Genomic DNA, 115,343 nt, shown 5'->3' with positions numbered 1-115,343 from the left:
AAGAGATGCGGCTGGAAGAGTAGGTTTTTTGAAAGAAATATCATTTCATTTTCATAACACGTATATTACAAAAAAGGGGGGGATACCCCCTTATTTCTTTGCTTTTAAACGAAACGTTGTAAAGTAGATAAAGAAATACATGTCACAATTGAGTAACAGGAAATGAATTCCTCATTTCTTCCTTTGCGCTTCCCTCATAAATTAGCTATCATAAATGAGTAATATAGGGAGAACTGAGGTGAAACCATTGCTTAGCCTTTTGTTTAAAAAGGGAAAGAAAAAGCAAACATTAGAGCAGTCGGCAATCAACATCCAACAGGGTGATACCGAGCTGCAAAATGCATTAATAGAGCAATACAAACCATTTGTCGCTAAGACGGTTTCATCCGTTTGTAAACGATATATAGATGAAAAAGATGATGAATTTAGCGTAGGCTTAATTGCCTTTAATGAAGCGATAGAAAAATACTCTGCCGAAAAAGGCAACTCACTCCTTGCATTTGCGGAGTTAATTATTAAAAGAAAAGTAATCGACTATATTCGAAAAGAAGCAAGAAACGCGCCAACGGTTCAAATGGACCTTCAAGAAAGTGAGAATGGCGAGTACTCGCAAAGCATGATTGAAGCAGAGCTTTCTGCAAATGAATATAGGCGTTTAATTGAACAAGAACATAGAAGAGAAGAGATTGAACATTTTAAAGAACGATTGAAAGTATATGGTCTTACGTTTCAAGAACTGCTTGAGCATTCACCAAAGCATGCGGATGCGAGACAAAATGCCATTAAAGTGGCCCATACACTCGTGAAGCATGATGAACTGAGAACCATTTTATTTCAGAAAAAACAATTGCCAGTCAAACAGCTGGAAAAGCTAGTGGAAGTCAGCCGCAAAACGATTGAGAGAAATAGAAAATATATTATTGCGATGGCGATCATTATGACAGGTGATTATGTGTATTTGAAAGATTACCTTAAAGGGGTGCTTAATTCATGAGAAGAGGCATTATAGTAGAGAAAAACAAAAAATATGTCACACTGCTGACCCCTGATGGACAATTTCTGCGGACAAAGTATGAACAGCAAGACTATGAAATCGGTCAAGAAGTGACGTTTCCGAATGAATCACGTCTCGAAAGAAAAAGAGCCGGTTTTTTTGACCTGCTTCGTTTACGTCCGTTAAATGCAGGAATTCTATCAATTGCAGCAATTATTGTCGTGATTTTCACTATGATGCCATCTTTCTCAAGTCAAAAAGCATATGCATATATGACGATTGACATTAACCCAAGCTTTGAGCTGAAACTCGATCACAATTATCAAGTGATCGGTGTCACTCCGCTGAATAAAGATGCGAAGCAAGTACTGGCCAGTATGAAAGATTTAGAAAAAAACGACATGACCAAAGTCGTGCAGGAAATCATCGATGATTGTGATAAAAAAGGATACGTGAACCACTCTAAAAGCATTTATATTTCAACTGTTTATGAAAACAAGCAGGATCATACATACAAAACAAACGTAAAAAGTAAAATCAGCACCATCTCGGGGGAATATCAAAAGCGCAATTATAAGCTAGAAACTGTGGAAGGTGACCTGGAAACAAGAGAAAAGGCACAAAAAGCAGGCATTTCAACAGGAACTTATATTAGAAATCAAGAAATGCAAGACAACGAACAAGAGGACGTTAAAAAAGAAGATGAAGATCCAGCAGATGATGAGGCTGTCAAAGAAGAAGAGCCGAAAAATGCTGATGAAGATCAAAAAGACGAAGACAAAAAAGAAGACATCAAGACAGACGGTAGCGATGAGATGCAGCCGGATAAAGAGGCTCCTGAAGGCGAAGACAAAGAGCAGAAGGAAGTTGAGAGGGAAGAGCAAGGAGCTGTTCAAAAGCCTCACCAAACAAGCCCTAATCTTGACAACAAAGAGAAAAAGGGAAAAGAAGAAAAGGATCGCTCTTTTGAAAAAGACAAAGAGCAAAAAAAAAATCACTCAACTGATCCAGATGAAAAAAAACATCCAAACGGCACATCACGTGGTGATACTGAAAAGCATGTAAAAAAAAACGACAGTGGTCAGAATCGTCAGTACGGTGAACGTAACAGAGATGGCGTCAAACAAAAAGGAAAAAACACACCGCCCTCATACCGTGAAAACCGGGATGAGCCTACATATGAACAGTAAAAAAACGCCAGAATAGATCCGGCGTATTTCACCATGTCTTTATTTAGTTGAATGGCCCATTTGAGATTGCGCCTGCTGTACGAGTCTTTTTGTCATCTCGCCGCCAACAGAACCGTTTGAACGTGCGACTGTATCTGAACCGAGATTCACGCCAAATTCTTGAGCGATCTCGTATTTAAATTGATCTAAAGCTTGTTCTACTCCAGGAACAAGAAGTTGATTTCGATTTGCCATCACATATTCCTCCTTTCACCTCATGTTTGTTGCGCCTTCTTATTTTGAAAAAAACAGCCTGCAATTATGCTGGCAATTGCTGCACAAAAAAGCCGAGGTGATGAAGGTCACCTCGGGCTCAGTTTTAAGCCTTTTTCAGCTGAAGCGTATTAAACATCATTTCTTGCGCTGTGCTTTGCAAGTGAGAAGTGAAAACGGAGAAAACTGTGGAACTGATAATGCCTTTAATCAATTGCCATTGCGGCTTCGTCAATTCTGTAAACTCTTCGTGGAGCTTGTCCGTCTGCTCTTCTGTCATTTCTCGTAAATTCGTTTCCTTTAATGGAAAATGTGTATGGTGATAAATAAAATCAAGGACGTTCGCATATGCTTCATAAAAACGGATGGGGCTGATAATATCATCCGTTCGATCTGTGATCGTATTAAATAAGGCAGATAAGATCATACGAATAGAATCAAAATCAAATACTGATTTTAAATCCCGGACAATTAATAAAATAACGACCTGATCAATGGAGTACTTCTTGCCAAGCTCTGGATGGCCGATCATATCTTTAATATCGCGCTTGATCCAGTTTTGAATGGCTGTCGATTTAAGAGAAGTCAGCTCACACAAGTTGCCAAGCTCAACGATTTCGTTCGTTGAAAGCCCGTGCTCTGATTTTTGCTTCCGCCGTTCGAGTTTTTCAAAAAACGAAGGAATTTTTAATTCATCATATTCATGTTCCTTATCGCTTTTTACAGATAAATTCAAAAGCTGAAGCGGAGTCAGATCTCCCTCGCCTTTTAGAGAATACAGAAGTCTCGTCATGTCAATTCTCGTTAATTTAAAAGTCACCATGTTCCACCTCATTTGTACGTCAAAAACGTGATTATTGATCTAATTCAACATCATAATCTCTTTTTAATGAAAATGCAAAATAAACTAAAATAGGACCGGTGCGTCACAATTTGTTCACTTGTTTGCGGATGCAAGTAGCGTAATCATTGAAATGACGAGGTTTGAGCCAGTATGATAAACATAGAAAACGATTCCTTTTTCCTTGCAATTTGAGACGTTTATTTTTATAATTTTATTAATAAGTTCAAATGAACTTAATATGACAGCGGAGGTTATGTATGGGTAAAAGAATATTTCTGTTTATATTAACGAACATTCTTGTTATCACTACGATTGGTATTGTCCTATCGGTTATTAGTGCAGCAACTGGTGTTGGTTCTTATATAGGAGCAGACGGAAGACTTAATATCCTTTATCTTCTTGTATTCAGTGCAGTTGTTGGTTTTGTAGGCTCGTTTATGTCACTAGCGATGTCTCGCTGGATGGCAAAAATGATGATGGGTGTGCGTGTGTTAAATCCAGAAAAGGATTCTTTAACATATGATGAGCAGCAGCTTGTTGACCGCGTTCACAGACTATCAAGAGCAGCAGGCCTTTCTAAAATGCCTGAGGTCGGTATTTACCAATCATCTGAAGTAAATGCATTTGCGACAGGTCCTTCTAAAAGAAGATCGCTTGTTGCCGTATCAACTGGATTGCTTCATGAAATGGATGATGCAGCAGTTGAAGGGGTTATCGCTCACGAAGTCGCTCACGTAGCGAACGGTGACATGGTTACAATGACGTTACTTCAAGGAATCGTCAACACGTTTGTTGTCTTCCTTTCAAGAATTGCGGCATGGATCGCAAGCCGTTTCGTTCCACGTGAAGAGCTTGTGCCGATTGTTCACTTTATCGCTGTGATCGTCTTCCAAATTATTTTCTCTATCTTAGGAAGCCTTGTCGTATTTGCTTACTCTAGACATCGCGAATTCCATGCAGACCGCGGCGGTGCGGACCTTGCAGGAAAAGATAAAATGATTCATGCGCTCCGTTCACTAGAGGCGTATACATCAAGAATTAAAGATGATGATCAAACAGCTGTTGCTACACTGAAAATCAGTGGTAAAAGAAAAGCTTCTCTTTTCTCAACACACCCTGATTTAAACGAAAGAATTAGAAGACTCGAAGCAAAATAAGAAAGATCAAAAGACATTCTGCGTAAGGATGTCTTTTTCTTTTTGATGAAAAAGTAAATAAAGCACAAAATACCTTTAAAATCTTCTCTCTTTTCATTAAAATGATATAGTATTCGAAAAGAAAGATAAAAGAAGGAATAACCATGAATCCAATGAAAAAACTAATCGACCGGCTGTCGGCTTTTCAGCTGATTGCCCTTTATTATTTTCTTGCTGTGACCGTGTCGTTCATTCTACTCAGTCTGCCAGTGGCTCACCAAGAAGGAGTCAAATGGACATTTATTGATGCGCTATTTACAGCTGTGAGTGCTGTCAGTGTCACGGGTCTGACTGTTGTCGATACGTCACAAACATTTAGTGTGACCGGGATGTGGATCCTTGCATTTGTTTTGCAAATCGGTGGTATCGGCATTATGACACTTGGTACATTCGTCTGGCTGGTTATGCGAAAAAGGATCGGCATTAAAGAAAGAAAATTAATTATGGCAGACCAAAACCAGAGCAACTTATCAGGAATTGTAAAACTCATGAAGCAGGTCTTATATTTAATCTTACTGATTGAGTTTGTAGGCGGTCTGATTTTAAGTATGTATTTTCTAAAGTATTACGATGTGCAAGGCGCTTTTTTACACGGATTTTTCTCTAGTATCAGTGCCACAACCAATGGAGGATTTGATATTACTGGAAATTCGTTAATTCCTTATAAAGATGACTATTTCGTCCAATTTATCACGATGCTGCTCATCATTTTTGGCGCTATTGGCTTTCCGGTACTTGTCGAAGTAAAGGATTATTTATTCAATCAAGACCGAAAACATGCATCGTTTTCATTGTTTACGAAAATTACAACGATCACGTTTGGTCTCCTTGTTGTCGTTGGGGCAATTGGGATTTATGCACTTGAAGCTCGGTTTACTTTTCTAGGGAAGAGCTGGCATGAAATCTTGTTTTATTCTTTGTTTCAATCAACAGCTACCAGAAGTGGCGGGCTTTCGACATTAGATATTACGCAATTGACAGAGCCGACACTGTTATTTTTATGTTTGCTGATGTTTATCGGGGCATCTCCAAGCTCGGTAGGGGGCGGAATTCGGACAACCACGTTTGCCCTTAATTTACTTGCTTTGTTTCATTTTGCGAGAGGAAATAAGTCCATTAAAATCTTTAAAAGAGAGCTTCATCAAGCGGACATTAATAAATCCCTCATGGTGACGATGATGGCCTTTATTTTAGTGTTTGGTGCTACGTTTCTGTTAACTTTATCAGACCATCATACACTTCTTGAAACTTTATTTGAAGTTTGTTCTGCATTCGGAACAACAGGACTGTCGCTCGGAATTACGTCTGACTTGTCCGTATTTGGTAAGTGTATTATTATGGTCGTCATGTTTATAGGACGGATTGGAATTCCAAGCTTCTTGTATTTAATTGGCCGCCGGGAAAGTGAAGCGAATTATCATTATCCGAAAGAGCGTGTGATCATCGGCTAACCAGCATTCCTACTGAATGCTGGTTTCAGCGTGTAGACAAACCCTCGCATTCGTTGTCAAATCTGTGCTCCGGTGCTCACGAATGTCAAATTCGCTCTGCTCCGGTGCTCGACTTTCCTAGACTGCAAAGGTTTTCTATCACGCTGAAAAGAAGACAAAGAGTTAAAATAACGATCATTTTAACTCTTTGTCGACAATCAGACCAGCATTCCTACTGAATGCTGGTTTTTTTATTTCCATTATATAACTGGCTAAATCACAAAGGATGTTCGCAATCTATAGGTAAGAGGTGAAAGAGACGTGCTGGATGTGTTATGGAAAGCAATTGTAATGCTGCTCGTTGGTACTTTGCTGCTGAGAATAGCAGGGCCTAAATCCATTAGTCAATTAACGGTTCAACAGACAGTCATCATGATTTCAATTGGATCGATTATTATCCAACCCTTTATTGAGCATAATTTACTTGAAACCATTTATGCGGCCGCCATTTTTATTGTGGCGCTTGTGATTATGGAAAAGCTGTCGATCCAATTTGATTTTTTTGAAAAATTGGTTTCAGGGAAGTCTGTGGTGATTTTAGAGGATGGAGAAATGCTTGATCACAAGCTAAAAAAAACGCGGCTGACAAGGGACCAATTCAAAATGCGCTTAAAGCAGCAGGGCATCACAGACATCAGCAGTCTCAAAAAAGCAACGCTAGAAGCGAATGGGCAAATTGGATATGAGTTAAAGCCTGAGGAAAAACCAGTGACAGTCAAACAAATGAAAGAGCTGTTTGATCAATTGAGCGAAGAACTAAACATGTTAAAAAGGAATGATGACAAATGAAAAGAAAAACAGCAAAAAATGAAGCACTCACGAATAATATGACGCCTACAGAAAGCATGGCACACGATCAAGGACAAACACAATTTGACGAGCAATCAGAAGACCGCCAGGCGAACCGAAATTCTCATCAAGGTAAACAAGGGGGAGCATCTCGTGACTAAAAAACATGTGAAAAGTAAAGATATGAAAGACCATAAAAAACCGATGAACCCCGATATCTTGCAAGAGGAATTTGGCAGCGAGCTGGGAGATATAAACAGCAGTAAATGGATTGATACCTTAATGAAGCCTAAAAAAAACGATGAATGTCATACTGAACAGAAAAACAAAAAATAAATAGAAAAAAACGATCCTGAGAGATCGTTTTTTCTATTTAATATAACTGTTTTGTCTGCCAGTAATGGTTCGCATCAGGCTGGTCATTTTGAGCTCGATGACTGGTTGTGCAACAGTTTTAACAAATGTACTAGATAGGGTAAAGGTTAAGAGGACCGTAAGCAGCAATAGAATCAATACACTTGCCGTATTTAGAGCCCAATCATCAAACCAAGTCGTTCTTAAAAGCTTAATCACAAAGCCATGAAGTAAATAGACATATAATGTTCTTGTGCCCCATTTGGTAAAGAAGAACCGGCGTGTAGGGACTAATGCAAAGAAACTAAAGGTAGCAGCAAATGCAAGTAAATACCATGCCATTCGTTTCATCGCTGCAATGAGTCCTTCATCTCCAAGAGAAGCGTACGATTGTGACCCAAATAAAAAGGAATAATCGAATTCATAAAAATAGCAAAACATGAACACGGCCATCAGTACAAGAAGTGCAGTCAGTTTCCCTTTGCTTGTTCGGATAAATTCAAAGTGCTGCTTTTTTAAATAAAAGCCAGCTAAAAACATCGGCAAAAAGACAAACGTACGAGATAGGCTGAGTGTATCGCTAATGCTGTCCACGTAACCGACAAGTAACGCCATCGATAAACTGACGATCATTGCCCAGTGGAATGGCAGTTTTGAAAAAGGAATGAGTAGTAAGTTCCAAAAGAATAAACTGATTAAAAACCATAAAGACCATTGCGGATCAATCGGATTTAAGTTAGAGATGCTTTGATCCTGTAAGAAATAATAATACACAGAATAGATGACCTGAAAAATCAAATATGGGATGATCAGCTTAACTGCGACTTTTTTCATAAAACCTGGTTTTCTAAAACCTTTGGCAAAGAAGCCAGACACCAATATAAAAGCGGGCATATGGAATGTATAAATAAATTTATATAAGTAGAGTATCCAGTCATTATCATGTATGAATGACCGTAACAAATGACCAAAAACAACTAGAAAAATCAGAAGAAATTTTGCATTATCAAAATAACTGTCTCTCGTTGACGTCATAACATCACCTTTCCTGCTTCTTTTCGAACATAAACGTTCTAAGTGCACTGTTCCCTCATTTGCCCCATTTTAAAATACAAATTGGCTCATTTCGCTATTTGATGTGAAATTGTAGAACGGTTGTAAAAGAAGCGTAAGAAAAGAGAATCGTTATACAATCGTGTCATCCAAATGAAACAAATGAAGCAAGCCTCGTGTAAAAAGTTCTCTTTTTTTATGAGTCGAATGAAGGAACAATGAAAATCTTGTAGAAATATTGTAGAGGAATGAGGCTGGAAAAGGAGTGTAAGAGAATGACTGAAACGCTCGATGGTGCGAAAAATATCAGAAAATTAGAAAAAGAGAACGAATATTTGCGAAATGAATTGATACAGCACAAAATGCTGTTAAATAAGACGTTAGATGCGATTTTTATATTTGATCAGCACCTCAACATTATCCAAGCCAATGAAGCGACATGCAGGCTTGTGCAAACACCGAAAGAAGACCTCCTCAATAAATCCGTTCTAGATTTCCTATACGGCATCCCGAAAAACAAAATTGACTGCTCGCTTGAGATTTTTTTTCGAAAAGGAACGTTAAAAAGAGAGATCTCCATTCAACTTGAAAATGGAGAGACAAAATATATTGAATTTGTGGCGGAGCACGACGTGGTGAATCAACAATATATTGTCGTCATGCGTGATATTTCTTCAAAGAAAATATTAGAGCGAGAACGTTCGATGAATGAGCAGCTGTTTAAAGATTTATTTGATCGAGCGATTGACGGTATGGTCATTTTTGATCAGGATGGTTGTATGATTGACGCCAATCACTCTTTTTGCCAGAGCTTTGAACTTCAAAAAACAGATTTAACAGACCGCTACTTAAATGAATTTGTTGAAGAAGAAAACCTTCCAGCGCTCCAGCAGCTCTTAACTTCATTGAAAGAAACAGGGAAAGCAAAGGGAGAACTTCCTGTTACCCTTCAATCTGGGCAGAACAAATTATTCGAACTGACCATCACATCCAATGTGATGAGTGGTTTTTACATGTCCATCATGCGTGATATTACAGAAAAAAGATTAATGGAAGAAAAGCTGCTAAAAAGTGAAGAACGTTTTAGAGAAATATTCGAAAATGCGATGGATGCCATCATCATTTGGGCGGATGATGGAGAGATTGTCAGGGCAAATGAATCCGCCTGCCGAATTTTCGAATTACCGATGCAGCAGCTGATTGGCAAGAAACTCATGGATTTTCTAGTCAAATCTGATCGCAGATACCGGCCGACAAGAAGACGGTATATCAGGAATCTTGAAATCAGAGAAGAACTCCTCTTTAGAATGGCGAATGGCCAATTCAAAGAGCTTGAGTTCACCTCTAAGCATGCGGTATTAGAAGGACAGCACTTAACCATTTTACGGAATGTCAGTGACAGAAAGCGAATGGAAGAGGAGCTTCGAGAAAGTGAGCTCAAATTCCGTAAAGTATTTAATGGCTCTATGGATGGCATTGTTCTTTTCGATAATCAATACCGGATTATTGATGTGAATCCTTCCGCAAGTGAACTGCTTGGCCTCAAAGATGATCACTTAACGGAAATGAATCTTTTTCATATCCTTGCGCCATATCAAATTGAAAATTTGGCGCAGCCAGCTCAGGCGATGTCATTAGATGAGATGGACAATGAAGTTCCATTTGTGCTGAACCATCCAGATCAACGTATTTTGGAGTTTTCTTTTAAACGAAATATTATTCATAACATGAATTTGGCCATCTTTAGAGATGTGACTGAACGCAAGGAATTAGAGGAGCGGGTAAGAAAATCGGATACGCTTCATGTTGTCGGAGAGCTTGCCGCTGGAATTGCTCATGAAATTAGAAATCCAATGACGGCTTTAAAAGGCTTCATTCAGTTGCTCAAAGGAAACATTGAAGGGGAGTATTCGCTCTATTTTAATGTCATTACATCAGAGCTAAAAAGAATCGAATCCATCATTACAGAATTTTTGATTTTAGCGAAACCGCAGGCCATCATCTATGAAGAAAAAAATGTCGTGCAAATTGTCAAAGACACGATGGACCTTCTTCACGCACAGGCCAATCTTGGCAATGTACAAATGCATTTAGATGTGCTCGATGATATTCCGCTCATCTACTGTGAACAAAATCAATTGAAGCAAGTCTTTATTAACATTTTAAAAAATGCGATTGAAGTAATGCCTCAGAAAGGAAATGTATATGTGAGCATTCAAAGGAAGGGCGAGGAGCACATTGTGATTTCTCTTCGTGATGAAGGCTGCGGAATGACAGAGGATAAACTAAAGCGTCTCGGAGAACCATTTTATACAACAAAAGAAAGAGGCACTGGACTTGGGTTAATGGTTAGTTATAAAATTATTGAAGAGCATCAAGGAACCATTGAAGTAGAGAGTGAAGAAGGGGTCGGAACAGTGTTCCATCTCACGCTTCCACTCCGGCAACAGAAACAAGAAGGGGAGCTTTAATGTGTATTATACAGTCTATACCGCACCAATCGGGGCATTATACATACTAGAGAAAGATGGTGCCATCATTGAAGTGAAGTTTGATGATGAATCGTTTTTGGTCAAAGAACAGAGAGACCATTTTAAACAAGAAGACACGCCTGTATTAAAAGAAGCGAAAAAACAGCTGGATGAGTATTTTAAGGGCGATCGGAAAGTGTTCGATCTCCCGCTCAAGCAAGCAGGCTCTCCGTTTCAGGAGCAAGTGTGGGAGGCACTTTCTACTATTCCGTATGGTGAATCAAAAAGCTATGCTGATATTGCAGAAGCGATCGGCAATCCAAAGGCTGTCAGAGCCATTGGACAAGCTAATAGACGCAATGCATTGCCTATTTTTATCCCGTGTCACCGGGTCATTGGAAAAGACAGGACTCTGACTGGTTATGCAGGGACGAAGACAGGGATGAAAGCGATCCTTTTAGAATTAGAAGGCATCCCATTTGTTCAAAAATAAATGAATTGACCTGTTCCAAATGTTTAGCGAGCGACATATCCTTTTATTAAGCTAAAAAAGTTGGTCTAGGGAAAAAGGAGGCTGCTAACATGTTATGGGGCAAAAAAGATAAAATGTACGCCGTCACATCACTATTTGTCAAAATGAACGTGTTGACAGAAGAACAGAAAAAAGAAATATTAGCAAAAACGAACGAAACAAAAAAGCGCGGTGCTCTTAAATGATAAGAACCCCGCGCTTTTGTTTGATTAAAGTGACACGCTTTCGGTGAATAGTGCATCAATCTCTTCTGTATAGTTGGAAGTGATAATGCCTTTTTCTGTAATGATTCCGGAAATGAGGTGATGAGGAGTGACATCAAAGGCAGGGTTAAATACCTGCACGTCAGGAGGCGCAATTTGGATGCCGTTTAATTCCTTTACTTCCTGCGGGTCGCGTTCTTCAATCGGAATATCTGACCCATCCTGAGTTGACACATCAAAGGTCGAAAGAGGCGCTGCCACAAAAAATGGAATTTGAAAGTGTTTAGCTAAAATAGCCAGACTTAACGTTCCAATTTTATTTGCTGTATCACCGTTTCTAGCGATTCGATCTGCACCAACAATAACGGCAGAAATTTGTTTTTCTTTCATCGTATGGGCTGCCATATTATCCGTGATAAGCGTCACATCTACGCCGCCCTGCATCAATTCCCATGTCGTCAGACGAGCGCCTTGAAGGACAGGACGTGTTTCACATGCGTAAATGTGAAGATCGAGGTTTTTCTTTTTCGCTAAATAAAAGGGTGCAAGCGCTGTTCCGTACCGGCTTGTGGCAATGGAGCCTGCGTTGCAAATGGTCATAATTCGATCACCAGATTTAAAGAGCTGAAGAGCATTTTGACCGATTTGCCGGCATGTTTCTTCATCTTCGATTTGAATTTGAATGGCTTCATGGACAAGATCAGTTTTGGCTGCATTCACCGAAGCAGCACGCTCAATGCGCTGATAAAGCCGGTCTAATGCCCAGGCAAGATTCACAGCGGTTGGACGAGCACTGTTTAAATATTCTTTCAGGCGAGCGACTTCTCGCTTAAAGATATCAATGTCTTCTGTATCAATCTCTTGTGCACTGAGTGCAAGCCCAAAAGCCGCTGTAATGCCAATAGCAGGTGCTCCGCGCACTTTTAGCGTCACAATGGCATCATACACATCTTCTTTTGTATATAAATGCTCAAACACGGTTTCAGCGGGTAATTTTTGCTGATTCAAAATGTTGATACGGTTTTCTTCCCATTCGACGGAACGGGGAACTTCAAATTCTTTAGACAAAACTCGTCACTCCTTTACAGTTTGCTGGAATAATGCGACGAGGTCAGACGCTGTTTCCACTGCTTGATATTGTTTGATGAATGTTTTTCCTAGTGTAAGTGCTGCTTTTTTCTGCTGAAGCCTTCTAGAATGTGATGGAATCGCATCGAGATCAGCCGCATGCGCAAGACCGATGGTTCGGCGAACAAGCTCACAGCCAGCAAAGCCGGTGGCCTCTTTTAAAATACGGTCAAAGGTTGTTTCTAAAAAGCTGTCCGATACACTAAACGCTTCAATACTGTCTTCTTTCCATGCTTTTGTGAACACTTCTTTGAATGTTGCCCACACATTGACGACATGATCAAAAAGGTGCTGCTGATCCTGCTCATTCTCATGAGATAAAGCATTGATGAACAAATTGGCAATAAAGTGACCGATATCGAATCCGAAAGGACCGTAAAAAGCGAACTCTGGATCAATGATTTTCGTTTCCGCTTCGTTTGCAAAAATACTGCCTGTATGAAGATCTCCATGTACCAGTGTTTCAGCAGAGGTTAAGAAGATCCGTTTCAATTCTGCTGCTTTTGCTTGCAGTTCAAGATCAGCCCATAGTGCTTGTGCCTCTTCTCTTAATTCCTCTTCGAAGTCATTCGTTTCGCTGTCAAAGAAAGGATCTGTGAAGACGAGTTTTTCTGTAATGTCACAAAGATCAGGATTCGTAAACTGTTTCACGAATTGTTTTTTGATTTTAGGATTTGTGGCAAAGTCAGACGTGTAAAATAGTGTTTTGCCTAAAAATTCTCCGACATGATCTGATAAATACGGGTATTGTTTTCCGGCAATTAGCCCTTTTCTGACGATTTCAAGGTGTGATAGATCCTCCATTGCCGTCACTGCAAGAGCTGTATCCGAATAATAGACGGCTGGTACGAGATGTGGTGCATACTCTGATTGCTTGATGAGTGCTGCACTTTCAATTCTTGCGCGGTCTAATGTCAGCGGCCAGCTTTCTCCAACGACTTTTGCGTAAGGAAGGGCCTGCTTGATAATCAGTCCTTTTGCTTGTTTGTGATCATAAATATGAAAGACGTAATTTAAATTTCCGTCGCCAATTTCAGTACATGTCAAATGACTGCTCTCTCGAATCAAGCCAAGTCTAATGGCAAGTGCAACTGCCGAACTCTCTGTTAATTCTTCATATGATGCCGTAAGTGTAACCAATTGCTTCCCCTCCAAATCATATAAAAAAGCCTCTTTCTCCTGAGAGAAAGAGGCTTGATGGCGTGTATGCTCGAAGCCTCTCTTATCTCTCAGCACATACGTCTGATGGAATTAGCACCGTGCCCTATAAGACAATAAATTGTCTTGGCGCTGTTCTTGCTGCGCCCCACTTCACAGTGGTATTAACGGTCGGTTGCTGTTGGGGTCAAAAGGCCAAATCCCTCGCCCAACTCTCGATAAGAGAAATCAATATGTAATTGTTTCATGTCTGCTTGCATTTCTTAATTCTAGATATTATCAGAGCTGCAGTTCACATGTCAATCTTTTTTCAAAATTGCTTTACAATTCATAAAACAATCCATTACAGTGATTGTATTGTCACGTAACTTGAATAGAAGGTGAAAAAATGGAATTCCAGCAATCAGATGTATTGAAACATTTACCGAAACAATTTTTTGCGTCGCTTGTTCAAAAAGTGCAGAAAAAAATGCAGGAAGGGGCAGATGTGATTAATTTAGGTCAAGGAAATCCTGATCAGCCCACTCCTCCACATATTGTGAAAGCGATGCAGGAAGCGGTAGCAAAACCTGAAAATCATCAATACTCCTCATTCCGCGGGACAGCGAAACTAAAAAAGGCCGCAGCTGCTTTTTATGAAAGAGAATATGGCGTCACGCTTGACCCAAAGACAGAGATTGCCATCTTATTTGGAGGAAAAGCGGGACTAGTCGAATTGCCGCAATGTTTACTGAATCCAGGTGATACGCTGCTTGTTCCAGACCCAGGATATCCTGATTACTGGTCAGGCGCTGTGCTTGCTGGAGCTCATATGGTCACAATGCCTCTTCTTGAACAAAATGATTTTTTGCCTGACTACCACCAACTGTCAGAAGAGGATAAGAATCAAGCAAAATTGATGTACTTAAATTACCCAAATAATCCGACTGGTGCGACTGCAACCCGGACATTTTTTGAAGATACTGTTGCGTTTGCGAGTGAAAATAATATGTGTGTAGTCCATGATTTTGCATATGGTGGCATAGGATTTGACGGCGAAAATCCCCTCAGTTTCCTGCAAATAGACGGAGCAAAAGAGACAGGTATTGAAATATATACATTGTCCAAAACGTATAATATGGCTGGATGGAGAGTCGGTTTTGCAGCAGGGAATGCCTCTGTTATCGAAGCCATTGAGCTTTATCAGGATCACCTGTTTGTGTCACTGTTTAAAGCAACTCAAGATGCAGCAGCAGAAGCACTTTTAAGCGATCAAACGTGCGTCCAAGTACAAAATGATCGGTACGAAAAAAGACGAAACACTTGGATTGCTGCATGCAAAGAGATTGGCTGGGACGTCAGTGCGCCAAAGGGCTCGTTTTTTGCTTGGTTAAAGGTGCCTGAAGGGTATACATCTGAAACTTTTTCTGATGTATTATTAGAAAAAGCACATGTTGTTGTTGCACCGGGGAATGGCTTTGGTGCTCACGGTGAAGGCTACGTCAGAGTCGGTCTTTTAACAAGCGAGGAGCGGCTAAAGGAAGCCGCTGATCGTATCGCTGCCTTGCAGTTATTTGAAAAAAAGCCATTGACAACGTAAAAAAATGGTGCGATAATTCAGGCAATATTTAAGAAAATTGAATATTCTTATCAAGAGTAGGCAGAGGGACTAGCCCAATGAAGCCCGGCAACCGACTTCCATGAAGCACGGTGCTAATTCTTGCAGCAAGCGCTGAGAGATAAGATTCGGATGAATGAGACGAAACCTCTTTAACGCGCTGATCAAGCACTTAAAGAGGTTTTTTTATTGACCACATACAGGACGCAATCGAAAGGGGATTCCTAGTGAGTGAACTACTGGCAACATACGTACTAACACATCGAGAGGATGAACAAATAGACCGAAAAGCAGAGCAGATCGCACTTGGGTTAACGGTCGGGTCATGGACGGACTTGCCTCAGCTCAAAAAGGAGCAGCTGAAAAAACATAAAGGCCGTGTGGTGAGCGTAAAAGATCAGTCTCCCGCAAATGGTGGTCTGTATCAATCAGAGGTGACCATTGCTTATCCTGAGGCGAACTTTTCAGCTGATATACCAGCGGTGTTGACGACGATTTTTGGAAAGCTTTCACTGGATGGGAAAGTAAAGCTCGTCGATATCGAATTTTCGGAAAGGTTTAAACGCTGTCTGCCAGGACCGGTATTTGGCATAGAGGGGATACGAAAGAAAGTAGGCGTGTTTGATCGGCCGCTATTGATGAGTATATTTAAAGGCGTGATCGGCCGTGATATGGAGGATTTAAAAGAACAGCTCCGCTTACAGGCTTTAGGTGGAGTAGACTTCATCAAAGATGATGAGATTTTATTTGAAAGCCCATTAGCCCCTTTTGAAGATCGAATCAAGGAAGGAAAAAAGATATTAAAAGAAACATATGAAGAGACAGGACATCGCACGCTTTATGCTGTTAATTTAACTGGTAAAACTTTTGATTTGAAAGATCGAGCAAGAAAGGCAACCGAACTCGGGGCTGATGTGCTATTATTCAACGTTTTTGCCTATGGACTTGATGTCATGCAAAGCTTGGCTGAAGATCCAGAGATCCCATTGCCGATCATGGCACATCCGGCAGTGAGCGGTGCAATGACATCCTCTCCAGACTATGGATTCTCGCATTCTCTTCTTTTAGGCAAATTAAATCGATATGCTGGCGCCGATTTAAGTCTTTTTCCCTCTCCTTATGGATCAGTCGCCCTTCCGAAAAAAGATGCCATGGGCATTTTCGAAGCATGTGTGAAAGAGGATACAGTTCAACAAACATTTCCTGTTCCTTCAGCAGGCATTCACCCGGGAATGGTGCCGATCTTAATCAAAGATTTTGGACTTGATCATGTCATTAATGCAGGCGGGGGAATTCACGGACATCCGCGGGGAGCAATCGGAGGAGGGAAAGCCTTTCGTTCGATCATTGATGCGGTAGTCAAAAAAGAGTCTATCGAAGAAAAAGCGTCAACTTGTCAAGACTTACAAGCAGCACTTGATCTTTGGGGAAGGGTAGCAGAATAAATGAAAAAACCAATTGTATGTTGTGATTTTGATGGCACGATTACGAAAAATGATAATATCATTCGCATCATGAAGCAGTTTGCTCCAAAAGAATGGACGAAATGGAAGGATGGTGTTCTAGCAAAAGAAATCACGATCCAAGAAGGCGTCGGACAGATGTTTCAGTTACTGACGAGTGATCAGAAAGAAGCCATTCGGTCATTTATTTTAGAGGATACAGAGATTCGTGAAGGATTTGAACAGTTTGTCGATGATGTCAAAAAAGCAGACATTCCTTTCTATGTACTCAGCGGCGGTATGGACTTTTTTGTCTATCCCATCCTTGAAGGGATTGTCGAACAAGAGAATATTTATTGTAACCATGCATCATTTAAAGAAGACCATATTCAAATTGAATGGCCGCATGCCTGTGATTCAGAATGCCAAAATGGCTGTGGCTGCTGCAAGCCTTCCATTATTCGAGAGCTGACGCAGGAAGATGACTTTATTATTATGATTGGTGATTCAGTGACTGATATTGAGGCAGCGAAACATGCGGATCTCACGTTTGCGCGTGATTATTTACTGAACGAATGTAAAGAGCTAGAGCTCGTACATAAAGAGTATGAAACATTTGTTGATCTAAAAGCGCAATTTGATCAAATAAAGGAAGTGAAGGAATGGCAGACGAGAAGAGTAAACGCTGGAAGGAACTAGCAGACGTCAAACGTGAATTGGCACAAAGAGACTGGTTTTACGGAACGAGCGGCAATTTATCGATAAAAGTGTCGGATGATCCTATCACGTTTTTGGTGACGGCAAGCGGCAAAGATAAACGAAAAGAAACCGATGAAGATTTTGTTCTTGTTGATGCAGCAGGTCAGCCGGTTCATCCGAATCAGCCGCTCAGGCCATCAGCTGAAACACTGCTTCACACATACGTTTATGAGCGGACGAAAGCAGGATGTTGTCTTCACGTCCACACGATCGATAACAATGTCATTTCTGAGCTGTATGGCGATAAAGGAGAAGTTCGTTTTAAAGGCAACGAAATCATTAAAGCGCTTGGTTATTGGGAAGAGGATGCAGAAGTTGCTGTTCCTATTATTGAAAACCCAGCTCATATTCCGCACCTTGCAGAGCAATTTGCAGTGCACCTGACGGACGATGCTGGTGCTGTACTCATTCGTAATCATGGCATCACCGTTTGGGGGAAAACCGCATTTGAAGCCAAACGAGTCTTAGAGGCTTATGAATTTTTATTTACCTATCATTTGAAAGTAGCGCTTTATCAAAAGCAGCTTGTTAAATAAAAAGGAGGAAACACACATGGCGACCATTTACATTCATAATGAAGAGAACACGTTACTTGAGAACGAACAAGAGGTCCGGGCGTATTTAGAACAGCAAGGGGTCATTTATGAACATTGGGATATTGAAAAACTACCAAAACAGTTATCAGAAAAGTACGATTTAACAGATGATGAAAAGGAAGAAATTTTAACTGTGTTTCAAGAGGAAATAAAGAGTATTTCCGAGCGAAGAGGATACAAAGCGCAGGATGTGATTTCATTATCAGATGCGACCCCTAACCTTGATGAACTGCTTCAAAACTTTAAACGTGAGCATCATCATACAGATGATGAAGTCAGATTTATCGTGAGCGGTCATGGAATCTTTGCCATTCAAGGCAAAGACGGCGTCTTTTTTGATGTGAGACTGAATCCAGGTGATTTAATTTCTGTGCCCCCGAATATTCGTCACTACTTTACACTTCAAGAAGATCGTCAAGTCGTCGCCGTTCGCATATTTGTCACAACTGAGGGCTGGGTGCCAATTTACGAAGAAGAAACGGTTTAATAGTGGGAGCTGATCATTTCGCATGAGGCGGAAGATCAGCTTTTTTTTAGGAAAATAGACATAAAATGAGAGAGAAAACAGTTGATTTTGGTCTTCTGCATAGGATAAAATTCTGTTTAATCAATGTGTCAGTCCTGTCCAATTTTGAAGTTTACCCCCAGAATTCATTGGGTAAAAGGTCTTTAGGCTGTAAAAAATTAAATAAAATAAGCATATTTAATTTAATTTACAAATAAAGTATAATTTTGGTGTCGGATCATTTAGAGCGTAGACAGACGAATTCATAGCGGGAGCTGAGATCATGAATATTTATGTACGGAAAGAACAGCTATTAATGTCAATTGATGAAAAGAGAAGACAAATGGTAGAAGCTGCTCAAGTAGAAGGCTATACAGGTGAGACGACAATTAAATATAGTCAAGAACTGGACAACCTGATGAATGAGTATCAGTATCTTCTTTTTCATGAACAACAATCTGTTGCTTCCTTTCATGATCTTGTATCACAAATGAGTCTCCTTTCTGTTAATCGTCCTTCTTATTGACATCAAAAAACCGGTCTTGCCATTAACAAAACCGGATGAATGCTTCAGCTATTAGTGTGCAGAAGGGAGCATGATGATCACGGTTGTTCCTTTATTCACTTCGCTCTCGATATCGATTGTCCCCCCATACATCGAAATGATTCGTTTACACACAACAAGCCCAAGACCTGTTCCTTTTTCCTTCGACGTAATAAAAGGGAGGAAGATATGTTTCAGCATCTCTTCTGGTATACCTTCACCTGTATCTTTCACTTTTATGATGACCTGTTCTTTTTCAGCCTCAATGACAATCTTCAAATGACCGCCATTTGGCATCGCTTCTAACGAGTTTTTTGCTACATTCAATACCACTTGTTTAATGTGATCCTTCGTGCAATACACGCCAACATCTTGAATGGTATTGATTTGCAAATCAACCTCGACATTATAAAGGTTCGCCTCAGAAAATACAATTGGCATGATCTCGCTCACAATTTCTTTCACAGAATTATTTTGCCACTTTTCAGCCGTTGGTTTTCCTAGCACAAGAAACTCACTGACGATTTGGTTAATCCGTTTAATTTCTTCCTCAATGACAGAAAAATAAAGCTGATCCTCTTCTGAACGATACTTCTTTTGCAAAAGTTGAATAAACCCGCTAATGCCTGTTAATGGATTGCGAATTTCATGCGCTGTACTTGCTGCGAGTGTTCCAATGAGTTCAAGTTTTTGTGCTTCATTTTGGTGGCGTTCCTGCTGGGTTTGTCGTCTTAAAATGATATATTGGACGAGTGTGAATAAGATATTTAAGAGAATAAATGCACTGGATAAAGGAAACAGCATCACAGACAGTACTTCACTTGTTGTCGCACGCTGCGGAAAAACCTCCAGCTTCCAGCTGTTTTCATCTAAATATGTAGACACGGTGCTATCACTTTCAGATGCTGGCTGTGGCCCACTTGTAAACACAACGTCTCCATTTTGATTCAGCATCTTAAAATGAAGCTCTGGGTTTAATACATTCATAATATTTCTTAAATAATCAATTTGAATCGCAGCGACTAGCACATCCGTGACTTCGTCGTTTTCATTCAAAACAGGGACACAAATGGAGAGAATCCGCTGCTTAGTAATGCGGCTTACATAGTTATCTGTGATGACGGTCTGTTTTGTGACTTGAATACGTTTAAAGTAATCTCTAAATGACAGGTTGATTTTTTCCTTTAATGGTGTGGTGCTGGCTGTGACATTTCCTTTTTGGTCTAGGAGATACAGGCCTGAAAAACGAGGTTCTTGTTTATAGATTTTCTCTAGGATGTTTTGTACTCTTTTCGTTTCAAGCGGCTGGTCAAATCCCATGGCAAGGGAAGTTAATCTTGCTTCTGTTTCACTGATTAAATAATTCATTTGGTTTTTGTGAATATTTAACATAAGTGTAGCGGTTTGTTTGTTTTTTACATCAATTTTCTCAGTTTCTTTTTCGTAGATAAAATAACTAATGATGAGGGTTGGAATCACGACCAAAATAAGGTAAAGCTTGATCTTCTTCCAAAACCCTTTCAGTATACTCATGATTCATCGCTCCAACGTATTACCTAATAGACTTATTATAGCATTGAACCTATCTTTATTACGATGACTTGTGAGATTTTTAAAAAATTAGGTGATTCGTTCTGGTCTCTTTTTCATGCTAAAAATGGTTCAACATGTTGACATTTTACTTATTGTTTATTAATGTCACATTAGTGGGTTGCATTTCATAAAGGATGATAAAAAATGGAAAATCATAATGTTGAGAAATCTTTGAAATTATTTATTGTACTATCACGTGCCTATCGTTCCATTAATCACCACATGAACAAACATATTGTGAAGCACGGTCTGAATCCAACTGAATTTGCTGTATTAGAATTGCTGTATCATAAAGGTGATCAGCCGCTTCAGCAAATAGGTGATAAGATCTTACTCGCAAGCGGAAGTATCACGTATGTGGTTGATAAATTGGAGAAAAAAGAACTCCTTAGCCGGAAAGCTTGTGCAGAAGACCGCAGGGTGACATTTGCACATATTACGGAGCAGGGAAGAGCTTTGCTTGATGACATCTTCCCAGATCATGCAAAAGAGATTCACGAGATGATCAGTGTGCTTAGTGAAGAGGAAAAGGATGCCTGCATCGATATGCTCAAACATGTAGGGCTGCGTGCCAAGCATTTATATGATCATAAAGAATAAACACATAAAAAAGGAAGCCGCTGGCTTCCTTTTTAGTATGTAGACTAATCCTCGCATATGGTGTCAGTCCTGCGCACCGATAAACGACAAGCGCTTTCAATCGCGCTCATAAGAAAGACAAAGGACTAAAATAAACATCATTTTAGCCCTTTGTCATGATCTGAAAGGAAGCTGCTGGCTTCCTATTTATTTTGCTTTTTTCTCAATTGGCAAAATAAGAACTTCGACGCGTCTGTTTTTACTTCTGCCTTCTGCGGTATCGTTAGAGGCAATCGGTTTAAATTCACCGTAACCTTTTGTGCTAAAGTTCTCTTGGTCTAGGTTGCTGTTTTCAAGGAGAATATTTAAAAAGTTGACCGCACGAATGGCGCTTAAATACCAGTTGGATTCAAATTCAGAATTCCGAATCGGAACGTTATCTGTATGTCCGCTAATGACGATATCACGAGCAGGGTTAATGACGAGCAGTTTTGATATTTCTTTGGCTAACGGAACATCCTGCGAGCGGATCACCGCTCGCCCAGAATCAAAGAAGATGCTGTCTTCAATTGTAATAAGCAGACCTTCATCCGTCAGCTTTGTTTCAAGCTTCGAACCAAGTTTTTTATCCGCAATGAATGAATCTACTTGCTTTTTAACCTTTGTTAATACCGCTTGGTCACGAGCTTTCGCTTTTGCTTCTTCTTCTTCATCTTCTGCGGATTTTTTGGTTTGATTACTGTTTTCTGTTTCCTCGGTGCTCTGCATGCTTGATTGGTCCATTACGCCAGTGCCGCCAGTAAAGACAACATTAAACGATTTAGCCATCTGTTCATATTTTGCCGCATCAATGGAGCTAGATGCAAACAGCACAATGAAGAGGGCGAGAAGAAGCGTAAGAAGATCGGCGTAAGGGATCAGCCAAGACTCATCTACATGGTCTTCATGATCATGGTTTTTACGTTTCCTAGCCATTCTGTTTTTCTCCTTCTTCAATGACAAGATTTGCACGTTCTTTTGCTGGTAAGTACATCAGAAGTTTTTGCTCAATGACCTTTGGAGACTGGCCTTCAAGGACAGAAAGAATCCCTTCAATCATAATGAGACGAAGCTTTACTTCTTCCTTTGATTTACGCTTCAGCTTGTTGGCAAATGGATGCCACAACACATACCCTGTAAAAATCCCTAGAAGTGTGGCGACGAAGGCAGCACTAATCGCATGTCCAAGTGCTTCAATGTCTCCCATGTTTGCAAGTGCGGCAATAAGTCCGACAACGGCACCAAGTACCCCTAGAGTCGGAGCGTATGTACCAGCTTGTGTAAAGATTAATGCGCCTGACTGATGTCTCTCCGACATGGCATCGACTTCTTCTGTTAAGACGTCGCGAATAAATTCAGCACTTTGACCGTCAACTGCCATGCTTAAGCCGTTCTTTAGAAAATCGTCATCGACTTCCTCAAGATTTGCCTCTAATGCCAAAAGACCTTCACGACGAGCAATTTGTGCCCAGTTTGAAAATAGAGGAATCATCTCTTGTATCGTTGGAAGCTTGCTATCTTTGAAAATTTTGCCGAATAATTTTGGTGTTTTCTTAATTTCACTAGATGGGAAGGCAATGACAACAGCTGAAATTGTCCCAACCACAATGATCAATATAGCCGCCGGGTTGATAAGAGCTGTTAGACTCACACCTTTCAAAACCATACCGACACTCAGTGCAATAAATGCTAAAATAATACCAATTAACGATGTTTTGTCCATTATCTCACCAAATCCTTTAACTATCTTTTTCTATAGTTAATATCGGTGTCTTCTAGAAGGGTTTTAGTCAGAATATAAAATTAAGACAGTTTATGTGAAGAAATTTTGACGAAAGCGCTTTCTGTGAGCCTTAAAAAAAGAAACTCCCTCATATAAAAGGGAGTTTTCAGCGTGTAGACAAACCCTGCATTCTTTGTCAGTCCTGCGTGCTGGTGCTCACGAATGTTACATTCGATCCGCGCCAGTACTCGTCCTACCTAGACTGCAAAGGTTTTCTATCACGCTGAAAAGAAGACACAGGGCTAAAATCAAGTTCATTTTAGCCCTGTGTCAACAATCTGGAAACTTCATCTTTTTTGAGCTGTTTCATCTAAGAGCAATTCTTTTAATTTTTCTTCATGTATGATTTTGATCAAATCGTAGTTCCAATTGATCATGTGATCCATGTGATCCACCTCTTTTTCTTTTATCGTAAAGGAAAAGAGGCGGGGGAGCATCGGCGCTCAGATGGAATTTAGACACTGCCACATGATGGAGCTGAAGATCCTCCTTAGGATGTACTTAGCTCTTTTTCACAACAATTTCGTCATGTTCAACATCGACTGTAAATCCAGTAAGTTGTTCTTCTTCAAGCAAGATGTCCGTCATTTGATCCTCAACATGCTCTTGAATCGTTCTTCGTAACGGACGAGCCCCAAATGCTGGATGATAACCAAGTTCAGCGATTTTTTCTTTCGCTTCGTTTGTGATGTGAACAGTTAGATTTTGTTCTTTTAACTGCTCTGACAAATCTTTGAGCAGAAGATCCACAATTTTGACTAAATCGTCTTTATCTAATGAATCAAACTGAATGATGCTGTCAAAACGGTTCAAGAATTCCGGTTTGAAATAAGCGTTCAGTGAATCAATCAATGATTGTTCTTCGATGGCTTCTTCTTGTTCAGACTGGAATCCGACTTTGACTGCTTTTTTATCTGTGCTGCCAGCGTTACTTGTCATAATGATGACTGTGTCTTTAAAGCTGACGGTTCTGCCTTGGCTGTCTGTTAGACGGCCATCTTCCATGATTTGAAGGAACATATGCTGGACATCAGGGTGCGCTTTTTCGATTTCATCGAGCAAAATGATGCTGTATGGTTTTCTGCGAACCTTTTCCGTGAGCTGTCCGGCTTCATCATGTCCAACGTAACCAGGAGGAGAACCGATGATTTTGGACACGGAGTGTTTCTCCATGTATTCACTCATATCTAAACGAATGATCGCTTCTTTTGAGCCAAATAATTCTTCCGCTAATGTTTTAGACAATTCGGTTTTCCCGACGCCTGTTGGCCCAACGAAAAGGAAGGAGCCAGTTGGTCTGTGTTTTGATTTTAAGCCGGCTCTGCTTCTTTTTACGGCTTTCGCCACTTTTTCAACCGCATGTTCCTGACCAATGACGCGGGCTTTTAAGCGGACATCAATTTCTTTCATTTTTGTTTGTTCGTCTGCTTGCAGTTTGCCGACAGGGATACCTGTTTTTTGTTCTACAATCGACTGAATGTCCTCAGCTGTGACGACATGTTCTTTGTCATTTGTTTTGTTTTGCAATCTCGCTTCAATCGCTTCTTCTTCGTCTCGAAGCTTCGCTGCTTTTTCATATCGTTCTTCATTTAAAGCAGCTTGTTTTTCAGCGGCAATTTGCGCAAGACGGTTTGTTAATTCATCTTCACTTGCTACATCAATGGAGAGATTCGCTTTTGAACCTGCTTCATCCATTAAATCAATGGCTTTATCTGGCAAGTGGCGGTCTTGAATATACCGCGAAGATAATTGAACACACGCTTTAATGGCTTCGTCAGAATAGGTGACGCCATGATACGCTTCATATTTATCTTGAATGCCTTTTAATATCTCGAATGCTTCATCCTGTGTTGGCTCATCAACGATGACGGGTTGGAATCTGCGTTCAAGGGCAGCATCTTTTTCAATCTGACGATATTCTTTTAATGTTGTCGCACCTACTAGCTGCAGTTCCCCTCGAGCTAGAGCTGGTTTCAAAATGTTTCCGGCATCCATTGACCCTTCGGCAGAACCTGCGCCTACAAGAAGATGAATTTCATCAACGAATAAGATGATATTTTTACGGCTTTGCAATTCTTTGATTAATTGCTTCATCCGTTCCTCAAATTGACCACGTATACCTGTGTTTGCCACAAGTGAAGAGACATCTAATAAATAAACTTGTTTGTTCTTTAATTTATTTGGTACATCTCCATTTGCAATTTTTAGTGCTAGTCCTTCGGCTATGGCCGTTTTACCAACACCAGGTTCACCAATGAGGACAGGATTGTTTTTATTTCTTCTATTTAAAATCTCAATGACTCTTGTGACTTCTTCATCACGGCCAATGACAGGATCAATTAAACCAGCATGTGCGCCATCCGTTAAGTTCCGGCCAAGCTCGTCTAGCAAGCCTTTTTGTTTAGGCTGCTCTTGGCTCGTCGCATGTCCTGCTTGCTCAGAGAAGAATGAGCTGCCTCCGAAAAGGTTAGGACCCATTTTCATTTTTGACTGCTCCATCAAAGAGGTATAGCAGTCTTCACATAAAACCATTTGGCTACGGGACGAATTTACTTGCATATTCAGGCGAATCGTTGCTTCATTTACTTGACAATGTTGACAACGCATGAGCCATGACCTCCTTAAAATAAAGTTTGACTTTATTTGACCAATGAATGTTAAATAAAATGGTCTGTTGTTTGACCATCTTTGACTATAGTATACTCTGACCTATTTTGACTTTCAACTGTTTTGCTCATAGCTGAATGAAAAATCCTTTTTTGCATTTAATCATGGTTTGTCCTTCTTTTCAAGGAACTTGTCTCATAGGATAAAAAAGAGACAATCGAAAGTGATGGGTGCGGAGGGGTCATATGAAACGTTCAAATGAATCCGCTTTTCAGCTTGCCTTTGTATATGTAGGAACAGTGGTTGGAGCTGGGTTTGCGACAGGAAAAGAAATCGTAGAATTTTTTGTTCGTTTTGGCTGGATTGGATTGATCGGGATTTTGATTAGCGGTGTTATTTTTACCGGCCTTGGCGCAAAAATGATGCTGATTTCCAAACGAATTGAAGCGGAATCTTATCAAGATATGAATCGGTTTTTATTTGGAGCTGCTGCGAGTCGATATATTAACATCGTCATGTTTTTTATCTTACTAGGTGTGACGTCAGTGATGATTTCTGGAGCAGGCGCTATTTTTGAAGAACAACTTGGCATCTCAAAAGAATATGGTATTTTTTTAACGATTATTTTAAGTGTCATTGTCCTTTTTAAAGGGTCAAAAGGGTTATTTGGTGTCAATGTACTTGTCGTTCCAATGCTGATTTTCTTTTCGCTGATTGTGTTTCTAGACTCATTTGTGTTTAGTAGCGGTGAAAGCCACGTTCTGGGGCTGCAAATGGGAGAGGGCGAATGGATGTTGTCTGCGGTTTCATATGGTGCATTTAATTTAGCGCTGTCTCAAGCCGTATTAGTGCCGGTCGCAAACGAAATGACATCCGAAGCCGTGATAAAAAAAGGAGCGGTGCTTGGGGGTCTGATGCTGACACTCATTCTGCTCGCCTGCTTTTTATCCCTTTCTTCGTTAGAAATGCTGGAAGCGTATGATATTCCGATGGCCCAAGTGGTGTATCAAGTCGCAAACTCCATTCATCTCGTCTATTTATTCGTGATCTTCGGTGAAGTCTTTACATCTGTTATAGGGAATTTATACGGTCTCGAAAGGCAAGTGAGGGCGTATATCCGATTGAACAGTATGTATACGATATCCTTTATTCTGCTTTGCTGTTATGTGATCAGTAAAATTGGATACGGCACACTCATTTCAACGGTTTACCCTGTTTTTGGCTATGTCAGTATCTTTTTTATCCTCTTTCTTTGTCTGAAAAAAGTGCCTGCATCACGTGATAAGTAAAGAAGGGATAGCTTGTACACCAATTATGTGGTACACTATCCTCTGTGAAAATTGAACAAAAATCCGTGAAAACGGGAGAGGTTCTAGCAAAACCCTCTATAAAAAACTAAGGACTTGCCGTATCCTTGGATGTGGCATTTTTTATTTTTTATGGCTGGGACACCTCATACACATGTAAAGGTGTCTTTTCTTTTGAGAAAAATAGGGGTTTTCATGAACCTTTCAGATGCAGCTTTGTGCGGTGGTACGGGTCTGCAAAAGGAGGAAAAGGAAAATGAAAAATGAAAAAGCGGTCGTTGTCTTTAGCGGGGGACAGGACAGTACGACATGTTTACTATGGGCACTTCAACAATTTAAAGAGGTTGAAACGGTAACCTTTCATTATAATCAGCGTCATCAAGAAGAAATTGATGTCGCCAAAAGAATTGCTGACAAGCTAGGGGTGAAAAATCATCTATTAGATATGTCTCTTTTAAATCAGCTTGCACCCAATGCCTTAACAAGAGATGACATTGATATTGAAGAAAAAGAAGGAGAACTGCCTTCCACATTTGTTCCGGGGAGAAACTTAGTTTTCTTATCCTTTGCATCCATTCTTGCGTATCAAATTGGAGCACGTCATATTATCACGGGTGTGTGCGAGACAGACTTTAGCGGCTACCCAGATTGCCGAGATGAGTTTGTGAAATCTTGTAACGTCACGGTGAATTTGGCAATGGAAAAACCATTTGTCATCCATACGCCGCTCATGTGGCTGAATAAAGCTGAAACGTGGAAGCTGGCTGATGAACTGAATGCGCTAGATTTTGTAAAAAATGAAACACTCACTTGCTATAATGGCATCATTTCTGATGGCTGCGGGGAATGTCCTGCATGTAAGCTTCGGAAAAATGGCTATGACACTTATATGGACATGAAGGAGGCGAACTAAATGCTTTCTCAAATCTATCCACAGACGAATCATCCATTTTCGTTTGAATTAAATAAAGATATGCATGTATCGGCAGCCCATTTTATCCCGAGAGAAGATGCTGGCGCTTGTAGCCGTGTACATGGTCATACGTATACGATTAATATAACCATTGCTGGAGATGACCTAGATGAATCGGGTTTCCTTGTCAATTTTAGTACATTGAAAAAACTTATTCATGGTAAATATGATCACACGCTGCTCAATGATCATGAGGAATTCTCCTCAACCGATCCATATGCGATGCCTACTACAGAGGTTGTCGCAAAGACTGTGTATGACAAAGTCGCAGCATATTTATTGAATTTAGCGAACAAACCAGTATGTGTTCAAGTTTTTGTCAGAGAGACACCAACAAGTTACTGCATTTACCGTCCGAAACGAGTTGAGCTCAATGACTAAAGCGATTCCTGTCTTAGAAATCTTTGGTCCAACCATTCAAGGAGAAGGAATGGTCATTGGCCAAAAAACCATGTTTGTCAGAACGGCTGGCTGTGACTACTCTTGCAGCTGGTGTGATTCATCTTTTACATGGGATGGATCAGCTAAGCATGATATTCAGTGGCTTCAGGCAGAGGACATTGTAAAAGAGCTGAAGAGAATAGGTGGAAAGGCTTTTTCTCATGTCACCATTTCAGGTGGGAATCCTGCGCTTTTAAAACAAATGGAATCACTTATTGATTTATTGCATGAAGAAGGAATTGATACGGCGCTTGAAACGCAGGGAACGATGTATCAAGATTGGTTTTTGAAGATAGATGATTTAACCATTTCTCCAAAACCACCAAGTTCAAATATGAAAACAGATTTTACGAAACTTACGCGTATCATAGATGAATTGAAAAAGGGAAACAGATTGCAACATGCAAGTCTGAAGGTCGTGATCTTTGATGATCTTGATCTAGCCTATGCAAAGGATGTTCATGCGAAATACCCAGAACTCCCCTTTTATTTGCAGGTGGGAAATGATGATACGACGACAGCTGATGATGCGTACCTATTGACGCACTTATTAAAGAAATACGAAATGCTTGTAGATCAAGTAGCGCAAGACCCTGATTTGAATCGTGTGAGAGTCTTACCACAACTGCACACGCTATTGTGGGGAAATAAACGAGGCGTATAGAAAGGAAGAAACAAAATGACGACAAGAAAACCAGAAGAATTAGAAGGTGTCACTTTACTAGGAAACCAGGGGACCAATTACTTGTTTGACTATGCACCACAAGTGCTTGAAACGTTCCCGAATAAACATACGAATAGAGATTATTTTGTGAAATTCAACTGTCCAGAATTCACATCACTTTGCCCGCAAACAGGGCAGCCGGATTTTGCGACCGTGTATATCAGCTACATCCCAAATGAAATCATGGTCGAAAGTAAATCATTAAAATTATATTTGTTCAGCTTCCGTAACCACGGTGACTTCCATGAGGATTGTATGAATATTATCATGAATGACCTCATTGAATTAATGGACCCAAGATATATTGAAGTATGGGGCAAATTTACACCAAGAGGCGGTATTTCAATTGATCCGTATACGAACTACGGAAAACCTGGGACAAAGTATGAAGAGATGGCATCGTATCGTATGATGAATCACGATATGTATCCAGAAACGATTGATAATCGCTAATAAATAAGAAAAGACATGTGGATGACATGTCTTTTTTTATGGAATAGATTATGATGGCACATAAAAAAAGAGAAGAGTCATGTCACTCTTCTCATACCAATAGGAATAGAACTTGCTAGGACGGCTGGGGGCTACCAGCTCGTATGTATAGTATACACGACAGAACGTATGTTTGTAAAGGTGTATCATGCTTTTATTCTTCATATATTTACTTTAAGATAAAATTGAAACGAGCGAATGAAAATGGAGGCGTTTGTGTTGGCAAACAAAGAAGACAAAACAGAGAAGCTGCTAATGGAATTAAGGGAAGAGCTTCATATGCTTGAACATCAAAACAAAGAACGATATAAATGGAGTGCCTCCACATTACTTGGAGTGATCGCCCTTTTAATTGATAAAGGCGTGATAACACCTGAAGAAGTTGATATGTACAAAACAAAAGCGGAAATGCAAACCTTTCACGCGCAAAAAGACTGACGCCACTTAATATGGTTGTCAGCCTTTTTCATATGTGATGGTCAAAAGAGAACAGAGCTGTCACACGAGTCAGCTTTGCTGTGTATATCCTTATGTAACGGTAGTCTGAATTGAGGATTGCAAATTAATGTACGGAGTCTTTGATGATTTTATAGTTTTTATGATTAACGACTGTTAGTGAATCCAGTTCTAAATCTCTATAGTTGTCCATAATGGTGACATCCACAATAACAGAGTTTTCATTCACTTTTTCAACTACACCTGTTAAACCATTTCTAAATTCGATCACATTCCCAATTTTTGCAATCTTCAACCGATCCCTCTCCTTTAAAAACAGATTTCATTCCCTATTAAAAAGTATTTTGCAATATTTTCATACCAATGTAAAGGATAAAGACGTTTTTCTTTCGTTTTCGTTGTACGCTTTGAAAACGAATGGTATATTTAATATTTGATCAAGGCTGAAAAGGAGCGGTTTTTTTGACTGAAGAACACATCAACACAATACTAGAATCATTACGGAATGGTACTGAAAAACAAGTGACCATTCAAAAGGATGATTTTTTAACATTTCGTTCTGTATTGGTCAATCAAGATGATTTTAAACATTTTCGCGGAATCGCCAAGCATGGTGGAGATGTTATTTTTGAATATCTTAAAGAAGCAAGAAGCTAAAGCTTTTTCTCATTCATGAGAAAAAGCTTTTTATTTTGGTTCTTTTGTCACACTTCAAACCAGCTTGATACATATGAAAAGAAAATGTAATAACCCATAATCAGGAGCATAAGGATGATTATAGGCTAAAAAGAGACTATATTAAACGCTTACATTACCAGTTCATGCGTATTTCAACTAGGACATGCCATTTAATGACGGAATTTGGACAGGCATGAAAATCTTTGTGCGTGAAAATAGAAGAAGCTCTTGTTAGAGTGGACAAGTATCTTACAGCCTACATTGATTAAAGGAGGAATGAGGCGAATGATCAAAATTCATACAGCTCTTTTTGCCATCCTTATGCTCATCTCAGCGATCAAGATGGACAATATACAAGAGCAAGAAGGCACATTAAGTCAGAAACTTGAACAAGCACCTGTAAAGCATCAGCTTTCATATATAGATCAAGATGAAAAGCATACTGTGATCCCAGCGTTTTCAGAGGAGAAACATCAGCCGAAAGTGAAAATGCTAAGCACGTCAACAGAGGAGAAGGCATCAAAACCGAAGCTGAAGAAAAAGGAAACGGCAAAGCCAGCAAGCTCAAGAAATCAATCACACTATTCTAATGAAGAAATGGACTTGCTTTCTCGGTTGGTACATGCCGAAGCAAAAGGTGAATCTTACGCCGGGAAAAAAGCGGTAGCAAGCGTCGTCTTAAACCGCGTAGAACACCGCTCTTTTCCTGACAGTGTCAGAGGCGTGATTTATCAGCGAAATGCCTTCCAGCCCGTATCAAATGGAAGTATCAATGATAAGGCAGACCAGGATTCCGTAAAAGCTGTGAAGCAGGTTGTCAAAGAAGATGACAGAACAACAAAGGCGATTTATTTTTATAATCCAAAAACGGCGACAGATAACTGGATTCGTTCTCGTAAAATTGTAGAACGCATTGGCCGTCATGTGTTTGCAGTGTAAAGAAAAGCAGCGATCAATCAGTCGCTGTTTTTTTGTCTTCAATTATTAAAATATTTTCAGGACTTGTCTCATAGAATGTGAAAAGAATTTGCTTTTAGACAAGGGGAGGCTACATGAATCGATTTGTAAAAGGGGTCATTCTGCTATCTGTCGCAGCTTTCATTGCTGAGTGTATCGAGTTTTTAGTCAATATGATTTTAGCGAGAGAGCTTGGAGAACATGGAATGGGTTTATATATGAGCATCCTTCCCATCATCATGCTTGTGCTTGTGATCGCCAGCTTAGAGCTGCCAGTCTCCATTTCTAAATTCATTGCAGAATCGCATGAGCGGCTTCATAAAAGTATGCTTCGCCATGCATTTAAAATGACGCTTGTGGTGACATGCACCACAACGGCAATAGCAGCCATTGTACTGCCTTTCATTCCTGTATTTCAATCGTATCATCCGCTGATGAAGGGCTTGGTTCTGTCACTCATTCCAATCATCGCATTTACTTCCATTGCACGCGGCTATTTTATGGGCAAGCAGCAAATGGGCAGAATTGCTCTAGCCAATATGCTGAAAAAAACGATCCAGCTTATCTGTTTGTTTTTGTTTTTTCATTGGTATTCGTTTGATATTGAAACAGCTGTGCTTATCGCGATTGGCGTGATTGTTGCAAGTGATCTCGTCGTCTTTATCTATTTATATTCCCAATACGTCATGGCAAAAAATGCTGTGAATGTCAGATCGGTTGAGTTAAGAGGGATTGACGTCAGAAAACGTTTGTTAGCAGTCTCCATTCCGACAACAGGTATGCGTATCTTTCATGCCATTGCCAATGCGATTGAACCGTTTTTAATCAAAGGAGCCCTCGTTGCAGCGGGCATTTCTGGTACGCTTGCTGTTGATCATTACGGAATGCTTGCTGGCGTAGCGATGTCGATCGGTTTTTTTCCGGCGTTTATCGCTCATTCCATTATGATTGTGATGATTCCGAATGTATCAGAAGCCTATGCCTTGGGGCAGTATGATCTCGTGAAAAAACGTGTCAGACAAGCGATTCTCATTACGTTTGGATACGGGGTGCCAGCGGTGATGATCATGTATTATTTCGCTTATCCGCTCACGCAGCTCTTTTTTGACTCACCTCAAGCAGCCGTCTACTTGCAGCTGCTATGGCCTTACTTCTTATGCCACTTGTTCGTGATGCCGTTTCAAGCGTGCTTAATTGGTATGGGTCTCATTAAAGATGTGTTCCTACATAATATATGGGTGCACGTGGTGTCGTTCTCTATGGTGTATTTTCTAGGATCCATCGAATCCTTAAATATGATGGGCGTTATCTTAGGAATGAACACGGGGATGCTGCTATTAACGGCTTTGCATTATGCGACGATTTGCAAGGAACTCGGCGTCTCCATGTTTCTTACATTGAAAAAAGCTTGAATGTCATGTGCAGCTAGCGGGCAAGCTATAGGAAAATCAGGAAGGAAGATGCTGATGAATCGTAAATATCTACCCGCCAGTCTTCTCATGATGACCCTTCTTTTATTTCTGATGAACATAGAGGCTGAAGCAAAAGAGCCTGTCATGGCGCCGAGGATAGAAGCTCCTACATTAACAGGTGAAACTCAGGTGATCCCGGTGAAAGGGAAGCGGACCATTCTGCATTTTTGGACAACGTGGTGCCCGTCCTGCAAAATGGAGCTTCCAGCCTTTGAACAGATTGTGAAAGAAAATCAAAGTGATGTAGACATACTGACTGTGAATTTACTTGGTGCTGAGCAAAGCAAGCAGGCAGTTGCCCAATTTGTGAAAGACAGAAAGTTCACATTTCCGATCGTTCTCGATGAGCACGGCGAAATGATGAAGAAATACCAAATCATGACGATCCCGACGACTTTTTTCATCAATGAAAAGGGTGAAGTAGTCAAAAACCATGTAGGTCCGCTGACGAAAAAACAAATCAAAGAGTGGACAAATTCGTAGAACACAAGCTTTCTGTAAGAACCAATGGTCGATCCGTTGGTTCTTTTTTGTGTTCAATTACCTTTCAGATGAATAAAATGTGCTCAGAAAGAGGAAGAAATGTCGGGTGCTAATAATGATAATTATTATCAAAAAGAAATTATAATAATTATTAATTGAAAATTGATCAGAACCTGTTATAATGAGTTACAGACCTATAAAAAGCTTGAAATAGCAGAAAATATAGATGATAAACGGAACGGGCAACGATTGATAATGTGAAAATCATTATCAATTAGAGAGGAGAAAGTAATCATGAATGAGAATACAGCACTTTATCAAACGACAGATCAAAAGGGATCCAACTCGCTCTTTCATAAATGGGCACAGCACGGAGAATTAATCGCAGCAGGAATTTCGGGGATTCTCATCTTGATTGGATGGTTTCTAAAGGATGAAACGATGTGGAGTATTCCTCTTTTTATTCTTGCTTTTGTTATTGGTGGTTTTGCAAAGGCAAAGGAAGGAATTGAAGAAACCATTTCATCCAAGACATTAAATGTAGAACTTCTAATGATATTTGCTGCGATAGGCTCAGCGATCATTGGCTACTGGGCAGAGGGCGCCATTTTAATTTTTATTTTTTCTTTGAGCGGTGCGCTAGAAACGTATACGTCAAATAAAAGTAAAAAAGACTTAACGGCTTTAATGAGTATCGCTCCAGATGAAGCCACTTTAATTGAAGAAGATGGCAGCACCATCCAAATCGCTGCTTCTTCACTTACGCCAGGCGACCGTATTTTAATCAAAGCGGGCGAACGAATTGCAGCAGATGGTGTGATCATGAGCGGAAGAACAAGTGTAGACGAATCTGCCTTAACGGGTGAATCGGTGCCTCAGGAAAAAGGGCAAGGGGAAGATGTGTTTGCAGGAACAGTGAATTTAAATGGTTCATTAACAGTAGAAGTAACAAAACATAATGAAGAAACACTTTTTCATAAAATCATTAAGCTTGTGGAATCTGCACAAGAAAGTGTATCGCCAAGCCAAGCATTTATTGAAAAATTTGAAGGTGCATATGTAAAAGGTGTACTCATCACTGTGGCGATTTTAATGTTCCTGCCTCATTTTGTACTTGGCTGGAGCATGAGTGAAACGTTTTACCGTGCGATGGTGTTTATGGTGGTTGCTTCGCCTTGTGCACTTGTTGCCTCAATTATGCCAGCAGCTCTTTCACTCATCTCAAACGGTGCAAGAAACGGTATGCTTGTAAAAGGAAGTGTCTTTTTAGAAAAACTGGGCACAAGTACGATGATTGCATTTGATAAAACGGGTACGATTACAAGTGGAAAACCAGCTGTTGAAAAAGTAGTTTTGGCAAAAGGGCAAGATGAATCGACCTTTTATCAAGTGCTCTATCAAATTGAAAGTCAGTCAAACCATCCATTAGCTAAAGCCATTTCTGATATGGCAAAAGAGCATCATACAGAGCGGGCAGCCCACGTAACCATTGAAGAAACATCAGGTTTTGGTGTGGAAGCACAATTAAATGAGGACACATGGCGGATTGGGAAGAAAGATTTTGCCGGAAAAGCTTCAATGGATCGTGACATTGAAGAGAATGGTGATGTTCTTTCATCCAAAGGATATACAGTTGTCTATGTTCAAAAAAATCAAGAAGTCGTCGGCTGTCTCGGTTTGAAAGATCAAATCAGACCTGAAGCCAAAAAAATGATTCAGGAGCTGAATGATTTAGGCATCCAAACCGTCATGCTCACAGGGGATCAGCAAAAAACAGCTGAAGCGATTGCAGAGGAAGCAGGCATCCAAACCGTTGTCGCTGAATGTCTTCCAGATGAAAAGGTACATGAAGTCAATCAATTGAAAAAACAAGGTGATTCGATCATTATGGTCGGAGATGGAATCAATGATGCACCTGCACTCGCCACAGCGGATGTTGGCGTCGCAATGGGCGGAGGGACAGATGTTGCTTTAGAAACAGCAGATCTCATTTTAATGAAAAATAACTTAAACAATCTAACAAAGATGATCCGTCTTTCAAGAAAGATGAACCGAATCATTAAACAAAACATCATCTTTTCATTAACAGTTATTTGTTTGTTAATCTGTGCGAATTTCTTACAAGTTCTTGATTTACCTTTTGGTGTCATTGGGCATGAAGGCAGTACGATTTTGGTTATTTTAAACGGACTTCGTTTGCTTCGTGCTTCTTAAGCAAATCACAAAAGCGCACTGGCTTTAGGTCAGTGCGCTTTTGTGCGAAATACAGTGAAAACTGATACAATAGATCAGTAGTCAAACGTGTGAGGAGGATCACGATGAATCGAATGAAAAACTTGTCTTCTTGGCTTAAGAAAAAAGACATTCAAGGTGCATTTATACATACAAAGGAGAATGTATTCTATCTATCTGGATACTTCACAGAGCCGCATGAAAGAGTGATGGGGCTGTTTGTTTTTCAGGAAGCAGATCCATTTTTCATTTTGCCTAAGATGGAAGTTGAGCAAGCAAAAAATGCGGGATGGGCTGGAGATCTCATTGGATATGAAGACCATGAAAACCCCTTTGATTTCATACAAAAGGCACTAGGAAAACGAGGAGTAAAAGCGACTCGCCTAGCGATTGAAAAAGAATCCATTCCTTTGCAAAGAGCAGAGCAGCTTCAAGCTGTCACTGGGGCAGAAACATTCGTCCGGGCAGAAGATGTGCTCAATCAGCTAAGACTAATTAAAGACGAAGCTGAAATTGAAACATTGAAAAAAGCTGCTCAATTGGCAGACGAAGGCGTCAAAATTGGGGTACATGCCCTAAAAGAAGGGGTGACGGAAACCGAAGTTCTTGCTGTCATCGAATATGAACTGAAGAAAAAAGGCATTCAGGGCATGTCCTTTTCAACCATGGTACTATTCGGAGAAAAATCAGGAGAACCTCATGGAAATCCGGGGCAGGCAGCCTTGAAAAAAGGTGATTTTGTTTTATTTGACCTCGGCGTGATTGTGGATGGCTATTGTTCAGATATTACAAGAACCTTCATCTATCAAGAAGCGACTGAACAACAAAAGGATATTTACAACACTGTCTTGAAAGCCGAATTGGCAGCACTTGATATGAGCCAGCCGGGTGTGAGAATTGGTGACCTTGACTTAAAAGCAAGAGGGCTGATCGCAGAAGCAGGGTATGGCGAATACTTCCCTCACCGTCTAGGGCATGGACTCGGGGTTTCTGTTCACGAGTTCCCTTCTATGAGTCAAGCAAATGATGACCTTCTAAAAGAAGGGATGGTCTATACAATCGAGCCGGGTATTTATGTACCAGGAGTCGGCGGGGTTAGAATTGAAGACGATGTTCTCATTACAAAAGATGGCCCAGTCACCTTAACCAATTATCCAAAAGAGTTGACGATCATCAAGTAATGAAAAAAATCACGATGAACGTCCAAGTATTGGGAGCGTCATCGTGATTTTTTTGTCACTCTTTGCGATCCTTATCAACAAAAAAATCATCAATTGATTGAAACGGCTTGATTTTATGTTCTTTTCCTAAAGGATGTAGTGCGAATCGAGCAGAAAACAAAATAGTCAAACATAATATGATCCATATGATAATACCCATCTTGAATTCCCCTTTCCACCCAGTGATTTGTTCAGCTCACATACATCTTAAAGTATGAAACGCTTACCATATCAAGAGAAAGTAGGAGAAAAAATGCCTAACATAAGGGATATTGCGAAAAGGGCGGGTGTATCTGTTACCACTGTATCACGAGTGATGAATGATCATCCTTATGTCAAAGAAGAAAAGCGAGAGCGCGTACTTAGTGCGATGAAAGAGCTCAAATATACACGGAATATTCAGGCAGTGCATTTAGCAAAGGGCTATTCCAATATGCTTGGAATTGTACTTCCGACAATTGATCACTCCTATTTCAGCGGAATTGTCACAGGGATTGCAGAGAAAGCACAGGAGTGCGGAATGCATTTTGCCTTGTTTCAAACAGGATATGACCCATTAAAGGAAAAAGAAGCATTAATGAGCTTAAAAGAGCAGCGTGTGGATGGTTTAATCTTTTGCTCAAATGCGTTAAGTGATCGAGACATTTTAAAGTGGCAGGAATCTGGTCCTATTATCTTTTGTCATCCTACTCCGCATGATCCATGTTCATCGGTATCGATTGCGCATGATCAGGCTTTTAAGGAAGCGCTTGAACACTTAGCGGCATGCGGTCATGAGCGAATCGCAATCGTTCTTGCTAGAACAGAAGGGGAGAATAGCCAAGTTCGCATTCAGACTTATCAAGAAATGATGCGGTCGCTTGGGCAGGACATTGATGATGAATGGGTCATTGAAGGAAAACTGACCATTTTTGATGGCAAGCAATTATTTACAGAATGGAAAGAGATGAAAAATCGTCCGACAGCCTTACTGATTACGAACGATGATGTATCAGCAGGTTTTTTACTAGAAGCACAGCGTCACCAAATAAACGTTGGAGAATCACCTGCCATACTTGGCTTTCAAAACGATCAATTGAGTGAAGCATTGGGGATTTCTAGTATAGACATTCCCCTCAAACAAATGGGGCAGGAAGCATTTGACTTGTTCAAGCAAGCATTACAAGGTGAGGCACCAGAAAAAAGAGTGCTGTCATATCGACTCGTTGAGCGCACAACGACTATTTTGAAAAACAATCGTTGACGCACGTTTCATCTGTTTTGTACGATAAGAAGGATTGAATAAGAAGGAGGTGGGGATGTTCATGGAATCCTTCACCGTTGATAAAGCGTTAAATAATAATGTCATCATCGCAAAACACCCTTCTTTAGGCGAAGTGGTCCTGATTGATAAAGGGATCGGCTTTGGGAAAAAATCGGGTGACGTTCTCGATCAAGCGGCATTTGAGAAAATGTTTGTGTTAAAGAACACAAAAGAGCAAACAGAATACAAACAATTGCTGCACCACATAAATGAGGACATGATTGAGCTTGCCAATGACGTCATTTATCATATACGAGAAAAAATGGGGCATCGTTTAAATGAGCATATTCATATTGCACTGACAGATCATATTGCCTTTAGTTTTAAACGAGTTAAGCAAGGCTATGATATCACCAATCCTTTTATGCTTGAAACGAAATCCTTATACCCGAAAGAATACGAGGTCGCAAAGGAAGTCGTGGAACTGATAAATGCGCGGCCAGATGTTGAAACAAAGCTGCCCGAAGGAGAGATTGGCTTTATTGCGCTCCACATTCATTCTGCTTTAACGAACCGGCCTTTATCCGAGGTCAACCGTCATTCACAGCTCATGACACAAATGGTCCAAGTCATAGAAGATGCATTTCATATGAAAGTAGATAGAGAAAGTATTCATTATTTACGCTTACTGCGCCATATTACGTTTTCGATTGAGCGTATTAAACGGGAAGAATCATTAGAGGAGCCAGAAAAGTTGCTTCATCTATTGAAAAATGAATATCCTTTATGCTACAATACTGCTTGGAAAATGATCAAAATTTTGCAACATGCATTGAAAAAGCCTGTACAAGATGCCGAAGCTGTCTATTTGACACTTCACCTGTACAGATTGACGAATAAAATTTCATAGTTTCCTTGAAACGTGTAACTGATTCGATCAGGCATGAGTGACTTAAGGTAAATACAGGATAAGATCCTGTTATTTGCGCAACCTTATATCACCATGCCTTTTTTGTGTTCTGAAAGTGAAATGTAAACGGTTAATTATGAAATGTACGTCAATATGTGATTGAAATGTATGTTGTAAGCGAAAACAAAAGGAGGTTCAACCAGTGTTTAAATCACTTTTTGGTGTGTTGCAAAAAATTGGACGAGCACTTATGCTTCCAGTTGCGATCCTTCCTGCTGCTGGTATTTTACTAGCACTCGGAAATGCGATGCAAAATCCGCAGCTGATTGATGTCGCTCAATTTTTAAGCAATGATACAATTCAGCTTGTTGCTAGTGTTATGGAGAATGCGGGGAATATTGTCTTCTCGAATCTTCCGCTCCTATTTGCTGTAGGGGTTGCCATCGGTCTTGCCAATGGAGACGGTGTGGCAGGGATTGCCGCGATCATCGGTTACCTTGTCATGAACGTAACGATGAGTGCCGTATTAATGGCCAACGGTTCCATTCCATCCGATTCAATCAAATTGGCTAAGTTCTTTAAGGAAAGTCATCCAGCATATGTGAATATGCTCGGCATACCGACCTTGTCTACCGGCGTGTTTGGCGGGATTATTGTCGGGGTATTAGCGGCTTATATGTTTAATAAATTTTACAAAATTGAGCTCCCGCAATATCTTGGCTTCTTTGCTGGTAAGCGTTTTGTTCCAATCGTTACGTCGATTTCAGCACTTATTTTAGGGCTTTTGATGCTCGTCATTTGGCCGCCAATCCAAGGTGCATTGAACTCATTTTCAACAGGATTGCTTGCAGCGAATGAGCCGCTAGCTGCCTTTGTATTTGGTGTCATTGAACGCTCATTAATTCCGTTTGGTCTACACCACATATTCTACGCACCATTCTGGTATGAATTTTTTAGCTATAAGAGCTTATCAGGAGATATTATCCGTGGTGACCAGCGTATTTTCATGGCGCAAATCAAAGATGGTGTTCAGCTGACAGCCGGGACATTCATGACAGGGAAATATCCGTTCATGATGTTTGGACTTCCAGCAGCAGCACTTGCGATTTACCATGAAGCAAAACCTAAGAATAAAAAACTTGTAGCAGGAATTATGGGGTCAGCGGCCCTTACTTCTTTCCTAACAGGGATCACTGAACCGCTTGAATTCTCATTCTTGTTTGTTGCACCGATATTATTTGCGATTCACTGTGTATTTGCTGGATTATCCTTTATGATAATGGATATTCTAAACGTGAAAATCGGGATGACCTTCTCAGGAGGGTTAATCGACTTCTTCCTATTTGGTATCCTGCCGAATAGAACCGCTTGGTGGCTTGTTATTCCAGTCGGTCTCGTACTGGCTGTCATTTACTACTTCGGATTCAGATTTGCGATTCGCAAGTTTAATCTGAAAACGCCAGGACGAGAAGATGAAGCAGCTGACGGTGCAAGCAGCGCTCAATCTGGAAAAGGCGATGACTTACCTTATGAAATTCTTGAAGCAATGGGTGACCAAGAAAACATTAAACACCTAGATGCTTGTATTACGCGTTTACGTGTCACTGTAAATGATCAGAAAAAAGTGGATAAAGACCGCTTGAAAAAGCTTGGCGCTTCAGGTGTCCTTGAAGTCGGGAATAACATCCAGGCCATCTTTGGACCACGCTCTGATAATTTAAAAACACAAATGCAGGACATTATTGCAGGGCGCACACCTCGACCAGCGAAAGACCCTTCTGCAAAAGAAGAAGTCAGTCAGCAGGTTGAAGAAGTTATTGCAAAACCGCTTCAAAACGAACAAGGGGAAGAAATGTTTGCTTCACCAATTACAGGGGAGCTGCATCCAATTACAGATGTGCCAGATCAAGTATTCTCAGGGAAAATGATGGGTGACGGGTTTGCTATCTTGCCAAAAGAGGGAACAGTGGTTTCACCAGTAAGAGGAAAAATCTTAAATGTGTTCCCAACAAAACACGCCATCGGCCTCCAGTCTGATGGTGGACTTGAAATCTTGATTCACTTCGGGATTGATACAGTCAGCCTCAAAGGAGAAGGATTTGAAGCATTTGTACAAGAGGGAGATCAAGTAGAAATCGGTCAAAAACTTTTAGAGGTTGATATTGATAAAATTAAGTCAGAAGTACCATCTTTAATGACACCAATTGTATTTACAAACTTAAGTGAAGGACAATTTATTGACCTTCAAGAATCCGGTGAAATCAAAGCTGGCCAAGAAAACATCATGAAAATTTCAAAATAATTTTCATAACTGCCGTTCTTGTTAGATGACAAGCTCGGCAGTATGATATAATATTGTGGATGTATGAAATGTATAAAAAGGAGATTGATAAAAATGGCTCAACAAACATTCAAAGTAACTGCAGATTCTGGAATTCACGCACGTCCTGCAACAGTTCTTGTACAAACTGCTAGTAAATATGATGCTGATATCAACTTAGAATATAATGGTAAAACAGTGAACCTGAAATCTATTATGGGTGTAATGTCTCTAGGAATTGCGAAAGGTGCTACAATCACAATCTCTGCTTCTGGTTCTGATGAAAATGATGCACTTGCTGCGCTAAAAGACACAATGAAAAGTGAAGGCCTAGGCGAGTAATGCAACAACTGAAAGGAATCGGTGCTTCAGCAGGCGTTGCGATTGCAAAAGCATATCGTCTAGAAGAACCAGATTTAACAGTTCACCAAAAAGACATCAATGATCCAGAGACAGAAGTGAAACGCTTTGAAGAAGCAATTCATGTTTCAAAGCAAGAACTTGAAGCAATTAAAGAACATGCGCTAAAAGAACTTGGCCAAGATAAAGCGGATATTTTTTCTGCACACCTTCTTGTGTTAAGTGATCCAGAGCTGCTCAACCCAGTGAAGGATAAAATCACATCGGATAAAGTAAATGCTGAATTTGCTTTAAAAGAAACAGCAACAATGTTTGTTACAATGTTTGAAGCAATGGACAATGAATACATGAAAGAACGTGCAGCGGATATTCGCGACGTTACAAAACGTGTCACTGGTCATTTGCTAGGCGTTGACATTCCAAACCCAAGTATGATTTCTGAAGAAGTCATTATCATTGCTGAAGATTTAACACCTTCTGATACAGCTCAGCTGAACAGACAATTCGTCAAAGGTTTTGCGACAGATATCGGTGGTCGTACTTCTCACTCAGCGATTATGGCTAGATCAATGGAAATCCCAGCAGTTGTTGGAACAAAAGAAGCAACAAAAACGGTGAAAAACAATGATCTGATCATTGTTGATGGTATTAGTGGAGACGTCATCATTCAGCCTTCTGAAGATGAAGTGAAAGCGTATCAAAAAAAGCATGAAGACTACTTAGCTCAAAAAGCGGAATGGGCGAAACTTGTTGACCAGCCAACGGTCACAAAAGACGGCGTTCACGTAGAGTTAGCTGCGAATATTGGAACACCTGAAGATGTGAAAGGTGTACTTGAAAATGGCGGCGAAGCAGTTGGATTGTACCGTACAGAATTTTTATACATGGGCAGAGATCAGCTCCCAACAGAAGAAGAGCAGTTCGATGCGTATAAAACCGTTTTAGAGAAGATGGAAGGCAAAGCAGTGGTTGTCCGCACACTAGATATTGGTGGCGATAAAGAACTTCCTTACTTGCAGCTTCCAAAAGAAATGAACCCGTTCCTTGGCTATAGAGCGATCCGCCTTTGCCTTGAAGAGCAGGAGATTTTCAGAACACAGCTACGCGCGTTACTTCGTGCAAGTACATATGGAAACTTGAAAATCATGTTCCCTATGATCGCGACGTTATCAGAATTTAGAGAAGCAAAAGCTATTTTACTTGAAGAAAAAGAAGCATTGGTTGCTGCTGGTACAGAAGTATCTGATTCCATTGAAATCGGAATGATGGTAGAAATTCCATCAACAGCTGTTATCGCAGATCAATTTGCAAAAGAAGTAGATTTCTTCAGTATTGGAACAAATGATTTGATTCAATACACAATGGCTGCTGATCGAATGAACGAACGAGTGTCTTATCTTTACCAGCCATACAATCCAGCTATTTTACGCCTCATAACGCTTGTGATTGAAGCAGCGCATAAAGAAGGTAAATGGGTTGGCATGTGCGGTGAGATGGCAGGAGATGAAATCGCAATCCCGCTCCTACTTGGATTAGGATTAGATGAATTTTCAATGAGCGCAACATCGATTCTTCCAGCAAGAACGCAGTTAAGCAAGCTTTCTAAGGAAGAAGCTGCATCATTTAAAGAGCATATCTTATCACTGAGTACAACTGAAGAAGTGGTTGATTTCGTGAAAAAAACGTTTCAACATAACTAGGTGATGTAAACCAGACAGGTCAAACTGTCTGGTTTTTTTGTCGAATTTTATCATAATCAGTCATATCGCTTGCAGAGAAGGGCATCCTAACATAAAAAATGGAGGTGACCAGTTTGTCTTTCTCTGACTATAAGCCAGGTGATCAAGTATATGTCATTTATCGAAATCCACATGCAGCCAATGTTGCACAAATTAAAGAAGCGGAAATCGTTTCACACCCTTACAATGAACAAGAGCTTGCGCTATTTCTACTTGAAACATATCACCCATTAGCCCCTGATGATGCCGTATTTCCAACATACGAAGAAGCAGAAGCCCTTTATCAAGATCTATTTGAATAAGGGAGATTTTAGAAAGGATAGAAGCCATCCTGAGAGGTTAAAGTAACGGTATGAACCTATAAGGTAAGGATGTGCTAAATATGATCAAACCGTTCGTTCCCCAGCTTGTGTATATTGAACCTCGGGCGCTAGAGTACCCATTAGGACAAGAGCTGAAAGAAAAGTTTGAAGGTATGGGAATTGAAATTAGAGAAACAACCTCACACAACCAAGTGAGAAATATTCCGGGGAAAAATGATTTACAAAAGTACCGTAATGCAAAGTCAACGCTCGTTATCGGCGTGAGAAAAACCTTGAAATTTGATACATCTAAACCATCTGCAGAGTATGCCATTCCGTTTGCGACAGGATGCATGGGGCATTGCCATTATTGCTACCTGCAAACGACGATGGGGAGTAAGCCGTACATTCGCACATATGTCAATGTAGAAGAGATCTTAGATCAGGCTGAACAGTACATGAACGAGCGTGCCCCTGATATCACGCGATTTGAAGCTTCATGTACATCCGATATCGTAGGAATTGACCATTTGACTCACACACTCAAACGAGCGATTGAATACTTTGGTCAAACCGATCTTGGCAAACTGCGCTTTGTTACGAAATTTCATCATGTAGACCATTTGTTAGATGCAAAACACAATGGGCGAACAAGATTCCGCTTTAGTATCAATGCCGATTATGTCATTAAATATTTCGAACCTGGAACATCACCACTCGATCAGCGGATTGAAGCGGCTGTAAAGGTAGCAAAAGCAGGCTATCCACTGGGCTTTATTATTGCCCCTATTTACATTCATGAAGGGTGGCAAGAGGGCTATAAAGTCCTATTTGAAAAACTCGATGCAGCTCTCCCTGAAGAAGTGAGACAAGATATCACCTTTGAAATGATTCAGCACCGTTTTACAAAACCGGCGAAGCGTGTCATCCAAAAAAACTATCCAAAAACAAAACTAGAACTAGATGAAGAAAAGAGAAGATATAAGTGGGGTAGATATGGAATTGGAAAATATATCTATCAAAAAGATGAAGAACAAGAACTTAGACAGACATTAGAATCATATATCGAACAGTACTTTCCGTCTGCAAAAATTGAATATTTTACTTAAAACAAGTCATTATGGCTTGTTTTTTCTATTTAAATTTTCTTACAACTATTGAATGCGGTACCAATTTTGCCGATATACACATTAAGATGCGAAAGTAGGATGTAGGGGTGATGAGATGTTTAAGAAACTTCAAGTGAGAATAGCTGTTTTCATCTCAGTTATTTTAATTTTAACCGTTGTCGCAGTTCAAGTGGGTTCCAATTTAGTATTAAGACCATTGATTGAACGAGATGCGAAAACAACGACAGCAGCAACGGCAGAAAGCATGAGAGACATCATAGCACTAAAGCTTGAGAATTACGGTGATACGATTAACAAATTGGCAACAAGTACACTTACTGAAGATTTTGCACAGAAACAAACAAAGCAGACATTGGCATTTGAAAACGATGAATTAAAAGGATTGCAGGAGCAGGATGAACTCATCTCGCTTGCCTATATAGGAACAAGTGATGGTAAAATGTTCGCTTTCCCGGAGTCCGATTTTGGTGAAGGGTATGATCCGTCTAAACGAGACTGGTATATTCAAGCAGCTGAAAAGCCTGACGAAGTCCTATGGACAGATCCGTACATTGATAAAGCAACAAATGAAATGGTCGTTTCAGCCACGAAGGCGATCGTACGAAACGGGAAAGTAGTCGGTGTCGCTGGACTTGACTTGAAACTGGCTTCCATTCAGTCTTATATAAAAGAACAAAAGATTCCTTATATGGGAACGGCTTTCTTAGTTGACGGCACAGGGACCATTTTGGCACATCCAACAGAGCAAGGAAAAAATATCTCAAAAGTCGCTTCTGTGAAAAAAGCGATCGACAACTCGGGTATTGATGATGACAAACAGCTGACCGTCATCTCAAAAATTAAAGAGGCAAACTGGACGATCGGTGTGAGCTTCGAGAAAAAGAAACTTCTTTGGATCACTGAACAAATGAATCAGACAAGTATCATTATTTCTGTCATTGCCATTATACTTGCCATGATTCTAAGCTACTTATTGGCTAGAAGCATTACAACACCAATTAAACGCCTCATCGAGCATGTTCGTAAAGTGTCTGAAGGCGATTTAACCAGCTCGCTTGAGTCGAAGTCACAGGATGAGATAGGTTTCCTGACGAAAAGCTTTAATCAAATGACTGAAGGTATCAGGGACTTAATTGAAAAAGTGAAAGAGTCTTCAGATCAGGTTGTGAAATCAACGGATGAAGTGACCCAAATTTCAAACGAGACCTTGCTGTCTAGTGAACAGATTGCAACGGCTATTCAAGAGGTCGCTGTAGGAGCGACGAAACAAGCATCAGAAGCGGAAACCATTAATGAAAAATCAGAGCATTTGTATGAAAAAGTTCGTCATATGGGTGAGCTTGCCACGCAAATGCAAACCAATTCAAAATCATCGGAAGATGCAAGCTATAGAGGACTTGATGCTCTTGGTCTGCTCGTCCAAAAATCAACACAAGCGAATGAAGAATCGAAGAAGGTAGAGCAAATGCTGCTTGACCTTGAGCATAAAACAAAAAATATTGAAAACGTCGTAACAGCGATTTCTGAAATCTCAGATCAAACGAATTTACTCGCACTGAATGCAAGTATTGAAGCAGCGAGAGCAGGAGAAAGCGGAAGAGGATTTGCTGTTGTTGCAGAAGAAGTCAGAAAGCTGGCTGAACAATCTGCGGAATCAACGAAACATATTAGTGAAACCGTAAAACTCATTCAAGATGAATCGAAAAAGGCAGCTGAAGCGATGACAGCAGCAAGCAAAATGAATGAAGAACAAGGTGATGCCATCAATTCAACAGGAGAGGCACTCAGCAGTATCACAATGGAAATGCAGGCACTTGTCGGCTCCATTGACAGCATTCATACACAAATCAATGAAATGACTGAAGAACAGCAGAAAATGAATGATTCCATTCAAAGTATTGCGGCCATTTCACAAGAATCCGCCGCTTCAGCTGAGGAAGTACATGCTTCGACAGACGAACAAGTACAAGCTTTAGAAAGAACGAAAACATCAACAGAAATGTTGAACGAATCAAGTCAGGCACTGCGTCAGGCAGTCAATCGGTTTAAACTATAATCTTGCAGAAAAGAACCTTGCCATGTGAGCAAGGTTCTTTTTGTATGATAAAATATGAACAGAGGAGGGTGCCAACATGCATGTTAATCTATCTGGAAAAAAAGCATTGGTCGCAGCAAGCAGTCAAGGTATCGGTAAAGCCATTGCCTTTCATCTTGCAAAAGAGGGAGCAGATGTGATGCTCTCGGGAAGACATGAGCACACGCTGCAAGAAGCGGTCAAAGAATTATCCCCGCTTGTAAAAGGGAAGCTGACGTATCAAGTATGTGATGTATCTGACGCCGAGCAAATTAAAGCGCTTGTCGTCGCAGCAGCAGGTGATGAAAAACGTCTTGATATACTCGTGAACAATACAGGCGGTCCTCAAACAGGAACACTTGAAAGCTTAACAGATGAAGATTGGATGGAATCATTTCAGCTTCATTTACTCAGCTATATTCGGTTATTAAAAGAAGCCTTGCCGTATTTAAAAAAACAAGGTGCACGCGTGTTAAATATTGCATCTATGTCGGTCAAAGAACCGATCCCAGGCTTGATGCTGTCGAATACATTTAGACCGGCCATTACCGGCTGGACAAAAACAGCTGCTCAGGAGCTTGCCAAAGATGGCATTTTGATCAATACCTTAGCCCCTGGGAAAATTGAAACAGAGCGCGTGAAACAGTTAGACAAACACCGTGCACAAGAGGAGCAACAATCGGTTGAAGAGATCAAAGCACAAGCTGAACGTATGATTCCGCTGGGCCGTTACGGGCAGCCAGAGGAATTTGCAGCATATGCGGCTTTTCTTTTATCTGAAGCCAATACATATATGACAGGTCAAACCCTCATCATTGATGGTGGATTGACAAAGTCTCTATAAGGAGGAATTCTTGATGGCGCAAATCAAAACAGTTGGTTTTATTGGAATCGGTGTAATGGGACGTAGTATGGCAGGGCATTTAATGAATGCTGGCTACGAAGTTCTCGTTTATACAAGAACAAAAGCAAAGGCAGACACATTGATTCAAAAAGGAGCTCTTTGGAAATCGACCGTAAAGGAGATCGCAAAGGAGGCAGATGCCGTCATCACAATGGTCGGGTATCCATCAGATGTAGAAGAAGTCTATTTAGGAGAAGATGGACTCGTGGCACATGCTGCGCCTGGTACATACCTCATTGATATGACCACATCGAAACCTCAACTGGCAAAAGAAATTGAAGCGAAAGCGAAGGAAAAAGGACTATTTGCATTAGATGCGCCGGTCTCTGGCGGAGACGTTGGAGCCAAAAATGGCACGCTGGCCATTATGATTGGTGGAGAAAAAGCAGCCTATGAAGCGTGCCTGCCGCTATTTCAGCAAATGGGAGAAAATATTCAATATCAAGGACCTTCAGGAAGTGGTCAGCATACAAAAATGTGTAACCAAATTGCTATCGCAGCAGGGATGGTAGGTGTGGCAGAGGCAATGGCTTATGCGGACAAATCAGGACTTGATCCAGAGCAGGTACTTAAAAGCATCACAACAGGAGCAGCCGGCAGCTGGTCTTTGTCAAACCTTGCACCAAGAATGCTGAAAGGTGATTTCGAGCCAGGATTTTATGTGAAGCATTTTATTAAGGATATGGGCATTGCACTTGAAGAAGCAGAGCTGATGGGAGAAGAGATGCCAGGCCTTTCACTAGCGAAGTCATTATATGAAAAGCTCAGCGAACAGGGCGAAGAAAACAGCGGAACACAAAGCATCTATAAATTATGGGTGAAATAAAAAAACTGCCCCGCCTAGGTGGAACAGTTTGTAGCGTGTAAACAAGCCCTCACATGGCTGAAAAAAGAAGACAAACTAAAAACCTGTCCCGAAAAGAGACAGGTTTTTTTGATCTTATTTTCCGATGAATTGCTGCGTCCAGTAGTTACCAGATTTTACATAACCTACACCGATATGTGTATAGTTTTTGTTTAAAATGTTCGCTCTGTGACCTTCACTGTTCATCCAAGCTGTTACTACTTCTTGAGGTGATCTTTGACCTTGCGCAATGTTTTCACCTGCTGTTTTGTACGTGATACCAAATTGCTTCATTTGATCAAATGGAGATCCGTAAGTTGGGCTTGTATGAGAGAAATAGTTTTTATCTTTCATATCTTGTGATTTAGCGCGAGCAGATTTGCTTAATTTAGAATCAACAGAAAGAGCTTTTAAGCCTTGTTTTGCACGCTCTTTATTTGTCAGCTCAACCACTTCTTGTTCAAATGCATTTAAGCTGCTGTCTGCTTTTGTTGCAGTTGTGTCTTTTTGATCAGATTTTGAGCTGTTGCTCGTTGTGTTTTCTTTTGCTGGTGTGCTTGGTTTAGAAGTAGCTGGTTTTTTCACTGATTCTTGTTTTTGCTCATTTTTTGCTTTGTTTACTTCTTTCACCACTTTTGTACCAGTAACAGGTTGACCACTTTTGATCAGCTTGTTTAATAGAGCTTCGATCTCTTTTTGATTTGAAGTGCTTAGCTTGTTTACATCTGAAGAGATATGTAATTTTGCAGCTAATGTATGAAGATCAATGGCTTGATGCTGTACGTTTATGACTTGTTTCAGGTTAAGCTCTTTCGCATCAGCTGAATGCCCTCCAGTGAACGTGATCAATGCAGCAGCTGTCAGCGCTGAAAAAATGAATGATTTCTTTTTCATTTTGTAACTCCTCCTAAAATCTTTGTTTTGTTTTCTCACAGAAAATCATAACATGGACTTTTTGTTATAAACGTACCAGCATCCTCCATTGACAACGCCCATTTGTCATTTTTGTTAAAGTCATAGAAAGAATCTTCTCATATCAATGAATGGAGAATCTTTCTATTTAAAGAAAACGACATAAACATACCAATATTTTAAAGTGTTAGTATATTTTTTTGCAGAATAGGGATTGACAGCTTTTTTTCACTTGTTTCGCTGTAACAACTATTACAAAAGTGTTACAATAATGAGTGGTAATTGTAAAAGATTGAAAGGATGAGAGGAGCTACATAAGTGGGAGAGAAACAGCATCAAGGTGCTGCCGAGCAGAAAAAAATGAAGCGCCGGAACGCCTGGAGAATTAATCTCTTTTTCTTCGCTGTATTTAGTTTATTTGCTGGACTTGTCATCAAGCTCGGTGTGCTGCAAATCGTCAATGGTGAGGATTATAAAAAGCAAGCCAACCGAACTGAGGTCAAAACAGCATCATACCCGTCTCCAAGAGGAAAAATGTATGACGCGAGAGGAAGAGTCGTTGTTGATAACGAAAGTGTACCTGCCATCGTTTATACATCAGAAAGCGGTGTGAAAGCGGAGGATAAGATTAAAGTAGCAAGAAAACTTGCGACTTATATAAAAATGGATACAGATTTTTTGAGAGAGCGTGACATTCGAGATTTTTGGCTGGCAAGCCACCCGGAAGAAGCGGATAAGCTCATTTCAAAAGCAGAGCAAAAGAATCTTAAATCAAAAGATGTCTATCCACTTCAAGTAGAGCGTGTGCCTAAGAAAGAAGTCAAGGCGATCGAAAAAGATGCAGAGGAAAAAGCAGTTGCAGCGATCTATCGCAGGTTTACAGGCGGATATGCCTTTGAACCTCAAATCGTGAAAGCGATGGACCCGAACGAAGAGAAAAAAGGGGACGAAAAAGTTGCGCTGCTTGATGAAACAAAAGAATCAAAACAGACATCATCCGTAAGTTTGACATACGAAGAGATCTCACTTGTATCAGAGCATCTTGATGAATTGCCTGGTGTAAATGTCATCAATGACTGGACAAGGAAATATCCGTATGAAAAAACCCTTTATAATGTCCTTGGCGGTGTCACCACCCCAGAGCAAGGCATTATAAAAGAGCGTGAAGATTACTATATGGCAAGAGGTTACTCGCGAAATGACCGAGTAGGAAAAAGTTATTTAGAATATCAATATGAGGATTTTCTCAATCCAGAAAAAGCAACTGTTCAATATACACAGGTCGGCGGAAAACTGCTTGATGAAATCAAGCGGACAGAAGGACGAAGAGGACTTGACCTTGCACTCACATTTGATATGGAGCTGCAAAAGGAAGTCGACAAAATCGTTGAATCAGAGCTAAGATCCGCTAGTGCAAGAAACTATATGATGGACCGTGCCTTTGTTGTGATGATGGACCCTAACACAGGTGATGTTCTTGCGATGTCAGGGAAGAAAATGGACGGCAGGGACGTCACAGATTATGCGATCGGAACATTTACGACACAGTATGAAATGGGCTCTGTTGTCAAAGGAGCTACTGTCCTCTCTGGTTATCAAGATGGCATGTCACACAACCAATCCTATATGGATACACCGCTGTATTTTGCGGGAAGTGGAGGAAAGCCTAAACAGTCTTACAAAGTTCTTGGATGGGTTAACGACCTTCAGGCACTCCAAAAAAGTTCCAACGTTTACATGTTCCAAGTGGCGATGAGAATGGCAGGGATCACCTATCAAAAGGACGGCCCGTTACGGGCAAGACCTGAACACTTACAAAAAATGAGAAACTACTATGCGCAATTCGGTCTTGGCGTGAAAACAGGCATCGACTTGCCGCAGGAATCAAGCGGAATGCAGACGCATCCTCAGACAGTCGGCGGACTCTTGCTTGATGAAGCGATTGGTCAGTATGACACGTATACACCACTTCAAGTCGCACAATACATGTCGACCATCGCAAATGGAGGTAACCGTATTCAGCCAAGAGTGGTGAAAAGTGTTCACTTTCCAACGAATAAGGAAGAAGTAGGTCCTGTTGTGAAGAAATATGAGCCAAAGGTGCTGAACACCATTAACAACTCGAAAGCAGATATCGACCGCGTCAAAATGGGACTAAAAATGGTCACATCAACAGGCGGGACTGCCGCTGGCCGGTTCGGTCAGCATGATGTCGCAGGGAAAACGGGTACAGCCCAAACCTTCTACTATGGTGCCAACCGGAGCTGGTGGGGGAATGCCACGTACAACTTAACCTTTGGAGGATATTATCCTTCTTCCAATCCGAAAGTGGCATTTAGTGTCGTCACACCGTATGTATCAGATAAAGATCCTGTCATTAAAACCATTCCAAGTAAAATTGTTGATAAGTACGTTGAATTACAAAAGAAATATGAAAAGCAATAAACAGCAGGGAGCACAGCAAGAGAAAGTGCTCCCTTTTTGCTGAAAATATGGACGTTTCACAAGAGATTGGGAGGAAAATACGGTTTTTCTAGCGAATCCTTTTTATACATCAAACTAAGGACAACCCTAAAAAAATTAAAGGAGGGTCGGACGACGATGGAACAAAAAATGAAAGATTCGAATCAGCTGTACTCGAATATTGATTTACATGCCGTTCTTTCTTCTAATGGCCGCTTTCTCTACATTTCTTCCAATTGTAAGCAGCTTTTGCTCTATGAACAAAAGGATTTACTAGGGTGTTTTTTGAAAGACTTTGTTCATACCGAAGATCAATTTCTCGTCGAAAGTTATTTCTATAATCAGCACATGCTAGAGATTTGCCACTTTAGACTGCTTAGAAGTGATCTTACAGCTGTATGGGTAGAAGCAAGCATTGATTTTGTTGCTTGTGATGGGTTAGACAACGAATTAAGTAGAGAAATGATCCTGAAAATGAGGGTAATGAATACAGAGCCTCAAAAAGCAGCATTTCAACCAACAGAAGTGTCAGAACAGTCGTTAGGCAGTCTACCGGCTTTCCAAGATGTCAGTGAAGCTGAAAATCTGATTGCCATGCTGCCAAATCCGTTATGTATTACGGCGCTTGGGAAAATTGTGTACGCCAACGATGCGATGCTGCAATTAATGGGTGTATGTACAAAAGATGAAATGATCGGCAAGTCTGCGTTTGATTTTATTGCCGAGGAGTACCATGACATTGTGAGAAGCCGAATCAAAAGACTGCAGCAAGGCCTTCCAGTCGGAATGATTGAACAAATATGGAAAAGGAAAGACGGGAGCATGATTCATATTGAAGTGAAGTCATCTCCGGCAATTTATCAAAATCAACGGGCAGAACTTTTACTATTAGTGGACATCTCTTCCCGTAAAAAATTTCAAACCGTTCTTCAAAAAAGTAGAGAGCGGTATCAGCTGCTTATCCAAAATTCCATTGATACCATCGCCGTCATCCACGATCATAAATGGGTATTTATGAATGAATCAGGTATTAAATTATTTGAAGCCGAACATTACGATAAATTAATCGGAAAAGATATCTTTCATCAAATCCATTCATGTGATCAGCAAAAAGTCAAAAAGAGCATATCACGTATTATCGAAAGAGCATCAGATTCTGAGATTGTGACGATGAGCTGCCATACGTTTAAACACCGGTTGATTTATACAGAAATGGTTTGTATCCCTACCACATTTTTTGGTGAAACAGCCGTTCAAATTATTTTAAGAGATATATCTGAACGAAAACAAACAGAAGAACTCATGCTGCGCTCTGAAAAATTATCAATCGCAGGTCAATTGGCAGCAGGCATTGCACATGAAATAAGGAATCCACTGACGGCGATTAAGGGCTTTTTACAGCTCATTAAACCAAAAACAAAAGACCGTGATCAATATTTTGAAATTGTCTTCTCTGAGCTGAGCCGGATTGAAATCATCTTAAGTGAGCTACTAATGCTTGCAAAGCCGCAGCAAACGGCATCCATGCAGACGCTTGATTTGAAAAAAATCATTAGCGAAGTCACCGCTCTGCTAGAAACACAGGCCAACTTAAATGGAATTTTGATGAACACAAGTGATATTGAGGAGGATCTCCTGATGAATGGGGATCAAAACCAGCTGAAGCAGGTGTTTATCAATTTAATCAAAAATGCCGTCGAATCCATGCCGGACGGAGGGAAGGTAGACATTACCGCCAAAGCCGAAAAAGAAGGGATACTTGTCACGATTAGAGATGAAGGAATTGGTATTCCTGAATCGGTCATGAAGCGGATCGGCGAACCTTTTTTAACGACAAAAGAAAAGGGAACAGGGCTTGGGCTCATGGTGACATTTAATATTTTAGAAAATCACAACGGAACCATCCGGGTAGATAGCCATCCAGAGAAAGGGACTGTGTTTCACATCATGTTTCCCGCAACATAAAAACAACGGCAAGAGAGCCGTTGTTTCATCCGTCTATTGATTGTATGGAACGCTTTTCAAGTACAAATTGTTCGAGACGGTCAAGTCCTTCTTTTAACGTTTCAAGTGAATATGCATAGGAAAGGCGCACATATCCTTCTCCAAGTGAAGAGAAAGCAGAACCAGGTACGACCGCAAGTCTTGTACTTTCTAACAACTCCATGCAAAAATCAAATGAACTCATCCCAAACGATTCAATGGAAGGGAAAATATAAAAAGCGCCGGAAGGCTTAATGACCGGAAGCCCCATAGAAATGAGTCGATCATATACATAGTCGAGTCTTTTCTTATATTGCTCTCTCATGATTAGTGCATCATCCACACCGTTTGTCACTGCTTCAAGTGCCGCCTTTTGTGAGATAGCCGAGGCACAAGACACGTTATATTGATGTACTTTTAATACATGTTTAGCAAGAGGAGCGGAAGCAAATAAAAAGCCGATTCTCCATCCGGTCATGCTATGAGATTTTGACAGTCCATTGATGACAATCGTCTGTTCCTTTAAGAAAGAAGCAATGGAATGATGTGGACGATCAAATGTCAGCTCACTATAAATTTCATCAGATAGAATAAAAATATCCTTTCCTTCAAGAAGCTGTGCAATTTCTTTCAATTCTTCTTCTAATAGCGTGACCCCAGTTGGATTTGAAGGGTATGGAAGGACAACACACTTTGTCTTTTCCGTTAATGCATCTTCAATCAGCTTGGCATTTAATTTAAAACCGGCATTTGTTGTGTCGATATGCACGGGCACCGCACCGCACATCCGAATGATCGGTTCATAGCCAGGGTACACAGGGCCTGGCAGGATGACCTCATCGCCTTCAGTCAAAATGGTTCGAAACGCAGCATCAATTGCTTGACTCGCACCTGTTGTCACAATGATTTCTGTCTCTGCATCATAATCAAGATGGACTTTCTTTTTGATGTATTGCTGGATCGCTTGTCTTAGCTCTAGAAACCCAGCGTTATGAGTATACGAGGTGAAATTCTCGTCAATGGCTGTTTTGGCAGCTGTTTTGACATGATGCGGCGTATAAAAATCGGGCTGACCTATGGTCAATGAAACGACATCCTCATATGAAGATACGAGATTTGAAAATGTTCGAATGCCTGAAATTTCAATATCCTTTACTCTTGGATTCAGCAAATGCTCCATTTCTCATCACCTTAAAAATTTATGTTTTTATCCTATTTTACCATTCACTGCATAAATGTCACCTGCGGAAAGGCTTCGGATATCGTTATATGTAGTCTATTCTCCTATCCATCACAGCATGAGTGATAGATGAAGAAAGAGCAACATTTATTATAGCGTAACCTGCTCGGAAAATACAGCTCTGCTTAAGATGATTAGAATAAGGCAAAACGGTATAAACTGAAAGAACGAGAGAATCAAGTCATGGGAATTGCTTTCACAGGCATACGATCTCCTGAAGGAGGACGATAATAGATGGATCAATCAGCAAAAACATCGAAAATAGCCTTTTTATCCGTCATGAGTAATACGTTTGTTGTGGTCCTTAAAATCATTGTAGGGGTGTTAACTGGATCTGTTGCGGTTTTATCAGAAGCCATTCACTCTTTTCTCGATTTAATGGCCTCTTTTATTGCATTTATCTCTGTTCGTATTTCAAGAAAGCCGGCAGATTCAAAACATCCTTATGGACATGGGAAAGTTGAGAATATTTCTGGAACGATTGAAACTTTGTTGATTTTTGTTGCTGGGATTTGGATCATTTATGAATGTGTTCATAAATTAATGCATCCAGAGCCTGTTAAACTGCCGGTACTTGGTATTGTGGTCATGCTGATCGGGGCACTTATCAATTTTGTTGTGTCGAGAGTTGTGAACAAAGAGGCAGAGCGAGTACATTCTGTTGCCATGAAATCGAATGCACTGCATCTTTTAACAGATGTGTTTACGTCACTAGGGGTTGCCATTAGTTTATTGCTTGTTGCATTAACGGACTGGTATTTCCTCGATCCGATTATTGGAATGGTGCTAGCGCTCTATATTATGCGTGAAGCGTTTAAACTCATGAAGGAAGCCTTCCCGCCGCTTGTCGACGCCCGGTTAACCCCGGAAGAAGAACAAGCGATAGAGGGCATCATTCAAACATTTAGTCAAGAATTCATTGAATATCATGACTTTCGAACAAGACGATCCGGTGCTGAAGAATATATTGATTTTCATTTGATTGTTCATGGAAAAACAACCATTGAAGATGTTCACCAATTATGTGATCGAATTGAAGAGAACATTCAGCAGGCGTTTCCGCATGCACAAATCTTTATTCATGTAGAACCTGAAAGTGAAAGAAGCACACAAACGTAAAAAGGCGATACCACCTCTTTGAAGGTTGTATCGCCTTTTTTTACGCTTCATCTATGAAATGAAATCAATATCCATAAGCAGTATCGTAATCTTCATACCAAGAGATATAAGCAGCATCTTCATTTGATAAACCATGTTTCATATCTAAAAAATCAGCTTCGCAAATATCTTCAATCACAGTCATTTCGTTGTTCTTTAATAGTACGACAGTTCCCATCATGAACACCTTTCTTTAAAAAATCCTTGACTATTGTACCATGTGAAACGTGATTGTCAACAGAAGAATCGAAATGAGAGGAAAATATCACAAAATGTTAAAAAATCAGGCGTTGAAAGAACTAGATGTGCCATAATTTTCGTGAATTTTCAGTATTTATTCACATAAATCATCATTGAAAAATGATCTAAAATTCATGTAAAAATGTAAAGCTCCATTGATCTTGCGATATTCATAAGATATAATAACGAATGATTATAAGAAATTTATAGAAAACATACATAATAAAGGAGAAATAGGATGGAAACAAACATGTCAGAAGCACCTATTCAAGAAGAAAAACATCCTGAACTAGCTGGAGTAGGTTATCGTTTTCTTGCTCATCTTTTAGACGGTGTCATTATTAGTGTACCATTTTCAATCATTGTATTTATTCTCGCAACACTCTTTTTTGTCTCAAGCCCTGAGGCGGCATTTTTAATGTATGATGATAGCTATTACTATTCTTCAACGGTGATCACGGATGAAGAATGGGCAGTCATTGTGGGCCTTCTCTTTTTCTATGGCGTAACGACCTTAATCGGTATCGCGGTGACTTGGCTTTATTATGCGATCATGGAATCATCAAAGTTGCAAGGAACTCTTGGCAAGATGGCTCTTGGCATCAAAGTGACAAAAGTAACGGGTGGAAAAATAACATTCGGGCGCGCGACAGGCCGCTTTTTTGCAAAAGGCTTTTTGTCTCCAATCTTATTCATTGGCTACATCATTGCGTTTTTCACAGAAAAAAAACAAGCACTTCACGACTTGATTGCAAGTACCATTGTCGTAAAGAAATAATGAAAAGAAGCACCTCTGCTAAATAGTACGGGGTGCTTTTTGTATAGATTGCTTGTATGGAAGAGGGAAACGTCACATAAAGTAGAATGATAGTGAAAATAAAGCAGAGAAGGGAGTCAATCTATTGAAAAGAGGGAAAATGACCGTTCAGAAAAAAGGGGCAAGCTTCGGGCTCTTTTTCACAGCACCTGTTTTGGCCTGGGCATTGTATGATTTTGCAAATACGATATTTTCATCGAATATGATCACCATTTTCTTCCCATTTTACTTGCAGGAGACGATAGGCGACAGTGCGAGGATGGATCAAATCGCCAGTACATTTATTTCTTATGCGAACGCACTTGCAAGCTTTTTCCTCGTCATTTTTACGCCTTTATATGGTGTGCTGATTGATCGTACAGGGAAAAAGAAGCGGTATATCACGGTGTTTACCCTGATTTGTATTGCCTGTACCTTTATGATGGGGATCTTTGCTGGGATTGATTTCTCAAGCGAATGGTTTGGTCTTCCTGTCTCCTTATTGGTGGTGGTTACCTTGTTCGTCATCGCCAAATTTTTCTATCACTCTAGTCTTGTTTTTTATGACACCATTTTGCCCGATCTTGGGACAAAGGATGAAATCCCCCTCATTTCTGGATTCGGTATTGCTGTCGGCTATTTAGGTACACTTGTCGGCCTTTCTGTTTATTTACTTGTAGGAAATGACCAGTTTCATGAAGCATTCATTCCGACAGCCCTTTTATTCTTTCTCTTTTTTCTGCCCTTTCTCTTTATTATAAAAGATCCTCAACCTCTCCCGCAGCAAGAGAAAAAGTCGTCTTTTTTCAGCGGGTATAAAGAGATTATTCGTACATTTAAAGAGATGAAGCAGTACAAACCGGCCTTTATTTTTATGATCGCTTTCTTTTTTATGAATGATGCGTTGCAGACAGCGATTGCGATGATGGCTGTTTATGCAAAAATTATCATTGGTTTTACCGCAGGTCAATTTATTTTGCTGTATCTTGTGTCCACGATTTCAAGTATCATTGGCTCGTTTCTATTCGGATATGTCACAAAGGCCATCGGGGCAAAGCGCTCGATTACAGTCGTGTATGTCATTTTAATTGTGGCGCTCATTCTAGCTGTGACAGCGACAACGGAATGGGTCTTCTGGGTAGCAGGCAGTTTATTCGGCATTTCACTTGGCGCGAGCTGGGGATCATCACGAATCCTCATTATTGAGCTGACGCCTAAAGAAAAACGAGGACAATTTTTTGGGCTCTTTGCGTTTTCGGGAAAGGTGTCTTCAATCGTCGGTCCCATCATTTATGGCTCCGTCACACTGCTATTTGCAGCACATGGGAATCTCGCAAGCCGTCTTGCATTAGGGTCTTTGCTCATCCTTGCAGCCATAGGACTTGTGATTCATCAATTCGTGCGAGAGAAAGCGTAAAGAAACGTCAACTTTTTACCCATGCTGCCGATATAAAAAGTACAATCTTATATTGAAGAATAGAGGGATTTCCGTGGCTTTAAACAAACAAGAAATTTTACTTGACTCTGGTACTAATGAATTGGAAATTGTGAAGTTTGAAATTGGTTCAAATCAATTCGGCATTAACGTCATGAAAGTAAGAGAAATTATTCAGCCAGTTGAGGTGACAGTTGTACCGCACTCTCACCAAGATGTAGAAGGAATGATTAGTTTACGAGGCGAGATTTTACCAGTCATCAATCTATTTTCCTTTTTTAATGTCGAGTCAGATCAGTCAGAACAAGAGAAATACATTGTGACTGAATTCAACCAACGGAAATTTGTGTTCCATACAGGAACGGTATCACAAATTCACCGCGTCAGCTGGGAAGAGATTGAAAAACCAACTGCACTCAATCAAGGAATGGATCGTCATTTAACAGGGATCATCAAGCTTGACGAGAAAATGATTTTCCTTCCAGATTACGAAAAAATCATCTATGATATTGAATCCGCATCTGGTGTAGACACATATCATATGTTTGACGGTGAGAAAGACGAGCGAAGAACAGGGAAGAAGCTGTATGTTGTTGAAGATTCTCCGCTTCTCATGCGCTTATTAACAAATGAATTAACCGAGGCAGGCTATAAAAACATTGTGACCTTTGAAGATGGAAAACAAGCATATGACCATGTCATGGATCTTGTCAGTAAAGGCATCAGTGTGACAGAAGAAATTGATATGATTATTACAGATATAGAAATGCCAAAAATGGATGGACATCGATTAACAAAGCTGCTGAAGGACAATCCTTTAACACAGTCCATTCCAATTCTCATTTTCTCTTCATTAATTACGGACGATCTGCGTCATAAAGGGGAAACCATCGGTGCAGATGATCAAATTAGTAAACCAGAAATTCATCAGTTGATTGAAAAAGTAGATCATTTTATTATCTAAAGAAAAGAAGACAAAGAGCTAAAATAAACAACATTTTAGCCCTTTGTTCATAATATGAAAAACCACTCGCTTTGAGTGGTTTTTCTGTTTAAAAATAACTTTCCCCGAGCCGTTTGAAGACGGGTTTTGTATAATGTGATTTTTGTTTTGTGGCGGCAGGTTTTTCTTTTAAACCGACATACGTTTGAAGTATTTGTTTCGCTCGATTTAATGACATATTCGCTTTCGGATTGCGATATGATTGATTTAAATTTCCTAAGTGTGGCAAAAATTCGAAGTCTTCTTTAGTTGGTGGCAGATGAAAATAATAATCTCCAATTTCAATCAGCACGTCGGACTGTTGTTGACTATATCTGGGATTGTTAGAGAAATGTAGGCCCACTTTTCTTCCTTTACCTTCTTGCAATAGTTTTTGCAGCGCACGTTTTTTCAAAAGATAAAGAAACTTGGGATTTGGTGCGGTTTTAGCATGGCGGTTAACAGTATAAATGGCTTTTGCGATGTTTTCTGCTGTAGGTTCTATGTCTTTAGTATGAGCATAATCGTCCATTTTTTCTCTCCTTTGTCTTTCGTCTTCTTGTGCTTAGTATAAATTATACGTTTTTATTAGTAAATTGCAAATAGACTTATTGTAAAAAGCATTAGATTTTCATCACTCTTATTTACAATAGCCATTCATGATGATTCTGAAACGTGAAGAAGAACAATGAATGAATCATTCTTAGCAAGAGCATCATCATTTATCCGGTATCCTTTCCAACTAGGCGTTTCAGTTGGATGTAAGCGATGCCTTTGATTTTCTATATGATAAAGGTGTTGTATTTTTTATTCTTTTAAAAATACTAATAAAATAGCTAGTGCTGCTGAAGCCAACTTGGTAGGCGATTTCTGTTATGTTTAAGTCCGTCTTTTGAAGCAAAATGAGGCTTTGTTGAATTCGATATTCATTCACATAATGTATAGGAGATTTCTTTAAAATATAATTGAAATATCTACAGCATTCAGAGCGGCTTAATTGTCCTTCACGAGCGATATCTTGAAGAAGAACCTTTTCATGATAATGTTCATGAATCCAATTCAGCATATGTTTCATATGTTCATTTCTATCGTGCTTACGTGCATCATATGTCAGTTGAAAACGATTTTGTAAAAGGCATTTCCAAATCGTGATGAGCTGTATATTAAGTTCGAGTTCAAAATATGCCGGAGTTTGTTCGATTAATCGTTGAATGATTTGTATACATTGATAGATTTGGTTTGGCCATCCGTCTTTTCGGTTGAATAAAATAAAAGGTGTTTGACTCGCATGCATATATGGATGAACGAACGTGGTGAATAACTCATTGGCTGTGATGAAGTGAGGTGAAACGTTTAAACAAATATAAGTACATGTCGTCCCATTTGCATCCTTTGCCATGTGTAAGCAGCCACTGTTGATGAATACACCATCTCCTTGCTGAATGTTCAATATCTTCTCGTTAATGTGAAACTCAGCCTCTCCCTCCAAAATAAAGACGAATTGAAATTCGTCGTGCCAATGAAGAGGGATATATCCGCTCATATGATCACGAATCTTTGTATGATATAGAGCAATAGGCCATGTGGTGGTTGAATGCTCCGTTAATTCTTTCAGATTGTTGTCAATAAGAAAATGATGATTGTGCATGGTTCTCCTCAATATTCTTTTATTTTTATGTTCAATTGATATATCAATATGTAAAAAATTGAACTACTATCAACTATATTATCATGATTTTTTTAGAATTGAGGAGAATAAAAATGAAGAGGAGAAAGGGAATTTTTCTTGTACTGATAGGAGCTATCTGTTGGGGAGTAGGAGGAACCGTTTCACAAAAATTGTTTCAGCAATATGGAATTGACGTCAATTGGCTGGTCACTGTCAGGCTACTCATTTCAGGCGGGTTACTTTTATTTGTTCATTACATGACGAAAGAACGCACGCAATTGATTGGCGTGTTGAAAATGAAGAGTACGGCCATTCAAGTGCTGATATTTGGACTAATGGGCATGTTAGCTGTTCAATATACTTATATGGTGTCCATTCATCATGGGAATGCTGCGGTGGCTACATTGCTACAGTATACAGCACCTGTCATGATTATCGTGTATCTAGTATTTCGCCGGCAATCCACTTTTACAAAAAGAGATATGTTGACGGTCGTATTGGCTTTGGTTGGCATGTTTCTCTTATTGACGAATGGTTCCGTTTCCACATTAACTGTTCCAGCTGTCGCGGTATTTTGGGGAATACTATCAGCCGTGGCATTGTCCTTTTATACGTTATATCCAATCAAGCTGTTAAAACAATTCGATTCACTTGTTGTTGTTGGCTGGGCGATGCTTATAGGGGGAGCTGCCCTTAGCTTGATCCATCCTCCATGGAAGGTGAATCTGTCTCAATTACCTTTTGAAGCGTATATTTATTTATTATTTGTCATTGTATTTGGAACGATGGTCGCTTTTTGGTTTTACATCGAAAGTTTGAAGTATTTATCTCCGAAAGACTCAAGCTTAATTGGAAGTGTCGAACCCCTTGCAGCAGTGATAACCACTGTTTTCTGGTTAAAAGAGCCATTTGGTCTTTTCCAGTGGATAGGGACAGCGTGTATTGTATACATGATATTATTCATGGCATTATACCAGCCTAAAATAAGAGGGGAAAAGAAGAAATTGGGTTCATTGATAGATGATAAGGTAAATTAAATATGTGAAATGTATATAAAGTGAACTATTAAACATAGATAACTACCTATTTTAAAATAAATGGGTAGTTAATGACTTATATGAGAACGGGATTGCCGGATAAAATCTACCATATGCAAGACAATCATGGTCGAACATATGGCTTAAGATCATGGACTATTTCGTATGGCTAGAATAAGCACAGTAAAAACAGCCGTTAAAATCAGTTTCACTCGTCATTTTTTTGGCTTCATCCATGGCGCTTTCACTGTTCATGTGTAGACCAATCAATGTACGACTTGCTGCATCACCTAAAAATGCGCAGTCTTCTGTATGTACAACGTATTGTCCTTGATCATTTTTTGTATGAATAAAATAATAGCTTTTTAGCATACCCCTCACCTCCAACCTGACTATATTACTATAAAACTTCCAATATTGTAAAGAATTTTTATTAAAAATGTTGCATTTATAAACATTCCTTTTATTTCATAAAAAGGAAAATTGGTTGTAAGATAAGAAGATCAAAGTCAATGAGGACAGAAAGGACGGTTTAGATTGAAAGATATTTTAACTCCTTTATTGGTCGCTTTTGTCGTTGGAGGCATTGTGTACGTGATAGATGATCGGTCGATTCATCCTTTTCTTCTTTTTCTCATCTTATTTATTAGCATTTATACAGTCGATAGAATCGTTCATTTTGCTTCGAATCATTTCCATGAGCAGAAAAAATAATCGTCGTTTATGTTACACCCATGAAAAAAGGACTTTCTATAGAAGAAAGTCCTTTCAGCGTGTAGACAAACCCTCGCAATCTTTGTCAGTCCTGCGTGCTGGTGCTCACGAATGTGAAATTCGCTCCGCTCCATTACTCGCCCTTCCTAGACTGCAAAGGTTTTCTATCACGCTGAAAAGAAGAAAAAGGGCTAAAATAATGTATATTTTAGCCCTTTTTGCTTCATCTATTGTACTCCTTGCCCTTTTAATTCACGCTGCACATCTAAGTCGGCAGCTTCTCTGCTGAACTTTGGCAGTGTAATGAAGTAAAAAAGGAAGACGAGTAAAATAACAATACCCATTCCGTAATAAATGTAAGAAACATTGGTGATGAGCTTTGGAAATAACACGGCAATTAAACCTAGCGTCATTGATTGTGCAAACATGGTGAGCGGATCAACCCACCCTGATACGCGTCCCATCAGACGAGGGTGAACAATTCTTGGGAGCCAGCCTCCAATGACAATGTTGACTGGACCAATACATGTACCAATGACAAATGATGTGACATAAAATAACCATAATGTATGGGTAGAACCAAGGACAAAAATTAAAATACCTGCAACTAGAATTGGAATCGACATGAGATATTGCATTTTTACCTTTTTCGCAAGAATAGAGCCAAGTAAGCTTCCAACTAGAAGTCCGGCACCGATCGCGATCGTAAAAAAGGATGTATGCAGTTCAAAATGGTCCGGTGAAAGACCGTATTTCATTGTAAACATCGGAAGAACGGCAAATGCGCCATTCACAAGACCGAAAACAAAAAAGCCGAAAATTAAAGAAGCCAATAATTTATTTTTTAAAATATAGAGAATGCCTTCTTTAAAATCTTTTAGAGACGTTTTAACGGTCATGCCCTTCCAGCCTGCTTGTCCATTTGGCTGTCGTGCTTCAATTGGAATATTGCATGATCGAATGAGAATACCGGAAATAATAAAACTGACCAAATCAATGGTAATGGCACCGTGAAGTCCAATCGTTTTATACATAATGGCACCAATTCCAACACCAAATACCATAAATAAACTAAACAGCATTTGATTTAAACCAGCCGCTTTTGCATATTGATCTTTATTTAAAATGGCCTGAACGAGAGAGGCTTCAGCTGGATAGAAGAACTTCGTAATGGCACTTCGTATAAACAAGATCAAGAAAATAAGCGGCAGTGAATTAAAATAAATGACGATAAATAAAACGATTGTCAGCCCAGCTCGTATCCAATCACAATTCTCTGCGACTTTTTTACGATCAAAACGGTCTGCGACCACACCGACCATAAAAAAGACAAAGATTGTAGGCAGTGAATACATTAACTCTGCTAAAGTGGCGTAAGCGGGCTGATGACTAAAATGATCGAGCAAATAAAAGGCAAACGCCATATTGCCTACTGTTGTCCCCATTTGCGAGGCAAGTGCTGCAAAAAAGAGACGAACAAAATTTCTGTTTTTAAAAATATCCATAAATACGCTCCTTAACCTGAAGATCCCACTTTCTATCATATAAAATTTTAACCATTCGTACAATTGATTTCTCCTACTGGCTAATGGTCACAGGTGTTCCATTTGGAACAATTGAAGCAAGTTCGATGACATTCTGATTATACATGCGAATGCACCCTCTAGACACAGCTTTACCAATTGAAGACGGGTTATTCGTTCCATGGATGCCATAATGAACTTTTGAAAGGCTCAGCCAATAGGCGCCAAAGGGACCTCCTGGGTTTGGCTGTCTGTTGACAATATAATAAGAACCTGTCGGTGTCATGTTTAATATTCTGCCGGTTGCAATCGGGTATGAGCGCAAGAGCTGTGATCCAGAAAACAGCACGAGACGTTTCGCTGAAATTGACACAGATATGCGGTAAGGGATCGTGTTAGGATCCGGTAACCCAGGGATGATGATGACTTCATTTTGTTCTGGTTCGCGGGCTTGAAGTGACGGATTTGCAGCCTTTAAAGCATCTGTCGTTGTTCGAAAATCAAGTGCTATTGAAGCAAGTGTTTCTCCACTTTTTACCGTGTATCGCAGCACGAAAGCACACTCCTTTTACTCAAATAAAAGAAGCCATGATCCCCGCCTCACATATACTATATGGACGGGATCAGGCCCAGTAAGGTTTCTCCTAACATTTGTCATGAGGATGATCTTTGTTTATACATATGCAGGAAAAGGTGATTTGGCTTCTCTTTACACGTGAGATGTTAAGGTGAAAAAAGTGATTTCAGGTTTGGCTAAAAACCGAAGCGGCAGTCTAGTTGTCCCAAGCCCGCGGTTGACATAGATACGGTGCTGATAGCTACCGTATAAGCCTTCGACATATGTACGCCCAAAAGGTGCCGTGAGAATCGGTCCATAGAAAGGAAGCTGTATTTGACCACCATGCGTATGCCCAGAAAGCTGTAAGTTAATAGGTGTTGTTTCAAGCTCTAGTGCCGCATCAGGCTCATGCACAAGCAATAACGTAAAGAGATCAGAAGAGACTTCTCGTTTGATGAAATGGTAATCAGGCATACTCATCATGAGATCATCCAGTGTAGCGATCTGTATGCGTCCGCCTTCTTTTTCTAAGTGAAACACTTCATTTTTACATAATGTAAAACCGCAAGCTTTCATCGTTTCCTCATATAGATCAATGCCAAATGGTCCGTAGTCATGATTTCCGCATATGGCAAACTTTCCAAACGGAGCATCAAGCTTAGACAAAGAGGCTTTGGCTTTTTCATGTTCTTCAATCGATGATTCAAAATCAACAAGATCACCTGTAAACACAATGAGATCGGGAGATGCAGCGTTGATCTTTTGGACAACAGTCTCTAAATCTTTTGCCGAAAATGTATCACTTAAATGAACATCACTAAATTGCGCAATTTTAAACTGGTCAAAAGAGGCCGGTAGCTGAGCATCATGAATGGTGAGTGATACGGTGTCGATCATGCGCGGCTCAATGTACCGAGCATAGCCATAACCGGATGTGGTCGCCAAAAGTCCGAGAATACTCGCACCAGCTGCTCCTTTTAAAAATTGCCTACGGGAAAGTTGCTTCATATAAGACTCCTTTAAAAATAAAATTAAGTATAGCATGATTTTTGATGAATCTCCCATATGGTGTATGGAGGGGAAATCATGATATGATAGATGGATAATGAATGAATAGTCATTCAAAACACACAAAGGGGGAGAACAAATGACGAAGCAAACAGTGATTGTCACAGGGGGATCAAGCGGAATGGGGAAGGCGATGGCGACTCATTTGGCACTCGGGGGCTGGAATGTTGTGATTACTGGAAGAACAGAAGAGACCCTTGAAACAACGGCAAATGAAATCAAACAGCAAGGTGGTTCGATCGCTTATTTTCAAATGGACGTGCGACATCCAGAAGATGCTGATCAAATGGTGAAGTTTGCAGTAGATACATTTGGTGATGTGGATGCACTCATCAATAACGCAGCAGGCAACTTTTTAGTTCCAGCAGAAAAACTGTCTCCTAACGGCTGGAAAGCGGTCATTGATATTGTGCTAAATGGCACCTTTTTTTGCAGCCATGCAGTGGGCAACTATTGGATTCGTCAAAAGAAAAGCGGAAGTATGATCAACATGGTCGCCACATATGCATGGGGGGCTGGTGTTGGTGTAGCGCATTCAGCAGCCGCAAAAGCAGGCGTGCTATCACTTACCCGAACGCTTGCAGTCGAATGGGGAAAGCAATATCGCATTCGCGTAAATGCCATTGCGCCGGGGCCCATTGAAAGAACAGGTGGTGCTGATAAACTGTGGGAATCTGAAGAGGCTGCCCAAAGAACATTAGATAGTGTTCCGCTCGGTAGACTTGGCACACCAGAAGAAATTGCAGAACTTGCGAGTTTCTTATTATCTGAGCATGCATCTTATATTAATGGAGATTGTATCACGATGGATGGGGGACAATGGCTCAACCAATCACCATTTTGAATGACCGTGTAAGACCTGCTTTTGATATGGTATAATCACACAAAGAGAGAAGCAGGTGATGAAAATGGTCGATCCATTGGATATTTTAACGAATATTGAAGATGTTTTCCCGCACTATCAAGCGATCTTCAGTGCGGAGGAACAAAAAGTGATAGGCTATGAGATTCTTGGAAGAATGAAGCTTGAGTCGGGAACAGTTAGTCTAGGCTCCTTCTTTACGGATTCATCTATTCCTGACGAATATAAATTGGAAGTAGATCACAAAGTATTAAGTCAAGCGCTTGATCTCTTCACAACCGCAGATGAAGATTTGCTCATCTTTATTAATCATGATGCGAACGTCCTCATGCTTGATCATGGCGAAAGTTTTTTAGAACTTTTAAAAGAATATGAAGCAAGGGGTATTCAGCTTAGCCGGTTTGTCATTGAAATTACTGAACATACGTTTAGCGGCGACATTGAACAGCTTTACCATACGTTAACGTATTATCGTACATATGGGATCAAAATCGCCGTATCTAATATAGGAAAAGAAAGCAGCAATCTTGACCGGATTGCTCTGCTTTCACCTGATCTATTAAAAATAGATCTACAGGCTTTAAGAGCTTCGTCTCCATCTCCTTCCTATGAATATGTGTTATACAGCATTTCACTTCTTGCAAGAAAAATAGGAGCGGCTTTAATCTATGAAGACATTGAAGCGAATTTTCAGCTGCAATATGCATGGAGAAATGGCGGAAGATATTTTCAAGGCTTCTACCTTCACGAGCCTGCGGCAGAATTAATTGACCGGAACAAACGAAAAGAACAGCTTAAAGAAGAATTTCAGCAATTCATTGCCCATGAGAAAAAGAAACTCCAAGCTGTCTATGAACATTCTGAAACCTTTTATAAGCGAATTCATCAAGCCGTCAGTACGTTAAAAAAATCATGCAGCACAAATGATGAACTTATACAAAAACTGGCACTTGAACTAACTGATTGCAGCTTTCGCATTTATATGTGTAATGAAGAAGGGTTTCAAATCACTGGGAATGTGTTTAAGAAAGAGAAAGAATGGCTGTTTCAGCCAGAGTATATAGAGAAAAACTGGAGCTGGCGCCCTTATTTTCTAGCGAATATTCTTCAAATGAGAATTAGCGGAAAAGGATTTTTCAGCGATATTTACAGTGATTTAGAAACTGGAGAACGAATACGTACGTTTTCTTATCCGTTAGAGGGAGACGTGTATTTGTTTGTAGATCTTCCGTATGCTTATCTATATGATCAGGAAGGATTAATTTAAAAGCAGCCGTCATGGCTGTTTTTTTTTATTAGAAAAAAGATAGAAAAAATGGTTGACAATGAAACTGATAATCATTATCATTTAGTTATAGAGAGAAGCTACTCTCTGTTCCCCAACCCCTCTATCAGATCAAGATCCAAAAAACTTGGCGCTACCCCCGCCAAGTTTTTTTTGTGCGCCAATCATTCCCTTCATGCATAGGACATCCCAATTCATCCATACACCTTAAATGATGATAGTTAGACAGTAGGAGGGAAAAGTCATGATCAAACGTGACAAGCGGCTGCTGATTGATTTACCAATGCCAGATCACCCAGATGCAAATGGTGCAGCGGCTGTGCAAGAATTACTCGGCGGAAAATTTGGTGAAATGTCCACATTAAATAACTACATGTTTCAATCGTTTAACTTTAGAGGGAAACGAAAGCTCAAACCATTTTATGATCTTGTATCAAGTATTACAGCTGAAGAATTCGGTCATGTAGAGCTTGTGACAACTGCAGTCAATCTCATGATTACGGGAACCACCCATGGGGGCGATCCAGATACGACCCCGATGAAAGCGGCTGTTGATAAACGAAATACGCAGCATTTTATCCAAACGGCACAAACAGGCTATCCGTTTGACTCCATGGCAAAGCCGTGGACAGGTGAGAATGTGTTCTCAAGTGGTAATCTGATTCTGGATCTTCTTCATAACTTCTTCCTAGAGTGCGGAGCTCGTACGCATAAAATGCGCGTATATGAAATGACGGATCACCCTACGGCAAGAGAAATGATCGGTTATTTACTTGTCAGAGGCGGCGTTCATGTTGTGGCGTATGCAAAAGCCCTTGAGGTAGCGACAGGGGTAGATGTTGGGAAGATGCTGCCAATTCCAAATCTCGACAATAAATACTTTGACTCTGCAAGAAAGTTTGAAGATCAGAATATTCATACAAAACTGTATACATTTAGTGACACGGATTATAAGGATATCAATCAAATTTGGAAAGGAAACCATCCAATTGATGGAAAGCCGCTGACAGTTATTGAGGGCACACCAAAAGGTGCACCCGTGCCAGATTATAGAGATTTGCCGGAAGAGTTTGCTCCAGGTATTTCAAAAGAAGATTTTGACGAAATTGCGAAACGCCTGATGAGATCGGCCGGTTTATAAAAAACAAGATGCATGAGATAAGAAAAAAGACTCAAAATAAAAAAACAGATTCTTTTTCTTTTTTTGAATTCAAGAGGAAAAATATCATCTGAGAACACTTTATGGTATGATGCTTTGTAGGACTTGTGTATAATCAATACGGGTTCATCTTGAGTTGTTTTTTTGAAAGGAGTCTTTTTTTAGAATGTCACAATTAATGGGTATCATTACAAGGCTGCAAAGTCTTCAAGAGACAGCAGAAGCTGCAAACGAGCCGGCACAGCGTTATTTCGAAGTGAACGGTGAGAAAATCTGTAGTGTTAAGTATTTCGAAAAGAATCAAACGTTTGAATTGACTGTTTTTCAACAAGGGGATAAGCCAAACACTTTCCCATTTGACAACATTGATATGATTTCGATTGAGATTTTTGAGCTTCTACAATCCTAAGCTGAATCGTATGAAATGTTTTTTCTAAGAATTCCTTCGTTGATTGCGGAAGCATACACTTCATAGGTGATAAGCAAATGGAAGATGATCATTCAGTGCAATATTCGGATAAGAGACCATTGAAAAGGAGTTCCTTTCTGTGAGTGATTCTTTTTTCTTTAATCTTTCTGAAGAGCATTTAGCGTTTTCTGATGTTGTCATGAGAATGAAAGACTTTATTCAAAAAGACCCGAGATCTGTTTATGTACTATCAATTGGTACGGACTCTCAGGTCAATCAGAATGTCACAACATTTATGACTGCAATTCATCTTCACCGGATCGGCAAAGGAGCTTGGGGCTGTCTCACGCAGCAAGTGTTGAATCGGCCTGTACAAAGTCTTAGAGAAAAAATTTCATTAGAGACAGCGTTTAGCCAAAAGGTATGTGCAGACATCCTTGAGGGACCTTTAACAGAACTGATGGATTTGCTTCTTCCGTTTGCTGAGGAAGGGGCAGACCTTCGTTTTGAAGTCCATCTAGATATTGGCAAAAAAGGAAGTACAAAAGAGCTGATCCAGGAAATGACCGGAATGATCACAGCCATGGGAATTGAAGCAAAAATAAAACCCGACTCATACGCAGCATTTTGCTACGCCAATCGATACACAAAATAAATTCCGTCATTTTTCTCCAAACGTTGTCGAAACGTGCGGTTGACGATTCGATTCTAGTTCCTTATTCTAGCTGTATAGAGAGGAAGCAGACATTCAAACGCCTGCTAATCAATATAAAAGCATATATGAAACAGGGGGCCTGATGTTGAATGAGCGTCATCGAAAATCGTTTTAATGAAGAAGAGAAAAAGCTATTATTAAACGTATTACTGAATCAGGAATATGCTGTCGAATTACTAAGCAGTGAGATCAATGATATAGAATGTGGAACAAAAAATGTCGACGACAATACGTATAAGAAATTGATCACATTGTATGACAGAGTAAGGTTTGAGAATTAATATCGATTGAACATTCTATTAGATACTCTACGCTGAGTATCTTTTTTATGCAGAAAAAAATCTTTCGACAAAATTCGTTTTAGTTTATGCTTAATGTTAAAGGGGAATGTATGATTGATGATTGAGAGAAAAGGGGTCGAAGAAACATGATAGAGATAGAACCGGCTCAATTACTTGAGTCAACAGTAGCTGAGCATATGATTGATGCAGATAAAGTGGCACACGTTCAAATTGGAAATAATCTTGAGCACGCCCTATTGGTCCTGACAAAAACAGGATATACAGCCATACCTGTTCTGGATGCTTCTTATCACCTTCATGGGTTAATTGGAACAAATATGATCATGGATAAAATCTTTGGCTTAGAACGAATTGAATTTGAAAAGCTCGACCAATTGAAGGTAGAAGAGGTCATGCTATCAGATATTCCAAGACTGAAAACGACGGATCCTGTTTTAAAAGGCGTTCACGCTGTGACGAATAATGGATTTGTTTGTGTGGAAAATGAAGAGCAAGTATTCGAAGGGATTTTCACTCGGCGTGTTGTATTAAAGCGCTTAAATGAAGTCATTCATTCCGCAAAAAAATGAGCTGCAGCCCAGCTTATTTTTTTTGCCTTCATAAGCTATTATTTATATAATGACTATATAAAATAAGAAAAACTTATCGAGAGAAGGAGGGCGCCCATGCAGCTTCAAGAGTTACATATGCTTGTTGTACTTAGTGAGGAATTGAATATGAGAAAGGCTTCAGAGCGGCTCTTTGTCTCTCAGCCTGCCTTATCTCAAAGGCTGCAAACGATTGAAAAAGAGTGGGGAACCAAAATCTTTTTTCGTTCACAAAAAGGCTTGACAGTCACTTCAGCTGGCGAACAGATTATTCAATTCGCCAAAGAGGTCACGACTGAGCAGGATCGAGTGCGAGAGAGAATTGACGAGCTTGAAGGAGACATTCACGGTACACTCAAGCTTGCAGTTGCGTCCATTATTGGTCAGCACTGGCTGCCAAAGGTGCTGAAGCGGTATGTCGAGAAATACCCAAATGCCAAAGTATCTCTTGTGACCGGCTGGAGCAGTGAGATGCTTAAAAGTCTGTATGAAGACCATGTCCACATTGGTATCATTCGCGGGAATCCTGATTGGAAGGGCACAAAGGAATACTTAATGACCGATCATTTATATTTAGTCGATTCTGTCATCAAGGACGTGGATGAGTTAATTGAGACAGAACGCCCGTTTATTCAATTTAAAAGTGATAGCACCTATTATCAAGAAATTCAGCACTGGTGGCATCAAAAGTTTAAATTGTCGCCAAAACAGACGATTCTTGTGGACCAGATTGAGACATGTAAACAAATGGCCTATCACGGTATCGGCTACGCCATTTTGCCTTCGGTCACCCTATATGATCATGAGAAAAGCGTACACAAAACCCCGCTCGTAGACGCAAATGGAGAGCAAATCGGACGTGACACGTGGCTGTTAGGATATGAAGCCTCTTTTCAGTTAAAACAGGTTCAAGCATTTGTTGGTGTGGTAAAAGAAATGCTTGAAAGTGAGGCAGTGTAAGTACTTCTGGAAGAGGAGGTGCTTTTTTAGGATAAGTGGTTTGATTAGGTTTCTAATAGATTTACCTGTTTCATACTGAAAAAACAGAAAGCTGGAAGAAATGATGAGAAATCAACGAAAAAAGAAGACGGATATACCGAAGTGGGGAACTTATTTACGCGAGAGATGGCGTGGACGTTTTGCAAGTCATCTTTCTTTAGAAGAACAAAAAGAGATTGGGATGGATGGCTTCCTATGGCACTTATGTAGCTGGGGAAAAGTTGAATGCCTTGAAAAAGAGGCAGCGATCAACGCCTTTCATCAGCAATCAAAGCGTACATGTACGATTTTTTATCAATTTACTCAAGAAGCGTATCTGTTTGAAAACGCCGCTGACCTGTCAGTGAAGGAATTGCCGTATACAGACGGACACATGGACTATAGCGATCTGTATGTCATGGATTGGGAAGAAAATTGGACATTTGTGATGACGCACGAAACCGATTGCGGTCCATATTTTATTCAGAAATAAAAAAAGAGTACATCACAAAGAGATAGAGTGATGATCAATTAAAGCCGCCTTCCAATTGGAATGAGCGGTTTTTTGATGTACGTCATGTGTATTTTGAACAGCACCTTTTCATAAAACATTTGACAATGAAAATCATTATCATTTAAAGTGTACATATAATAATTGAAAATGATTATCATTTAGATGAGGTGACCAATAGATGAAAGCACTAATTGCATTTGCGAGTATGTCTGGCAATACGGAAGATATGGCAGCGATCTTAAAACAAACGCTTGAAGGAAAAGGGATAGAGACAGAGATGATGGAATTTGACGACACAAGTGCAGAAGATCTTTCTTCATACGATTATGTCATGATCGGCTCTTACACATGGGGTGACGGTGATTTACCTTATGAAGCTGAAGATTTTTATGAAGAGGTCTCATCCCTTGAACTTTCTCACATCAAAGCGGCGGTATTTGGATCAGGCGATTACAGTTATCCGAAGTTTTGCGAGGCTGTTCATACCTTTCATGACATGCTGAAATCGACAGGTGCATCCGTATTTCCTGAAACATTGAAAATGGAACTTGCGCCAGATACAGATGAAGATGTGGCGTGCTGTGAGGAGTTTGCAACGAGCTTTTTAACGTGGGCATCATTGTCTGAGAAAAGAGTTGAAAATCATGTTTCATAAAGGTGCGACAGCTGTTGCTGCGTCTAAAAGTGGCGGCTACTTTGTTGCTGTCAAACGAGAAGGTATTTTTCATTACAGTGTGGAGGGCGGATGGCAGCAGCTTTTTAAGCTTAAGCATAAAATCCACGCTATCAGTTATATTGGTCCGTATTTGTTCGGTGTTGGTGAAAATGGAACTGTCATACGATCAGGAGATGAGGGCCACACATGGGCGCTATCATCTTTTCCGACAAATGCAGTTGTTTGGTCTATTACAGGACGCAAAGATGGGTTTGTATGCGCACATGGAAAGCATAGTATTTATGTGTCAACCGATTTCGGAATTTCCTGGGAAATTATGAAGCCATTTGCTCATGTAAATCAGCCCCCTGTGATTCGCTCATTATGTGTAGCCGGTGATTATCTTTATATTGGAACACAGATTCATGAGGTGCATGGAGGAATATGGGTGTATGACTTGCAAAGTGAACAGATTTTTCTCCTAAACAGAGAAGAGCACCGAATGACTGCTTCTATGTTGCTTTGCGGGGAACACCTCCTTGTCTGTGCGATGGGCTCTAAAAAAGGGAAAAGAGGATCTGTTCAAATTTTAGACTTACATACAAATATGCTGCATGATATTCAATCACAAGCTTTTGCGCGAGAAGAATCATTTTTGGATGTGTCAGAGGATAACGGCATTGTGTACGTGACCACCTCACAGGACGAGCATGGATTTTCTAAGGTGTATCAGCTTGATATAGAGCAAAAAGAGCTCAAGTGGTTTGATACGATCAAAGGGCATGGTTTTCGTGTCGCCAATCAAAAGGAGAATTTTTTCTGTGCGGGTTTATATGAAAGTAAGTTTGTCAGGCCTTATGAGGAACCTGCACTGATTCATTAATAAGGAGGAAGAAAAAGTGACGAAAAAAGTTTTATTGGTGTATGCCACAATGTCAGGAAATACAGAAGCAATGGCTGATTTAATCGAAAAAGGGTTAAAGGAAGCTGGGGCTAGCGTGGACCGGCATGAAGCGATGGATATTGATGCTGAACTTCTTCATGATTACTCGCACATTCTGTTAGGTGCATATACTTGGGGAGATGGTGATCTTCCAGATGATTTTATTGATCTATATGAGGAAATGGAAGAGCTTGATTTGACGGGTAAAGCATTTGCTGTATTCGGTTCTGGAGATACATCTTATGAACATTTTTGTGGAGCTGTGGATTTAATTGAAGAAAAAGTGAAGGAGCTGGGCGGTGATATCGTCCTGCCATCCATCAAAATTGAGCTGAATCCAGAAGGAAACGAGGAAGAGGAATTGATTTCTTTTGGTAGACAATTTGTTCATCTTCACCAGCAAGAAGCGGGATAAAGAGGCCCGCTTGTTTTATTTGCCAAGGCGCAGACGATTCTTTCACTTGTCATTAAAACTCTCCTTTGGTACAGTAATGAAGTATAAATTAAGAGGAGGACATACATACATGAAACAAATGGACGCTAATGAAATTATTTCATTTATTCAAAATAGTACAAAATCAACACCTGTGAAAGTCTATATTAAAGGGGACTTAGAAGGTATTGAATTTGGTGAACATGCAAAAACATTTATCACAGGTAACACTGGTGTTGTCTTCGGTGAGTGGAGCGAAATTCAAGAAGCTCTAGCATCAAACAAAGACAAAATTGAAGATGTTGTCGTGGAAAATGACCGTCGTAACTCTGCGATTCCTATGTTGGATTTGAAAAACATCAAAGCACGTATTGAGCCAGGTGCAATCATTCGTGATCAAGTGGAAATTGGCGATAATGCAGTCATCATGATGGGTGCTTCTATTAATATCGGTTCAGTCATCGGTGAAGGTACGATGATTGATATGAACGTTGTTCTTGGCGGCCGTGCGACAGTAGGTAAGAACTGTCATATCGGTGCGGGATCTGTTCTTGCAGGTGTTATTGAGCCGCCTTCTGCTAAGCCAGTTGTAGTAGAAGATGATGTTGTCATCGGTGCAAACGCTGTTGTTTTAGAAGGTGTGACAATTGGGAAAGGTGCAGTTGTAGCAGCTGGAGCGATCGTTGTGAACGATGTTGAGCCTTACACGGTTGTAGCAGGTACACCTGCAAAGAAAATCAAAGACATTGATGAAAAAACAAAAGGTAAAACTGAAATTAAACAAGAACTGCGTCAGCTTTAATTGACACAATTCGCAGCTGAAGACATAGACGTGGATGATATATCCACGTCTTATTCGTATAGAGGAAAGGAAGCGAGTTCACTTGTTAAATCGTGAGCAATTAATATCCATTCGAAGAGATTTGCACCAAATTCCTGAGCTTGGTTTTAAGGAATTTAAAACACAAGCTTACCTCATCAAGCATCTCGAATCGTACCCAACAGATCGAATCGAGATGGAAACATGGCGGACTGGACTTTTTGTGAAAGTAAAAGGGACAAATCCTACGCGCGTCTTTGCGTATCGTGCAGATATGGACGGCTTATCTATCCCTGAAGAAACGGGCTACCCATTTCAATCGGTACATGAGGGCCACATGCATGCATGTGGACATGATCTTCATATGACCATTGCTCTTGGTATCATTGATCATTTCGTGCATCAGCCAATCAAAGAAGATCTGCTATTTATTTTCCAACCGGCAGAAGAAGGGCCAGGCGGAGCTGAACCAATGCTTACAAGTGATGTTCTAAAAAAGTGGACGCCAGACTTTATTACAGCGCTACATATTGCACCTGAATATCCAGTCGGCACGATTGCAACAAAGCCGGGCCTATTATTTGCTAATACGAGTGAGCTTGTGATCGATCTTGAAGGAAAAGGCGGGCATGCCGCATACCCTCATTTAGCAAATGATATGGTGGTGGCTGCAAGTGCACTAGTAGGGCAGCTGCAATCGGTGATTTCACGAAATGTGGACCCTCTTGATAGTGCCGTCATTACAGTTGGCACGATTACAGGTGGCACTGCTCAAAATATCATTGCGCAGCATGCAAAGCTTGATGGAACCATTCGCACGCTCTCGCCAGAGTCTATGGAAAAGGTGAGAAAACGAATTGAAGCACTTGCAAAGGGAATTGAAATTGGCTATGAATGCAAGGCGACAGTTCGATACCCTTCATCTTATTACGAAGTGGACAATTCAAAGGATTTGACAGAGGAATTTATGTCATATGTAGCCGAAGAAGGTCTTGCGAACGTCATTGAATGCAGAGAAGCGATGACAGGAGAAGATTTCGGCTACATGCTGAAAAAATATCCTGGGTTCATGTTTTGGCTAGGGGTAGATTCAGAATATGGTCTGCACCATGCAAAACTCACGCCTGACGAAAATGCGATTGAAACAGCTGTAAACGTCATGACAGCTTATTTTAAAAAGCAAGCAGGTGAATGAATAATCAAATGGTCTCCTGTACACCTTATGAACAGGAGGTGTTCTTGATTATGACAAGAATTGGTGTAGAACCATCTTTATCCGATGTAGAAGAGCTTTTGAAGCAAAAAGGGTATGATGTCGTACGTATTCAAAATGAACAGCAAATGGATCAGTGTGACTGCTATGTGGTCACAGGACTAGATTCAAATGTTCTTGGCATTTCAGACACAACGACAAAGGCATCTGTCATTACAGCGTCAGGTATGACGGCTGATGAAATTTGTCAAGAAGTAGAACAGCGTGTTTAATAAAACTAACAAAAAAGAACCAGGATATTATGATCCTGGTTCTTTTTGCTCTTTGGCTAGATCGAGTGCTTCTTTCATTTTTTTGCGTAGAATTCGTTCTACACGCCACTGCTCCATCGTTTCAGTTTTTGCAATGATACGAAGGACGAGGGATGAAGAGCCAAATGATTCCACTCCAACGACTTGAGGACCTTCAATGATTTGCGGCATGCTCTCACGAACTTCATCACAGGCTGCTTGCAAAGTGGTGATCATCTGATCCACATTTTCATCTGGGGATAATTCGATATCAACGAGTGCCTGCATCGTCCCTCGTGAATGATTGCTTACATTCAGTATACTTCGGTTCGGAATGAAATGAAGAGTGCCATCAAAGCTTCGAAGCTGTGTTGTTCTCAGTCCAATTTGTTCAACGATCCCATCGAAACCAGCAACCGTTATATACTCGCCGACATCAAATTGTTTTTCCAGCAGTATGAAGAAGCCTGTCACAATATCACTCACCAATCCCTGAGCGCCAAATCCAATGGCAAGTCCTACAACACCTGCGCCAGCCAGCAAGGCGGTTGGGTTATAATGAAATAAGTCGAGGATCATCACAACTAGAATAAAAATCAGTAAGTAGGCGAAAATATTTAAGGTAAGACTTTGCAGCGTTTGAGCTCGTGATAAAGAGACATCGTGCTTCTCAGAGAATGCTGAATAGGCACGCTTAATCATCTTATTTCCAATCGCTCTGATGATAAAATAAATCACAAAAATAGCAATGAGTTTTAGCAAAATCATACTGATATTCATGATGATGGAAACCCAATCTACTTGTTCAAGTGCTTTCATGATCTTCAAAACCTTTCTATGTATGTGCGAAATGAGAAGCTAATCATTTGTTCCCTTAAGCAAGTCATGTTAAACTTTTAATAGTTGGAGCGAGAGATTGTGACAAATCGTTAATTAAATTTATTATTAATTAATATTGACTAAAAATCGCTTAAGTATTATAATTATATTTGTGAAGTTATTAACTAAATGAGAATTCAACCTGTTGATTCTCATTTTATATACAGCTAAGAAGTCTGTATAAAGATATTATTTTTGGAGGGATTTACATATGGCAGAGCGTTTTGTAGGAAAACAAGCTCCACGTTTTGAAATGGAAGCAGTACTTGCTAATAAGGAATTTGGTAAAGTGAGTTTAGAGGAAAACATCAAGAATGACAAATGGACAGTTCTTTTCTTCTATCCAATGGATTTCACTTTTGTTTGTCCAACTGAAATTACAGCAATGAGCGATCGTTATGATGAGTTTGAAGATTTAGATGCAGAAATCATTGGTGTATCTACTGATACAATCCATACGCATCTTGCTTGGATCAACACAGATCGTAAAGACAATGGTCTTGGTGAATTAAAATATCCACTAGCTGCTGACACAAACCACACAGTATCTAGAGAATACGGTGTTTTAATTGAAGAAGAAGGAATTGCACTTCGTGGTCTATTCATCATTAATCCAGAAGGCGAACTTCAATATCAAACAGTATTCCACAACAATATCGGTCGTGATGTAGATGAGACACTACGTGTTCTTCAAGCATTACAAACTGGTGGACTTTGCCCAGCGAACTGGAAACCTGGTCAAAAAACACTTTAATTGATAGTTGAAGAAACAGTCTAACGGGTGTTAGACCTTCAGATTGTTGACAAAGGGCTAAAATGAACTTGATTTTAGCCCTTTGTCTTCTTTTCAGCGTGATAAAAAACCTTTGAAGTCTAGGAAGAACGAGTACTGGCGCGAAGCGAATGTGACATTCCGTGAGCACCAGCACGCAGGACCGAAAAAGAATGCGAGGGTTTGTCTACACGCTGGTGTCTAACTGATGTTAGACTTTTTTGTTTCGAGACATACAATGGATGGAGGCGCTTCAAAATGAAATTACGTCAACCAATGCCAGAACTAACTGGTGCAAAAGAATGGTTAAATGGAGAAGTAACAAGAGAAGAATTAATTGGTGATAAGCCAACATTGATCCACTTCTGGTCAGTTAGCTGTCACCTTTGTAAAGAGGCGATGCCGCAAGTGAACCAATTCCGTGATGAATACAAAGATCAACTAAACGTGATCGCAGTTCACATGCCACGTTCAGAGGATGACCTTGATCTAGAAAAAATCAAAGAGGTTGCAAATGAGCATGAAATCACTCAGCCAATCTTTGTAGACAGCGACCATAAATTAACAGAAGCATTTGAGAACGAATATGTACCAGCTTACTATGTATTCGATAAAACAGGTGCTTTACGCCACTTCCAAGCTGGCGGAAGCGGTATGAAAATGCTTGAAAAACGTGTCAATCGAGTTCTTTCTGAGTCTGAAAAGGCTGCAGAATAGGCTTTCCCCCCATGAATGGGGGTTTTTTCATGGGGAAAAATAGGAGACATATTGCACTGGATGAATATGATTGTAGGTGGAATGCCTAAGAAAAGAGAAAATGAGGGATTTCATTAAAAAAATTTCCTAAAATAAAAAGGTATTATGACCTATTTACATTTTTATTTTGAAATGAAAATGTAAAGATTTTAACTTTTTACTATTCAGAACGTTTTTGCACAAAAGAAATTTCAGTTTGGTAAATAACTATATAAATCAAGTAGTATAAGCATTTATTCAAAATTTTTACAATATTTTAAAGGTGGTCAAAAGCCTATAGTGGCAATGAAATGGGTGCCGATTTTTCTTCTTTGGCAAAATTTTAGTTGGAAATACCTATCTGATAGCAAACTGTAAAATGATAAAAAAATAGTTGATAAAATTAGTTTTCTAATCTAATATTTACTATAGAATATTTTTTATATGATGAGGGGGAAATCCATTGTTTAATGAGAGGGAAGCGTTACGTTTACGATTGGAACAATTAAATGAAGCAGAAGTAAAGGTCATCCGTGAATATCAAATTGAACGAGATGCGATTTACGCAAAACTAAGAGAATTAGACCGTCAAGGTACAGGTCTCGTCACAGATACAAAAAAAGAAGTACGTACAGAGAGAAAAACAGATTCACTGCCTGTATTAGCTGAGCTGGCTGCACAAGAAATGAGAAGCTACAATCAGCCTGCGCAAACGCAGTCAAACGTTACATCATCTTTAGGAACAGGTCAGCTAAATGGTGCACCTGTAGGTATTCCTGAAGGATCTACAAGACGCAGAAGAGGCACAGCTAGACCTGGATCAAAGGCAGCTAAGCTTCGTGAAGCTGCAATCAAAACATTAAAGCGTCATAATGCGGCGATTAAAAGCTCTGAACTTCAAAAAGAGATTGAAAAAGAGAGCGGTCTTGAAATTCCAAATATGACAACGTTTATGCAAAGCTTAATTAAAATGTACCCAGAAGTGAAGAAACCTTATCGCGGACAGTATATTTTAGAAGGCGACATTCAAACAGAAGACGAATAAATAAAAAAGAAACTGCTGGGCGTAAATGCCAGCAGTTTTTTCTTGCGTACGTGATGAATGGATTACTTTTTTTGATCAACTGTATAGACAATCTTTCGTTCTTTGGGCATGTTGTCGCGCTGTTTTTTAAATCCATCGATCTTCACTGTCATAACCTCTCCACTCCGCTGCACCGCATCAACTTTTGCCTGGAGCGTTTCTACTTGTTCGTTTAGTTTCTTCAAAATCGGTCCTATTTCTTCGGTTGTTTGCAAAATAGGGTCTTGTGAGAACGGCTCGGCATTTGTTTGGGCTGACTGGTCGATATCAGCAAAATGAGAAGCGATCCATTCCTCGCTTTCGGCCAACTGTTTTTGGTAGCTCGTGAGCGTTTCATAAAAAATGGCTTCTTTTGCTTTTTCGATTTGCAGTAATTTTTCTTGTGTTTCATAAAAACGCTCCTGTAGATGCCGGACGCCTTCTTGTAATAAATGAAGCTCTGCGTTTTTATCGCCTAGAGTTTGCTGCAGTTTTTCAATCACAGCGGATAAAGTATTTCCTTTTTTCTCCTCTTTTGCAAGCTGTTTATCTTGGTCTAGTAATCGCTCCTGTAGTTGCTGAGACATTTCCTTATATTTTACAACCTTCAAATGCAATCGGTGCTTTTCCTCTGTTTCTTTTCGTCTATGATAGGTTTCCTTTTGCAGCATTTCATGAAGAAGGACGATTTTATGTAATAATTCCGATTTGCTATAAGAGAGATCCTGTATTTTAGATGATGCTTCGTCTTGGTCAATGGTCATTTCATCCAATTGTTGTTTTAATTGAGTGAAATCCTTTTTCATCTCATGATATTCTTGAGATAGCTTCTTGTTTTTAGCATAGGTATACGTGGACTGTAAATCTGAAATCATCTGTTGATACTTGGCCGTTTCAGCTTTTAAAAATAGGTTTTCTTGAGACAGATCATGGAATAGGGGAGAAGCATGGCGCCGGTTCATAGGTAGACCCTCCTTATTCATGTTATCAATAAAGTATGCGAAATGAGTGCGATTAGAACAACCATATCAAAGGGGATGAGATGATGAGAATAGTGAATGTGATACTAGCTGGAGGTGCTTCTAGGCGTTTTGGAGAGCCAAAGGCAAGTCATGTCTATCAGGGGAAACCACTATATGAACATGTGAAAGAGCAACTTTTGAAAGGGGAAACCATCATCATCAGTCACCCGAAGCTTCTGCCTTTTTTCAAAGCAAGAGGGGAACAAGCTGTTTGGTTAGATGATGAACAGGTGCGTGGGTATGGCCCGCTTGCAGGCATATATACCGCTATGCAAAAGCAAGAAGCAGAGTGGTATTTAGTGACGGCATGTGATATGCCATTCATACGAAAAGAGACAGCCGTCGCTTTATCTTCTTATTGCCATGAGCATGTAGATGCTGTGGTCCCGATGGTGCAGGAAAGATTACAGCCGTTATTTGCGCTTTATCACCGCCGCAGTCTTCCGTTTATTTCTGCGTGCTTAAAAGAGAATCAATTAGCTATCAAAGATTTATTACAAAAACTTCACGTCCAGGTTGTTCCAGCCGACGAACTGAACGTGGCACCAAATGAATTTCACAATATCAATAAAAGAAGCGATTTACCTGAAAACGGTATGATATGATACATAAAAACGAGGAGGAGAGAACAATATTGAACGAGCGATATTCAAGGCAAATCTTGTTCCCTCCGGTAGGCGAAAAAGGGCAGTCTGCGCTTGCCGAAAGTCATGTCCTTATTGTTGGAGCTGGTGCACTTGGAACAGCATCTGCTGAAGGGCTTGTCCGATCTGGAATTGGTACTTTGACGATTGTAGATCGTGATTATGTCGAATTCTCAAATTTACAGCGGCAGCAGCTGTACACTGAACACGATGCAAAGATGCATGTGCCAAAAGCGGCAGCGGCGAAAAAACGTCTCCAAGAGATCAACCATGAAGTGACCATACACGCCATTATTGAAGATGCAGGAGTAGAGCTGTTAAGACCTTTATTCCGAAAAGCAAATATCGTCATTGATGCGACTGATAATTTTGAGACAAGAATGGTGATGAATGACTTATCCTTAGAAACAAATACGCCTTGGATTTACGGTGCCTGTGTGAGCAGTCAGGGAATGTATATGACCATTTTGCCGGGCAAAACACCTTGCTTATCATGTGTATTTACCTCAGTGCCTGTTGGGGGTTTGACATGTGATACAGCTGGTATTATTTCTCCTGCTGTCCAAATGGTGTCGGCTTATCAGCAAACAGAGGCATTAAAATATTTAACAGGGCATGAAGAGCAAATGGAGCGAAAGTTTGTCACGTTTGATTTGTGGCAGTCGTCTTCGTTTAAAATGGATGTGTCTCGTACGAAGCAGGAGAGCTGTCCATCTTGCGGCATAAATAGAACGTATCCATATTTAGATGAACAGCGAAAAAAAACAGCGATTCTTTGCGGGCGTGACACCATTCAGATCATATCGAAGGATTTAGAAAACCTTTCATTTCAGCATGTAAAAGAGCGTCTGTCCTCTATTTGTGAGGTGGAAGTGAACGATTTTTTAATTCATATACGCTATGAAAGACACCGTATCGTTTGTTTTAAAGGAGGACGTGTATTAATCCATGGGACAAATGATGAAAGAGTAGCCAATTCATTACTAGCAAGACTGCTAGGCATATAGGAGTGAGAAGTGATGGAAAGACGACAGCCAATTCCAGTAGAAGAGGCAGTAAAGAAAGTCCACCAATTTCAAAAACATGGACAAGTCGAATGGGTTCCTTTAAAGAACAGCCTTGGAAGATGGATTGCAGAGGATATTTTAGCAGACCATGATGTTCCTGCCTTTGATCGTTCTCCGTATGATGGTTTTGCACTTCGAGCAGAAGATACAAAGGAAGCATCGAGCGAGCATCCGATTGAATTTGAGGTCATTGATCATATAGGGGCAGGTATTGTTTCTGCAAAAACGATCGGTCCTTTTCAAGCGATTCGCATCATGACAGGAGCGAAGATTCCAAAAGGAGCAAATGTTGTGATCATGCTCGAATTGACGAAAACGTTTGAAAAAGACGGTAAATCAATGATGTCACTTAAAAGACCGCTGAAAAAGGGGGACAATATTTCTCGGCAAGGAGAAGAGACCCTCAAAGGGAACGTCATGATCAAAAAAGGCTCAAAAGTTACCCCAGGCGTGACGGCGATATTGGCAACGTTCGGGTATGCGGTTGTGCCAGTCGTCAAAAAACCGGTGATCGGTATCATCTCAACAGGTACCGAGCTCCTACAAGTAAGTGATGCCATGGTGGACGGTAAAATTAGAAATAGTAACCTAAGCATGGTATACGCTCAGGTTCTTGAAGCTGGAGGAGAACCGCTTGATTTAGGCGGTGTATCCGATGATTTTGATCAAAGCTATGAAGCCGTAAAATCAGCCTTAAGCAAAGTTGATATGCTCATCACAACAGGTGGTGTATCGGTAGGTGATTTTGACTTTTTACCTGCTATTTATGAAAAACTAGGTGCAGAGGTGTTGTTTAATAAAGTCGCCATGAGACCTGGAAGTGTGACGACCGTTGCTGCGTTGTCAAATGGTCAATTGCTTTATGGGCTGTCAGGAAATCCGGCTGCCTGTTTTGTTGGCTTTGAACTATTTGTCAAACCGATCATTTATAAATGGTGTTTGAAAGAAAATCCATTTCCCGTTTTTGCTGAGGCGAAGCTGACACATGATTTTCCAAAAGCCAATCCATTCACACGATTTGTTAGAGCATCACTTGATTTCGCTGGCAGCCAGCTGAGTGTGACGCCAACCGGTCTTGATAAATCTAGTGCGGTGACATCTATTGCTCATGCTGATTGTTTCATTGTTTTGCCTGGAGGAACAAGAGGGTTTAGTGCAGGTGACCAGGTCAGCGTTCTGCTATTTCACCACGAAGGCGGTGCTCCATGTTGGATGACAAATTAAACATTCTACAAGTCGTGGGCTATCAAAATAGTGGTAAAACGACGCTGATCGAAAAATTATGTCAGCTGGCGGATGAAGAAGAAATGCAGCTAGGCTGCTTCAAACATCACGGACATGGCGGAAAGCCAGACCGTCTGTTCAAACAAAAAGATACGGATCGATATGTTCAAGTGGGTGCATTTGCCGCAGGTGTGGAGGGAGAAGGTGAATGTCACTTTTTCATACGGCACATGACATTCACACAACTAATCAACATGTGTCAGCATCTTCCTTTAGATGCCGTCTTGATCGAAGGATACAAACAGGCGCCTTATCGCAAAATCCTGTGTGTCAAAGACGAACAGGAACTCATTGATCTTTCAACACTTTCTCATATACAAGCAGCCATTTATTTCAATAAAGAAATACAATTCACTGAGAAATACCCGTTTCCTGTGTTTTCAGCATTTGACAAGCGCGGGATCACATTTGCTTTTAATTTATTGAAGGGGGAAGCCTCGTATGAATGAACTTTTTAAGATCACAAAAGAGCCGATTGATGTGAATGAATTGATTCAGCATGTCACAAGACGCAAAGCGGGAGCCATTACGACATTCATAGGCACGGTAAGAGAATGGACAAATGGCAAAAAAACGTTGCGTTTAACATATGAAGCATACATACCAATGGCGGAAAATATGTTGAGTCAAATTGGACAAGAAATTAAAAAACGCTGGCCTGATACAGAAGCTGCCATTGTGCATCGTATTGGCACTCTTGAGATATGTGACATTGCAGTGGCAATAGCTGTTTCATCACCTCATCGGAAAGCTGCATACGAAGCCAATGAATATGCGATTGAACGAATAAAGGAAATAGTTCCTATATGGAAAAAGGAATACTGGGAAGATGGAGAGGCTTGGATAGGTGATCAGCTTGAAACCGTTTCATACCCGGAAGGAAAACCTAGTACTCTCCAACTTAACGAGAAAGAAGGGAAGCGGCATGATTAGCGTATTATTGTTCGCCGGCCTTGCTGAGAAGGCCGGTAAACAACAAATCATCATTCAAAAAGATCAAACAACGGTTGATGAGATTAAAATAGAATTACAGGAGGTATATGGTGTTGATACTGCACAAAACGTGATGGTTGCAGTCAACGAAATATATACGAGGGGAAATGCTGAAGTGCGTAGCGGGGACACTGTTGCACTCATTCCTCCTGTAAGTGGTGGATAATAGATATTAGAGGATTTGGTTATGGCCAGCGGCTGTAACCAATTTTTTTATGTGTGAAAAGTTTGGAGAGGTACTTGGGTATGATCTTCGTAAATAAAACATCCCCGACGTGCTTTAGAAATGTGAGGATCGAGCTGTTGAATGAGATCATACAATTCGCTGATTCGTCTCACATTGAAATCTGTTTGAGCTTGAAGCTGTTCTTTTAGTTCTTTTGTGCTCACGATGCTTCCCTTTTTTTCTTTAATAATATCTACACACCTTGCTGCGTAGTATATTTTGTCATTAGAAGGTCTGCTCTCTTTCATATCAAGTAATTTGAGCTCATGATAAATCAGTTCTCTTTCCTTTCTAAAGTATTGCCATGCTTCTTGTTCCTTTTCATAAAGTAAAATCAATTGCATTTTCAATTTTTCTCTTAACATTCACTTGACTCCATTTCCACTATCATTTAACCTACCTCTATTTTACATTATATGAAAAAATAACATTTGATCAAGTAAAATCCTTTTATTTTTATTTTTTTAATATGAAAGTATTGATACTAAAGGCTCATCTGTTCTATAAAAGGCGCTAAACATAGTCCTATAAAGCCGGGATTCATTGAAATTACTAGGAATATTTTAACAAAAAATTGTTGTGTCTAACTGAGACCATCTGAATCCAAAGGAAAAGGATATTTATTCCGAAAGACATGTTGTTTACTTCATAAACTGTTTTTCAGTCAGTAAAATCGTGATTTTTTCATATGAATATGGTCGGATCAAGGTATCATTTGAAGGATGTCGTTCATGAAAATAGAATAATAGATTCAATCCTATCACTATGAAAATAAGAAAATCAAATGATCTATCACTTATTGGCAATCTTTTGATAAAATAGAAACAACAAGAGTATGAAAAAACGTTTCGATACTTACAGCACATGGAGAGGATGACATTTGATGAAAGAAACAACGCCAAAACCCACAATGATTGGAGTAAGCACAAGACCATCAGAGCATTTAAAAAGAGTGTGGGAGCAGCCATTCGTTTGGTGGCCTTTATCATGTGTGCTTGTATTAACAGTTGTTGTCACTTATTTGTCTCAGCTAGTGAATGAAGGATTGTGGGCAGATTTAATTTTACCAATCCCTTTCGTTTATGTGATCACGCTTATTGGTCTGGTCATTGGGATTGTCATTAATACTGCCGTATACAAGTTCATCGTCTTTTTAGCAAAAGGTGATGCAACATTTCATCAGCTGTTTTCAGGTGTACTGTATATCACACCTATTACGATCATTGGTACGATTATTTCTCATTTGGCGATCATTTTTTTTCATGTGCCAAAAGATATCACGGTTACCTCATTAAACGCATTCATTCGAATGTCTGGTCCATGGCATGCCGTGTTAGCCAATATCGATCTTTTTGTGATCTGGAATCTTGTTTTAACAGGCTTTTTATTGATCAAAGTCGGCCGCATTTCGCCAAGAATATCTTGGATTATTGTGAGTGTCTTTTATGTATTATCTTTAATTTTTCAATATGTAGGAACCACAATCACCATCAACATGCAGTAAGCTGGGGGTAGAATGTTTTTATGAGAAAGAAAATCATTATCGGATCCATTATCATTATTGTGATTGGTCTATTCATTGGATTTAATATTGCAAAAAACCAATCAAAGCCTGCCTCTACGGCATCATTTAAAACAGTCCAACTTGCATCAAAAGAAATAACTTCTACGGTGATGACGCCTGGAACACTTTCATTCTCGGAGGAGCAATTCATTTATACAGAAGAAGAGAAGGGAAGCCTGAATCATATCGCTGTGAAAGAAGGAGAAAAGGTGAAAGTTGGAACACCGCTCCTTACATATGAAAATAAGGAACTGGAGCTTGAAGAACAGCAGCAAGCACTTGCGGCTGAATCAAGTAAACTAAAGCTTGAACAATTACAAAATAGACTCAATACATTAGATGAAAATCAGGGGAAAAAGGCGGGCTCTGATTCGAAAAACGAGCGAGATCAGCTTGAACTCGAACTCAAAGCCGCTGAATTAGAGCAAAAACAAGCGGAGCTTAACCAAGAAAAAGTAAAGGCACAAATAGAAGATTTAACGATACATAGCAAAATTGAAGGAACAGTCATCTCCATCGAGCAAGATGCTGGCGCAGGGAAGCTAGAAGAGAGGCAGCCGGTGATCCATATTGGCAATGAGAAAAAAATGATCGTACGAGGCTTAATCACTGAGTATGATGCTATGAAAGTCAAAAAGAAACAAAAAGTAAAGGTAACGTCTGATGTCATTCGCGGAAAGAGCTGGCAAGGAGTGGTGAAAAAAGTGGGCGCTGTGCCTGCCCAGTCAACAGCAGAAACAGCTGCTAGTGATCAAACCGTACAATATCCAGTCGAAATTGAAATGAAAGGGAAAAAGCCGGATGCAAAACCAGGCTTTAAAATGATCATGGAAATTGAAACGGACAAGCGTCAAGTGCTCACAATTCCTGAAACAGCCGTGAAAAAAGAGAAAGATGGTTCATACGTTTATGTTGTTGAAAAGAATGCACTGAAGAAAGTAAAAGTGACATTAGGTGAAACGTCAGGTCAAGATCTTGAAGTGACGAAAGGTTTAACAAAAGAAGATCAAATCATTGCAGAGCCATCAGATGATATGTATGACGGAATGGAAGTGAATGCTGAATGATTCAGCTTTCAAACGTGACAAAAAGCTACGAAGTTGCTGAGGAGACATTTGATGTATTAAGTGATGTGAACCTCGTCATTGGTAAAGGCGAGTATATGTCCATTATGGGCCCGTCCGGTTCTGGAAAATCAACGTTAATGAATATCATTGGCTGTTTGGACCACCCGACCTCCGGACAGTACCATTTTCAAGGTATGGAGCTGTCGGCAGCAAAGGATCAAGAACTCGCAGTGATTCGAAATCGATCCATTGGTTTTGTTTTTCAACAATTTTATTTACTGCCTAGATTAAATGCGAGGCGAAATGTTGAACTTCCGATGATTTACGCTGGTATCAGTCAAAAGGAAAGAAAAGAACGTGCGGAAATGGCACTTGAAAAGGTTGGTTTGGCAGATCGAATGAAGCATATGCCAAACGAGTTGTCAGGGGGTCAAAAGCAAAGAGTAGCCATCGCACGTGCGATTGTCAATGAGCCGAAGCTCATCTTGGCAGATGAACCAACAGGCGCTCTTGATTCAAAAACGAGCGGCTCGATTATGGAACAGTTTACAAAGCTCAATGAGGAAGGAACAACGGTTGTGCTCGTTACTCATGAAGAAGAAATAGCTGCGTATACAAACCGGATAGTCGTTGTAAGAGATGGACGCCTCGTTCAAGATAGATTGATACAAGGAGACGCAATGAATGAAACTCTTTGAAAATATCAAAATAGCGCTGAATTCTGTCCTAGCTCATAAATTGCGGTCTATTTTAACGATGCTTGGCATTATTATTGGGGTTGGATCGGTGATTGCAGTCGTTGCCATCGGTCAAGGCGGCGAGCAAATGCTGAAAGAATCAATTTCAGGACCAAACAATACCATTGATATGACCTATACACCCTCTGATGAGGAGTTAAATGCGAATCCGAATGCGTTATTTGAAGCCACATTTACAGAAGAAGACATTCAAAGTGTTCAAGCATTGAATGGGGTTAAACAGGTTGCCTCCTCCACGGCACAAGGCATGCAATTAAGATTCCAAGATACAACAATAGATGCAACGGTCAATGGGATTAATGAAGGGTACACGAATGTACATTCATTACATATAGCAGAAGGACAGGACTTACATGAAATCGATTTTAGGAGCGGAAGAAGGGCAGCTGTTATTTCAGAAGGGATACAAAAAGAATTGTTTAATGGAGAGAAGGCAGTAGGCGAGTTGATTTGGATGAATGGACAGCCGGTTGAGGTGATCGGAGTTTTAGCAAAACAGGAAGGTCTGTTTTCATTTGATATGAATGAAATATATGTCCCTTTTGCAATGCTGACAACTGCATTTGGTGTGAAAGAATATGATAAGTTGTCTATTCAAGTTGCACATGCTGATCAAATGAAAGAAGTGGGAAAGAGTGCGGCTGCACGCTTAAATGAAAATCACCATACAGAAGATGCTTACGAAATGATCAATCTGGAAGAGATTGCAGCAGGCATTGGTCAGATTACGTCTGTCATGACAACAATCATTGGCTCAATTGCTGGTATCTCATTACTTGTCGGCGGCATTGGTGTCATGAATATTATGCTCGTATCTGTCACAGAAAGAACAAGAGAAATTGGAATTCGAAAGGCACTTGGGGCAACTAGGGCTCAAATACTCGTTCAGTTTTTAATTGAGTCTGTCGTCCTTACACTGATCGGTGGGTTACTTGGAATCGCTCTTGGCTTAGGAGGTGCTTCACTTGTGTCACTGTTTGCAGGGTGGCCTTCTCTTGTATCGTGGCAAATCGTATGTGGAGGCGTCCTATTTAGTATGCTCATTGGTATTATTTTTGGACTGATTCCTGCCAATAAAGCAGCGAGGCTCGATCCGATTGAATCACTTAGATATGAATAATCCTAAAGTTAACGTACGAGGTGCTGACAAGAAGGTAGAACGAGATATATTGCCCGCTGCTCCGCACCTGAAGCTTTTATGCAAAACGCATAAAGGCTTTTTTTCGTTCAATTGAATGAAATGAAAAATGATAGAAATGCTAATATCATGACTTTCTTCTCAATGTCACATATTTTTCAGTTTACAAATGGTACATATAAAGGTAAGATGACCATTGTGAAAGATTTTGATAGTTATTGAATGTATTTGATTGTTTTGTATTGATAATGTTGAAAAAAGCGATTACAATAAAGGTGCGCGCAAAATGAATACGTTTTCAAAAGGGGGTGTTTTCAATGCTAACACCAGAAAGACATCAACTCATTATCGACTATTTAGAAGAAAACGATGTCATCAAAATACAGGACTTAACGATTATGACGGATGCGTCTGAATCTACAATTAGAAGAGATTTGTCAGCCCTCGAAGAAAAAGGCTTTCTTAAAAGAGTTCACGGAGGAGCAGCTAAAATATCTAGTATTCGTCTTGAACCAGATGTGTTTGAGAAATCTGCCAAAAACCTTCATGAAAAGTCATTGATTGCAGAGGCAGCTGCGTCACTTTTAAAACAAGGCGATTGTATTTACTTAGATGCTGGTACGACAACACAGCAAATGATTGACTTTATCGATCCAGATCAAGATATCGTGGTGGTGACAAATGGTGTCATGCACATTGAAGCACTCATGAGAAAAGGCATTTCTTTTTACCTGATAGGCGGATCAGTGAAACATCGAACAGGAGCCATGGTGGGAGCCGCAGCTTTGACAGCTATGGAAAATTACCGTTTTGACAAAAGCTTTGTTGGGACGAACGGCATTCATCCCGAGGCAGGATTTACAACACCTGATCCAGAAGAAGCGCTCATTAAAAAAAGAGCCATGAAGCAGGCGAAAAAAACCTACATCTTAACAGATGCCTCAAAGTTTGGCGAAATATCGTTTTCAACCTTTGCTAGTTTACAGGAAGCGACCATTATCACAAACGACGCAAAAGAGGATTCATTCGATAATTACCATGAAAAAACGGTTATAAAGGTAGTGAAAACATGATTTATACAGTTACTTTAAACCCATCAGTTGATTACATCGTACACGTGGAGGATTTTGCGGTCGGCGGTTTAAATCGTTCAACCTATGACAAAAAATATCCAGGTGGTAAAGGAATCAATGTCTCAAGGCTTTTAAAACGGCACGGTGTTGAATCAAAAGCACTTGGATTCATTGGCGGTTTTACAGGCAAATATATTCAAGACTTTTTACAAAACGAACAATTACAAACAGCCTTTCATGAGGTGTCAGAAGATACACGTATCAATGTGAAACTAAAAACAGGCGAAGAAACAGAAATCAACGGGCTCGGTCCAAGTATTACTGAAGCGCAGTTCGATTCGTTTTTATCCCAATTCACTTCATTAACAGAAGGCGATGTCGTTGTATTAGCAGGTAGCATTCCTTCTTCACTGCCTCATAACACATATGAGCGCATTGCTGAGGTATGTGCGAAGCAAGGGGTAAGAGTAGTACTTGATATTTCTGGAGAAGCCTTAAAAAAAGCAGCAGATCTGAAACCATTCTTAATGAAACCAAACCATCATGAGTTAGGTGAAATGTTTGAAACCAGTATTTCATCTGCAGAAGAAGCCATTCCTTATGGGAAAAAGCTGTTGGAACAAGGTGCTGAACATGTCATTGTATCTATGGCTGGAGACGGGGCTCTCTTATTCAGTAAGGAAGGGATCTTTCAATCTAATGTTCCAAAAGGCAAGCTGATCAACTCAGTTGGTGCAGGGGATTCAGTCGTTGCAGGATTCTTAGCTGGCGTTTCTAAAGGCCTTTCCATAGAAGAATCATTTAAGCTTGGCGTCACATCAGGAAGTGCTACAGCATTTTCTGAGGAACTTGGAACAAAAGAGCTTGTCGATACATTATTGCCACAAGTAAAAGTCACACGCATTTAAAGGAGGAGTCATCATGAAAATTACAGAACTACTCACGAAACATACGATTAAGCTTCAATTAGAAAGCCAGCAAAAAGAAGCCGTTATTGAAGAACTGGTCACTGTATTAGATACAGCTGGTAAATTAAATGATAAAGAAGGCTACAAAGCAGCTGTTGTTAATCGTGAAAAACAAAGCTCTACGGGAATCGGAGAAGGAATTGCGATTCCTCATGCGAAAACAGCAAGTGTGAAAGAACCTGCCATTGCATTTGGTCGTTCAACAGCTGGTGTAGATTATGAATCATTAGACGGACAGCCAAGTCATCTTGTCTTTATGATTGCAGCAACTGAAGGCGCAAACAACACGCATTTAGAAGCACTTTCTCGTTTATCCACACTTCTCATGCGTGAAGAGATCCGAAAGCAGCTTCTTGAAGCGGCTACTGAAGATGAAATCATTGAAATTATCAATACACATGATAAAGACGATGAAGAAGAAGAGGAAGTCAAAGAGGAACCGGCTGCACCGGGAAAACCTGCTAAAATTTTAGCGGTGACAGCTTGTCCAACAGGCATCGCGCATACATTTATGGCCGCAGATGCTTTGAAAGAAAAAGCAAAAGAAATGGGCGTTGACATTAAAGTTGAGACAAACGGCTCTAGTGGAATTAAACATGCCCTGACAGCAAAAGAAATTGAAGAAGCGCCAGCTATTATTGTGGCAGCTGATAAACAAGTTGAAATGGAACGCTTTAAAGGCAAACATGTCATTGAAGTACCTGTGACAGCTGGAATTCGCCGTCCGCAAGAATTGATCGAAAAAGCCATCAATCAAGATGCGCCGATTTATAAAGGTTCAGGCGGCAGTTCTTCAAAAGATGAAAATGAATCGTCAGGTAAGGGAAGAAGTGGATTCTATAAGCACTTAATGAGCGGTGTAAGCAACATGCTTCCGTTTGTTGTTGGGGGCGGTATCCTCGTTGCGATTTCATTCTTCTGGGGAATTAACTCAGCTGACCCTAAAGATCCTTCTTTCAATTCATTTGCAGCTGTATTAAAAGGGATTGGCGGAGATAATGCTCTTGCTTTAATCGTTGCTGTACTAGCTGGATTTATCGCAATGAGTATTGCAGACCGTCCAGGTTTCGCACCAGGTATGGTTGGCGGATTCATGGCCTCAGCAGCAGGAGCTGGATTCTTAGGCGGATTGATTGCTGGTTTCCTTGCTGGTTACATTGTGGTGCTGCTCAAAAAAGTATTCACCTTTGTACCACAGTCGCTCGATGGTATTAAACCAGTTCTGCTCTATCCATTGTTCGGTATTTTCTTTACAGGGATTATCATGCATTACATCGTCAACACGCCTGTTAAAATGGTGATGGACGGATTAACACACTGGCTTGAATCACTTGGTACTGGAAACCTTGTTTTAATGGGGATTATTTTAGCTGGTATGATGGCCATAGATATGGGTGGTCCGATTAACAAAGCGGCCTACACATTTGGTCTTGCGATGATTGCTGCTGGCAACTATGCACCGCATGCTGCGATTATGGCAGGTGGAATGGTGCCGCCGCTAGGAATTGCCCTAGCGACAACGATCTTTAGAAACAAATTCTCTAAACGTGACCGTGAAGCAGGTATTACATGTTACTTCATGGGAGCTGCGTTCATTACGGAAGGGGCGATCCCGTTTGCAGCGGCAGATCCTCTGCGCGTCATTCCTTCGGCTGTGATTGGTGCAGCAGTTGCAGGTGGATTAACAGAATTCTTTAGAGTGACGCTTCCTGCACCGCACGGCGGACTATTCGTTTTCTGGGTAACAAACCATCCAGTTCTTTACATCATCAGCATCTTAATCGGTGCCATTGTTACAGCGCTACTTCTCGGAATTCTAAAAAAACCAGTCCGACAAGAAGCTTAATTTGAAAAGAAGCATCGTGAAGAGCGGTGCTTCTTTTTGTTTAATCATCAGCAAATTAGGAAAAAATATCTAATTGAATGGTTGTCTTGTGAATTTTTAAATGACATGTGATAAAGTAAAGTTATTCAATTCGCGTTTCAAGTCTTTTAGCAGAAAGTCTTAGGAGGAAGCAGTATTTTGAACGAAGAAAACAAACAAAACGAAAATGACATTCAATCTGATGAGAAACAAGCCAAAAAAGAGAAGAAAAGTTCTCTGTTTGAATGGATCAAAGCTATTTTAATTGCACTTGCCCTCGTCCTCATCATCCGTACGTTTATTTTTGAGCCGTATGTGGTGGAAGGAGAGTCAATGGAACCAACCCTTCATGATGGAGAAAAGCTGTTTGTCAACAAAACCATCAACTATCTCGGTGGAGTCAAACGTGGTGACATCGTGATTATTAATGGAAAAGACGGTCAGAAAATACATTATGTCAAACGATTGATCGGCCTTCCAGGCGACACGATTGAAATGAAGGATGATACGCTTTACATTAATGGTAAAAAAGTAGATGAGCCTTATTTAAAAGAGAACAAGGCACATGCCAAAGAGTATGAGGTACATTTAACAGGAGATTTTGGTCCAGTGAAAGTACCGAAAAACGATTACTTTGTTATGGGTGACAACAGACTGAATTCTATGGACAGTCGAAATGGACTCGGACTCATTGAAAAGGATCGGATTGTCGGCACATCAGAATTTGTTTTCTTCCCATTTGGCGATATTCGACAAACACAATAAATACACCTTTCTCATTGCGTAAGAAAGGTGCTTGAATGGACGACCCTTCATGTAGGGTCGTTTTTAATTTGGTGTGAGCATCGTGACAATGATGACAATGGCCAAAACAGAAGCGAAAACGGACCCGGTAATCGCCAAAACAGAACGGAATAATCCAATTTTCACATTGTCTTTTCCGCGCTTTTGTAAAAAGCGTTTTGAAAAGATGTGGACCAGTGTGTAAATGAGGACAAGCCCAATATAAAGGCCAAAGTCTCTTGCATTAAAGCCTGTCGCCGATAAATAAATGCCCATAAAGAAAATCAATAAACAGTATTCCATGAGTGTGAGTAATCTCAAATCGCCCGAACTCCTTCAACAAAAACATTCCCACTTATTATACCATATTGGACAAAAAGCCTTTGTTCTTAGCGAGAGACGTTTCTATCAATCGTTATTCATGTTATACTTCATATTGATGAATGAGTGATGGAGGATTAATAAATGATTGCAGTGAATAATGTTAGTTTGCGATTTGCTGATCGTAAATTATTTGAAGAAGTAAATATTAAGTTCACTCCTGGCAACTGCTACGGACTAATTGGTGCCAATGGAGCTGGTAAATCAACGTTCTTAAAGATTCTTTCTGGAGAAATTGAAGCTCAAACGGGCGATGTTCATATGAGTCCTGGTGAACGTTTAGCGATTTTAAAACAGAACCACTTTGAATACGAAGAGTTTGAAGTGTTAAAAGTCGTCATCATGGGTCACAAACGTCTATATGATGTGATGCAGGAAAAAGATGCGATTTATATGAAACCTGATTTCTCAGATGAAGACGGGATTCGTGCAGCAGAGCTTGAAGGTGAGTTTGCTGAGTTAAACGGATGGGAAGCGGAAAGTGAAGCTGCGATCCTATTAAAAGGTCTTGGCATTCCAGAGAGCCTACAATCGAAGAAAATGTCTGAGCTTGGCGGATCTGAAAAGGTTAAAGTATTGTTAGCACAAGCTCTATTCGGTAAACCTGACGTTCTCCTTCTCGATGAGCCAACGAACCACTTGGACTTACAAGCCATTCAGTGGTTAGAAGAGTTCCTCATTAACTTTGAAAATACCGTCATCGTCGTATCGCATGATCGTCATTTCTTAAACAAAGTATGTACGCATATTGCAGACCTTGACTTTGGAAAAATTCAAGTGTATGTCGGAAACTATGATTTCTGGTATGAATCAAGCCAGCTGGCATTAAAACTCAGCCAGGATGCCAACAAGAAAAAAGAAGAACAAATTAAGCAGCTTCAAGAATTCGTTGCTCGGTTCAGTGCGAACGCATCTAAATCGAAGCAAGCGACATCAAGAAAGAAATTGCTTGATAAGATTTCGCTAGATGACATTAAACCATCTTCTCGTAAATATCCTTATGTTCATTTTGCGCCAGAGCGTGAAATCGGAAATGATGTCCTTCAAGTAGAAGGTCTATCAAAAACGATTGACGGTGTAAAAGTACTGGATAACGTCAGCTTTATTATGAATCGTGAGGATAAAATTGCGTTCTTAAGCCGTAATGAGCTTGCTGTCTCTACTTTATTTAAAATCCTTGCTGGTGAAATGGAGCCAGACAGCGGCACGTTTAAATGGGGCGTGACAACATCTCAAGCCTTTTTCCCTAAAGACAATAGCGAATACTTTGAAGGAAATGATGTCGATCTAGTGGATTGGCTTCGTCAATATTCTCCGAATGATCAAAGTGAAAGCTTCCTGCGTGGTTTCTTAGGCCGTATGCTTTTCTCTGGGGAAGAAGTGAAGAAAAAAGCAAGCGTCTTATCAGGTGGAGAAAAGGTTCGTTGTATGTTATCAAAAATGATGCTGTCTGGAGCGAATATTTTGCTGTTAGACGAGCCGACGAACCATTTAGACCTAGAGTCCATCACAGCGCTGAATAACGGTCTAATGAGCTTTAAAGGGGCTATGCTCTTCTCATCTCATGACCATCAGTTTGTTGAAACAGTTGCAAATCGGATTATCGAAGTGACGCCAAATGGCATCGTTGATAAACAAACAACTTATGATGAGTTCTTATCAGATCAAGAGATTCAAAAAAGACTACAAGAGCTGTATGCATAAACATAAAGAAAAGACATCCGCATGAGGATGTCTTTTTTCTTTAAAAAGCCCAATTTCCATTTCGGAAAATCGGTTCACGTTTACCATCTTTTGTGATCCCATCAATATTCATTTCCTTTGAACCAATCATGAAATCGACGTGTGTAATACTGCTGTTCACACCAGCTGCGTCTAGTTCCTCACGTTTCATCTCTTTACCGCCTTCGATATTAAATGCATAACCGCTGCCGATGGCAAGGTGATTGGATGCATTTTCATCGTAAAGTGTATTGTAATAGAGGATATTTGAGTTAGAAATTGGTGAATCATCTGGTACAAGGGCAACCTCACCTAGATAATGTGAGCCTTCATCTGTTTCAACGAGAGAGGTTAAAATGTCTTCGCCCTCTTTTGCTTTCACATCTACAATACGCCCATTTTCAAAGGTTAATGTAAATTCATCGATAATGTTTCCTGCATAACTAAGTGGCTTAGTGCTAGAGACAGTTCCGTTTACACCATCTTTTTTAGGTACGGTAAAGACCTCTTCTGTTGGCATATTGGCCATGAATGATACGCCGCGTTCACTCACGCTACCAGCACCTACCCAAATATGCTGTTCTGGAAGTTCAATCGTTAAATCTGTACCTGGTGCTTCATAGTGCAGCTTGTGGTAGTGACGTTCATTTAATACTTTTACTTTTTCATTTAGTGATTCATCATGCTTTTTCCACGCTTCAACAGGATCTGGCTGATCAGCGCGGGCGACTTTAAAGATTTGGTCCCATAATAATGCAACAGCTTCTTCATCTGCATGCTCAGGGAAAATCTTTTTCGCCCAATCTTTTGATGCAGCACCGACGACTGTCCATGCAACTTTGTCAGATTGAACGTATTGACGATATGTATGAAGTGCTGAACCTGCAGCTTTTTGCTGTGAAGCAATTTTTTTCGAGTCAATGCCACTTAGAAGATCAGGGCTTTCTGACAAGATCGTAATAAAAGCACCGCCACGTTTTGCGATGGTTTCCATCATCTGTGCTTCCCATTCTGGAAATTGCTCAAACACATCTTGTGGGGCATATTCATATTTTAAACGGGTCAGAACACCATCACTCCAGCGGATATGTACGTTTTTTGCTCCGCGCTCATATGCGTGTTTTGCCACAAGGCGGACAAGGTCTACAGATTCAGTGAACGCAGATACGACCACTTCTTGACCGCTTTGAACATTTACACCTACTTCAACGATGGTTTTTGCATATTGATCTAGTTGTTTTTCAAATGAACTCATAAAAAACCCTCCTTTAGTCATGTTCATCATATCAGATTTAAGACCGAAAAGGAAAATGGGGAGCCGTCCCGAAGCAAAATAAAAAAGCCGCTTTCGTGCGGCTTTTTTAGCGGTTCAGTTGTTTCACAGGCTGTGCATTAGAAGGGGGCATATGTGAAAACGACAGGCTCATTCCTCCTAAAATAATACCGGTTAAAATGACTGTGACAACGACCCGTTTACCTAAATCAAGCAACATGTTCTTCCTCCTTCACGTTTATCCATTCATCACGATATGATCGAAATGATGAAAAAAGAAGTAGAACATGAAGATTATTTTAATGTTTTTTGCAATTTGTCGATGACTTCTAATGAACGACCCGTTCCAATTGCGACAGATTCAAGAGGATTTGCTGCGATATGAACTGGGACGACAATTTCTTGAGAGAGCCATTCTTGAATGCCGTTTAATAGTGCACCACCGCCAGTTAGAATGACGCCACGATCTACGATATCACCACTCAGTTCTGGAGGGCTGTCTTCTAATGTAGCCCGAATCGCCTCTAAAATATGAAGAAGTGATTCTCGCATAGCACCTTGAATTTCTGTTGATTCAAGTGTAATTGTTTTTGGAAGACCTGTGACAAGGTCGCGTCCACGAACTTCTAATGACTCAGGTTCGTGTTCAATGAGTCCATAACCAATTTCCATTTTTACCTGCTCAGCTGTCCGTTCACCGATCAGTAAATTGTATTTCTTTCTCACAAAAGTAATGATATCTTCATCCAGTTGATCTCCGCCAATTCGGATCGAGTGGCAAGAGACAACTCCGCCAAATGAAATGATCGCTACCTCTGTCGTTCCTCCGCCAATATCTACAACGACGTTGGCAACAGGCTCGTCCACCGGGAGATCAGCACCGATTGCAGCTGCGACAGGTTCTTCAATTAAATGCACATGCTTTGCCCCGCAATTTTTGACAGCATCGCTGATTGCGCGGCGTTCGACAGCTGTTGAACCTGATGGTGTACAAACAACCACAGTCGGCTTTCTAAAGGTAAACCCAATATTTTTTCCTGCTTTTTTCATAATTTGTTTGAGTAAATCGGTTGTCATATCATAATCAGCGATGACACCATCTTTCATCGGACGGATCGCTACAATTTTTCCAGGTGTTTTCCCAATCATCTCTTTTGCTTCTGCCCCCACTGCAAGGACAGTTTTTGTTTCCGTATCTACTGCTACAACGGATGGTTCATTGAGAATAATTCCTTTATTTTTACTGTAAACCAATATGTTAGCTGTTCCTAAATCAATTCCAATTTCGGCATTTTGAAACATGTTTTCACCCAATCTCTATTTTTGCTGTTTTAAACAATTTTACATTTAAAAGTTCAGAGGGTTGAGGTCATTTGTGGGGGTTTGTGATCACCTTGAAATGAATCTGTAAAATTCAAGTCTCATTTTGACAATCACAATAAATTTTCCCTTTGGTTTTTCGATTTTGAAAAAAATTTTTATGCAGGAGAAACCTTTTAAGAATCTCTTACGTCTACGATATATCAATTGGTGAAAAACAGATTGATCTTGAGCTAATGAAAGAAAGAGGGAACGAAATTGAAATCTATCGGAGTTGTAAGAAAAGTAGATGAACTAGGGCGTATTGTGATGCCAATCGAATTGAGAAGAGCACTTGATATCGCTATTAAAGACAGTATGGAATTTTTTATAGATGGAGATAAAATCGTCTTGAAAAAATATCAGCCAGAGGGCGTCTGCCTGATGACTGGTGAGATTACTTCTGAGAACCACGAGTATGGAAATGGTCAAATTACATTAAGCGCTGAAGGCGCAGAACTACTGCTAAAAGAGCTTCAAGAAGCCCTTCAGCAGTAAATAAAAATAGCCTGTTCTCTCCCATTGTGCTGAGAGCAGGCTATTTTTTCTAAAAAAGTTCCTTAAAAATGCCGCATCTCCCTCAAAAAATAAGTGGAAAATGGTACAATTGACAAAGAATCTCAGGGCGGCAGGTGGAATTATTTGAACAAAACATATCAAGTACGGATCCTGTTATCCGTTCTTGCATTTATATTAATTTTGAGCTGGGATTTCTTTTATTATCTTAGCGGCTATCACATTAATTGGCCGCTCGATCTAGCCTTTACAGTCGTTGTTTTGGCCGGTATTTGGACCATCTCAGGCTATGTGGACCGGTTGAATTTGCTTGTATCAGATTTGAATAAACGAGAAAAAGAAGCACACGAACTGACAGAGCGGCTGAATCGAATAACAGATAACTTGCAAGAAATCGTCTTTGAAACCAATGAAAAAGGTGAAATCATTTTTTTAAATCAAGCATGGAAACAAATGACGGGTTACGACATAGAGGAGTGTCTAGGTACGATGTACAATCAGTACTTTGATCAAGAAGAGCATGTCGTTCAGCATTTGTTGTCTGTGATCAAAGAGCATAAGGATGAGGGGCGGGTGGAGCTGCAGCTTCTCCATAAAGAAGGAAAAAAGGTATGGGGAGATGTGCATTATAAGCTTTATTTCGATGAACAGCACCAGTTTACTGGAGGTATTGGAACGGTTGCGGATATCACGAAACAAAAGCAGGCAAAGCTTGAACTTGAAAGATCAAATCAGCAATTGCAAATGCAGGCACAAAAGCTGGCTGTTGCAGGACAAATAGCCGCTGGCATTGCCCATGAAGTCAGAAATCCGCTCACCTCAGTCAATGGATTTTTGCAGCTGATGAAAACGCAATATCCTGAAAGAACCGATTATTTTGATATCATCTTTTCTGAAATTAAACGCATTGATTTTGTTTTAAGTGAGCTGCTTGTCTTAGCAAAACCTCAATCGGTTCAATTTCAAGAAGTACAGCTCCATGATTTGCTAGAGCAGGTGATTACGTTATTAAAGACCAATGCCGTTCTTTCAAATATTGATCTCAAACAGCCATTTAAAAAGCAGGATGCTGGTACGATATTAGCAGACGCCAATCAAATGAAGCAGCTGTTCATTAACTTAATCAAAAATGCGATCGAGGCAATGCCTGAAGGCGGCAGTATATACATATCAACAGAAAAAGTGATGAATGAATGGAAAATCACGATTCAAGATGAAGGAAAAGGAATGTCCGAAGAGGACATTCTGAAAATATATGATCCTTTCTTTTCGACTAAAAAAGAAGGTACAGGACTTGGTTTAACGATCTGTGCGACGATCTTAAAAGATCACCATGGAAGAATGGATGTAAAGAGCGAGCTCAGCAAAGGGACGGCTTTTGATATTTACTTACCTGTGTATCAAAAAAGCAGATAGTAGCAAGGTGAGAGGATGTGATGTGTGATGACGAAGGAGACAAAAACGTTATTTGTGTATGGGACACTTTTAAAGCACGAAAAGTATCACGAGACATTGATGAAAGAAAGCAGTCCATTAGCAGCATCTGCTTGGATAAAAGGGAGACTGTACGATACAGATGAGGGTTACCCTGTGTGTGTTGTCTCGGAACAAAACACAGTATATGGAGAATTGTATGAGGTCAGTGATGAAACGCTGCATAAGATAGATGAGCTAGAGGAAGGGTATGACCAGCAGGAAATAGAGGTTATGACAGACCAGGGGCCAAGATCAGCCGTTGCTTATACAATAGGTAAGCAGAAGGCATCGAGCCTGAAGGAGATTGAAAGCGGCTGCTGGAAGTCATATCAACTATGGGAGCGCAAACCGTCTTCCTTCTATTATTTTGCCTATGGGTCCTGCATGGATGATGCAAGGTTTAAGCTTGCGAAAGTGGATCATTATTTCAAACAAATCATCGGCGGCGGCACACTTGATCGTTTTACCACAAGGTTTACATTGGTGCGTCCTGATGGATCAAGAGCAGATATGGTAGAAGACGGCGGAGAAACAGAGGGTGTTCTATATGAAGTACCTTTTGATGCCATTCGTTATTTGTACAAACGAGAAGGTGTAAATGAAGGGACTTATCGTCCAGCATTTGTCGATGTCACAGTAGGTGATCAAGTGTATGAGGACTGCTTAACGTTTCTCGTTTTAAAAAAGAGCGAAGAAATTGCGCCTCCTGGTCATTATCGCAGTGAAATCGAAAAAGGAGCAGACCTTTACTTAAGTGAAGCGTTCCGCAAAAAAATACGGTCGCATATGGATTCATTAATGAAACCGTAGTAAAATGCATGGTAAGTGATATAAAAGGAGTCTGAACATGAAAAAGGAATATGCAGTCATTGGTCTTGGACGCTTCGGCGGAAGTATCTGCAAGGCGCTAAGCGAAGAAGGACTTGAAGTCATGGCCATGGATATGAATGAAGATCGTGTGAACGAATATGCTAAAATTGCATCACATGCCGTGATTGGTGATTCGACGGACGAATCTGTCCTAAAAAACCTAGGCATCCGCAATTTTGATCATGTGATCGTGGCGATAGGTGAAAACATTCAGGCGAGTATTTTAACAACGATTATGCTGAAAGAGCTGGGTGTCAAAATGGTCACAGTGAAAGCTCAAAATGACTACCATGAAAAGGTTTTGAATAAAATTGGTGCGGACCGTATTGTCCATCCTGAACGAGACATGGGCAGACGGATTGCACATAAAATTATTTCTAACAACGTGCTTGATTATTTAGAGCTGTCAGATGAGTACAGCCTTATTGAAATCGTCGCCAACAGCAGACTCGCCGGGCACTCTTTGTTAGATCTCGACATTCGTGCAAGGTACGGGATCAATATCGTGGCAATTAAGCGCGGGAAAGAAGTGATCGTTTCACCGCTCGCAGATGAAATGATTCAAAAAGAAGATATCCTCATTGTCATTGGGGCAGTGGCAGATATCGGGCGCTTTGAAAAACGGGAAATGCAGAACGACTATTAAACACTCCGAGAAGGGGTGTTTTTTGCTTTAGAAGTGTACATATGGGGCGGACATTGTGGGAGAGAACAAAGTGGAAAAGAGCCGTTTACTTTCTAAAAGAACAGCAAAATAGAACATGGTTATTTTTCAGCCAATTATCACTATTCAGAAATAAAAATCAATCTTTTGATATGGTTGATTTTCTCTAAATGTCATTGACTGGACAAACAGATTCGTTTACGATAAGAAACATTATATTGTTTACTCGGAGGAGGCAGTGTCGTTGGATAAGGAGCTTTTCAGACATCAAATTGAGGTAGCTGCAAAGAGAAAAAAAGCAGCTCTAGTGATTAAACATGCGAAGGTTATGGACGTGTTTAACCAGGAATGGATAGACGCTGATGTCGCTGTTGAAAATGGAAAAATAGTAGGAATTGGGGAGTATGAGGGAGAACAGGAGCTGGATGCAACAGGTCAAATGCTTGTTCCCGGTTTCATTGACGGCCACGTTCATATCGAATCCTCGATGGTGACTCCTGCTGAATTTTCCAAAGCTGTCGTTCCTCACGGTGTGACAACTGTTGTAACAGACCCGCATGAAATTGCCAATGTATCCGGTGTTGCAGGTATCCGTTTTATGCTCGAAGAAGCGAGAAAAGCTGCTTTAAATATATATTTCATGCTGCCATCCTGTGTACCGGCAGTCAGCTTTGAACGATCAGGTGCTACACTAAAAGCAAAAGATTTAAAACCTCTTTATCAGGAGAAAGAAGTGCTTGGTCTTGCCGAAGTGATGGATTATGTCGCGGTGGAACAAGCGGAAGAAGATATGCTTCAAAAACTGCTTGATGCTCAACATGAACATAAACTCATTGATGGCCATCTAGCAGGATTAACGGACCGATTAATTAATGTGTACCGAACAGCTAATGTCCAAACGGATCATGAGGTGACAACAGCTCAAGAGGCCCTTGAACGTGTCAAAAGAGGCATGTATGTCATGCTCAGAGAAGGCTCTGTTGCTAAAAACGTGAAAAACGTATTACCTGCTGTCAATGAGAAGAATGCGAGACGCTTTTTCTTTTGTACGGATGATAAACATTTAGATGATTTAATGGCTCAAGGAAGTATTGATGAACAAGTACGGATGTCGATACAAGAAGGATTGGACCCCTTTTTAGCATATCAAATGGGAAGTTTAAACGCAGCGGAGTGCTTCGGTCTCAAAACAAAGGGAGCGATTGCACCAGGATTTGACGCGGACTTTATGCTCATTTCTGACTTACATGAGGTAAAAATTACAAGCGTCTTTATCGCAGGAGAATTGGTCTCTGAACATGGAGAATATTTGCCAAGTGTCGACAAGATCACGCCAAATTCTTCGCTCATGCAATCGGTACATGCAGTGGACGTTCAAGAGAAAGATCTAACGCTGCTTATAACAGATCATCAAAAGATGAATGTCATCCGCATTATACCGAATCAGCTTGAAACGAAATTAGAACAAATATCTCCTTCTGGAAGCGATGGACAATTTACGAGTGATATTGATCGAGATGTATTAAAAATAGTACTTGTCGAACGCCACAAAGGTCTATCTGAAATTGGGATAGGGGTTGTCAGCGGATTCGGTTTAAAAGAGGGGGCAATTGCAACAACAGTTGCCCATGACTCGCATAACTTAATTGCCGTTGGAACAAATGATGCTGATATGATCAAAGCCATTGAGACGTTAAAAGAAGCAGGGGGCGGTTTGACCGTTGTAAAAGACGGAGAAGTTCTTCATACGCTTCCATTACCGATTTCCGGTTTATTATCAGATCAACCTGCACATACGGTCAATGAAAGCCTTCATGCACTTCATGATGCTTTAAAGGAAACAGGCTTTGTCTTAGACTTTAATCCGTTTTTGACATTATCCTTCTTGGCACTGCCAGTCATTCCTGATGTGAAAATGACAACACAAGGATTGTTTGATGTGAGAAGTTTTCAGCATCTCCCGATTCAATCGTAAAACAATGACTGAACCCGCACGTATCGTACAGATATGCGGGTTTTTTTATTGCGCATAAAAAAGAGACACAGCCAATTGGCTGTGTCTCCCTGTACGTCCTTACACTTCCATAATAATCGGTAAGATCATTGGGCGGCGTCTTGTTTTTTCATAAAGGAAAGGAGCAAGAGTGTCAGTAATCTCGTTCTTAATTTCTGACCATTGAGTCGTCTTACGTTCCATTACTTTTTCAAGATGCTTTGAAATGAGATCTTGCGCGTCATTAATGAGGTCTCCAGATTCTCTCATGTAGACAAAACCTCTTGAGATTAAATCAGGACCTGCAGAAATTTTGAATTCTTTCATATCCATGCTGACAACAACAATGACAAGACCTTCTTCTGAAAGAATGCGGCGGTCTCTTAACACGATGTTGCCGATATCACCAATACCGCTACCGTCGATATACACGTTGCCTGATGGAATTTTGCCAGCGACACTTGCTTCGTCACCTTTCAGTGCAAGAACTTCACCGTTATCCATGATAAAGCAGTTTTCCTCAGGGATTCCGCAATCATTCGCAAGTTTAATATGCGTTTTTTGCATGCGGTACTCACCGTGAATCGGCATGAAGAATTTTGGTTTGATTAAACGGAGCATCAGCTTTTGTTCTTCCTGCCCGCCGTGTCCAGAGGTATGAATATTATTGAGTGAGCCATGAATGACTTCAGCACCAGCACGATACAGCTGGTTAATAGTACGGCTTACGCTAATATTGTTACCTGGGATCGGTGAAGACGAGAAGACAACAGTATCTCCAGGGTTAATTGAAATCTGGCGGTGCGTACCGTTGGCAATACGAGAAAGAGCGGCCATCGGTTCACCCTGACTACCAGTACAAAGAATGGTTACTTTGTTTGCTGGAAGGCGGTTGATTTCATTGTGTTCAATGAACGTGTTTTTTGGACATTTGATATATCCGAGCTCTTGTCCAATATCAATGGCAGACTCCATGCTACGCCCAAACACAGCGACTTTTCGGCCGTTGGCAACAGCTGACTCGATCACTTGCTGAAGTCTGTGAATGTTAGATGCAAATGTAGCAAAGATAATACGTCCATCTACTTTTCTGAAGATGTCATCAATGCTTTCACCTACACGTCTTTCGGACATCGTAAATTCTGGAATTTCACTATTTGTACTGTCAGATAGAAGACAAAGAACGCCTTCTTTCCCGATCTCAGCCATTTTCGTTAAATTGGCAGGCTCGCCAACAGGAGTAAAGTCAAACTTGAAATCGCCTGTATGTACGATGTTACCAGGAGGTGTCTTCACGACAATTCCATAAGAATCTGGGATACTGTGCGTCGTTCTAAAGAAAGACACAGCTGTTTTTCTAAATTTGATCGTATCTTCTTCTTCAAAGATGTGAAGTTTGGTCTGTCTTAATAGACCATGCTCTTCCAATTTGTTACGAAGTAGGCCGATTGCGAGTTTGCCTCCGTAAACTGGAATATTCACTTGCTTGAGAAGGTAAGGGATACCGCCGATGTGGTCTTCATGTCCATGAGTAATAAAAAGACCTTTGATTTTATCTTCGTTTTTAACTAAATACGTATAGTCAGGGATGACGTAATCAATTCCAAGAAGTTCATCTTCAGGGAACTTAATACCAGCATCAATCAAAATGATTTCATCTTGAAATTGAACGCCATACGTGTTTTTACCGATCTCGCCTAATCCGCCGAGCGCAAAAACTGCCGCCTGATCGTTTTTTACAAATTTCATTCCTCTCATAGCTCCAATACTTTAAAATTTTCACTTTCTCGTTCATAGTCTAAAAAAGCACCGTCTACAGGCTGAATGAATTCAATATTGTAGTTATGTTTTTTCAACTTATCGCGTACGTCTCTTTCAGAAACCGCTTCAACGTATAGTGAATCTGTGTGTTCTCTCACAGGTACCTCAGTCGTACTTGCCTGAAAAAATACCTTATATATCATCCAAATCTCTCCTTAAATACCGTATGTTACACTCGCTTATTCTATTATATTAAAAAAACGCGCATAAGAAAAGTCTCAGAGAAAAAAGGACCTTCAGCAAATGTGCGGAAGATCCTTTTAAGCAATCGATTTTTTACGAAGCATGTCCTTCCATTGTTTTCGAATTTTCTTGCGCAGACGACGAAGCATCGCGGATCGCCTCCTTTCGGTATGAGTCTCATTCAGCCATTTGTTCCGTTCTCTCTATATACTTGTATTATATGATGTTTCCACTTAATGTTACATGGTTATATGTGGGAAATGGGCGTTTTAAGAGGAAGTGGTTTCGTCAGTGAAGATCTTTCTGTATGATGAAGGGGAGAGGGTATACATAACAAGAGACAGGAGACGAGATATGAATAAAAAAGTCATCTTCTTTGATATCGACGGTACTTTATATGACCATGATAAAAAAATACCTGAATCAACGAAGCGAGCTGTTCGTTTATTAAAAGAAAAAGGGCATCATCTCTTCATTGCATCTGGCCGTTCGCCTTTTCTTATCCAGCCTATTTTAGAAGAAATAGGGCTTGACTCATTTATTGCTTATAACGGTCAGTATGTCATGTACGAAGGAGAAGTCATTTATGGCAATCCGCTTAAGCAAGAGCTGATGGATAAAATTTATGAAACAGCGGATCAACATGATCATCCGCTTGTTTTCATGGGAGAGAAGACGATGAAGGCGTCTGTGCCAAACCATCCATTTATCCATGAAGGGATTGGCACTTTAAAAACAGAGCATCCCGAGCACGATTTGTCATTCTTTAAAGAAAACGTCATTTATCAAATGCTGCTATTTTGTAAAGCAGAAGAGGAACATCTATATGAAGCGTTCCGTGAAGAAATTGATCTCGTCAGGTGGCATGAGCTGTCTACGGATGTCCTGCCAAAAGGTGGATCAAAGGCTGAAGGAATTAAACGAGTCATTGAAAGACTCCCGTACGATCAAAAGGACACAATTGCCTTCGGTGACGGGCTGAACGATCGAGAAATGATTTCGTTTGTTGGAACAGGCGTTGCGATGGGGAATGCAGTCAATGAATTAAAAACATTAGCTGACTTTGTCACCAAACCTGTAGATGAGGATGGCATATTCCACGCTGTGACTGAATTAGGCCTTATTGATGAATAAAAAAACAAGACCCGCTGATGGACGGGTCTTGTTTTTTTATTATGATCTGCCGATCGCAACCGCGTTGTCTGGCTCGGCGAATGGATGATCTTTTTGAATATGATCATAAAACATAATGCCATTTAAGTGGTCAATTTCATGCTGAAAAACGATGGCCGGAAACCCTTTGAGGCGAATATCAATGTCTTCACCTTCAAGCGTTGTACCTTTCACCCTGATTTTTTCATAGCGCGGGACGAATCCAGGGATGGCTTCATCAACAGATAAACAGCCTTCTCCAGTAGCTAAATAAGCTCTTTTGACTGAATGGCTAACAATGCGTGGATTGAATAATGCATAGCTGTAAAGTTCTCCGCCCTCGTCTTCACAGTGAACAGCGATCATTCGTTTACTGATATTGATTTGAGGAGCTGCTAGGCCAACACCGGGTCTAAGTTCATATTTTTCAGCAATGTCTGCATCCTGACTGTTTTTGACAAATTCAATCATGTCAGCTAATTGCTGTTTTTCTTCTTCTGTTGGCGGGAGTTCGACCGCTTCAGCTGTTTGTCTTAAGACGGGATGCCCGTCTCGTACGATATCATCCATGGTAATCACAAAACTTCACTCCTATTTCCTTTGTATGTAAAGTATATAAAATGATACACGACATATGCAATGAAATAAAGAAGACCGGTCGTATGAGACCGGTCAGAGGCTTATTCAGCCATTAGCAGCAGCCACCGCCACCTAAGAATGCTGCGCCAACAATGATCAATAGAATGAATAGGACGACGATTAAAGCGAATGTACGTCCACCACCGTAACCGCAACCGTATCCACCACCATAACTTGGATAGCAACAACCGCCGCCGTATCCATAACCGTAACCGCCGTATCCACCATACATACTTCCATGACTATAATTAGACATACTTTTGACCTCCTTTGGAAATACACTCGGCCTCTCATAAGTGAAGGCGAAGCGTGTAATATAAACTATGTATGAATGCACTATTTGTATAGTCATGAGCCTAGAGCATGAAAAAAATCTTCTTTCCCCTCAAAAAACCAACCTCTTTCCTTGTCACAACCGCCCTGAAAAATTATAGTGGTATGTGGAGATGTAAAGGGGGACCTTGTAATTGAAACAGATGAAAAGAAGAATAAAAGCAGGTGCAGCTTTAGCGGGGATATGTACCCTCTTGCTTGCGGGCTGCGGAGGTCAAAATCCGCTTTATGAGATGCAAGATGCCATGACGAAAATGAGCGAAAAAGAAGCATCCTTTGAAAAAGAACAAGGTGCACTGCAAAGCTATGAGAAAAAAGAACAGCAGTTGTATAAAAAAATGATTCAAACAACAAAAGACCACACAAAAACAGTCTCAAACTTGTCTGATCAAGCATTAACATCGGCAGAAAAGCGTGAAGAACATTTAAAAACAGAAAAAGACAGCATGGATCAATCGAAAAAAGAATTTCAATCTGTAAAGGAATTCGCTGGACAGATAAAAGATGCGGAAGTAAAAGACAAAGCAGAACAAACAGTCAAATCAATTGAAAAAAGATATGCATCGTATGATCAGCTTTACCGTGAATATCAAAAGGCGCTGAAACAAGACAAGCACTTGTATGAATCTTTAAAAAGACAAGACTTAGGATACGCTGAACTGAAATCCAAACTGAAAACAGTCAATCGTTCCTATAGTAAAGTGAGAAAAGAAAGCAAGAAGTTCAATCAATATACAGATCAATTGAACGAATATAAACAAGCTTTATACAAAACAGCTCAGAAAGAATCACAAAATAGCTAAAAACAGTACTTGCATATTTGCTAGCTCTGTTTATCGCTGCTACTCACAAAGTGCCCGCGTGTCGTTACTCGTTTTTTCAAGAAGTCAAACTGAAAAGAAGAGAAGGGGTTAAAATGAAGTTCATTTTAGCCCTTTGTCCATCACGATCAAAAGAGCTAAAAATAGCTCTTTTTTTATTTTTCGACAAAAACAAACATCTGCTATTGTAGTACAGTGACCCACTCTATACTAGTACAGTTTGTGCTGTTGATTAAACAGATTGATACAGGTCACCATAAAAAGTAAAGCGAATACATTTATTTAAATAAAGCCGTTAAATCAATTGACGGACTATTTTTCTTGTTGTAAACTATTCCTTGTTAACAGAAGTTGTATTAGTTTTTTGTGAACTATCGTTAATACAGTTAGAAAAACTCAAAAGCAAGCGATCATCCAATGTTTCGACAATGATCTTTGTGGCTATTATATACAGGAGTCATATGAGCATTTTGGGTTATCCTATATCTGTATGTATAAATGGATTCACGACAAATTGACTGTTAAAAGAAAGGAAGAGGTGACTTTAGAATGGCTGCAAAAACAAAAAAAGCAATTGTTGATAGCAAAAAGCAATTCGATGCCATCAAAAAGCAGTTTGAAACGTTCCAAATTTTAAACGAAAAAGGCGAAGTCGTAAACGAAGCGGCAATGCCAGATCTTTCAGATGACCAATTAAAAGAATTAATGCGCCGTATGGTGTTTACACGTGTATTAGATCAACGTTCAATTTCATTGAACCGTCAAGGACGTCTTGGCTTCTATGCGCCAACAGCTGGACAAGAAGCTTCTCAGCTTGCAACTCACTTTGCACTTGAGAAAGAAGATTTCATTCTTCCAGGATATCGTGATGTACCACAATTAATCTGGCATGGTCTTCCACTAACAAAAGCATTCTTGTTCTCTCGTGGACACTTTGTTGGAAACCAAATGCCTGAAGATGTGAATGCACTTTCTCCGCAAATCATTATCGGTGCACAAATCATTCAAGCTGCTGGTGTAGCTCTTGGTTTGAAAAAGCGCGGTAAAAATGCTGTTGCAATCACTTACACTGGTGATGGTGGAGCTTCACAAGGTGATTTCTACGAAGGTATTAACTTTGCAGGGGCTTACAAAGCGCCAGCGATTTTTGTTGTCCAAAACAACAGATATGCGATCTCTACACCTGTTGAAAAGCAATCTGCTGCACAAACGATTGCACAAAAAGCAGCTGCAGCTGGTATCGTAGGCGTACAAGTTGACGGTATGGATGCATTAGCTGTATACGCAGCGACTGCAGAAGCTCGTGAGCGTGCTGTAAATGGTGAAGGTCCAACATTAATTGAAACTCTTACATTCCGTTACGGCCCACATACAATGGCTGGTGACGATCCAACAAGATATCGTACAAAAGAAGATGAAAATGAGTGGGAGCAAAAAGATCCATTGGTACGCTACCGCAAATTCTTGGAAAACAAAGGCCTTTGGTCTGAAGAAGAAGAGAATAAAGTCATCGAAGATGCAAAAGAACAAATCAAACAAGCAATCAAAGAAGCTGATGAACAGCCTAAGCAGAAAGTCACTGATTTGATTGAAAACATGTACGATGTGAAACCATTTAACTTGGTTGAACAGCTTGAAATCTACAAACAGAAGGAGTCGAAGTAAGCCATGGCGCAAATGACATTGATTCAAGCGATCACTGATGCGTTACGCACAGAACTGAAAAATGACGAAAACGTTCTTGTTTTCGGAGAAGACGTTGGTAAAAACGGCGGCGTATTCCGTGCGACTGAAGGATTGCAAAAAGAGTTTGGTGAGGATCGTGTATTCGATACTCCACTTGCTGAATCTGGTATTGGCGGTCTTGCAATTGGCCTTGGACTACAAGAATTCCGCCCAGTAATGGAAATTCAATTCTTCGGATTCGTTTACGAAGTATTAGATTCTGTTTCTGGACAAATGGCTCGTATGCGTTACCGTTCTGGTGGACGCTGGCATTCTCCAGTGACAATCCGTTCTCCATTTGGCGGAGGAGTTCACACACCTGAGCTTCACGCTGATAGCTTAGAAGGTCTTATTGCACAACAGCCTGGTATCAAGGTTGTTATTCCTTCAACACCTTACGATGCAAAAGGACTATTAATTTCTGCAATCCGTGACAACGATCCGGTTGTATTCCTTGAGCATATGAAACTTTATCGTTCTTTCCGTCAGGAAGTTCCTGAAGAAGAGTACACAATTGAAATCGGTAAAGCTGACGTGAAACGTGAAGGTTCTGACCTTTCAATCATCACTTACGGTGCAATGGTTCACGAATCACTTAAAGCTGCTGAAGAACTTGAAAAAGAAGGCGTTTCTGCTGAGGTCGTTGACCTTCGTACAGTGAGCCCGCTTGATATTGAAACAATCATCGCTTCTGTTGAAAAAACAGGCCGCGCGATCGTTGTTCAAGAAGCACAAAAACAAGCTGGTATTGCAGCAAACGTAGTAGCTGAAATCAATGATAGAGCAATCCTTAGCCTAGAAGCACCAGTACTTCGTGTAGCTGCACCTGATACTGTATTTGCTTTCTCTCAAGCTGAGAGCGTATGGCTTCCAAACCATAAAGACGTGCTTGAAACAGCTAAGAAAGTTCTTGAATTTTAATTAAATGACAGAGGGGAAAAGAATTTATTTCTCTTCCCCTTTATCAATTACATGACCGTGTAATGTTGACAGAACAATGGTTTAACATAATCTAGGAGGCGAAAAACAGTGGCATTTGAATTTAAACTTCCGGACATCGGAGAAGGTATCCACGAAGGTGAGATCGTTAAGTGGTTTGTAAAACCAAACGACGAAATCAATGAAGATGACGTTTTAGCAGAGGTACAAAATGATAAAGCAGTTGTAGAAATTCCTTCACCTGTTAAAGGAAAAGTATTAGAATTAAAAGTTGAAGAGGGAACAGTTGCAACTGTAGGACAAACAATCATTACGTTTGATGCACCTGGTTACGAAAATCTTCAATTTAAAGGCAGCGAAGAAGAAGGCGAAGCGAAAACTGAAGCTCAAGTACAAGGTACTGCTGAAGCTGGTAACGAGCCTGAAAAGAAAGAAGTTGCTCAAGAAGAAGCGGCAGCAGCAACTGGTGCTGGCGCACAAGAGCAAGTAGATGCTGATCCTAACAAACGCGTTATTGCTATGCCATCTGTACGTAAATATGCGCGTGAAAAAGGCGTTGAAATTTACAAAGTTGCAGGTACTGGTAAAAATGGCCGCGTGCTAAAAGAAGATATCGACAGCTTCCTTAATGGCGGTTCTGCAGCAACTCAAGAAGCAGCACCTCAAGCAGCTGAAAGTGCGAAAGAAGAAGCAGCTCCAAAAGCGGCAGCAGCTCCAGTTCTAGAAGGAGAATTCCCAGAAACTCGCGAGAAAATGAGCGGAATCCGCAAAGCGATCGCGAAAGCAATGGTGAACTCTAAGCACACAGCTCCTCACGTAACATTAATGGATGAAGTTGATGTAACAAACCTTGTTGCACATCGTAAACAATTCAAACAAGTTGCAGCTGATCAAGGAATCAAGTTAACTTACTTGCCTTACGTTGTAAAAGCTCTAACTTCTGCTTTGAAAAAGTACCCAGTACTTAACACTTCTATCGATGATAAAACAGATGAAGTTGTTCAAAAGCATTACTACAACATCGGAATTGCAGCTGATACTGAAAAAGGCTTGCTCGTTCCAGTTGTGAAAAATGCAGATCGCAAAGCGATTTTCGAAGTATCTAATGAAATCAACGAGCTTGCAACAAAAGCACGTGATGGTAAATTGGCTCCAGCTGAAATGAAGGGTGCATCTTGCACAATCACAAACATCGGTTCTGCTGGTGGACAATGGTTTACTCCAGTCATCAACCACCCAGAAGTAGCGATCCTTGGTATTGGCCGTATCGCTGAAAAAGCGGTTGTTCGTGATGGCGAAATCGTTGCAGCTCCAGTCTTAGCTCTTTCCCTAAGCTTTGACCACCGTATGATTGATGGAGCTACTGCGCAAAATGCCCTTAACCACATCAAGCGTTTATTGAATGATCCACAATTAATTTTAATGGAGGCGTAAATTCATGGTAGTAGGAGATTTCCCAATCGAAACAGATACTCTTGTCATCGGTGCAGGTCCTGGTGGATATGTAGCTGCTATTCGTGCTGCACAGCTAGGACAAAAAGTAACAATCGTTGAAAAAGGAACACTTGGCGGCGTATGTCTAAACGTCGGCTGTATCCCTTCAAAAGCATTGATCAATGCTGGACATCGTTTCGAGAATGCAAAGCATTCTGAAGACATGGGTATCAAAGCTG

General features: G+C 40.3%; 122 protein-coding genes and 3 riboswitches (2 of these 125 running past the window's edge). Of the genes, 92 read left to right on the top strand and 30 right to left on the bottom strand.

What is annotated here, in order from left to right:
• The 3 genes from ACSBQP_RS06305 to ACSBQP_RS06295 form a co-directional block, all read left to right on the top strand.
• A protein-coding gene (locus tag ACSBQP_RS06305; RefSeq protein WP_035392277.1) for a TerC family protein crosses the window boundary here: on the top strand, positions 1-23 show its 3' portion. 769 nt of this gene lie to the left of the window's left edge; 23 of the gene's 792 nt are visible here — the last part of the coding sequence; its start codon lies off the left edge, out of view; it ends in the stop codon at positions 21-23.
• A 215-nt stretch (positions 24-238) separates the two neighbouring features.
• Positions 239-994, top strand: coding sequence for an RNA polymerase sigma factor SigI (gene sigI / locus ACSBQP_RS06300; RefSeq protein ID WP_008346139.1), 756 nt, complete (start codon positions 239-241; stop codon positions 992-994).
• Positions 991-2,184 (top strand): anti-sigma-I factor RsgI family protein, encoded by a 1,194-nt coding sequence (locus tag ACSBQP_RS06295; RefSeq protein WP_435028264.1) that lies wholly within the window; start codon positions 991-993, stop codon positions 2,182-2,184. The genes sigI and ACSBQP_RS06295 overlap by 4 nt, the downstream gene beginning before the upstream one ends.
• A gap of 39 nt (positions 2,185-2,223) precedes the next feature.
• Here the strand turns inward: ACSBQP_RS06295 and ACSBQP_RS06290 are convergent, their stop codons facing one another.
• Together ACSBQP_RS06290 and ACSBQP_RS06285 are read right to left on the bottom strand one after the other, a co-directional pair.
• Positions 2,224-2,418: an alpha/beta-type small acid-soluble spore protein gene (locus tag ACSBQP_RS06290; protein WP_008346135.1), complete on the bottom strand. Its 195-nt coding sequence runs from the start codon at positions 2,416-2,418 to the stop codon at positions 2,224-2,226.
• A gap of 124 nt (positions 2,419-2,542) precedes the next feature.
• The gene (locus ACSBQP_RS06285; RefSeq protein ID WP_008346133.1) at positions 2,543-3,259 is read right to left on the bottom strand and encodes a DUF1836 domain-containing protein; all 717 of its coding nucleotides are present in this window, start codon (positions 3,257-3,259) and stop codon (positions 2,543-2,545) included.
• 278 nt (positions 3,260-3,537) lie between these two features.
• On the opposite strand from ACSBQP_RS06285, the gene htpX reads away from it, so the two are divergent.
• The 5 genes from htpX to ACSBQP_RS06260 all read left to right on the top strand — a co-directional run bounded on the left by htpX (position 3,538) and on the right by ACSBQP_RS06260 (position 7,091).
• A complete protein-coding gene (htpX, locus tag ACSBQP_RS06280) occupies positions 3,538-4,437 on the top strand; it encodes a protease HtpX (protein WP_007498762.1) in 900 nt (299 codons plus the stop codon).
• A gap of 143 nt (positions 4,438-4,580) precedes the next feature.
• A complete protein-coding gene (locus ACSBQP_RS06275) occupies positions 4,581-5,927 on the top strand; it encodes a TrkH family potassium uptake protein (protein ID WP_007498761.1) in 1,347 nt (448 codons plus the stop codon).
• 300 nt (positions 5,928-6,227) lie between these two features.
• Positions 6,228-6,755 carry a DUF421 domain-containing protein gene (locus ACSBQP_RS06270; RefSeq protein WP_017359458.1) on the top strand — a complete coding sequence of 176 codons (528 nt, stop codon included), beginning with the start codon at positions 6,228-6,230 and terminating at the stop codon, positions 6,753-6,755.
• Positions 6,752-6,916 (top strand): hypothetical protein, encoded by a 165-nt coding sequence (locus ACSBQP_RS06265; RefSeq protein ID WP_008346124.1) that lies wholly within the window; start codon positions 6,752-6,754, stop codon positions 6,914-6,916. Before ACSBQP_RS06270 ends, ACSBQP_RS06265 begins: the two co-directional genes overlap by 4 nt.
• Complete coding sequence (locus ACSBQP_RS06260) at positions 6,909-7,091, top strand: hypothetical protein (RefSeq protein ID WP_017359457.1); 183 nt, start codon at positions 6,909-6,911, stop codon at positions 7,089-7,091. Before ACSBQP_RS06265 ends, ACSBQP_RS06260 begins: the two co-directional genes overlap by 8 nt.
• A gap of 33 nt (positions 7,092-7,124) precedes the next feature.
• Here the strand turns inward: ACSBQP_RS06260 and ACSBQP_RS06255 are convergent, their stop codons facing one another.
• Positions 7,125-8,144: an acyltransferase family protein gene (locus tag ACSBQP_RS06255; protein ID WP_007498757.1), complete on the bottom strand. Its 1,020-nt coding sequence runs from the start codon at positions 8,142-8,144 to the stop codon at positions 7,125-7,127.
• A 293-nt stretch (positions 8,145-8,437) separates the two neighbouring features.
• On the opposite strand from ACSBQP_RS06255, the gene ACSBQP_RS06250 reads away from it, so the two are divergent.
• The 3 genes from ACSBQP_RS06250 to ACSBQP_RS06240 all read left to right on the top strand — a co-directional run bounded on the left by ACSBQP_RS06250 (position 8,438) and on the right by ACSBQP_RS06240 (position 11,350).
• Positions 8,438-10,633, top strand: a complete 2,196-nt coding sequence (locus ACSBQP_RS06250; protein WP_074042073.1) for a PAS domain-containing sensor histidine kinase — start codon at positions 8,438-8,440, stop codon at positions 10,631-10,633.
• A 1-nt stretch (position 10,634) separates the two neighbouring features.
• Positions 10,635-11,126, top strand: a complete 492-nt coding sequence (locus ACSBQP_RS06245; protein ID WP_017359455.1) for a methylated-DNA--[protein]-cysteine S-methyltransferase — start codon at positions 10,635-10,637, stop codon at positions 11,124-11,126.
• Between the two features lie 89 nt (positions 11,127-11,215).
• Positions 11,216-11,350, top strand: a complete 135-nt coding sequence (locus ACSBQP_RS06240; protein WP_008346115.1) for a hypothetical protein — start codon at positions 11,216-11,218, stop codon at positions 11,348-11,350.
• Between the two features lie 24 nt (positions 11,351-11,374).
• Here the strand turns inward: ACSBQP_RS06240 and mtnA are convergent, their stop codons facing one another.
• Both mtnA and mtnK read right to left on the bottom strand, forming a co-directional pair.
• Entirely contained in the window at positions 11,375-12,436 is a 1,062-nt protein-coding gene (gene mtnA / locus ACSBQP_RS06235; RefSeq protein ID WP_008346114.1) for an S-methyl-5-thioribose-1-phosphate isomerase, read from the bottom strand.
• Between the two features lie 6 nt (positions 12,437-12,442).
• Entirely contained in the window at positions 12,443-13,636 is a 1,194-nt protein-coding gene (mtnK, locus tag ACSBQP_RS06230; RefSeq protein WP_076821820.1) for an S-methyl-5-thioribose kinase, read from the bottom strand.
• An 82-nt stretch (positions 13,637-13,718) separates the two neighbouring features.
• Positions 13,719-13,876, bottom strand: a riboswitch (SAM riboswitch).
• A 166-nt stretch (positions 13,877-14,042) separates the two neighbouring features.
• On the opposite strand from mtnK, the gene ACSBQP_RS06225 reads away from it, so the two are divergent.
• The 6 genes from ACSBQP_RS06225 to ACSBQP_RS06200 all read left to right on the top strand — a co-directional run bounded on the left by ACSBQP_RS06225 (position 14,043) and on the right by ACSBQP_RS06200 (position 19,079).
• On the top strand, positions 14,043-15,233 hold the full coding sequence (locus ACSBQP_RS06225; protein WP_265785935.1) for a pyridoxal phosphate-dependent aminotransferase: 1,191 nt from the start codon (positions 14,043-14,045) through the stop codon (positions 15,231-15,233).
• Between the two features lie 44 nt (positions 15,234-15,277).
• Positions 15,278-15,379: riboswitch (SAM riboswitch) on the top strand.
• Between the two features lie 99 nt (positions 15,380-15,478).
• Positions 15,479-16,696 carry a 2,3-diketo-5-methylthiopentyl-1-phosphate enolase gene (gene mtnW / locus ACSBQP_RS06220; RefSeq protein WP_435028263.1) on the top strand — a complete coding sequence of 406 codons (1,218 nt, stop codon included), beginning with the start codon at positions 15,479-15,481 and terminating at the stop codon, positions 16,694-16,696.
• Entirely contained in the window at positions 16,697-17,392 is a 696-nt protein-coding gene (locus ACSBQP_RS06215) for a 2-hydroxy-3-keto-5-methylthiopentenyl-1-phosphate phosphatase (RefSeq protein ID WP_146270056.1), read from the top strand.
• Positions 17,356-17,988: a methylthioribulose 1-phosphate dehydratase gene (locus ACSBQP_RS06210; RefSeq protein ID WP_017367124.1), complete on the top strand. Its 633-nt coding sequence runs from the start codon at positions 17,356-17,358 to the stop codon at positions 17,986-17,988. Before ACSBQP_RS06215 ends, ACSBQP_RS06210 begins: the two co-directional genes overlap by 37 nt.
• A 16-nt stretch (positions 17,989-18,004) precedes the next feature.
• Entirely contained in the window at positions 18,005-18,535 is a 531-nt protein-coding gene (locus ACSBQP_RS06205; RefSeq protein ID WP_008346104.1) for a 1,2-dihydroxy-3-keto-5-methylthiopentene dioxygenase, read from the top strand.
• A gap of 301 nt (positions 18,536-18,836) precedes the next feature.
• Complete coding sequence (locus ACSBQP_RS06200) at positions 18,837-19,079, top strand: aspartyl-phosphate phosphatase Spo0E family protein (RefSeq protein WP_008346101.1); 243 nt, start codon at positions 18,837-18,839, stop codon at positions 19,077-19,079.
• A 51-nt stretch (positions 19,080-19,130) separates the two neighbouring features.
• Here the strand turns inward: ACSBQP_RS06200 and ACSBQP_RS06195 are convergent, their stop codons facing one another.
• Positions 19,131-20,630, bottom strand: a complete 1,500-nt coding sequence (locus ACSBQP_RS06195) for an ATP-binding protein (RefSeq protein ID WP_008346092.1) — start codon at positions 20,628-20,630, stop codon at positions 19,131-19,133.
• Positions 20,631-20,834: 204 nt separating this feature from the next.
• Between ACSBQP_RS06195 and ACSBQP_RS06190 the strand changes: the two genes are divergently transcribed.
• A complete protein-coding gene (locus ACSBQP_RS06190) occupies positions 20,835-21,290 on the top strand; it encodes a MarR family winged helix-turn-helix transcriptional regulator (protein ID WP_003211701.1) in 456 nt (151 codons plus the stop codon).
• 186 nt (positions 21,291-21,476) lie between these two features.
• Here ACSBQP_RS06190 and motB read toward each other — a convergent pair whose 3' ends face one another.
• The 3 genes from motB to ACSBQP_RS06175 form a co-directional block, all read right to left on the bottom strand.
• Complete coding sequence (gene motB, locus ACSBQP_RS06185) at positions 21,477-22,244, bottom strand: flagellar motor protein MotB (protein WP_019743067.1); 768 nt, start codon at positions 22,242-22,244, stop codon at positions 21,477-21,479.
• Positions 22,237-23,031, bottom strand: coding sequence for a flagellar motor stator protein MotA (motA, locus tag ACSBQP_RS06180; protein ID WP_008346088.1), 795 nt, complete (start codon positions 23,029-23,031; stop codon positions 22,237-22,239). Before motA ends, motB begins: the two co-directional genes overlap by 8 nt.
• Before the next feature lie 561 nt (positions 23,032-23,592).
• Entirely contained in the window at positions 23,593-25,698 is a 2,106-nt protein-coding gene (locus ACSBQP_RS06175) for an ATP-dependent Clp protease ATP-binding subunit (RefSeq protein WP_202734536.1), read from the bottom strand.
• Between the two features lie 245 nt (positions 25,699-25,943).
• On the opposite strand from ACSBQP_RS06175, the gene ACSBQP_RS06170 reads away from it, so the two are divergent.
• The 6 genes from ACSBQP_RS06170 to ACSBQP_RS06145 all read left to right on the top strand — a co-directional run bounded on the left by ACSBQP_RS06170 (position 25,944) and on the right by ACSBQP_RS06145 (position 30,073).
• A complete protein-coding gene (locus ACSBQP_RS06170) occupies positions 25,944-26,987 on the top strand; it encodes a YkvI family membrane protein (RefSeq protein ID WP_435028262.1) in 1,044 nt (347 codons plus the stop codon).
• A 71-nt stretch (positions 26,988-27,058) separates the two neighbouring features.
• A riboswitch (PreQ1 riboswitch) is annotated at positions 27,059-27,103 on the top strand.
• A 158-nt stretch (positions 27,104-27,261) separates the two neighbouring features.
• A complete protein-coding gene (queC, locus tag ACSBQP_RS06165; protein WP_008348090.1) occupies positions 27,262-27,918 on the top strand; it encodes a 7-cyano-7-deazaguanine synthase QueC in 657 nt (218 codons plus the stop codon).
• Positions 27,919-28,359, top strand: a complete 441-nt coding sequence (gene queD, locus ACSBQP_RS06160; protein WP_435028261.1) for a 6-carboxytetrahydropterin synthase QueD — start codon at positions 27,919-27,921, stop codon at positions 28,357-28,359.
• Positions 28,352-29,083, top strand: coding sequence for a 7-carboxy-7-deazaguanine synthase QueE (gene queE / locus ACSBQP_RS06155; protein ID WP_019743916.1), 732 nt, complete (start codon positions 28,352-28,354; stop codon positions 29,081-29,083). The genes queD and queE overlap by 8 nt, the downstream gene beginning before the upstream one ends.
• A 15-nt stretch (positions 29,084-29,098) precedes the next feature.
• Positions 29,099-29,596 (top strand): preQ(1) synthase, encoded by a 498-nt coding sequence (gene queF, locus ACSBQP_RS06150; RefSeq protein ID WP_003211403.1) that lies wholly within the window; start codon positions 29,099-29,101, stop codon positions 29,594-29,596.
• Between the two features lie 258 nt (positions 29,597-29,854).
• Entirely contained in the window at positions 29,855-30,073 is a 219-nt protein-coding gene (locus tag ACSBQP_RS06145; RefSeq protein ID WP_136944411.1) for a nitrile hydratase subunit beta, read from the top strand.
• A 124-nt stretch (positions 30,074-30,197) separates the two neighbouring features.
• Here ACSBQP_RS06145 and ACSBQP_RS06140 read toward each other — a convergent pair whose 3' ends face one another.
• Entirely contained in the window at positions 30,198-30,386 is a 189-nt protein-coding gene (locus ACSBQP_RS06140) for a YkvS family protein (protein ID WP_003211747.1), read from the bottom strand.
• A 167-nt stretch (positions 30,387-30,553) separates the two neighbouring features.
• Between ACSBQP_RS06140 and ACSBQP_RS06135 the strand changes: the two genes are divergently transcribed.
• From ACSBQP_RS06135 to ACSBQP_RS06060, 16 genes are all read left to right on the top strand, one after another.
• Complete coding sequence (locus ACSBQP_RS06135) at positions 30,554-30,748, top strand: hypothetical protein (RefSeq protein WP_008348081.1); 195 nt, start codon at positions 30,554-30,556, stop codon at positions 30,746-30,748.
• Positions 30,749-31,054: 306 nt separating this feature from the next.
• Positions 31,055-31,708 (top strand): cell wall hydrolase, encoded by a 654-nt coding sequence (locus ACSBQP_RS06130; RefSeq protein WP_181891543.1) that lies wholly within the window; start codon positions 31,055-31,057, stop codon positions 31,706-31,708.
• 113 nt (positions 31,709-31,821) lie between these two features.
• Positions 31,822-33,138, top strand: a complete 1,317-nt coding sequence (locus ACSBQP_RS06125) for a polysaccharide biosynthesis protein (protein ID WP_017359440.1) — start codon at positions 31,822-31,824, stop codon at positions 33,136-33,138.
• A gap of 54 nt (positions 33,139-33,192) precedes the next feature.
• Entirely contained in the window at positions 33,193-33,681 is a 489-nt protein-coding gene (gene stoA, locus ACSBQP_RS06120) for an endospore biogenesis thiol-disulfide oxidoreductase StoA (RefSeq protein ID WP_025207247.1), read from the top strand.
• Between the two features lie 294 nt (positions 33,682-33,975).
• The gene (locus ACSBQP_RS06115; RefSeq protein ID WP_202734534.1) at positions 33,976-35,895 is read left to right on the top strand and encodes a heavy metal translocating P-type ATPase; all 1,920 of its coding nucleotides are present in this window, start codon (positions 33,976-33,978) and stop codon (positions 35,893-35,895) included.
• A gap of 104 nt (positions 35,896-35,999) precedes the next feature.
• A complete protein-coding gene (locus tag ACSBQP_RS06110; protein ID WP_025207249.1) occupies positions 36,000-37,094 on the top strand; it encodes a M24 family metallopeptidase in 1,095 nt (364 codons plus the stop codon).
• Between the two features lie 292 nt (positions 37,095-37,386).
• Positions 37,387-38,376 (top strand): LacI family DNA-binding transcriptional regulator, encoded by a 990-nt coding sequence (locus ACSBQP_RS06105; RefSeq protein WP_025207250.1) that lies wholly within the window; start codon positions 37,387-37,389, stop codon positions 38,374-38,376.
• Positions 38,377-38,431: 55 nt separating this feature from the next.
• On the top strand, positions 38,432-39,286 hold the full coding sequence (glcT, locus tag ACSBQP_RS06100) for a glucose PTS transporter transcription antiterminator GlcT (protein WP_017359435.1): 855 nt from the start codon (positions 38,432-38,434) through the stop codon (positions 39,284-39,286).
• A 202-nt stretch (positions 39,287-39,488) separates the two neighbouring features.
• A complete protein-coding gene (gene ptsG, locus ACSBQP_RS06095) occupies positions 39,489-41,588 on the top strand; it encodes a glucose-specific PTS transporter subunit IIBC (protein WP_017359434.1) in 2,100 nt (699 codons plus the stop codon).
• 93 nt (positions 41,589-41,681) lie between these two features.
• Positions 41,682-41,948: a phosphocarrier protein HPr gene (locus ACSBQP_RS06090; protein ID WP_003211078.1), complete on the top strand. Its 267-nt coding sequence runs from the start codon at positions 41,682-41,684 to the stop codon at positions 41,946-41,948.
• A complete protein-coding gene (gene ptsP / locus ACSBQP_RS06085) occupies positions 41,948-43,666 on the top strand; it encodes a phosphoenolpyruvate--protein phosphotransferase (protein ID WP_008348058.1) in 1,719 nt (572 codons plus the stop codon). The genes ACSBQP_RS06090 and ptsP overlap by 1 nt, the downstream gene beginning before the upstream one ends.
• A gap of 113 nt (positions 43,667-43,779) precedes the next feature.
• Entirely contained in the window at positions 43,780-44,007 is a 228-nt protein-coding gene (locus tag ACSBQP_RS06080; protein ID WP_008348056.1) for a transcriptional regulator SplA domain-containing protein, read from the top strand.
• 80 nt (positions 44,008-44,087) lie between these two features.
• Complete coding sequence (splB, locus tag ACSBQP_RS06075) at positions 44,088-45,116, top strand: spore photoproduct lyase (protein ID WP_007498710.1); 1,029 nt, start codon at positions 44,088-44,090, stop codon at positions 45,114-45,116.
• Between the two features lie 115 nt (positions 45,117-45,231).
• A complete protein-coding gene (locus ACSBQP_RS06070) occupies positions 45,232-47,193 on the top strand; it encodes a methyl-accepting chemotaxis protein (RefSeq protein ID WP_035392234.1) in 1,962 nt (653 codons plus the stop codon).
• A 76-nt stretch (positions 47,194-47,269) separates the two neighbouring features.
• Positions 47,270-48,055, top strand: coding sequence for an SDR family oxidoreductase (locus ACSBQP_RS06065; RefSeq protein ID WP_113747311.1), 786 nt, complete (start codon positions 47,270-47,272; stop codon positions 48,053-48,055).
• Positions 48,056-48,068: 13 nt separating this feature from the next.
• The gene (locus ACSBQP_RS06060; protein ID WP_435028260.1) at positions 48,069-48,941 is read left to right on the top strand and encodes an NAD(P)-dependent oxidoreductase; all 873 of its coding nucleotides are present in this window, start codon (positions 48,069-48,071) and stop codon (positions 48,939-48,941) included.
• A 114-nt stretch (positions 48,942-49,055) separates the two neighbouring features.
• Here the strand turns inward: ACSBQP_RS06060 and ACSBQP_RS06055 are convergent, their stop codons facing one another.
• The gene (locus ACSBQP_RS06055) at positions 49,056-49,853 is read right to left on the bottom strand and encodes a CAP domain-containing protein (protein WP_048001616.1); all 798 of its coding nucleotides are present in this window, start codon (positions 49,851-49,853) and stop codon (positions 49,056-49,058) included.
• A gap of 336 nt (positions 49,854-50,189) precedes the next feature.
• Between ACSBQP_RS06055 and ACSBQP_RS06050 the strand changes: the two genes are divergently transcribed.
• A complete protein-coding gene (locus tag ACSBQP_RS06050) occupies positions 50,190-52,316 on the top strand; it encodes a peptidoglycan D,D-transpeptidase FtsI family protein (protein ID WP_058213819.1) in 2,127 nt (708 codons plus the stop codon).
• 156 nt (positions 52,317-52,472) lie between these two features.
• Positions 52,473-54,299 carry a PAS domain-containing sensor histidine kinase gene (locus ACSBQP_RS06045; RefSeq protein ID WP_138825664.1) on the top strand — a complete coding sequence of 609 codons (1,827 nt, stop codon included), beginning with the start codon at positions 52,473-52,475 and terminating at the stop codon, positions 54,297-54,299.
• Between the two features lie 25 nt (positions 54,300-54,324).
• On the opposite strand, the gene ACSBQP_RS06040 is transcribed toward ACSBQP_RS06045, so the two are convergent.
• Positions 54,325-55,497, bottom strand: a complete 1,173-nt coding sequence (locus ACSBQP_RS06040) for an aminotransferase A (protein ID WP_435028259.1) — start codon at positions 55,495-55,497, stop codon at positions 54,325-54,327.
• Positions 55,498-55,791: 294 nt separating this feature from the next.
• Between ACSBQP_RS06040 and ACSBQP_RS06035 the strand changes: the two genes are divergently transcribed.
• Positions 55,792-56,676 carry a cation diffusion facilitator family transporter gene (locus ACSBQP_RS06035; protein WP_039169114.1) on the top strand — a complete coding sequence of 295 codons (885 nt, stop codon included), beginning with the start codon at positions 55,792-55,794 and terminating at the stop codon, positions 56,674-56,676.
• 64 nt (positions 56,677-56,740) lie between these two features.
• Here the strand turns inward: ACSBQP_RS06035 and ACSBQP_RS06030 are convergent, their stop codons facing one another.
• Entirely contained in the window at positions 56,741-56,893 is a 153-nt protein-coding gene (locus tag ACSBQP_RS06030) for a hypothetical protein (RefSeq protein ID WP_017367142.1), read from the bottom strand.
• Between the two features lie 300 nt (positions 56,894-57,193).
• On the opposite strand from ACSBQP_RS06030, the gene ACSBQP_RS06025 reads away from it, so the two are divergent.
• The 3 genes from ACSBQP_RS06025 (at position 57,194) to ACSBQP_RS06015 (ending at position 60,150) form a co-directional block, all read left to right on the top strand.
• Positions 57,194-57,733, top strand: a complete 540-nt coding sequence (locus ACSBQP_RS06025; protein ID WP_007498690.1) for an RDD family protein — start codon at positions 57,194-57,196, stop codon at positions 57,731-57,733.
• Positions 57,734-57,857: 124 nt separating this feature from the next.
• A complete protein-coding gene (locus ACSBQP_RS06020; protein ID WP_017359426.1) occupies positions 57,858-59,168 on the top strand; it encodes an MFS transporter in 1,311 nt (436 codons plus the stop codon).
• Positions 59,169-59,241: 73 nt separating this feature from the next.
• Positions 59,242-60,150: a chemotaxis protein gene (locus tag ACSBQP_RS06015; RefSeq protein ID WP_008348035.1), complete on the top strand. Its 909-nt coding sequence runs from the start codon at positions 59,242-59,244 to the stop codon at positions 60,148-60,150.
• A gap of 88 nt (positions 60,151-60,238) precedes the next feature.
• On the opposite strand, the gene ACSBQP_RS06010 is transcribed toward ACSBQP_RS06015, so the two are convergent.
• Both ACSBQP_RS06010 and ACSBQP_RS06005 read right to left on the bottom strand, forming a co-directional pair.
• Positions 60,239-60,700, bottom strand: a complete 462-nt coding sequence (locus ACSBQP_RS06010) for a YkyB family protein (RefSeq protein WP_007498684.1) — start codon at positions 60,698-60,700, stop codon at positions 60,239-60,241.
• Positions 60,701-60,919: 219 nt separating this feature from the next.
• Positions 60,920-61,816 carry an AraC family transcriptional regulator gene (locus ACSBQP_RS06005; RefSeq protein ID WP_435028258.1) on the bottom strand — a complete coding sequence of 299 codons (897 nt, stop codon included), beginning with the start codon at positions 61,814-61,816 and terminating at the stop codon, positions 60,920-60,922.
• A 113-nt stretch (positions 61,817-61,929) separates the two neighbouring features.
• On the opposite strand from ACSBQP_RS06005, the gene ACSBQP_RS06000 reads away from it, so the two are divergent.
• Entirely contained in the window at positions 61,930-62,874 is a 945-nt protein-coding gene (locus ACSBQP_RS06000; protein ID WP_191218877.1) for a DMT family transporter, read from the top strand.
• Between the two features lie 156 nt (positions 62,875-63,030).
• Here ACSBQP_RS06000 and ACSBQP_RS05995 read toward each other — a convergent pair whose 3' ends face one another.
• Positions 63,031-63,246, bottom strand: a complete 216-nt coding sequence (locus ACSBQP_RS05995) for a hypothetical protein (protein WP_008348016.1) — start codon at positions 63,244-63,246, stop codon at positions 63,031-63,033.
• Positions 63,247-63,411: 165 nt separating this feature from the next.
• On the opposite strand from ACSBQP_RS05995, the gene ACSBQP_RS05990 reads away from it, so the two are divergent.
• Entirely contained in the window at positions 63,412-63,588 is a 177-nt protein-coding gene (locus ACSBQP_RS05990) for a hypothetical protein (protein ID WP_426458012.1), read from the top strand.
• Positions 63,589-63,815: 227 nt separating this feature from the next.
• Here ACSBQP_RS05990 and ACSBQP_RS05985 read toward each other — a convergent pair whose 3' ends face one another.
• The 3 genes from ACSBQP_RS05985 to ACSBQP_RS05975 all read right to left on the bottom strand — a co-directional run bounded on the left by ACSBQP_RS05985 (position 63,816) and on the right by ACSBQP_RS05975 (position 66,678).
• Positions 63,816-65,093, bottom strand: a complete 1,278-nt coding sequence (locus tag ACSBQP_RS05985) for an MFS transporter (protein WP_056704826.1) — start codon at positions 65,091-65,093, stop codon at positions 63,816-63,818.
• A 73-nt stretch (positions 65,094-65,166) separates the two neighbouring features.
• Positions 65,167-65,664 (bottom strand): L,D-transpeptidase family protein, encoded by a 498-nt coding sequence (locus ACSBQP_RS05980; protein WP_008348009.1) that lies wholly within the window; start codon positions 65,662-65,664, stop codon positions 65,167-65,169.
• Between the two features lie 156 nt (positions 65,665-65,820).
• The gene (locus ACSBQP_RS05975; protein WP_039963342.1) at positions 65,821-66,678 is read right to left on the bottom strand and encodes a metallophosphoesterase; all 858 of its coding nucleotides are present in this window, start codon (positions 66,676-66,678) and stop codon (positions 65,821-65,823) included.
• A gap of 139 nt (positions 66,679-66,817) precedes the next feature.
• On the opposite strand from ACSBQP_RS05975, the gene fadH reads away from it, so the two are divergent.
• The 15 genes from fadH to ACSBQP_RS05900 all read left to right on the top strand — a co-directional run bounded on the left by fadH (position 66,818) and on the right by ACSBQP_RS05900 (position 77,885).
• Positions 66,818-67,582, top strand: coding sequence for a 2,4-dienoyl-CoA reductase (gene fadH / locus ACSBQP_RS05970; protein ID WP_019743904.1), 765 nt, complete (start codon positions 66,818-66,820; stop codon positions 67,580-67,582).
• A 64-nt stretch (positions 67,583-67,646) separates the two neighbouring features.
• Entirely contained in the window at positions 67,647-68,867 is a 1,221-nt protein-coding gene (locus ACSBQP_RS05965) for an EAL domain-containing protein (protein WP_435028257.1), read from the top strand.
• A 262-nt stretch (positions 68,868-69,129) separates the two neighbouring features.
• Positions 69,130-70,026, top strand: coding sequence for a manganese catalase family protein (locus tag ACSBQP_RS05960; RefSeq protein WP_019743902.1), 897 nt, complete (start codon positions 69,130-69,132; stop codon positions 70,024-70,026).
• A gap of 184 nt (positions 70,027-70,210) precedes the next feature.
• Complete coding sequence (locus ACSBQP_RS05955; RefSeq protein ID WP_003212254.1) at positions 70,211-70,453, top strand: YkuJ family protein; 243 nt, start codon at positions 70,211-70,213, stop codon at positions 70,451-70,453.
• 139 nt (positions 70,454-70,592) lie between these two features.
• A complete protein-coding gene (locus ACSBQP_RS05950; RefSeq protein WP_008348001.1) occupies positions 70,593-71,108 on the top strand; it encodes a ribonuclease H-like YkuK family protein in 516 nt (171 codons plus the stop codon).
• Between the two features lie 149 nt (positions 71,109-71,257).
• A complete protein-coding gene (gene abbA / locus ACSBQP_RS05945) occupies positions 71,258-71,449 on the top strand; it encodes an antirepressor AbbA (RefSeq protein ID WP_008347999.1) in 192 nt (63 codons plus the stop codon).
• A 146-nt stretch (positions 71,450-71,595) separates the two neighbouring features.
• Complete coding sequence (gene cbpB / locus ACSBQP_RS05940; RefSeq protein WP_007498671.1) at positions 71,596-72,039, top strand: cyclic-di-AMP-binding protein CbpB; 444 nt, start codon at positions 71,596-71,598, stop codon at positions 72,037-72,039.
• Positions 72,040-72,135: 96 nt separating this feature from the next.
• Positions 72,136-73,017 carry a LysR family transcriptional regulator gene (locus ACSBQP_RS05935; RefSeq protein WP_435028256.1) on the top strand — a complete coding sequence of 294 codons (882 nt, stop codon included), beginning with the start codon at positions 72,136-72,138 and terminating at the stop codon, positions 73,015-73,017.
• Positions 73,018-73,120: 103 nt separating this feature from the next.
• Positions 73,121-73,528: a DUF4275 family protein gene (locus ACSBQP_RS05930; RefSeq protein WP_035700583.1), complete on the top strand. Its 408-nt coding sequence runs from the start codon at positions 73,121-73,123 to the stop codon at positions 73,526-73,528.
• 199 nt (positions 73,529-73,727) lie between these two features.
• Positions 73,728-74,204, top strand: coding sequence for a flavodoxin (locus ACSBQP_RS05925; protein WP_017367153.1), 477 nt, complete (start codon positions 73,728-73,730; stop codon positions 74,202-74,204).
• Positions 74,194-75,087, top strand: a complete 894-nt coding sequence (locus tag ACSBQP_RS05920) for a WD40/YVTN/BNR-like repeat-containing protein (protein WP_008347991.1) — start codon at positions 74,194-74,196, stop codon at positions 75,085-75,087. Before ACSBQP_RS05925 ends, ACSBQP_RS05920 begins: the two co-directional genes overlap by 11 nt.
• 16 nt (positions 75,088-75,103) lie before the next feature.
• Positions 75,104-75,562 (top strand): flavodoxin, encoded by a 459-nt coding sequence (locus ACSBQP_RS05915; RefSeq protein ID WP_008347989.1) that lies wholly within the window; start codon positions 75,104-75,106, stop codon positions 75,560-75,562.
• A gap of 109 nt (positions 75,563-75,671) precedes the next feature.
• A complete protein-coding gene (gene dapD / locus ACSBQP_RS05910; protein WP_008347987.1) occupies positions 75,672-76,382 on the top strand; it encodes a 2,3,4,5-tetrahydropyridine-2,6-dicarboxylate N-acetyltransferase in 711 nt (236 codons plus the stop codon).
• A gap of 34 nt (positions 76,383-76,416) precedes the next feature.
• The gene (locus tag ACSBQP_RS05905; RefSeq protein ID WP_046527697.1) at positions 76,417-77,595 is read left to right on the top strand and encodes an N-acetyldiaminopimelate deacetylase; all 1,179 of its coding nucleotides are present in this window, start codon (positions 76,417-76,419) and stop codon (positions 77,593-77,595) included.
• 50 nt (positions 77,596-77,645) lie between these two features.
• Positions 77,646-77,885, top strand: a complete 240-nt coding sequence (locus ACSBQP_RS05900) for a YkuS family protein (RefSeq protein WP_331832329.1) — start codon at positions 77,646-77,648, stop codon at positions 77,883-77,885.
• A gap of 27 nt (positions 77,886-77,912) precedes the next feature.
• Here ACSBQP_RS05900 and ACSBQP_RS05895 read toward each other — a convergent pair whose 3' ends face one another.
• Positions 77,913-78,722 (bottom strand): mechanosensitive ion channel family protein, encoded by an 810-nt coding sequence (locus ACSBQP_RS05895; RefSeq protein WP_008347975.1) that lies wholly within the window; start codon positions 78,720-78,722, stop codon positions 77,913-77,915.
• 271 nt (positions 78,723-78,993) lie between these two features.
• Here ACSBQP_RS05895 and ahpA point away from each other — a divergent pair, with 271 nt between their 5' ends.
• The 3 genes from ahpA (at position 78,994) to ACSBQP_RS05880 (ending at position 81,334) form a co-directional block, all read left to right on the top strand.
• Positions 78,994-79,536 (top strand): biofilm-specific peroxidase AhpA, encoded by a 543-nt coding sequence (gene ahpA / locus ACSBQP_RS05890; protein ID WP_007498654.1) that lies wholly within the window; start codon positions 78,994-78,996, stop codon positions 79,534-79,536.
• Between the two features lie 276 nt (positions 79,537-79,812).
• Positions 79,813-80,271: a TlpA disulfide reductase family protein gene (locus tag ACSBQP_RS05885; protein ID WP_008345174.1), complete on the top strand. Its 459-nt coding sequence runs from the start codon at positions 79,813-79,815 to the stop codon at positions 80,269-80,271.
• 481 nt (positions 80,272-80,752) lie between these two features.
• On the top strand, positions 80,753-81,334 hold the full coding sequence (locus tag ACSBQP_RS05880; RefSeq protein ID WP_007498648.1) for a Rok-like winged helix domain-containing protein: 582 nt from the start codon (positions 80,753-80,755) through the stop codon (positions 81,332-81,334).
• A 62-nt stretch (positions 81,335-81,396) separates the two neighbouring features.
• Here the strand turns inward: ACSBQP_RS05880 and ACSBQP_RS05875 are convergent, their stop codons facing one another.
• The gene (locus ACSBQP_RS05875; RefSeq protein WP_008345172.1) at positions 81,397-82,314 is read right to left on the bottom strand and encodes a hypothetical protein; all 918 of its coding nucleotides are present in this window, start codon (positions 82,312-82,314) and stop codon (positions 81,397-81,399) included.
• Positions 82,315-82,397: 83 nt separating this feature from the next.
• On the opposite strand from ACSBQP_RS05875, the gene ACSBQP_RS05870 reads away from it, so the two are divergent.
• Genes ACSBQP_RS05870 through moaD form a run of 6 tightly spaced genes read left to right on the top strand, consistent with a single transcriptional unit; the run spans position 82,398 to position 86,528 of the window.
• On the top strand, positions 82,398-82,979 hold the full coding sequence (locus tag ACSBQP_RS05870; protein WP_019743805.1) for a molybdenum cofactor guanylyltransferase: 582 nt from the start codon (positions 82,398-82,400) through the stop codon (positions 82,977-82,979).
• 29 nt (positions 82,980-83,008) lie between these two features.
• The gene (locus ACSBQP_RS05865; RefSeq protein ID WP_039963321.1) at positions 83,009-84,025 is read left to right on the top strand and encodes a MoeB/ThiF family adenylyltransferase; all 1,017 of its coding nucleotides are present in this window, start codon (positions 83,009-83,011) and stop codon (positions 84,023-84,025) included.
• 9 nt (positions 84,026-84,034) lie between these two features.
• Positions 84,035-85,309, top strand: a complete 1,275-nt coding sequence (locus tag ACSBQP_RS05860) for a molybdopterin molybdotransferase MoeA (protein ID WP_029575455.1) — start codon at positions 84,035-84,037, stop codon at positions 85,307-85,309.
• Complete coding sequence (locus ACSBQP_RS05855) at positions 85,291-85,818, top strand: molybdopterin-guanine dinucleotide biosynthesis protein MobB (protein ID WP_375830525.1); 528 nt, start codon at positions 85,291-85,293, stop codon at positions 85,816-85,818. The genes ACSBQP_RS05860 and ACSBQP_RS05855 overlap by 19 nt, the downstream gene beginning before the upstream one ends.
• A complete protein-coding gene (locus ACSBQP_RS05850) occupies positions 85,811-86,302 on the top strand; it encodes a molybdenum cofactor biosynthesis protein MoaE (protein WP_008345161.1) in 492 nt (163 codons plus the stop codon). Before ACSBQP_RS05855 ends, ACSBQP_RS05850 begins: the two co-directional genes overlap by 8 nt.
• On the top strand, positions 86,295-86,528 hold the full coding sequence (gene moaD, locus ACSBQP_RS05845) for a molybdopterin converting factor subunit 1 (RefSeq protein ID WP_008345159.1): 234 nt from the start codon (positions 86,295-86,297) through the stop codon (positions 86,526-86,528). The genes ACSBQP_RS05850 and moaD overlap by 8 nt, the downstream gene beginning before the upstream one ends.
• A 47-nt stretch (positions 86,529-86,575) precedes the next feature.
• Here the strand turns inward: moaD and ACSBQP_RS05840 are convergent, their stop codons facing one another.
• On the bottom strand, positions 86,576-86,953 hold the full coding sequence (locus ACSBQP_RS05840; RefSeq protein WP_017359410.1) for a Rok-like winged helix domain-containing protein: 378 nt from the start codon (positions 86,951-86,953) through the stop codon (positions 86,576-86,578).
• Positions 86,954-87,471: 518 nt separating this feature from the next.
• On the opposite strand from ACSBQP_RS05840, the gene ACSBQP_RS05835 reads away from it, so the two are divergent.
• The 8 genes from ACSBQP_RS05835 to lepB all read left to right on the top strand — a co-directional run bounded on the left by ACSBQP_RS05835 (position 87,472) and on the right by lepB (position 95,785).
• The gene (locus tag ACSBQP_RS05835; RefSeq protein WP_008345152.1) at positions 87,472-88,092 is read left to right on the top strand and encodes a YIP1 family protein; all 621 of its coding nucleotides are present in this window, start codon (positions 87,472-87,474) and stop codon (positions 88,090-88,092) included.
• A gap of 20 nt (positions 88,093-88,112) precedes the next feature.
• A complete protein-coding gene (locus tag ACSBQP_RS05830; protein ID WP_435028255.1) occupies positions 88,113-89,219 on the top strand; it encodes an efflux RND transporter periplasmic adaptor subunit in 1,107 nt (368 codons plus the stop codon).
• Positions 89,216-89,917 (top strand): ABC transporter ATP-binding protein, encoded by a 702-nt coding sequence (locus tag ACSBQP_RS05825; protein ID WP_007498627.1) that lies wholly within the window; start codon positions 89,216-89,218, stop codon positions 89,915-89,917. Before ACSBQP_RS05830 ends, ACSBQP_RS05825 begins: the two co-directional genes overlap by 4 nt.
• On the top strand, positions 89,904-91,097 hold the full coding sequence (locus ACSBQP_RS05820; protein ID WP_435028254.1) for an ABC transporter permease: 1,194 nt from the start codon (positions 89,904-89,906) through the stop codon (positions 91,095-91,097). Before ACSBQP_RS05825 ends, ACSBQP_RS05820 begins: the two co-directional genes overlap by 14 nt.
• A gap of 335 nt (positions 91,098-91,432) precedes the next feature.
• On the top strand, positions 91,433-92,188 hold the full coding sequence (locus ACSBQP_RS05815) for a DeoR/GlpR family DNA-binding transcription regulator (protein WP_008345143.1): 756 nt from the start codon (positions 91,433-91,435) through the stop codon (positions 92,186-92,188).
• On the top strand, positions 92,185-93,096 hold the full coding sequence (pfkB, locus tag ACSBQP_RS05810) for a 1-phosphofructokinase (RefSeq protein ID WP_017359406.1): 912 nt from the start codon (positions 92,185-92,187) through the stop codon (positions 93,094-93,096). Before ACSBQP_RS05815 ends, pfkB begins: the two co-directional genes overlap by 4 nt.
• 13 nt (positions 93,097-93,109) lie before the next feature.
• Entirely contained in the window at positions 93,110-95,002 is a 1,893-nt protein-coding gene (locus ACSBQP_RS05805; RefSeq protein ID WP_427214192.1) for a PTS fructose transporter subunit IIABC, read from the top strand.
• A gap of 210 nt (positions 95,003-95,212) precedes the next feature.
• On the top strand, positions 95,213-95,785 hold the full coding sequence (lepB, locus tag ACSBQP_RS05800) for a signal peptidase I (RefSeq protein ID WP_035392647.1): 573 nt from the start codon (positions 95,213-95,215) through the stop codon (positions 95,783-95,785).
• Positions 95,786-95,848: 63 nt separating this feature from the next.
• Here lepB and ACSBQP_RS05795 read toward each other — a convergent pair whose 3' ends face one another.
• Entirely contained in the window at positions 95,849-96,124 is a 276-nt protein-coding gene (locus ACSBQP_RS05795; protein ID WP_008345136.1) for a hypothetical protein, read from the bottom strand.
• 144 nt (positions 96,125-96,268) lie between these two features.
• Between ACSBQP_RS05795 and ACSBQP_RS05790 the strand changes: the two genes are divergently transcribed.
• Positions 96,269-97,888, top strand: a complete 1,620-nt coding sequence (locus ACSBQP_RS05790; protein ID WP_017359403.1) for an ABC-F family ATP-binding cassette domain-containing protein — start codon at positions 96,269-96,271, stop codon at positions 97,886-97,888.
• Between the two features lie 40 nt (positions 97,889-97,928).
• On the opposite strand, the gene ACSBQP_RS05785 is transcribed toward ACSBQP_RS05790, so the two are convergent.
• The 3 genes from ACSBQP_RS05785 to mreBH all read right to left on the bottom strand — a co-directional run bounded on the left by ACSBQP_RS05785 (position 97,929) and on the right by mreBH (position 100,481).
• Positions 97,929-99,161 carry an aminopeptidase gene (locus ACSBQP_RS05785; RefSeq protein WP_435028253.1) on the bottom strand — a complete coding sequence of 411 codons (1,233 nt, stop codon included), beginning with the start codon at positions 99,159-99,161 and terminating at the stop codon, positions 97,929-97,931.
• A 106-nt stretch (positions 99,162-99,267) separates the two neighbouring features.
• Entirely contained in the window at positions 99,268-99,399 is a 132-nt protein-coding gene (locus ACSBQP_RS05780; RefSeq protein ID WP_003210922.1) for a protein YkpC, read from the bottom strand.
• A 74-nt stretch (positions 99,400-99,473) separates the two neighbouring features.
• Positions 99,474-100,481, bottom strand: coding sequence for a rod-share determining protein MreBH (gene mreBH / locus ACSBQP_RS05775; RefSeq protein WP_039168654.1), 1,008 nt, complete (start codon positions 100,479-100,481; stop codon positions 99,474-99,476).
• A gap of 276 nt (positions 100,482-100,757) precedes the next feature.
• Here mreBH and ACSBQP_RS05770 point away from each other — a divergent pair, with 276 nt between their 5' ends.
• From ACSBQP_RS05770 to ade, 5 genes are all read left to right on the top strand, one after another.
• Positions 100,758-101,036: an AbrB/MazE/SpoVT family DNA-binding domain-containing protein gene (locus tag ACSBQP_RS05770; RefSeq protein WP_017359400.1), complete on the top strand. Its 279-nt coding sequence runs from the start codon at positions 100,758-100,760 to the stop codon at positions 101,034-101,036.
• A 144-nt stretch (positions 101,037-101,180) separates the two neighbouring features.
• The gene (locus ACSBQP_RS05765) at positions 101,181-102,470 is read left to right on the top strand and encodes an ATP-binding protein (RefSeq protein ID WP_110487262.1); all 1,290 of its coding nucleotides are present in this window, start codon (positions 101,181-101,183) and stop codon (positions 102,468-102,470) included.
• Positions 102,471-102,497: 27 nt separating this feature from the next.
• Entirely contained in the window at positions 102,498-103,340 is an 843-nt protein-coding gene (locus ACSBQP_RS05760) for a gamma-glutamylcyclotransferase (RefSeq protein ID WP_368775030.1), read from the top strand.
• A gap of 37 nt (positions 103,341-103,377) precedes the next feature.
• Positions 103,378-104,046, top strand: coding sequence for a potassium channel family protein (locus ACSBQP_RS05755; protein WP_008345123.1), 669 nt, complete (start codon positions 103,378-103,380; stop codon positions 104,044-104,046).
• Between the two features lie 262 nt (positions 104,047-104,308).
• Positions 104,309-106,039: an adenine deaminase gene (gene ade / locus ACSBQP_RS05750; protein WP_435028252.1), complete on the top strand. Its 1,731-nt coding sequence runs from the start codon at positions 104,309-104,311 to the stop codon at positions 106,037-106,039.
• Positions 106,040-106,138: 99 nt separating this feature from the next.
• On the opposite strand, the gene rnjA is transcribed toward ade, so the two are convergent.
• Both rnjA and ACSBQP_RS05740 read right to left on the bottom strand, forming a co-directional pair.
• Positions 106,139-107,806 carry a ribonuclease J1 gene (rnjA, locus tag ACSBQP_RS05745; RefSeq protein WP_008345116.1) on the bottom strand — a complete coding sequence of 556 codons (1,668 nt, stop codon included), beginning with the start codon at positions 107,804-107,806 and terminating at the stop codon, positions 106,139-106,141.
• A 5-nt stretch (positions 107,807-107,811) separates the two neighbouring features.
• Entirely contained in the window at positions 107,812-108,021 is a 210-nt protein-coding gene (locus tag ACSBQP_RS05740) for a DNA-dependent RNA polymerase subunit epsilon (protein ID WP_008345114.1), read from the bottom strand.
• 394 nt (positions 108,022-108,415) lie between these two features.
• On the opposite strand from ACSBQP_RS05740, the gene ACSBQP_RS05735 reads away from it, so the two are divergent.
• A complete protein-coding gene (locus ACSBQP_RS05735; RefSeq protein ID WP_024719544.1) occupies positions 108,416-109,195 on the top strand; it encodes a Cof-type HAD-IIB family hydrolase in 780 nt (259 codons plus the stop codon).
• Between the two features lie 39 nt (positions 109,196-109,234).
• On the opposite strand, the gene def is transcribed toward ACSBQP_RS05735, so the two are convergent.
• Both def and ACSBQP_RS05725 read right to left on the bottom strand, forming a co-directional pair.
• Positions 109,235-109,792 (bottom strand): peptide deformylase, encoded by a 558-nt coding sequence (def, locus tag ACSBQP_RS05730; protein WP_008345111.1) that lies wholly within the window; start codon positions 109,790-109,792, stop codon positions 109,235-109,237.
• 112 nt (positions 109,793-109,904) lie between these two features.
• Complete coding sequence (locus ACSBQP_RS05725) at positions 109,905-110,084, bottom strand: YjcZ family sporulation protein (protein WP_026050085.1); 180 nt, start codon at positions 110,082-110,084, stop codon at positions 109,905-109,907.
• A 235-nt stretch (positions 110,085-110,319) separates the two neighbouring features.
• On the opposite strand from ACSBQP_RS05725, the gene ACSBQP_RS05720 reads away from it, so the two are divergent.
• The 5 genes from ACSBQP_RS05720 to lpdA all read left to right on the top strand — a co-directional run.
• A complete protein-coding gene (locus tag ACSBQP_RS05720) occupies positions 110,320-110,988 on the top strand; it encodes a YkyA family protein (protein ID WP_435028251.1) in 669 nt (222 codons plus the stop codon).
• A gap of 567 nt (positions 110,989-111,555) precedes the next feature.
• Positions 111,556-112,671, top strand: a complete 1,116-nt coding sequence (gene pdhA, locus ACSBQP_RS05715; RefSeq protein ID WP_007498599.1) for a pyruvate dehydrogenase (acetyl-transferring) E1 component subunit alpha — start codon at positions 111,556-111,558, stop codon at positions 112,669-112,671.
• 3 nt (positions 112,672-112,674) lie between these two features.
• Positions 112,675-113,652, top strand: a complete 978-nt coding sequence (gene pdhB / locus ACSBQP_RS05710; protein ID WP_007498597.1) for a pyruvate dehydrogenase complex E1 component subunit beta — start codon at positions 112,675-112,677, stop codon at positions 113,650-113,652.
• Positions 113,653-113,760: 108 nt separating this feature from the next.
• On the top strand, positions 113,761-115,104 hold the full coding sequence (locus tag ACSBQP_RS05705) for a dihydrolipoamide acetyltransferase family protein (RefSeq protein WP_008345100.1): 1,344 nt from the start codon (positions 113,761-113,763) through the stop codon (positions 115,102-115,104).
• Between the two features lie 4 nt (positions 115,105-115,108).
• Positions 115,109-115,343: the 5' end (the start) of a dihydrolipoyl dehydrogenase gene (gene lpdA, locus ACSBQP_RS05700; protein WP_003211097.1), read on the top strand. 1,178 nt of this gene lie beyond the right edge of the window; 235 of the gene's 1,413 nt are visible here — the first part of the coding sequence; the start codon lies at positions 115,109-115,111; its stop codon lies beyond the right edge, outside the window.

Origin of the sequence: Bacillus sp. G402 (assembly GCF_051172515.1) — a bacterium.
Classification (GTDB): domain Bacteria; phylum Bacillota; class Bacilli; order Bacillales; family Bacillaceae; genus Bacillus; species Bacillus altitudinis.
This window is presented reverse-complemented; position numbering and strand designations above follow the sequence as displayed.

Bases quoted from the DNA above. Each gene is read 5' to 3' on its own strand.
- glcT (WP_017359435.1), top strand. From the start codon at position 38,432: ATGTTCATGGAATCCTTCACCGTTGATAAAGCGTTAAATAATAATGTC.
- ACSBQP_RS06225 (WP_265785935.1), top strand. From the start codon at position 14,043: ATGGAATTCCAGCAATCAGATGTATTGAAACATTTACCGAAACAATTT.
- ACSBQP_RS06255 (WP_007498757.1), bottom strand. From the start codon at position 8,144: ATGACGTCAACGAGAGACAGTTATTTTGATAATGCAAAATTTCTTCTG.
- ACSBQP_RS06205 (WP_008346104.1), top strand. From the start codon at position 18,005: ATGGCGACCATTTACATTCATAATGAAGAGAACACGTTACTTGAGAAC.
- ACSBQP_RS06010 (WP_007498684.1), bottom strand. From the start codon at position 60,700: ATGGACGATTATGCTCATACTAAAGACATAGAACCTACAGCAGAAAAC.
- ACSBQP_RS05780 (WP_003210922.1), bottom strand. From the start codon at position 99,399: ATGTTGCTTGATTTAGGTAAACGGGTCGTTGTCACAGTCATTTTAACC.
- ACSBQP_RS06000 (WP_191218877.1), top strand. From the start codon at position 61,930: ATGAAGAGGAGAAAGGGAATTTTTCTTGTACTGATAGGAGCTATCTGT.
- ACSBQP_RS06060 (WP_435028260.1), top strand. From the start codon at position 48,069: ATGGCGCAAATCAAAACAGTTGGTTTTATTGGAATCGGTGTAATGGGA.
- queE (WP_019743916.1), top strand. From the start codon at position 28,352: ATGACTAAAGCGATTCCTGTCTTAGAAATCTTTGGTCCAACCATTCAA.
- ACSBQP_RS05725 (WP_026050085.1), bottom strand. From the start codon at position 110,084: ATGTATGGTGGATACGGCGGTTACGGTTATGGATACGGCGGCGGTTGT.
- ACSBQP_RS05935 (WP_435028256.1), top strand. From the start codon at position 72,136: ATGCAGCTTCAAGAGTTACATATGCTTGTTGTACTTAGTGAGGAATTG.
- ACSBQP_RS06250 (WP_074042073.1), top strand. From the start codon at position 8,438: ATGACTGAAACGCTCGATGGTGCGAAAAATATCAGAAAATTAGAAAAA.
- ACSBQP_RS05760 (WP_368775030.1), top strand. From the start codon at position 102,498: ATGACGAAGGAGACAAAAACGTTATTTGTGTATGGGACACTTTTAAAG.
- ACSBQP_RS05875 (WP_008345172.1), bottom strand. From the start codon at position 82,314: ATGAACCGGCGCCATGCTTCTCCCCTATTCCATGATCTGTCTCAAGAA.
- ACSBQP_RS05905 (WP_046527697.1), top strand. From the start codon at position 76,417: ATGATATATCCACGTCTTATTCGTATAGAGGAAAGGAAGCGAGTTCAC.
- ACSBQP_RS06065 (WP_113747311.1), top strand. From the start codon at position 47,270: ATGCATGTTAATCTATCTGGAAAAAAAGCATTGGTCGCAGCAAGCAGT.
- ACSBQP_RS06195 (WP_008346092.1), bottom strand. From the start codon at position 20,630: ATGAGTATACTGAAAGGGTTTTGGAAGAAGATCAAGCTTTACCTTATT.
- ACSBQP_RS06190 (WP_003211701.1), top strand. From the start codon at position 20,835: ATGGAAAATCATAATGTTGAGAAATCTTTGAAATTATTTATTGTACTA.
- ACSBQP_RS05965 (WP_435028257.1), top strand. From the start codon at position 67,647: ATGGTCGATCCATTGGATATTTTAACGAATATTGAAGATGTTTTCCCG.
- ACSBQP_RS06130 (WP_181891543.1), top strand. From the start codon at position 31,055: ATGATCAAAATTCATACAGCTCTTTTTGCCATCCTTATGCTCATCTCA.
- ACSBQP_RS05985 (WP_056704826.1), bottom strand. From the start codon at position 65,093: ATGGATATTTTTAAAAACAGAAATTTTGTTCGTCTCTTTTTTGCAGCA.
- ACSBQP_RS05920 (WP_008347991.1), top strand. From the start codon at position 74,194: ATGTTTCATAAAGGTGCGACAGCTGTTGCTGCGTCTAAAAGTGGCGGC.
- ACSBQP_RS06265 (WP_008346124.1), top strand. From the start codon at position 6,752: ATGAAAAGAAAAACAGCAAAAAATGAAGCACTCACGAATAATATGACG.
- ACSBQP_RS05815 (WP_008345143.1), top strand. From the start codon at position 91,433: ATGCTAACACCAGAAAGACATCAACTCATTATCGACTATTTAGAAGAA.
- ACSBQP_RS06115 (WP_202734534.1), top strand. From the start codon at position 33,976: ATGAATGAGAATACAGCACTTTATCAAACGACAGATCAAAAGGGATCC.
- ACSBQP_RS06285 (WP_008346133.1), bottom strand. From the start codon at position 3,259: ATGGTGACTTTTAAATTAACGAGAATTGACATGACGAGACTTCTGTAT.
- ACSBQP_RS05755 (WP_008345123.1), top strand. From the start codon at position 103,378: ATGAAAAAGGAATATGCAGTCATTGGTCTTGGACGCTTCGGCGGAAGT.
- ACSBQP_RS06055 (WP_048001616.1), bottom strand. From the start codon at position 49,853: ATGAAAAAGAAATCATTCATTTTTTCAGCGCTGACAGCTGCTGCATTG.
- mreBH (WP_039168654.1), bottom strand. From the start codon at position 100,481: ATGTTTCAAAATGCCGAAATTGGAATTGATTTAGGAACAGCTAACATA.
- ACSBQP_RS06175 (WP_202734536.1), bottom strand. From the start codon at position 25,698: ATGCGTTGTCAACATTGTCAAGTAAATGAAGCAACGATTCGCCTGAAT.
- ACSBQP_RS05930 (WP_035700583.1), top strand. From the start codon at position 73,121: ATGAGAAATCAACGAAAAAAGAAGACGGATATACCGAAGTGGGGAACT.
- pdhA (WP_007498599.1), top strand. From the start codon at position 111,556: ATGGCTGCAAAAACAAAAAAAGCAATTGTTGATAGCAAAAAGCAATTC.
- ACSBQP_RS06030 (WP_017367142.1), bottom strand. From the start codon at position 56,893: ATGGGAACTGTCGTACTATTAAAGAACAACGAAATGACTGTGATTGAA.
- ACSBQP_RS05870 (WP_019743805.1), top strand. From the start codon at position 82,398: ATGAGAATAGTGAATGTGATACTAGCTGGAGGTGCTTCTAGGCGTTTT.
- ACSBQP_RS05895 (WP_008347975.1), bottom strand. From the start codon at position 78,722: ATGAAAGCACTTGAACAAGTAGATTGGGTTTCCATCATCATGAATATC.
- ACSBQP_RS06240 (WP_008346115.1), top strand. From the start codon at position 11,216: ATGTTATGGGGCAAAAAAGATAAAATGTACGCCGTCACATCACTATTT.
- ACSBQP_RS06125 (WP_017359440.1), top strand. From the start codon at position 31,822: ATGAATCGATTTGTAAAAGGGGTCATTCTGCTATCTGTCGCAGCTTTC.
- ACSBQP_RS06035 (WP_039169114.1), top strand. From the start codon at position 55,792: ATGGATCAATCAGCAAAAACATCGAAAATAGCCTTTTTATCCGTCATG.
- stoA (WP_025207247.1), top strand. From the start codon at position 33,193: ATGAATCGTAAATATCTACCCGCCAGTCTTCTCATGATGACCCTTCTT.
- ACSBQP_RS06110 (WP_025207249.1), top strand. From the start codon at position 36,000: ATGAATCGAATGAAAAACTTGTCTTCTTGGCTTAAGAAAAAAGACATT.
- rnjA (WP_008345116.1), bottom strand. From the start codon at position 107,806: ATGAAATTTGTAAAAAACGATCAGGCGGCAGTTTTTGCGCTCGGCGGA.
- ACSBQP_RS06170 (WP_435028262.1), top strand. From the start codon at position 25,944: ATGAAACGTTCAAATGAATCCGCTTTTCAGCTTGCCTTTGTATATGTA.
- ACSBQP_RS06090 (WP_003211078.1), top strand. From the start codon at position 41,682: ATGGCTCAACAAACATTCAAAGTAACTGCAGATTCTGGAATTCACGCA.
- ACSBQP_RS05835 (WP_008345152.1), top strand. From the start codon at position 87,472: ATGAAAGAAACAACGCCAAAACCCACAATGATTGGAGTAAGCACAAGA.
- pdhB (WP_007498597.1), top strand. From the start codon at position 112,675: ATGGCGCAAATGACATTGATTCAAGCGATCACTGATGCGTTACGCACA.
- ACSBQP_RS06045 (WP_138825664.1), top strand. From the start codon at position 52,473: ATGGAACAAAAAATGAAAGATTCGAATCAGCTGTACTCGAATATTGAT.
- ACSBQP_RS05735 (WP_024719544.1), top strand. From the start codon at position 108,416: ATGAATAAAAAAGTCATCTTCTTTGATATCGACGGTACTTTATATGAC.
- cbpB (WP_007498671.1), top strand. From the start codon at position 71,596: ATGATAGAGATAGAACCGGCTCAATTACTTGAGTCAACAGTAGCTGAG.
- ACSBQP_RS06025 (WP_007498690.1), top strand. From the start codon at position 57,194: ATGGAAACAAACATGTCAGAAGCACCTATTCAAGAAGAAAAACATCCT.
- ACSBQP_RS06215 (WP_146270056.1), top strand. From the start codon at position 16,697: ATGAAAAAACCAATTGTATGTTGTGATTTTGATGGCACGATTACGAAA.
- htpX (WP_007498762.1), top strand. From the start codon at position 3,538: ATGGGTAAAAGAATATTTCTGTTTATATTAACGAACATTCTTGTTATC.
- ACSBQP_RS06210 (WP_017367124.1), top strand. From the start codon at position 17,356: ATGGCAGACGAGAAGAGTAAACGCTGGAAGGAACTAGCAGACGTCAAA.
- ACSBQP_RS06275 (WP_007498761.1), top strand. From the start codon at position 4,581: ATGAATCCAATGAAAAAACTAATCGACCGGCTGTCGGCTTTTCAGCTG.
- ACSBQP_RS05960 (WP_019743902.1), top strand. From the start codon at position 69,130: ATGATCAAACGTGACAAGCGGCTGCTGATTGATTTACCAATGCCAGAT.
- ptsP (WP_008348058.1), top strand. From the start codon at position 41,948: ATGCAACAACTGAAAGGAATCGGTGCTTCAGCAGGCGTTGCGATTGCA.
- ACSBQP_RS05820 (WP_435028254.1), top strand. From the start codon at position 89,904: ATGAAACTCTTTGAAAATATCAAAATAGCGCTGAATTCTGTCCTAGCT.
- ACSBQP_RS06200 (WP_008346101.1), top strand. From the start codon at position 18,837: ATGAATATTTATGTACGGAAAGAACAGCTATTAATGTCAATTGATGAA.
- fadH (WP_019743904.1), top strand. From the start codon at position 66,818: ATGACGAAGCAAACAGTGATTGTCACAGGGGGATCAAGCGGAATGGGG.
- ACSBQP_RS05850 (WP_008345161.1), top strand. From the start codon at position 85,811: ATGAATGAACTTTTTAAGATCACAAAAGAGCCGATTGATGTGAATGAA.
- ACSBQP_RS06105 (WP_025207250.1), top strand. From the start codon at position 37,387: ATGCCTAACATAAGGGATATTGCGAAAAGGGCGGGTGTATCTGTTACC.
- queD (WP_435028261.1), top strand. From the start codon at position 27,919: ATGCTTTCTCAAATCTATCCACAGACGAATCATCCATTTTCGTTTGAA.
- moaD (WP_008345159.1), top strand. From the start codon at position 86,295: ATGATTAGCGTATTATTGTTCGCCGGCCTTGCTGAGAAGGCCGGTAAA.
- abbA (WP_008347999.1), top strand. From the start codon at position 71,258: ATGAGCGTCATCGAAAATCGTTTTAATGAAGAAGAGAAAAAGCTATTA.
- ACSBQP_RS05955 (WP_003212254.1), top strand. From the start codon at position 70,211: ATGTCACAATTAATGGGTATCATTACAAGGCTGCAAAGTCTTCAAGAG.
- ACSBQP_RS05900 (WP_331832329.1), top strand. From the start codon at position 77,646: ATGACAAGAATTGGTGTAGAACCATCTTTATCCGATGTAGAAGAGCTT.
- ACSBQP_RS06290 (WP_008346135.1), bottom strand. From the start codon at position 2,418: ATGGCAAATCGAAATCAACTTCTTGTTCCTGGAGTAGAACAAGCTTTA.
- ACSBQP_RS05925 (WP_017367153.1), top strand. From the start codon at position 73,728: ATGAAAGCACTAATTGCATTTGCGAGTATGTCTGGCAATACGGAAGAT.
- ACSBQP_RS05840 (WP_017359410.1), bottom strand. From the start codon at position 86,953: ATGTTAAGAGAAAAATTGAAAATGCAATTGATTTTACTTTATGAAAAG.
- ACSBQP_RS06295 (WP_435028264.1), top strand. From the start codon at position 991: ATGAGAAGAGGCATTATAGTAGAGAAAAACAAAAAATATGTCACACTG.
- ACSBQP_RS05790 (WP_017359403.1), top strand. From the start codon at position 96,269: ATGATTGCAGTGAATAATGTTAGTTTGCGATTTGCTGATCGTAAATTA.
- motB (WP_019743067.1), bottom strand. From the start codon at position 22,244: ATGGCTAGGAAACGTAAAAACCATGATCATGAAGACCATGTAGATGAG.
- ACSBQP_RS05830 (WP_435028255.1), top strand. From the start codon at position 88,113: ATGAGAAAGAAAATCATTATCGGATCCATTATCATTATTGTGATTGGT.
- splB (WP_007498710.1), top strand. From the start codon at position 44,088: ATGATCAAACCGTTCGTTCCCCAGCTTGTGTATATTGAACCTCGGGCG.
- dapD (WP_008347987.1), top strand. From the start codon at position 75,672: ATGAAACAAATGGACGCTAATGAAATTATTTCATTTATTCAAAATAGT.
- ACSBQP_RS05825 (WP_007498627.1), top strand. From the start codon at position 89,216: ATGATTCAGCTTTCAAACGTGACAAAAAGCTACGAAGTTGCTGAGGAG.
- ACSBQP_RS05855 (WP_375830525.1), top strand. From the start codon at position 85,291: ATGTTGGATGACAAATTAAACATTCTACAAGTCGTGGGCTATCAAAAT.
- ACSBQP_RS06040 (WP_435028259.1), bottom strand. From the start codon at position 55,497: ATGGAGCATTTGCTGAATCCAAGAGTAAAGGATATTGAAATTTCAGGC.
- ACSBQP_RS06005 (WP_435028258.1), bottom strand. From the start codon at position 61,816: ATGCACAATCATCATTTTCTTATTGACAACAATCTGAAAGAATTAACG.
- ACSBQP_RS06070 (WP_035392234.1), top strand. From the start codon at position 45,232: ATGTTTAAGAAACTTCAAGTGAGAATAGCTGTTTTCATCTCAGTTATT.
- ACSBQP_RS05885 (WP_008345174.1), top strand. From the start codon at position 79,813: ATGAAATTACGTCAACCAATGCCAGAACTAACTGGTGCAAAAGAATGG.
- pfkB (WP_017359406.1), top strand. From the start codon at position 92,185: ATGATTTATACAGTTACTTTAAACCCATCAGTTGATTACATCGTACAC.
- motA (WP_008346088.1), bottom strand. From the start codon at position 23,031: ATGGACAAAACATCGTTAATTGGTATTATTTTAGCATTTATTGCACTG.
- ACSBQP_RS05995 (WP_008348016.1), bottom strand. From the start codon at position 63,246: ATGCTAAAAAGCTATTATTTTATTCATACAAAAAATGATCAAGGACAA.
- queF (WP_003211403.1), top strand. From the start codon at position 29,099: ATGACGACAAGAAAACCAGAAGAATTAGAAGGTGTCACTTTACTAGGA.
- ACSBQP_RS05785 (WP_435028253.1), bottom strand. From the start codon at position 99,161: ATGAGTTCATTTGAAAAACAACTAGATCAATATGCAAAAACCATCGTT.
- ahpA (WP_007498654.1), top strand. From the start codon at position 78,994: ATGGCAGAGCGTTTTGTAGGAAAACAAGCTCCACGTTTTGAAATGGAA.
- ACSBQP_RS05975 (WP_039963342.1), bottom strand. From the start codon at position 66,678: ATGAAGCAACTTTCCCGTAGGCAATTTTTAAAAGGAGCAGCTGGTGCG.
- queC (WP_008348090.1), top strand. From the start codon at position 27,262: ATGAAAAATGAAAAAGCGGTCGTTGTCTTTAGCGGGGGACAGGACAGT.
- ACSBQP_RS05805 (WP_427214192.1), top strand. From the start codon at position 93,110: ATGAAAATTACAGAACTACTCACGAAACATACGATTAAGCTTCAATTA.
- ACSBQP_RS05740 (WP_008345114.1), bottom strand. From the start codon at position 108,021: ATGATATATAAGGTATTTTTTCAGGCAAGTACGACTGAGGTACCTGTG.